General features: G+C 51.3%; 110 protein-coding genes, 1 tRNA gene, 2 pseudogenes and 1 riboswitch (1 of these 114 cut by a window edge). Of the genes and pseudogenes, 88 read left to right on the forward strand and 25 right to left on the reverse strand.

Annotated elements, in window-relative coordinates; all coding sequences use genetic code 11:
- From ABNS49_RS00005 to ABNS49_RS00015, 3 genes and pseudogenes are all read right to left on the reverse strand, one after another.
- Positions 1 to 161: pseudogene (locus ABNS49_RS00005) on the reverse strand (keto-hydroxyglutarate-aldolase/keto-deoxy-phosphogluconate aldolase); the annotation flags it as partial.
- A gap of 2 nt (positions 162 to 163) precedes the next feature.
- Positions 164 to 1,663, reverse strand: coding sequence for a tagaturonate reductase (locus ABNS49_RS00010; protein WP_135980003.1), 1,500 nt, complete (start codon positions 1,661 to 1,663; stop codon positions 164 to 166).
- 19 nt (positions 1,664 to 1,682) lie between these two features.
- Positions 1,683 to 3,167 carry an altronate dehydratase family protein gene (locus ABNS49_RS00015; protein ID WP_135980004.1) on the reverse strand — a complete coding sequence of 495 codons (1,485 nt, stop codon included), beginning with the start codon at positions 3,165 to 3,167 and terminating at the stop codon, positions 1,683 to 1,685.
- Between the two features lie 306 nt (positions 3,168 to 3,473).
- On the opposite strand from ABNS49_RS00015, the gene ABNS49_RS00020 reads away from it, so the two are divergent.
- The 5 genes from ABNS49_RS00020 (at position 3,474) to larA (ending at position 9,269) form a co-directional block, all read left to right on the forward strand.
- Positions 3,474 to 4,502, forward strand: a complete 1,029-nt coding sequence (locus tag ABNS49_RS00020) for a TRAP transporter substrate-binding protein (RefSeq protein ID WP_135980005.1) — start codon at positions 3,474 to 3,476, stop codon at positions 4,500 to 4,502.
- 6 nt (positions 4,503 to 4,508) lie between these two features.
- The gene (locus ABNS49_RS00025; RefSeq protein ID WP_135980006.1) at positions 4,509 to 5,033 is read left to right on the forward strand and encodes a TRAP transporter small permease; all 525 of its coding nucleotides are present in this window, start codon (positions 4,509 to 4,511) and stop codon (positions 5,031 to 5,033) included.
- 1 nt (position 5,034) lies between these two features.
- Positions 5,035 to 6,342 (forward strand): TRAP transporter large permease, encoded by a 1,308-nt coding sequence (locus ABNS49_RS00030; RefSeq protein ID WP_135980007.1) that lies wholly within the window; start codon positions 5,035 to 5,037, stop codon positions 6,340 to 6,342.
- Positions 6,343 to 6,449: 107 nt separating this feature from the next.
- On the forward strand, positions 6,450 to 7,865 hold the full coding sequence (gene uxaC, locus ABNS49_RS00035; protein ID WP_135980008.1) for a glucuronate isomerase: 1,416 nt from the start codon (positions 6,450 to 6,452) through the stop codon (positions 7,863 to 7,865).
- Positions 7,866 to 7,985: 120 nt separating this feature from the next.
- Complete coding sequence (gene larA / locus ABNS49_RS00040; RefSeq protein ID WP_135980009.1) at positions 7,986 to 9,269, forward strand: nickel-dependent lactate racemase; 1,284 nt, start codon at positions 7,986 to 7,988, stop codon at positions 9,267 to 9,269.
- A gap of 107 nt (positions 9,270 to 9,376) precedes the next feature.
- Here larA and ABNS49_RS00045 read toward each other — a convergent pair whose 3' ends face one another.
- Both ABNS49_RS00045 and celB read right to left on the reverse strand, forming a co-directional pair.
- Positions 9,377 to 10,276, reverse strand: a complete 900-nt coding sequence (locus ABNS49_RS00045) for an ROK family protein (protein WP_135980010.1) — start codon at positions 10,274 to 10,276, stop codon at positions 9,377 to 9,379.
- 1 nt (position 10,277) lies between these two features.
- Positions 10,278 to 11,579, reverse strand: coding sequence for a PTS cellobiose transporter subunit IIC (gene celB, locus ABNS49_RS00050; RefSeq protein ID WP_135980011.1), 1,302 nt, complete (start codon positions 11,577 to 11,579; stop codon positions 10,278 to 10,280).
- A gap of 263 nt (positions 11,580 to 11,842) precedes the next feature.
- On the opposite strand from celB, the gene ABNS49_RS00055 reads away from it, so the two are divergent.
- The 11 genes from ABNS49_RS00055 to ABNS49_RS00105 all read left to right on the forward strand — a co-directional run bounded on the left by ABNS49_RS00055 (position 11,843) and on the right by ABNS49_RS00105 (position 21,593).
- Complete coding sequence (locus ABNS49_RS00055) at positions 11,843 to 12,814, forward strand: FHA domain-containing protein (protein ID WP_135980012.1); 972 nt, start codon at positions 11,843 to 11,845, stop codon at positions 12,812 to 12,814.
- Positions 12,798 to 14,012 carry a hypothetical protein gene (locus ABNS49_RS00060; RefSeq protein ID WP_135980013.1) on the forward strand — a complete coding sequence of 405 codons (1,215 nt, stop codon included), beginning with the start codon at positions 12,798 to 12,800 and terminating at the stop codon, positions 14,010 to 14,012. Before ABNS49_RS00055 ends, ABNS49_RS00060 begins: the two co-directional genes overlap by 17 nt.
- Positions 14,012 to 15,520, forward strand: a complete 1,509-nt coding sequence (locus ABNS49_RS00065) for a hypothetical protein (protein WP_135980014.1) — start codon at positions 14,012 to 14,014, stop codon at positions 15,518 to 15,520. The genes ABNS49_RS00060 and ABNS49_RS00065 overlap by 1 nt, the downstream gene beginning before the upstream one ends.
- A complete protein-coding gene (locus tag ABNS49_RS00070) occupies positions 15,513 to 18,800 on the forward strand; it encodes an FtsK/SpoIIIE domain-containing protein (RefSeq protein ID WP_348687605.1) in 3,288 nt (1,095 codons plus the stop codon). The genes ABNS49_RS00065 and ABNS49_RS00070 overlap by 8 nt, the downstream gene beginning before the upstream one ends.
- Positions 18,793 to 19,008, forward strand: a complete 216-nt coding sequence (locus tag ABNS49_RS00075) for a hypothetical protein (protein WP_168353559.1) — start codon at positions 18,793 to 18,795, stop codon at positions 19,006 to 19,008. Before ABNS49_RS00070 ends, ABNS49_RS00075 begins: the two co-directional genes overlap by 8 nt.
- Before the next feature lie 14 nt (positions 19,009 to 19,022).
- Positions 19,023 to 19,313, forward strand: coding sequence for a WXG100 family type VII secretion target (locus ABNS49_RS00080; RefSeq protein ID WP_168353560.1), 291 nt, complete (start codon positions 19,023 to 19,025; stop codon positions 19,311 to 19,313).
- Between the two features lie 11 nt (positions 19,314 to 19,324).
- Positions 19,325 to 19,615, forward strand: coding sequence for a WXG100 family type VII secretion target (locus ABNS49_RS00085; protein ID WP_135980017.1), 291 nt, complete (start codon positions 19,325 to 19,327; stop codon positions 19,613 to 19,615).
- The gene (locus ABNS49_RS00090; protein ID WP_135980018.1) at positions 19,608 to 19,796 is read left to right on the forward strand and encodes a hypothetical protein; all 189 of its coding nucleotides are present in this window, start codon (positions 19,608 to 19,610) and stop codon (positions 19,794 to 19,796) included. The genes ABNS49_RS00085 and ABNS49_RS00090 overlap by 8 nt, the downstream gene beginning before the upstream one ends.
- Entirely contained in the window at positions 19,771 to 20,577 is an 807-nt protein-coding gene (locus tag ABNS49_RS00095) for a hypothetical protein (protein WP_135980019.1), read from the forward strand. The genes ABNS49_RS00090 and ABNS49_RS00095 overlap by 26 nt, the downstream gene beginning before the upstream one ends.
- A gap of 26 nt (positions 20,578 to 20,603) precedes the next feature.
- Positions 20,604 to 20,873 carry a DUF4176 domain-containing protein gene (locus tag ABNS49_RS00100; protein WP_135980020.1) on the forward strand — a complete coding sequence of 90 codons (270 nt, stop codon included), beginning with the start codon at positions 20,604 to 20,606 and terminating at the stop codon, positions 20,871 to 20,873.
- 75 nt (positions 20,874 to 20,948) lie between these two features.
- A complete protein-coding gene (locus tag ABNS49_RS00105; protein ID WP_135980021.1) occupies positions 20,949 to 21,593 on the forward strand; it encodes a hypothetical protein in 645 nt (214 codons plus the stop codon).
- A 94-nt stretch (positions 21,594 to 21,687) separates the two neighbouring features.
- On the opposite strand, the gene ABNS49_RS00110 is transcribed toward ABNS49_RS00105, so the two are convergent.
- The 4 genes from ABNS49_RS00110 to ABNS49_RS00125 form a co-directional block, all read right to left on the reverse strand.
- The gene (locus ABNS49_RS00110) at positions 21,688 to 22,095 is read right to left on the reverse strand and encodes a PTS sugar transporter subunit IIB (protein WP_135980022.1); all 408 of its coding nucleotides are present in this window, start codon (positions 22,093 to 22,095) and stop codon (positions 21,688 to 21,690) included.
- 183 nt (positions 22,096 to 22,278) lie between these two features.
- Complete coding sequence (locus ABNS49_RS00115; RefSeq protein WP_168353561.1) at positions 22,279 to 23,205, reverse strand: glycosyltransferase family 2 protein; 927 nt, start codon at positions 23,203 to 23,205, stop codon at positions 22,279 to 22,281.
- Complete coding sequence (locus ABNS49_RS00120) at positions 23,168 to 23,569, reverse strand: GtrA family protein (RefSeq protein WP_135980024.1); 402 nt, start codon at positions 23,567 to 23,569, stop codon at positions 23,168 to 23,170. Before ABNS49_RS00120 ends, ABNS49_RS00115 begins: the two co-directional genes overlap by 38 nt.
- Positions 23,566 to 25,881, reverse strand: a complete 2,316-nt coding sequence (locus ABNS49_RS00125; RefSeq protein ID WP_135980025.1) for a YfhO family protein — start codon at positions 25,879 to 25,881, stop codon at positions 23,566 to 23,568. The genes ABNS49_RS00120 and ABNS49_RS00125 overlap by 4 nt, the downstream gene beginning before the upstream one ends.
- Before the next feature lie 155 nt (positions 25,882 to 26,036).
- Between ABNS49_RS00125 and ABNS49_RS00130 the strand changes: the two genes are divergently transcribed.
- Together ABNS49_RS00130 and ABNS49_RS00135 are read left to right on the forward strand one after the other, a co-directional pair.
- Positions 26,037 to 26,723 carry a response regulator transcription factor gene (locus tag ABNS49_RS00130; protein WP_288342672.1) on the forward strand — a complete coding sequence of 229 codons (687 nt, stop codon included), beginning with the start codon at positions 26,037 to 26,039 and terminating at the stop codon, positions 26,721 to 26,723.
- Positions 26,713 to 28,527 (forward strand): HAMP domain-containing sensor histidine kinase, encoded by a 1,815-nt coding sequence (locus ABNS49_RS00135; RefSeq protein WP_288342673.1) that lies wholly within the window; start codon positions 26,713 to 26,715, stop codon positions 28,525 to 28,527. The genes ABNS49_RS00130 and ABNS49_RS00135 overlap by 11 nt, the downstream gene beginning before the upstream one ends.
- 3 nt (positions 28,528 to 28,530) lie before the next feature.
- Here ABNS49_RS00135 and ABNS49_RS00140 read toward each other — a convergent pair whose 3' ends face one another.
- A complete protein-coding gene (locus tag ABNS49_RS00140; RefSeq protein ID WP_135980028.1) occupies positions 28,531 to 29,511 on the reverse strand; it encodes a C45 family peptidase in 981 nt (326 codons plus the stop codon).
- Between the two features lie 221 nt (positions 29,512 to 29,732).
- Between ABNS49_RS00140 and ABNS49_RS00145 the strand changes: the two genes are divergently transcribed.
- The 18 genes from ABNS49_RS00145 (at position 29,733) to ABNS49_RS00230 (ending at position 47,800) form a co-directional block, all read left to right on the forward strand.
- A complete protein-coding gene (locus tag ABNS49_RS00145) occupies positions 29,733 to 30,911 on the forward strand; it encodes a PP2C family serine/threonine-protein phosphatase (RefSeq protein ID WP_168353562.1) in 1,179 nt (392 codons plus the stop codon).
- 5 nt (positions 30,912 to 30,916) lie between these two features.
- Entirely contained in the window at positions 30,917 to 31,573 is a 657-nt protein-coding gene (locus ABNS49_RS00150; RefSeq protein WP_288343523.1) for a UDP-N-acetylglucosamine pyrophosphorylase, read from the forward strand.
- 127 nt (positions 31,574 to 31,700) lie between these two features.
- The gene (locus tag ABNS49_RS00155; protein WP_168353563.1) at positions 31,701 to 33,560 is read left to right on the forward strand and encodes a MucBP domain-containing protein; all 1,860 of its coding nucleotides are present in this window, start codon (positions 31,701 to 31,703) and stop codon (positions 33,558 to 33,560) included.
- A gap of 65 nt (positions 33,561 to 33,625) precedes the next feature.
- Positions 33,626 to 34,438, forward strand: coding sequence for a DUF4234 domain-containing protein (locus ABNS49_RS00160; RefSeq protein ID WP_135980032.1), 813 nt, complete (start codon positions 33,626 to 33,628; stop codon positions 34,436 to 34,438).
- Between the two features lie 4 nt (positions 34,439 to 34,442).
- Entirely contained in the window at positions 34,443 to 34,814 is a 372-nt protein-coding gene (locus ABNS49_RS00165) for a DUF2752 domain-containing protein (RefSeq protein ID WP_168353564.1), read from the forward strand.
- A gap of 73 nt (positions 34,815 to 34,887) precedes the next feature.
- A riboswitch (Lysine riboswitch) is annotated at positions 34,888 to 35,051 on the forward strand.
- A 72-nt stretch (positions 35,052 to 35,123) separates the two neighbouring features.
- A complete protein-coding gene (locus tag ABNS49_RS00170) occupies positions 35,124 to 35,948 on the forward strand; it encodes a transporter substrate-binding domain-containing protein (protein WP_135980034.1) in 825 nt (274 codons plus the stop codon).
- A 2-nt stretch (positions 35,949 to 35,950) separates the two neighbouring features.
- Complete coding sequence (locus ABNS49_RS00175) at positions 35,951 to 36,679, forward strand: amino acid ABC transporter permease (RefSeq protein ID WP_135980035.1); 729 nt, start codon at positions 35,951 to 35,953, stop codon at positions 36,677 to 36,679.
- Positions 36,680 to 36,691: 12 nt separating this feature from the next.
- Positions 36,692 to 37,441, forward strand: coding sequence for an amino acid ABC transporter ATP-binding protein (locus ABNS49_RS00180; RefSeq protein ID WP_135980036.1), 750 nt, complete (start codon positions 36,692 to 36,694; stop codon positions 37,439 to 37,441).
- 149 nt (positions 37,442 to 37,590) lie between these two features.
- Entirely contained in the window at positions 37,591 to 39,249 is a 1,659-nt protein-coding gene (locus ABNS49_RS00185; protein WP_135980037.1) for a diphosphate--fructose-6-phosphate 1-phosphotransferase, read from the forward strand.
- Positions 39,250 to 39,457: 208 nt separating this feature from the next.
- A complete protein-coding gene (locus tag ABNS49_RS00190) occupies positions 39,458 to 39,643 on the forward strand; it encodes a hypothetical protein (protein WP_135980038.1) in 186 nt (61 codons plus the stop codon).
- A gap of 92 nt (positions 39,644 to 39,735) precedes the next feature.
- Positions 39,736 to 39,957 carry a hypothetical protein gene (locus ABNS49_RS00195; protein WP_135980039.1) on the forward strand — a complete coding sequence of 74 codons (222 nt, stop codon included), beginning with the start codon at positions 39,736 to 39,738 and terminating at the stop codon, positions 39,955 to 39,957.
- 105 nt (positions 39,958 to 40,062) lie between these two features.
- On the forward strand, positions 40,063 to 40,266 hold the full coding sequence (locus ABNS49_RS00200; RefSeq protein WP_135980040.1) for a hypothetical protein: 204 nt from the start codon (positions 40,063 to 40,065) through the stop codon (positions 40,264 to 40,266).
- Positions 40,267 to 40,417: 151 nt separating this feature from the next.
- Positions 40,418 to 41,998: a 2,3-bisphosphoglycerate-independent phosphoglycerate mutase gene (gene gpmI, locus ABNS49_RS00205; RefSeq protein ID WP_135980041.1), complete on the forward strand. Its 1,581-nt coding sequence runs from the start codon at positions 40,418 to 40,420 to the stop codon at positions 41,996 to 41,998.
- A 96-nt stretch (positions 41,999 to 42,094) separates the two neighbouring features.
- The gene (locus ABNS49_RS00210; protein ID WP_135980042.1) at positions 42,095 to 42,637 is read left to right on the forward strand and encodes a hypothetical protein; all 543 of its coding nucleotides are present in this window, start codon (positions 42,095 to 42,097) and stop codon (positions 42,635 to 42,637) included.
- Positions 42,638 to 42,658: 21 nt separating this feature from the next.
- Entirely contained in the window at positions 42,659 to 43,933 is a 1,275-nt protein-coding gene (locus ABNS49_RS00215; protein ID WP_135980043.1) for a peptidoglycan bridge formation glycyltransferase FemA/FemB family protein, read from the forward strand.
- A 121-nt stretch (positions 43,934 to 44,054) separates the two neighbouring features.
- Positions 44,055 to 45,683, forward strand: a complete 1,629-nt coding sequence (locus tag ABNS49_RS00220) for a Na/Pi cotransporter family protein (protein ID WP_135980044.1) — start codon at positions 44,055 to 44,057, stop codon at positions 45,681 to 45,683.
- 55 nt (positions 45,684 to 45,738) lie between these two features.
- On the forward strand, positions 45,739 to 47,088 hold the full coding sequence (locus ABNS49_RS00225; protein WP_135980045.1) for an ATP-binding protein: 1,350 nt from the start codon (positions 45,739 to 45,741) through the stop codon (positions 47,086 to 47,088).
- Positions 47,089 to 47,092: 4 nt separating this feature from the next.
- A complete protein-coding gene (locus ABNS49_RS00230; RefSeq protein ID WP_135980046.1) occupies positions 47,093 to 47,800 on the forward strand; it encodes an HAD family hydrolase in 708 nt (235 codons plus the stop codon).
- Between the two features lie 158 nt (positions 47,801 to 47,958).
- Here the strand turns inward: ABNS49_RS00230 and ABNS49_RS00235 are convergent, their stop codons facing one another.
- Together ABNS49_RS00235 and ABNS49_RS00240 are read right to left on the reverse strand one after the other, a co-directional pair.
- The gene (locus tag ABNS49_RS00235; RefSeq protein WP_305085569.1) at positions 47,959 to 49,731 is read right to left on the reverse strand and encodes an ISL3 family transposase; all 1,773 of its coding nucleotides are present in this window, start codon (positions 49,729 to 49,731) and stop codon (positions 47,959 to 47,961) included.
- 162 nt (positions 49,732 to 49,893) lie between these two features.
- Positions 49,894 to 50,892, reverse strand: coding sequence for a hypothetical protein (locus ABNS49_RS00240; protein WP_135979954.1), 999 nt, complete (start codon positions 50,890 to 50,892; stop codon positions 49,894 to 49,896).
- Between the two features lie 169 nt (positions 50,893 to 51,061).
- Between ABNS49_RS00240 and ABNS49_RS00245 the strand changes: the two genes are divergently transcribed.
- The gene (locus tag ABNS49_RS00245; protein WP_135979953.1) at positions 51,062 to 51,439 is read left to right on the forward strand and encodes a thioesterase family protein; all 378 of its coding nucleotides are present in this window, start codon (positions 51,062 to 51,064) and stop codon (positions 51,437 to 51,439) included.
- Between the two features lie 38 nt (positions 51,440 to 51,477).
- On the opposite strand, the gene ABNS49_RS00250 is transcribed toward ABNS49_RS00245, so the two are convergent.
- From ABNS49_RS00250 to ABNS49_RS00260, 3 genes are all read right to left on the reverse strand, one after another.
- Positions 51,478 to 53,160, reverse strand: a complete 1,683-nt coding sequence (locus ABNS49_RS00250) for a putative glycoside hydrolase (RefSeq protein ID WP_168353556.1) — start codon at positions 53,158 to 53,160, stop codon at positions 51,478 to 51,480.
- A 152-nt stretch (positions 53,161 to 53,312) separates the two neighbouring features.
- The gene (locus ABNS49_RS00255; protein WP_135979951.1) at positions 53,313 to 53,723 is read right to left on the reverse strand and encodes a VanZ family protein; all 411 of its coding nucleotides are present in this window, start codon (positions 53,721 to 53,723) and stop codon (positions 53,313 to 53,315) included.
- Positions 53,711 to 54,217 (reverse strand): HAD domain-containing protein, encoded by a 507-nt coding sequence (locus ABNS49_RS00260; RefSeq protein ID WP_135979950.1) that lies wholly within the window; start codon positions 54,215 to 54,217, stop codon positions 53,711 to 53,713. Before ABNS49_RS00260 ends, ABNS49_RS00255 begins: the two co-directional genes overlap by 13 nt.
- Before the next feature lie 147 nt (positions 54,218 to 54,364).
- On the opposite strand from ABNS49_RS00260, the gene ABNS49_RS00265 reads away from it, so the two are divergent.
- The 13 genes from ABNS49_RS00265 (at position 54,365) to ABNS49_RS00325 (ending at position 64,269) form a co-directional block, all read left to right on the forward strand.
- Complete coding sequence (locus tag ABNS49_RS00265; protein WP_135979949.1) at positions 54,365 to 55,675, forward strand: potassium transporter TrkG; 1,311 nt, start codon at positions 54,365 to 54,367, stop codon at positions 55,673 to 55,675.
- 18 nt (positions 55,676 to 55,693) lie between these two features.
- On the forward strand, positions 55,694 to 56,359 hold the full coding sequence (locus ABNS49_RS00270) for a TrkA family potassium uptake protein (protein WP_135979948.1): 666 nt from the start codon (positions 55,694 to 55,696) through the stop codon (positions 56,357 to 56,359).
- 162 nt (positions 56,360 to 56,521) lie between these two features.
- A complete protein-coding gene (rapZ, locus tag ABNS49_RS00275) occupies positions 56,522 to 57,406 on the forward strand; it encodes an RNase adapter RapZ (protein ID WP_135979947.1) in 885 nt (294 codons plus the stop codon).
- The gene (locus tag ABNS49_RS00280) at positions 57,403 to 58,350 is read left to right on the forward strand and encodes a gluconeogenesis factor YvcK family protein (RefSeq protein ID WP_135979946.1); all 948 of its coding nucleotides are present in this window, start codon (positions 57,403 to 57,405) and stop codon (positions 58,348 to 58,350) included. Before rapZ ends, ABNS49_RS00280 begins: the two co-directional genes overlap by 4 nt.
- Complete coding sequence (gene whiA / locus ABNS49_RS00285; RefSeq protein WP_135979945.1) at positions 58,350 to 59,303, forward strand: DNA-binding protein WhiA; 954 nt, start codon at positions 58,350 to 58,352, stop codon at positions 59,301 to 59,303. Before ABNS49_RS00280 ends, whiA begins: the two co-directional genes overlap by 1 nt.
- A complete protein-coding gene (locus ABNS49_RS00290) occupies positions 59,287 to 59,820 on the forward strand; it encodes a hypothetical protein (RefSeq protein WP_135979944.1) in 534 nt (177 codons plus the stop codon). Before whiA ends, ABNS49_RS00290 begins: the two co-directional genes overlap by 17 nt.
- On the forward strand, positions 59,813 to 60,190 hold the full coding sequence (locus tag ABNS49_RS00295) for a NusG domain II-containing protein (protein ID WP_277820786.1): 378 nt from the start codon (positions 59,813 to 59,815) through the stop codon (positions 60,188 to 60,190). Before ABNS49_RS00290 ends, ABNS49_RS00295 begins: the two co-directional genes overlap by 8 nt.
- A complete protein-coding gene (locus ABNS49_RS00300; RefSeq protein ID WP_135979943.1) occupies positions 60,187 to 60,690 on the forward strand; it encodes a Gx transporter family protein in 504 nt (167 codons plus the stop codon). The genes ABNS49_RS00295 and ABNS49_RS00300 overlap by 4 nt, the downstream gene beginning before the upstream one ends.
- Entirely contained in the window at positions 60,687 to 60,947 is a 261-nt protein-coding gene (locus ABNS49_RS00305) for a TIGR03905 family TSCPD domain-containing protein (protein ID WP_135979942.1), read from the forward strand. The genes ABNS49_RS00300 and ABNS49_RS00305 overlap by 4 nt, the downstream gene beginning before the upstream one ends.
- Entirely contained in the window at positions 60,931 to 61,596 is a 666-nt protein-coding gene (locus ABNS49_RS00310) for a hypothetical protein (RefSeq protein ID WP_135979941.1), read from the forward strand. Before ABNS49_RS00305 ends, ABNS49_RS00310 begins: the two co-directional genes overlap by 17 nt.
- Before the next feature lie 51 nt (positions 61,597 to 61,647).
- On the forward strand, positions 61,648 to 62,286 hold the full coding sequence (locus ABNS49_RS00315) for a redox-sensing transcriptional repressor Rex (protein ID WP_135979940.1): 639 nt from the start codon (positions 61,648 to 61,650) through the stop codon (positions 62,284 to 62,286).
- Positions 62,287 to 62,511: 225 nt separating this feature from the next.
- Complete coding sequence (gene asnS / locus ABNS49_RS00320; protein WP_135979939.1) at positions 62,512 to 63,867, forward strand: asparagine--tRNA ligase; 1,356 nt, start codon at positions 62,512 to 62,514, stop codon at positions 63,865 to 63,867.
- Between the two features lie 24 nt (positions 63,868 to 63,891).
- Positions 63,892 to 64,269, forward strand: a complete 378-nt coding sequence (locus ABNS49_RS00325) for a hypothetical protein (RefSeq protein WP_135979938.1) — start codon at positions 63,892 to 63,894, stop codon at positions 64,267 to 64,269.
- Between the two features lie 57 nt (positions 64,270 to 64,326).
- On the opposite strand, the gene ABNS49_RS00330 is transcribed toward ABNS49_RS00325, so the two are convergent.
- Genes ABNS49_RS00330 through ABNS49_RS00340 form a run of 3 tightly spaced genes read right to left on the reverse strand, consistent with a single transcriptional unit; the run spans position 64,327 to position 65,918 of the window.
- Positions 64,327 to 64,686: a PH domain-containing protein gene (locus ABNS49_RS00330; RefSeq protein ID WP_168353555.1), complete on the reverse strand. Its 360-nt coding sequence runs from the start codon at positions 64,684 to 64,686 to the stop codon at positions 64,327 to 64,329.
- A 20-nt stretch (positions 64,687 to 64,706) separates the two neighbouring features.
- Complete coding sequence (locus ABNS49_RS00335) at positions 64,707 to 65,309, reverse strand: sugar O-acetyltransferase (protein WP_135979936.1); 603 nt, start codon at positions 65,307 to 65,309, stop codon at positions 64,707 to 64,709.
- Positions 65,310 to 65,321: 12 nt separating this feature from the next.
- Positions 65,322 to 65,918: a DUF1349 domain-containing protein gene (locus tag ABNS49_RS00340; RefSeq protein ID WP_135979935.1), complete on the reverse strand. Its 597-nt coding sequence runs from the start codon at positions 65,916 to 65,918 to the stop codon at positions 65,322 to 65,324.
- Positions 65,919 to 66,046: 128 nt separating this feature from the next.
- On the opposite strand from ABNS49_RS00340, the gene ABNS49_RS00345 reads away from it, so the two are divergent.
- Entirely contained in the window at positions 66,047 to 66,895 is an 849-nt protein-coding gene (locus tag ABNS49_RS00345; protein WP_135979934.1) for a hypothetical protein, read from the forward strand.
- A gap of 6 nt (positions 66,896 to 66,901) precedes the next feature.
- Positions 66,902 to 67,363, forward strand: coding sequence for a GNAT family N-acetyltransferase (locus ABNS49_RS00350; RefSeq protein ID WP_135979933.1), 462 nt, complete (start codon positions 66,902 to 66,904; stop codon positions 67,361 to 67,363).
- A 42-nt stretch (positions 67,364 to 67,405) separates the two neighbouring features.
- Here the strand turns inward: ABNS49_RS00350 and ABNS49_RS00355 are convergent, their stop codons facing one another.
- Complete coding sequence (locus ABNS49_RS00355; RefSeq protein ID WP_135979932.1) at positions 67,406 to 68,017, reverse strand: TetR/AcrR family transcriptional regulator; 612 nt, start codon at positions 68,015 to 68,017, stop codon at positions 67,406 to 67,408.
- Between the two features lie 160 nt (positions 68,018 to 68,177).
- Here ABNS49_RS00355 and ABNS49_RS00360 point away from each other — a divergent pair, with 160 nt between their 5' ends.
- From ABNS49_RS00360 to ABNS49_RS00490, 27 genes and pseudogenes are all read left to right on the forward strand, one after another.
- Positions 68,178 to 70,250: an MMPL family transporter gene (locus ABNS49_RS00360; protein WP_135979931.1), complete on the forward strand. Its 2,073-nt coding sequence runs from the start codon at positions 68,178 to 68,180 to the stop codon at positions 70,248 to 70,250.
- 3 nt (positions 70,251 to 70,253) lie between these two features.
- Complete coding sequence (locus ABNS49_RS00365) at positions 70,254 to 73,001, forward strand: hypothetical protein (RefSeq protein WP_135979930.1); 2,748 nt, start codon at positions 70,254 to 70,256, stop codon at positions 72,999 to 73,001.
- Positions 73,002 to 73,184: 183 nt separating this feature from the next.
- Positions 73,185 to 73,646: an IS200/IS605 family transposase gene (tnpA, locus tag ABNS49_RS00370; RefSeq protein WP_135979959.1), complete on the forward strand. Its 462-nt coding sequence runs from the start codon at positions 73,185 to 73,187 to the stop codon at positions 73,644 to 73,646.
- Positions 73,647 to 73,866: 220 nt separating this feature from the next.
- Positions 73,867 to 74,787 carry a hypothetical protein gene (locus tag ABNS49_RS00375; protein ID WP_135979929.1) on the forward strand — a complete coding sequence of 307 codons (921 nt, stop codon included), beginning with the start codon at positions 73,867 to 73,869 and terminating at the stop codon, positions 74,785 to 74,787.
- Positions 74,788 to 74,904: 117 nt separating this feature from the next.
- Positions 74,905 to 75,897 (forward strand): LacI family DNA-binding transcriptional regulator, encoded by a 993-nt coding sequence (locus tag ABNS49_RS00380; RefSeq protein ID WP_135979928.1) that lies wholly within the window; start codon positions 74,905 to 74,907, stop codon positions 75,895 to 75,897.
- Positions 75,898 to 76,012: 115 nt separating this feature from the next.
- Positions 76,013 to 77,329, forward strand: a complete 1,317-nt coding sequence (locus tag ABNS49_RS00385; RefSeq protein ID WP_135979927.1) for a PTS transporter subunit EIIC — start codon at positions 76,013 to 76,015, stop codon at positions 77,327 to 77,329.
- A 12-nt stretch (positions 77,330 to 77,341) separates the two neighbouring features.
- Positions 77,342 to 78,244: an alpha/beta hydrolase gene (locus tag ABNS49_RS00390; protein ID WP_135979926.1), complete on the forward strand. Its 903-nt coding sequence runs from the start codon at positions 77,342 to 77,344 to the stop codon at positions 78,242 to 78,244.
- Positions 78,245 to 78,270: 26 nt separating this feature from the next.
- Positions 78,271 to 79,080 carry a transketolase gene (locus ABNS49_RS00395; protein ID WP_338400916.1) on the forward strand — a complete coding sequence of 270 codons (810 nt, stop codon included), beginning with the start codon at positions 78,271 to 78,273 and terminating at the stop codon, positions 79,078 to 79,080.
- Positions 79,077 to 80,006, forward strand: coding sequence for a transketolase C-terminal domain-containing protein (locus tag ABNS49_RS00400; protein ID WP_135979924.1), 930 nt, complete (start codon positions 79,077 to 79,079; stop codon positions 80,004 to 80,006). The genes ABNS49_RS00395 and ABNS49_RS00400 overlap by 4 nt, the downstream gene beginning before the upstream one ends.
- A gap of 4 nt (positions 80,007 to 80,010) precedes the next feature.
- Complete coding sequence (locus tag ABNS49_RS00405) at positions 80,011 to 81,474, forward strand: FGGY family carbohydrate kinase (RefSeq protein WP_168353554.1); 1,464 nt, start codon at positions 80,011 to 80,013, stop codon at positions 81,472 to 81,474.
- A complete protein-coding gene (locus ABNS49_RS00410; RefSeq protein ID WP_135979922.1) occupies positions 81,453 to 82,865 on the forward strand; it encodes an L-fucose/L-arabinose isomerase family protein in 1,413 nt (470 codons plus the stop codon). Before ABNS49_RS00405 ends, ABNS49_RS00410 begins: the two co-directional genes overlap by 22 nt.
- A gap of 1 nt (position 82,866) precedes the next feature.
- Positions 82,867 to 84,117: a DUF4038 domain-containing protein gene (locus ABNS49_RS00415; protein ID WP_135979921.1), complete on the forward strand. Its 1,251-nt coding sequence runs from the start codon at positions 82,867 to 82,869 to the stop codon at positions 84,115 to 84,117.
- Positions 84,118 to 84,218: 101 nt separating this feature from the next.
- Positions 84,219 to 84,896: an HAD family hydrolase gene (locus ABNS49_RS00420; RefSeq protein WP_135979920.1), complete on the forward strand. Its 678-nt coding sequence runs from the start codon at positions 84,219 to 84,221 to the stop codon at positions 84,894 to 84,896.
- A gap of 120 nt (positions 84,897 to 85,016) precedes the next feature.
- Positions 85,017 to 86,270 (forward strand): DNA repair protein, encoded by a 1,254-nt coding sequence (locus ABNS49_RS00425; protein WP_348687634.1) that lies wholly within the window; start codon positions 85,017 to 85,019, stop codon positions 86,268 to 86,270.
- Complete coding sequence (locus ABNS49_RS00430; protein WP_135979918.1) at positions 86,263 to 86,619, forward strand: hypothetical protein; 357 nt, start codon at positions 86,263 to 86,265, stop codon at positions 86,617 to 86,619. Before ABNS49_RS00425 ends, ABNS49_RS00430 begins: the two co-directional genes overlap by 8 nt.
- A gap of 23 nt (positions 86,620 to 86,642) precedes the next feature.
- Positions 86,643 to 87,857 (forward strand): CapA family protein, encoded by a 1,215-nt coding sequence (locus tag ABNS49_RS00435; RefSeq protein ID WP_168353553.1) that lies wholly within the window; start codon positions 86,643 to 86,645, stop codon positions 87,855 to 87,857.
- 782 nt (positions 87,858 to 88,639) lie between these two features.
- Positions 88,640 to 88,789, forward strand: a complete 150-nt coding sequence (locus ABNS49_RS00440; protein WP_168353552.1) for a hypothetical protein — start codon at positions 88,640 to 88,642, stop codon at positions 88,787 to 88,789.
- A gap of 17 nt (positions 88,790 to 88,806) precedes the next feature.
- On the forward strand, positions 88,807 to 89,304 hold the full coding sequence (locus tag ABNS49_RS00445) for a hypothetical protein (RefSeq protein ID WP_135979916.1): 498 nt from the start codon (positions 88,807 to 88,809) through the stop codon (positions 89,302 to 89,304).
- A gap of 32 nt (positions 89,305 to 89,336) precedes the next feature.
- Positions 89,337 to 91,322: an AAA family ATPase gene (locus tag ABNS49_RS00450; protein WP_135979915.1), complete on the forward strand. Its 1,986-nt coding sequence runs from the start codon at positions 89,337 to 89,339 to the stop codon at positions 91,320 to 91,322.
- A 228-nt stretch (positions 91,323 to 91,550) separates the two neighbouring features.
- Positions 91,551 to 91,961 (forward strand): annotated as a pseudogene (locus ABNS49_RS00455) (ATP-dependent Lon protease); the annotation flags it as partial.
- Positions 91,962 to 92,431: 470 nt separating this feature from the next.
- Entirely contained in the window at positions 92,432 to 92,593 is a 162-nt protein-coding gene (locus ABNS49_RS00460; protein WP_168353551.1) for a hypothetical protein, read from the forward strand.
- A gap of 15 nt (positions 92,594 to 92,608) precedes the next feature.
- On the forward strand, positions 92,609 to 92,920 hold the full coding sequence (locus ABNS49_RS00465; protein WP_135979914.1) for a nucleoside triphosphate pyrophosphohydrolase: 312 nt from the start codon (positions 92,609 to 92,611) through the stop codon (positions 92,918 to 92,920).
- A gap of 14 nt (positions 92,921 to 92,934) precedes the next feature.
- Positions 92,935 to 93,912 carry an HNH endonuclease domain-containing protein gene (locus ABNS49_RS00470; protein ID WP_135979913.1) on the forward strand — a complete coding sequence of 326 codons (978 nt, stop codon included), beginning with the start codon at positions 92,935 to 92,937 and terminating at the stop codon, positions 93,910 to 93,912.
- 29 nt (positions 93,913 to 93,941) lie between these two features.
- Entirely contained in the window at positions 93,942 to 94,646 is a 705-nt protein-coding gene (locus ABNS49_RS00475; RefSeq protein ID WP_135979912.1) for a hypothetical protein, read from the forward strand.
- Positions 94,647 to 95,091: 445 nt separating this feature from the next.
- Positions 95,092 to 95,970 (forward strand): MurR/RpiR family transcriptional regulator, encoded by an 879-nt coding sequence (locus ABNS49_RS00480; RefSeq protein WP_135979911.1) that lies wholly within the window; start codon positions 95,092 to 95,094, stop codon positions 95,968 to 95,970.
- A 145-nt stretch (positions 95,971 to 96,115) separates the two neighbouring features.
- Positions 96,116 to 97,972, forward strand: coding sequence for a beta-glucoside-specific PTS transporter subunit IIABC (locus ABNS49_RS00485; protein WP_135979910.1), 1,857 nt, complete (start codon positions 96,116 to 96,118; stop codon positions 97,970 to 97,972).
- A gap of 4 nt (positions 97,973 to 97,976) precedes the next feature.
- Positions 97,977 to 99,377, forward strand: a complete 1,401-nt coding sequence (locus ABNS49_RS00490; protein ID WP_135979909.1) for a glycoside hydrolase family 1 protein — start codon at positions 97,977 to 97,979, stop codon at positions 99,375 to 99,377.
- A gap of 32 nt (positions 99,378 to 99,409) precedes the next feature.
- Here the strand turns inward: ABNS49_RS00490 and ABNS49_RS00495 are convergent, their stop codons facing one another.
- On the reverse strand, positions 99,410 to 100,531 hold the full coding sequence (locus ABNS49_RS00495) for a polysaccharide deacetylase family protein (RefSeq protein WP_348687638.1): 1,122 nt from the start codon (positions 100,529 to 100,531) through the stop codon (positions 99,410 to 99,412).
- Positions 100,532 to 100,669: 138 nt separating this feature from the next.
- On the opposite strand from ABNS49_RS00495, the gene ABNS49_RS00500 reads away from it, so the two are divergent.
- The 4 genes from ABNS49_RS00500 to ABNS49_RS00515 all read left to right on the forward strand — a co-directional run bounded on the left by ABNS49_RS00500 (position 100,670) and on the right by ABNS49_RS00515 (position 105,921).
- Positions 100,670 to 102,034, forward strand: coding sequence for an N-acetylmuramoyl-L-alanine amidase (locus ABNS49_RS00500; RefSeq protein ID WP_135979907.1), 1,365 nt, complete (start codon positions 100,670 to 100,672; stop codon positions 102,032 to 102,034).
- On the forward strand, positions 102,006 to 103,889 hold the full coding sequence (locus ABNS49_RS00505; protein ID WP_135979906.1) for an ABC-F family ATP-binding cassette domain-containing protein: 1,884 nt from the start codon (positions 102,006 to 102,008) through the stop codon (positions 103,887 to 103,889). Before ABNS49_RS00500 ends, ABNS49_RS00505 begins: the two co-directional genes overlap by 29 nt.
- Positions 103,890 to 103,976: 87 nt before the next feature.
- Positions 103,977 to 104,252, forward strand: a complete 276-nt coding sequence (locus tag ABNS49_RS00510) for a hypothetical protein (RefSeq protein ID WP_135979905.1) — start codon at positions 103,977 to 103,979, stop codon at positions 104,250 to 104,252.
- A 100-nt stretch (positions 104,253 to 104,352) separates the two neighbouring features.
- Positions 104,353 to 105,921 (forward strand): NAD(P)H-dependent oxidoreductase, encoded by a 1,569-nt coding sequence (locus tag ABNS49_RS00515; protein ID WP_135979904.1) that lies wholly within the window; start codon positions 104,353 to 104,355, stop codon positions 105,919 to 105,921.
- A gap of 31 nt (positions 105,922 to 105,952) precedes the next feature.
- On the opposite strand, the gene ABNS49_RS00520 is transcribed toward ABNS49_RS00515, so the two are convergent.
- Genes ABNS49_RS00520 through ABNS49_RS00530 form a run of 3 tightly spaced genes read right to left on the reverse strand, consistent with a single transcriptional unit; the run spans position 105,953 to position 107,623 of the window.
- Positions 105,953 to 106,222: a GIY-YIG nuclease family protein gene (locus tag ABNS49_RS00520; RefSeq protein WP_135979903.1), complete on the reverse strand. Its 270-nt coding sequence runs from the start codon at positions 106,220 to 106,222 to the stop codon at positions 105,953 to 105,955.
- A gap of 3 nt (positions 106,223 to 106,225) precedes the next feature.
- Positions 106,226 to 106,849, reverse strand: coding sequence for a signal peptidase I (gene lepB, locus ABNS49_RS00525; RefSeq protein ID WP_277820785.1), 624 nt, complete (start codon positions 106,847 to 106,849; stop codon positions 106,226 to 106,228).
- A gap of 60 nt (positions 106,850 to 106,909) precedes the next feature.
- A complete protein-coding gene (locus ABNS49_RS00530) occupies positions 106,910 to 107,623 on the reverse strand; it encodes a GntR family transcriptional regulator (RefSeq protein WP_135979902.1) in 714 nt (237 codons plus the stop codon).
- Between the two features lie 144 nt (positions 107,624 to 107,767).
- Here ABNS49_RS00530 and ABNS49_RS00535 point away from each other — a divergent pair, with 144 nt between their 5' ends.
- The 3 genes from ABNS49_RS00535 (at position 107,768) to ABNS49_RS00545 (ending at position 111,578) form a co-directional block, all read left to right on the forward strand.
- Positions 107,768 to 109,183 carry a glycoside hydrolase family 1 protein gene (locus ABNS49_RS00535; protein WP_288342654.1) on the forward strand — a complete coding sequence of 472 codons (1,416 nt, stop codon included), beginning with the start codon at positions 107,768 to 107,770 and terminating at the stop codon, positions 109,181 to 109,183.
- A 16-nt stretch (positions 109,184 to 109,199) separates the two neighbouring features.
- Positions 109,200 to 110,642 (forward strand): sialate O-acetylesterase, encoded by a 1,443-nt coding sequence (locus ABNS49_RS00540; RefSeq protein WP_288342652.1) that lies wholly within the window; start codon positions 109,200 to 109,202, stop codon positions 110,640 to 110,642.
- Between the two features lie 96 nt (positions 110,643 to 110,738).
- Entirely contained in the window at positions 110,739 to 111,578 is an 840-nt protein-coding gene (locus tag ABNS49_RS00545; protein WP_135979899.1) for an HAD family hydrolase, read from the forward strand.
- Here the strand turns inward: ABNS49_RS00545 and ABNS49_RS00550 are convergent.
- Positions 111,547 to 112,344: a mechanosensitive ion channel family protein gene (locus tag ABNS49_RS00550; protein ID WP_277820784.1), complete on the reverse strand. Its 798-nt coding sequence runs from the start codon at positions 112,342 to 112,344 to the stop codon at positions 111,547 to 111,549. The two genes, ABNS49_RS00545 and ABNS49_RS00550, sit on opposite strands and share 32 nt — an antisense overlap.
- A gap of 38 nt (positions 112,345 to 112,382) precedes the next feature.
- Positions 112,383 to 113,852 carry a glutamate--tRNA ligase gene (gltX, locus tag ABNS49_RS00555; RefSeq protein ID WP_135979897.1) on the reverse strand — a complete coding sequence of 490 codons (1,470 nt, stop codon included), beginning with the start codon at positions 113,850 to 113,852 and terminating at the stop codon, positions 112,383 to 112,385.
- A 117-nt stretch (positions 113,853 to 113,969) separates the two neighbouring features.
- On the opposite strand from gltX, the gene ABNS49_RS00560 reads away from it, so the two are divergent.
- Positions 113,970 to 114,045, forward strand: a tRNA-Gln gene (locus ABNS49_RS00560).
- A 76-nt stretch (positions 114,046 to 114,121) separates the two neighbouring features.
- A protein-coding gene (locus ABNS49_RS00565; RefSeq protein ID WP_135979896.1) for a hypothetical protein crosses the window boundary here: on the forward strand, positions 114,122 to 114,232 show its beginning. 519 nt of this gene lie beyond the right edge of the window; the window shows 111 of its 630 coding nt (coding positions 1-111); it begins with the start codon at positions 114,122 to 114,124; its stop codon lies beyond the right edge, outside the window.

Here is a 114,232-nt window from a genome sequence, read left to right on the forward strand (position 1 = left end):
TCGATGCAGGCGGCGGCTTCGCGGGTGCGGAATGTCACTTCCGCGGCGGGAAGACCGCCTTCGCAAAGGGCGTTGGCCAGTGGCGCGGCGTCTTCCTTATGGTCGAGAACGACGACCGGGATGATCCCGATCTCGTGGAATCGCTGTAAAGTTTTATTCATGCTTATTCTCCCTTGTTCAGGCACGCCTGCATGGCGGCCATGGCGCCTTCGTTGTCTATCGTGTCCAGCGCGCTTGTTACCGCGTCGTGAAGGCCTTCGATCGCGTTCAAATCCTGTCCCCAGAAGCTCGTGTTGCCCAGAACGAGGGAAACGAGCTGCGCGTTTGGCTTGTCGCTGTTGGCGGCAAAGAATTCGAGCACGTCGGCGTCGTCCTTGATCGTGTACGGCTGTTTCGTGACCGGATTTACGGCTTTTAATCCATCGGCGTCCAGTTCCTTGCCGCGGTAGAAGGCGATGTAGCTGGCCAGCGACGTCGTGAGCGCTTTCGGGAGCTTGTGGAACTTGTCCACGTAACCAAGCAGGGAAGGGAGGACGCGCGCCTTCCACTTCGCCGTCGAGTTGAGCGAGATCGCGAGCAGCTCGTGGTCGATGAACGGATTTTTGAAACGTTCCGTCACGGCTTTGGCGAATTGCTCGCAGTCTTCCTTCGAAAGCGAAAGCGTCGGGATGATCTCGTTGTAAATGGCTTCGTTCATGTACGCGCTGATCGTCGGATCGTACATGCAGTCGCGCACGATCGTCTGGCCGGCCAGAAAGGCACCCAGCACCATCGACGTGTGCGCGCCGTTCAAAATGCGCACTTTCTGCTCCTTGTATGGCTTGTGGTCGTCGGTCACGATGATTGGCAGACCGGCTTTTTCAAACGGCAGCTCGTCGCGCAGCGACTGCGGACCTTCAATGACCCAGACACCGAAAATCTCGCCGGTGTCCAGCGTATTGTCCACGTAGCCGTTTTCCGCGTTCATTGCGTCAGCTTCCGCGCGCGGATAGCCGGTGACGATGCGGTCGACCAGCGTCGAGCAGAACACGTTTTCTTTTTGGATCCACTGAATGAAGTCTTCGCCCAGGTTCCAGTCTTTGGCGTGCTGAAGGACGCATTTTTCGAGTTCCTTGCCGTTGTTGTCGATGAGCTCGCACGCCAGGATGATGAAGCCCGGCAGCTGCTGCTGGAAGCGGGCGAACAAAAACTGCGTCAGTTTGGCCGGGTAGCTGGCGGCTGGCGCGTCGGCGAACTGGCACGTTGGATCGTAGGCGATGCCGGCTTCGGTCGTGTTGCACGTGATGAAGCGCAAATCCGGTTTTTTCGCCATGTCGAGCACCTCGTTCCAGTCCTCGTAGGCGTTCAGGCAGTTTTTGACCGCCGAGATGACGCGCTTTTCGCGGACTTCCTGGCCATCCTGGAATCCTTGCAAATACAAGGTGTACAAGCCTTCCTGCTCGTTGATGATGTCCTTGAGGCGGAATGCGCCCTGGCTGATTGGCTGCACGAGCGTGACTTTCGTGTCGAAGCCGGCTTTCTCGTTCATTTGGTCGATGAAGTAGTCGACGAATCCGCGCATAAAGTTTCCTTCGCCAAACTGCAATACGCGAACCGGCGCGTCTTCCAAAAGGTAGCCTTCGTAGTTCGATTGTTTCAAAGTTTCGTAATTTAATGTTTTCATATGTTTGTTCCTCTCGAATTTACAGGGTGACGCCCTGCTTGAAAATCGCCATGTCGTGGAAGCCCGCTTTTTCGCTGGCGACAAGCTCGCCGCTGGCGACGGCGAGCACGAAGTCCAAAAGCTCGTCGGAGAGCTCGTCGAGGTTTTTGGACTCGAGCAGCTGGCCGCAGTTGAAGTCGATCCATTTCGACTTGTGCTTGGCCAGCAAGGAGTTGCTGGAAATCTTCATCGTCGGCACCGGGGAGGCGAACGGCGTGCCGCGTCCGGTCGTGAAGAGCACCATGTGCGCGCCGCTGGCGGCCAGCGCCGTGCTGGCGACTAAATCGTTGCCCGGGGCCGAAAGCAGGTTCAATCCTTTGTGCTGCACTCTTTCCCCATAGGAAAGCACGCCTTCGACTGGAGCCGAGCCCGCTTTTTGCGTGCAGCCCATCGACTTGTCCTCCAGCGTGGAAATGCCGCCTTTTTTATTGCCGGGCGACGGGTTTTCGTAAATCGTCTGGTTGTGGGACTGGAAATACGTCTTGAAGCCGTTGATGAGATCGACGGTTTGCTCGAACAGCCGCTCGTTTTCGCAGCGGTTCATGAGCAGTGTTTCCGCGCCGAACATTTCCGGCACCTCGGTCAGGATCGTCGTGCCGCCCTGGGCGATGAGCTTGTCGGAAAACGCGCCGACGGTCGGGTTGGCGGTGATGCCGGACAACCCGTCCGATCCGCCGCACTTCAAACCAATGACGAGCTCGCTGGCGCCAATCGGCTCGCGCTTGTCGTTTTTCATGCGACGGGCGAGGCGTTCGACGCGTTCGATGCCGGCCGCGATTTCATCCTCGACGTCCTGGCACACGAGATACTCGATGCGATCGCTTTCCGGGTCGTTCAAATATGGCTTGATCGTGTCGATGTTCGAGTTTTCGCAGCCCAGCCCGAGCACGAGGACGCCGCCGGCGTTGGGGTGCTCGATCAAATCCGCCAAAATGCGGCGGGTGTTGTCCTGGTCGCCGCCCATTTGCGAGCAGCCGTACGGATGCGGAAAGGCGCACACGGCTTCCACGCCGTCCTTGACAAGATGCGCGCTCGCTTTCTCGATGGCCTGGGCGATGTTGTTGACGCAGCCCACGGTCGGAATGATCCAGATTTCGTTGCGGATGCCGGCCTTGCCGCTGGAACGGCGGTAGCCGGCAAACGTTTTTTCCGGCCGCGGCGCCAGCGCCGGGATGTCTGGGGTATACGTGTAGTCGAGCACGTCGCCTAAATTGGTTTTGATGTTGTGGATGTGCACCCATTGTCCGGCTTCGATCGGCGTCGTAGCGTGGCCGATCGCCAGACCGTACTTGACAATGTTTTCGTCTTCGCCAATCGGGCGCAGGGCGAACTTATGACCGGGCGCGATGTCTTCGATCAATTCGAACGAACCGTTTTTCGTTTCGATGCGCTCTCCTTGTTTCAAGGGGGTCAAGGCAACCGCCACGTTGTCTTGCGGATTGATTTGGATCCATTGTTTATCCATTGATTTTCCTCCTGTTTTGCATACACATTTTTCGGTTTATGTGTAAAGGCTTACATATTATTTATCATAAAAAGTAGGGAGGTGTCAACGGAAGGGAATAAAAAATGACTTGAAAATGGCAGACATTTTATTTTCATCGGGGAAGAAACGTGTAAGAAAGACCAATAATTTGGGGAAGATATAGATTTTTGTCAAATGAATAAGCAAAACTTAAATAATAGATTGCCTTTCTTTTTTCAATCCTGTATAGTGGTTTGCTGTAAAGGCTTACACATAAAATTGAAGCGATAGAAGGAGAAACAATCTATGAAATTATGGAGACGGCTTTTCGCAGGTGTCGCCGCGATGGCGATGACTTGCAGCCTGGCCGGTTGCGCGGCGTTCGATTCCGTGACCGGCGGCAAGCGGATCATCCGGATCGCCCACGCGCAATCCGAAGAGCATCCCGAGCATATCGGCATGCTGGCGTTCAAAGAAATCATCGAGGAACGCCTTGGCGACAAATACGAAGTGGAAATCTTTCCCAACGAGCTGCTTGGCTCGGCCCAGAAGGCGATCGAGCTGACGCAGACCGGCGCAATCGACTTTGTGGTCGCCGGAACGGCAAACGTGGAAACGTTCGCGAAATCGTACGAAATCTTTTCCATGCCTTACTTGTTCACGTCGACCGACGCGTACCATGAGGTGATGAACGATATCGACTACATGCAGGCGTTGTACAATTCGACAGACAAGTCGGGATTCCGGGTTTTGACATGGTTCGACGCGGGAACGCGCAGCTTTTATTCCACGAAGCCGATTCGCACCCCGGACGACTTGAAAGGACAGAAGATCCGCGTGCAGCAGTCGCCGGCTTCCGTCAACATGGTGAAGGCGTTTGGCGCGGCCGCCAGCCCGATGTCGTTTGGCGAGGTGTACACGGCTATCCAGCAGGGCGTTATCAACGGCGCGGAAAACAACGAGCTCGCCCTCACCAACAACAAGCACGGCGAAGTAGCGAAGTATTATTCGTACAACCAGCACCAGATGGTGCCGGATGTGCTCATTGGCAACACGAAATTTCTTGAAAGCCTGAGCGACGAGGAATACGCGGTGTTCATGGAAGCGGCGCAAAAGGCGACCGAGGTGGAAATGGCCGAATGGGTCAAAGCGGTAGAAAAAGCGAAACAAATCGCGAAAGACGAGCAGGGCGTCGAGTTCATCGAAGTCGACATCCAGGCGTTCAAGGACAAAGTGTCGGACGTGCAAAAGGAAATGCTCGAAAACAACCCGGATATCGTGGAGATGTACGAGCATATCCAGGAAGTCAACCGCAAATACGAAGAAAAGGAGTAGGAAACGATGTTGAAAATTACGAAAACGATCCGGAAACGGATGGATCAGATCATCATGGGCGCTTGCGTCGTCTTGTTCGCGTTCATGGTCGTGATCGGCTCCTATCAAATTATTACGCGCTACTTTTTCAACCGGCCAAGCACGGTGAGCGAGGAGCTGCTCACGTACAGCTTTGTTTGGATGGCGCTGCTGGCCAGCGCCTACGTGTTTGGCATCCGCGACCATATGCGGATGGGCTTTCTGGCCGACAAGCTGCAAGGAAAAGCGAAGCAGGCGCTCGACATTTTCATCGAGATCCTGATTTTGGGCTTCGCGTTGCTGGCGCTTGTGTGGGGCGGCAGCGCGATCATGCAGTTGTCCATGCAGCAAATGACGGCTTCGCTTGGCATCCCGATGGGATACGTGTACACGATTTTGCCCGTTTCCGGCGTGGCGATTCTCGTATACAGCGTGTTGAACATCATCGACATGTGCCATGGCGAAAATTTAGACATGCACAGCGGTGTCGAAGAGAAAGGGGACGTGTACTAAGATGACAATCTCTTTATTATCCGGTTTGATTATTCTAGTTCTTTTGGTGGTTATGCTGCTTTTGGGCGTGCCAATCGCCATCGCCCTGGGGATTTCCTCGGTGTGCGCGATTTTGCCGATTATGCCTTTCGACGTCGCGGTGCTCACCGCCTCGCAGCGCATCTTCTCGGGAATTTCCGTGTTCTCGCTGCTGGCCATTCCGTTCTTTATTTTGGCGGGTAACATCATGAACCGCGGTGGCATCGCCATCCGCTTGATCAACCTGGCGAAAATGCTGACGGGAAAAATGCCGGGCGCCCTGGCGCAGACCAACGTTTTGGCCAACATGCTGTTTGGCTCGATTTCCGGGTCGGGAACGGCGGCCGCTTCCGCGATGGGTTCGATTATCGGGCCGGTTGAAAAGGAAGACGGCTACGATCCGAATTTCTCGGCGGCGGTCAACATCGCGACCGCGCCGACTGGATTGCTCATTCCGCCAAGCAACGTCATGATCACGTACGCCCTCGTTTCGGGTGGCGCCAGCGTATCCGCCTTGTTTATGGCCGGCTACATTCCGGGCATCCTGTGGGGTCTGGCGTGCATGATCGTCGTGTACTTTCTGGCGAAGAAAAACAAGTTCTACTCCAACGTGCAAATGAGCGGGAAGGAAAAGTGGAACGTGCTGCTGCAGGCGCTGCCTTGCCTGCTGCTCATCGTCGTCGTGATCGGCGGTATTATCGGCGGTATCTTTACCGCGACAGAAGGCTCGGTCGTGGCCGTGGTGTACTCGCTTGTTCTTTCGCTCTTTGGCTACAAGTCGATCAAATGGAGCGACTTGCCGGCCATCTTCAAGGAAAGCGCGCAAATGACGGGCATCATCATCTTTTTGATTGGCGTGTCCTCGATCATGTCGTGGGTCATGGCGTTCACGGGCATCCCGCAGCTGGTGAGTGAAGGGCTGCTTGGCTTGACCGACAACAAAGTCATCATCCTGCTGCTGATCAACGTGATTTTGCTCGTTGTTGGCACGTTTATGGATATGACGCCGGCGTGCCTGATCTTCACGCCGATCTTCCTGCCGGTTTGCACGGCGCTGGGTATGGATGTCATCCACTTCGGGATCATGCTCATCTTCAACTTGTGTATCGGCACGATCACGCCGCCGGTGGGCACGACGCTCTTTGTTGGCGTCAAGGTCGGCGGGGTCACGATCGAGTCGGTCATCAAGCAGCTGCTGCTGTACTTTGGCGCGATCTTCGTCGTGCTCATGCTCGTCACGTACATTCCGCAAATCAGCTTGTGGCTGCCGACTGTGCTGGGCGTCATGTAGAAAACCCAACAACAAACGCAATGTAATCGACTGGTTTCGCCATGGAAGCGGATTCAGTCGATTTGTACAATAAAAATGATTATAAAATAAAAGACAGGAGAACCATTATGAAAAAGTTTATGGACAAGGACTTCCTTCTCGAAACCGAAACGGCGAAGGAACTGTTTCACGATTACGCGGCTGTCGTGCCGGTGCTCGACTACCACTGCCACATCGACCCGCAGGAAATTTACGAAAACCGCCAGTTTGAAAACATTGCCCAGGTATGGCTGGGGGGCGACCACTACAAGTGGCGCCAGATGCGCTCGAACGGCATTGACGAATACTACATTACCGGCGAGGCGTCGGACTGGGAAAAGTTCGAGAAATACGCGCTGACGCTGGAAAAAGCGATTGGCAACCCGCTGTACCACTGGTCGCATTTGGAGCTGCAGCGCTTCTTTGGCATCGACACGCCGCTGAGCACGAAGACGGCCAAGGAAATCTGGGACAAAGCTAACGCGATGCTCCAGCAGGACGATATGCGCGTGCGCAGCCTGATTAAAAAGGCGAACGTCACACTCATTTGCACGACGGACGATCCAATCGACGATTTGAAATGGCACAAGCTCATCAAGGAAGACGAAAGCTTTGACGTGCAAGTGCTGCCGGCATGGCGTCCGGACAAGGCGGTCAACATCAACAAGCCGGATTTCATGGCGTATGTGGCAAAGCTGGAAGCGGCGGCCGATATGAAGATCGACTCGTTTGCCGATTTGAAAGCGGCGCTGGCCAAACGCATGGACTACTTCGCGGCCAACGGCTGCTCGGTAGCCGACCACGGACTGGACTATGTGATGTACGTTCCGGCAAGTGACGAGGAAATCGAGACGATTTTCGCGAAAAAGAAAAACGGCGAGACGCTTTCCAACGAGGAAATCGTGAAATTCAAGACGGCGATCATGCTGTTTTTGGCCCAGGAAAACAAAAAGCACGACTGGGTGATGCAGTTGCACTATGGCTGCAAGCGCGACAACAACACGACGATGTTCGACAAACTCGGACCGGATACGGGCTTCGACTGCATTTCCAACGAGGCGCCGGGCGCGCAGCTGGCCGATTTCCTGAACGCGGTCAACGCCAACGGCGGTTTGCCGCGCACGATCATTTACTCGCTTAACCCGGGTGACGACGAAATGATTGGCACGATTATCGGCTGCTTCCAAAACAGCGACGCGATCGGCAAGATCCAGCAAGGATCCGCCTGGTGGTTCAACGACAACAAGACGGGTATGCAAAAACAAATGACGTCGCTGGCCAACCTTGGCTTGCTTGGCAACTTTGTCGGCATGCTGACGGACTCGAGAAGCTTCCTGTCGTACCCGCGTCACGAGTACTTCCGCCGCATTTTGTGCAATCTCGTGGGCGGCTGGGTTGAGAACGGGGAGTTCCCGTACGACATGGATTTGCTCGCGCCGATCATCAAGGGCATTTCCTACAACAACGCTATCGAATACTTCGGATTCGACTTGGAAAAGAAATAAAAAACAATTTCAAACCGGACGCGTTCCGGTTTTTTTCGTGCGAAAGGGTTGCAGGACTGAAAGCGGTTTCATAAAATAAGAGGGAAGGAATGGTAGTACCAATTTGAAAAGGTGAAAGCAATGAAGAAAGTCAGTTTTTTTTACGACACGACAACCCAGGATCTTTGGGTACCGGACGACACGCCGGTTTTGGAGTCGAAAGTGGACACGCTCAAAAGCGAGCGCGACGGGCGGACGATTGTGCGCGAGGCGATGGAGCATCCGATTGGCTCCAAGCCGCTTCGCGAGTTGGCGAAAGGGAAAAAAGATTGCGTGATCATCATCAGCGACCACACAAGACCAGTGCCAAGCCAGGATATTTTGCCGGAAATGATTCGGGAGCTGGAAGAAGGCAATCCGGACATCAACATACGGCTACTTGTGGCGACCGGATTCCACCGGCCGACCTCGACCGAGGAGCTAAAAGCGAAGCTGGGCGACGCGTTGTACGCCCGCTTTCAGGACAAGATCCTCGTCCACGACGCCCACGATCCGTCCCGGAATGAAAAGATCGGCGTTTTGCCGTCGGGACCGGACTGCATTGTCGACAAGGACGCGGTGCATACCGATTTGCTCATCGCGGAAGGCTTTATCGAGCCGCACTTTTTCGCCGGCTATTCGGGCGGGCGCAAAAGCGTGCTCCCCGGGGTGGCCGACGCCGTCACCGTCATGGGCAACCACTGCTCGAAGTTTATCGACGATGCGCACGCCCGGACCGGGATTTTAAAGGACAACCCGATCCATACCGACATGGTGGAGGCCGCCAGACTGGCAAAGCTGGCGTACATTGTCAATGTCGTCATCGACGAAAAGAAGAAAACCGTCGCGGCGTTCGCGGGCGATTTTGAGCAGGCCCACGCGGCGGGCTGCGCGTTTTTGGATCCGTACGTGTGCGTCGAGCCCGAACCGGCCGACATCGTCATCACGACCAACGGTGGCTATCCGCTCGATCAAAACGCGTATCAGTCGCCCAAAGGCATGACGGCCGCCGAAGCCACGGTCAAAGACGATGGCGTCATCATCATGCTGGCGACATGCAAAGACGGCACAGGCGGCGATTTCTTCTACCATATCATCGCCGACGAGCCGGACATCGAGACGGCGTATCAAAAGTTTCTGGCGACGCCGCAAACCGAAACCCGTCCCGATCAGTGGTGTTCGCAAATTCTGGCCCGCATCGCCCGCAAGCATCCGATCATCTTTGTGGCCGATCCAAAACAAAAAGAAATGATCGAAGGCTTGAAGATGACATACGCTCCATCACTGGACCAAGCGCTGGCGATGGCGTACGAAATGAAAGGGAAGGACGCGACGCTGACATGCATCCCAAACGGCGTGTCGGTTGTCGTGAAGGAAAAAGAGTAAAAAACCGGCGAACGCCAGCCGCGTTGCCCATCGAACAGACGAAAAAACCGGAGCGAATGCACTCCGGCTTTTTTTTATGGCGAGTCACGCTCCAGACTGTGACTGCCTTATTTGGCGAACGTTTCCATAAAGTTGGCGTACGCGCCATATAATCCCGCATCGTTGAGAAATTTGCATCGGTCGATCTGCATAATATCCAGTAAGTTGAGAGAAAAAGATGGTGTCAGATCTTCGACGCGTCGTTTGACTTCGTCAAGCAGTTTCGGCTGCATCGAAACCGCTCCGCCAATTAAAACGATGTCTGGATTCAAAGTGTAGGCGATGTTGTAGATGCCCATCGCCACGGCATCATAGAAGGCGGACACTTTTTCGCTGCAAAGCGCGTCGCCTTCCTCGGCCCGGCGGAAAATCTCGATGCCGTCGAGTTTTTCGTCCAGCTCGTTGTTGACGCTTTCCACAAGCGCCCGCGTGGAGGCGAAGCCCGAAAGGATCTCGTCTTCCGGCTTGTCGGTGTGGATCCCGTTGATGAACATGAATCCAAACTCGCCCGCCATCTTGGCGTTGCCGGTGTAAAGGCGGTCGTTGATGATGATTCCGCCGCCCACGCCCGTGCCCAGCGTCATGCAAACCATGTTTTCATAGCCCTGGCCGTTGCCCATGTAGTGCTCGGCGATCGTGGCGCAGTTGGCGTCGTTTTCGATGGCGACCGGCAAGCCGGTCCGGGATTGAAACCATTCCCGGATGGCCAAACCGTTGAAGCCGTCGATGACATTGCCTGAAAGAACCGTGCCCGTTTTGTTGTCGACAAAGCCGGGCGAGCTGATGGAGAGACCGTCGATCTTCGCCCTCTTTCCATACGTCTGCACGACGTTCAGCATTTCATTCAAAACGTGATCTCCACTGGCGCGCTCGGTTGGAAAGCTGCCCTTTTCAAGCAGTTTTCCGTCCTCGATGAGCGCGTGCTTGACGGCGGTGCCGCCAATGTCGAAACAAACCACTGTTTTCATCTTATTCCGTTTCCGCCTCGATTTTCACGTTTTGGCGATCAAGCGATTTCAGGAACGGGAACCAGCAGAGCGCCACGACAACGAGTTCGACAAGTTGCACGACACCGCCTTGCCACGAGTTGGTCGCCAGCATGCCGGAAAGGAAGATCGGCGTCGTCCAAGGCACGGTGATTCCGGTCGTGTAAGGCACCAGGCCGGCCGACATCGCGAAGTAGACGATGATGACGTTGATGATTGGCGCCACGACCCAAGGAATGAAAATCGTCGGGTTGAGGACGATCGGCATACCGAAGATGACCGGCTCGTTGACGTTGAAGATGCCCGCCGGCGCCGCCAGACGTCCGATTTGTTTAAGCTGCTTGCTTTTGCAGAAGAAGATCATCAGGATGACCGCGCCCAGCGTCATGCCCGAGCCGCCGATGCCGACGGTGAAAATCTCGATAAACTGCTTTGTGACGATGTTCGGGATTTGCGCGCCGCTCTGGAACGCTTCCAGGTTTTCGAGTGTCAGCGTGTTCCAGATTGGATCCAGCACCGAATTGACGATGATCTGTCCGTGCAAGCCGAAGAACCACAGAAACTGAATCGCGAGAATCGCCAAAATCGTCGCGCCAAGACCACGTCCAAGGCTTACAAGCGGCGCCTGCACGATTTGGTAAATAAAGTCATGCACGTTGCCCCAAGGCGTATACATAAAGCCGATCCGGATCAGCAGGAACACGGTCAGCGTGATCACGGCCGGAATGAGGGCCGCAAACGATTTGGAAACCGCAGGCGGAACCGATGAAGGCATTTTGATCGTCCAGTTTTTCTTCGTGAAGAAGCAATACAGGAACGAGGCGAAGTAGGCGCCGATCATGGCGACAAACATGCCGCGCGCGCCCAGACGGTCGATGTTGAAAATGTTGGATACGAGCATTTGGCCGCCCGCTTCCAAGTCGACGTTCATTTCCATCGGGGTGACGAGCAGGAAGGCCGCCAGCGCGATGGCCGCGCCGAAGATTGGATCGCATTCCTTGTCTTTCGAATAGTAGTAGCCGATACCGAGGCACAAGAAGATGGCGGCAATCGACATCGTCGCGGTCGAAGCCGGTCCGAGCAACGCGTTGAGCGTGCCGGCCGCGTCCTCGCCAATCAGGTTGGCTAAAAACGGAAAGTTGGCGATGATCAGCGTGATTGATCCGAAAATCGTCAGCGGGAACGCGAGCATGAACGCGTCACGAAGGATCTCAAGCGGTTTGAACGCCGCCAGTTTCGATCCGAATTCGAGTAAAGGTTCCGTAAAACGGTCAAGTGATTTCATAATTTCTTCTCCTTATTTGCCGTATCGTCTTTCAATGGATCCATTTTGAAAGGGGATACATCGTTTACGATCACATCATATATCATAATCAAACAAATGTCTAGACATATAATGAAGAAAAGTATACTTAATCAAAGGAAAAAATAAGTATAAATCTATATAAAAGGAAAAAAATTAAATTTTTTTTAAAAAAAGTGTCCATTTTTCGAAAAAAAAACGTATATAAAAGGTGTGGCAACCAAGTGCCCTGGAAAGGAGTTGTTATGAAGCAGCAAATCAAAACGATGAACGAGCGCGGCGACGTGCTGGAAATCGCGCTTCAAGATGAAAACGCGATGGATCCGGACTTGATCGCCGCCATCCGGCACGACGACTACTGCCTCGATCCGATCGACAACGCCAACGGAACGCTGGCGTACCGGTATGGAAAGAAAGTGCCGGTTGCGCATTTTTTAAAGCACTATGTGTTTGAAAGCGGGGAAGGGTACGATTTTTTGATCGAACTGCTCGAGAAGGCGATCGCGGTCAATCGCTCCAAACCCGTGCTGCTGGATCTGGACTGGATCTATATCGAACGCGACGGCACCGGGCTTGCGTTTGTGGTCGTGCCGCTCAAGCTGGATTACTGGCTGTACCGCAAGGAAGACTGTCTGGCCTTTGTCCGGGCGCTGGCCGCCACGTTTCAAACCGCGCACGACTATGAAGTGACCGGCTATTTGCACGCGCTTCTTCATTCCGAGGAATTTTCCATTCCCAATCTCGTTCTCGGACTCAAGGCGCTTCGCCGCCAGTACCACCCGAAAAAATGGTACGACCGCTGGTCGAAAAAAAGAAGCGACGGCTTTTTGGCCAGAGAGGAAGTGGGCGGATACTTTGTCGAGCCCGCGCCCGTCTTGCGCCGCGAGGACAAGATCCTCCATACCCAAATCATTGGCGCCCTCGACCAGGACGCGCCGTATTTGCAAGATGAAAACGGCACGCGCTTCGACCTTTTGTTCGAGTCAATGGTTGTCGGACGGGCGATGACGTGCGAGATTGCTCTGGACGAGCCGAACATCTCGCTTAAACATGCCCGCATCACCAAAGACGGCGACCGGTGCTATATCCAAGATTTGAAATCCAGCAACGGCACGTTTTTAAACGACAAACGCGTGCAGCGAAAAATGCGGCTGCGTCCGGGCATGCGCGTCGTGTTCGCCGACCACGTCTTCCGGTTTTATGAGCGACCGCTTTGAATTTTCCAAAACCTTGTGCGTGACCCGCCATTCCCAAGTCGATGAAGTCGTCGATTGCAAGACCGGCGTGCTGTACGTGCGAAAAACGCTTCTCGATCCGAAAGATCCCATCCTTCGCCGGCAGTTCATGCTTGAAATTGAAATTCTCGCCTCTGCTTTCTCTCCTTACGCGCCCCATCTTGTCGACGTCAACGAATCGTTTGGCTCGCTTTGTCTTGTCGAGCAGCACATCCCGGGCATCCCCCTGGATCAATGGCTCGCCTCGCGTCCATCCAAAAAGCGCCGTCTTCGCCTTGTTTTCGCCTTGCTCGACCAAATCGAATCGCTCCACGCCCTTGGCTTTCTTTACATCGACTACAAGCCCGCCAACATTCTTGTTCAAGACGACCAGCCGCATTTGATCGACTTCAACGCCTGCGTTCCGCTCCACGCCTCCACGATTTATCTTTCCAGCGTCCCGATCCATCCCAAACAAGACGCCTTTGAAATCGCCGACGATCTTCGTCTGCTCCATCCGCTCCTTCGACGCCTCGTTTCCATAGGCAAACATCCCAAATCTTCGATTCCGTCGCTACGTCGCGCGCTGCGACGATCACGCCTCAAGGTTGCGGCCTATATTCTGTCTGTCTTTCTCGCCGCCTTTGCCGGGCTGGCGAGCGGGGCGCCCCTTGAGCCGACCGTGCTGGAAGCGTACAAAAACAAACAGGAAACGCTATATTCGCTCGTAGAAAAAGAAAAGCTCGACGACGCGTTTTGGAGCGATGAAAAAAACGTCTTGTTTCTGGTGCGGGAAACGATTCGCGCCGACGATCCCGGTCTGAGCCGGGCCGTGTTCGAAACGATTCCGCCCGCCACGAAAACACGCTATGAAGACGAGATCCTGCTGCTGGAATGGAGCGGCATGCTGTATGAAAACCTCACCACGGAAAAGATGGAGCGGCTTGTCGACAAAACGAGCCATCCGCGCCACGCGGCTTTACTGCTGGACATCTGCATTCAAAACGAAATCTACTTGTCTATTTCGCGCCAGCAGCGCATGTACGCCTTGCTGGCCGAGCACGATCCGCAGCGAATCGTGGAATACGCCCTTTTTTTGAAAAGCCGGGCCATTTTGGAAATCGAAGCTATCGAGCCGTATGTCGACTTTCAAGATCCGGCCCTGCGCCCGCTATTAGAAATATGGAGAACAAATACCTAATGAATACAACGCAAGAAATCCCGAAGCCGCCAATCGAGGCAGCCGCCACCGCGGAAACGATCCGCATCGAACTCGCCGACCACGTCGATGTGTCCCAAAGCGTGATCGTCGTCAATGGCGAACCCTGGAACGGCGAACCTATCGACGTCCACGACGCCCGCCGTTTTGAAATCGAGTTTTCGCTCGTCGATCCAAACGGAGAGCCCATCCAGGCCGGCGTGCTGGACGTGGAAGGCGACAAAGAACCACCCGCCTTTCAAATCAACGTTCCCGACGAGCTTTTGCTCGCCGAAGACACGCTGCTCGATGTCCGGGCCGAAAGCGAGGATCTCGCCCGGATCCAGTTTTTCGTCGACGGCGTCGAATACAAAAAACGCGAGCTCGTTTTAACGCCCGCGATGCGCGAAGTCCGCGTCGTGGCGCACGACCGGGCCGGCAACACAACGGAGCAGACGATCCAAATCGAACCACTCGTCCAGCCCATCCTCCACATTCGGGGCGCCGGCATCGAAATCGAGCATTGGCGCGACGGGTTTACGCTTTGGCACAACGGCGAGGAAAAAGCCGTCGACGAAGCGCGGCTCGTCCCCGGCACCAACACGTTCGAAATCCGAAGCGGCGCCTTGCTCGAACCGCTCGTTCTCGAGCCGGTCGAATACAAGCCCGAGCCAGTCACGTTCGAAGCGAGCTGGGAAGACGACACGCTTCATTTCGCGCTGTCCCGCCCTGTGAAAACCGTACGCTGGAAAATCGGCGAAACCATGTACGACAACGTCGATCGTGTCAAGTGGGGCGCGCAAAGCGAGGGGCAAACCGTGCGAATCGAGGCGGAAATGACCGATTTAGACGACCAGGTGTTTTTCGCTTCGCAAACGGTTTCCATTCCCGCCATCCAAGCGCCGCTCCCGCTTCCCGCGCCCAAACCTCAGCCACAACCTCAGCCTCAGCCACAGCCACAGCCGGATCCTGTCGATTTTGCCGACGCGCGCCCGGCATTGAAGCCGCCGCTCGATCCTTTTAAGCCAATCAAATTCGTCGCCACCTCGTCGCTCAAAAGCGAAGCCATACTGGAAAAGACGTTTCGGCTCGACGACCAAAAACAACTCGACGTGGCGTGGAAAAAGGAGCCGGCCATCCAGACGCCCCGGCTGGAAATTGTCAACGAGGCGCTTGTTCCCGCATCCGGGCGCTTTGCCAGCGAAAAGGTGCGAATCGTGCTGGCCGACACCGATCCGGAGCGGGTCGAGTCCATTCGCGTCAACGGGAAAGCCGTTTCAAAAGACGCGCTGGAGCAAGACCGGCTGCAACAGGCGTATTTCGAAATCGACACCGCGCCCGACCAGTACGTTGTCGATATCGCGTACCGGGACGCCGACAACCAAATCCAAACGTTGCGCCGCGATTTCGAAGTGGAAGCGCCCGCGCCCAAACCGGCCTGGGCAGGCGGCTGGGCGCTGCTGCTCGCGCCAGTGATTTGGCTTGGACGATGGCTGTGGCGCCATGTATAGACTGGTCGTATGCAAGCCGGACGCGGCCGAGTGGTTTGACTTGGAGCCGGGCGCGTCCGCCGCCGGAAGCCTGGCTCTTTCCTGGAACGAGGAAAGCGTCGTGGTGGAAGGGGTGGGACGCGTGTCCTGGAACCAGCCGGCGCGCCATCGGGAAACGACCGTCTTTATCAAGCCGCTTGAAAAGTACGCCATGAAGCGCATTGGCGCGAAGTTCACGCTGGGGCGAGAGGATTTTCAACAGCCCGACCCGCATCTTTCCGGGATGCATTTCACGATTGTGAACGACCGTCTTGTCGATCAAAGCACGAATGGAACGTATGTGAATGGGGCGCGGGTGAAGGAAGCCGACTTGCATGCGGGCGATACGATTTTGGCGGCCACGACCGTTTTGTATTACTATCCGCCGTTTTTGTTTAGCGACACGCCGTGGCGCGACGAACCATGGCCGGAAGAGCCAGAAGAAGAGACAGGCGCGCTGGCGCCGCGTTGTTTGATCGAACGATGCAAGATTCCCGTTTTTGACGCGCTGGAACCGTTTGTCTCGATGCCTTCGGCGGCTCGCTCTTCGCTGGCCGGCGCCCTGGCGCCCTCGTTCATGATGTTGTCGTCGACCGGGATCTCCTTGTGGATCCAGGCCCGGATCGCGCCGGAGCGTTTAGGAAATTTCCTGCTCATGTCGATGTCCTCGTTGTTCATGTCGTTTGCGTTTTTGATGCTGGGATTGTTTCAGTTTTTCCATGGCCGCCGCCAAAACCGCGCGCAAATCCTCGAAGCGAAAACGTTGTACATGGACTACGTGCGCGAGCGGCTCGACGACTACGCGCAAGCCGTGCGGCGCTACACGCTGGCATTTGACGACTCGTCCAAACAAGAACACTGCCTGTGTCCGCCCGACTTGATTCCGATTGAAATCGAGCGCGTCCCCGTCGCGTTGCCGGCCATGCCGGCGGTCAACTACGCGACGCGCAAATCGGAGCTGTACACGGAAGTTCAAAACGAAATCGCGAAGCATCAAAAATCGGCGCCAGTATGGCGGCCGTTGGCCCGGCAGGCGGCGATTTGGATCCGGTGCGCGCCGATGGATTTGTTTTGCCACATGGCGGCGCGAGCGGACGAAAAGAGCAAATGGGTGTGGATTTGTGCGCCCGGCACGCTGCCGCGGCTGCATGGGTTGTGCGTCGAAGAGCGGATTTTGCGTTTTGACGATGTCGAGCAGGCGCTGGCGGCGATAGGTACGAAGACGATGTACTGGATCGTAGTCGAAAAGGAAATGCTGCCGGTCAAACCGTTGCGGCTGCCCGACAACGCTTCCTTGATTTGCTGCGCGGAACACATGCCGTCGTATCCGTTTGACCAGACGGTCGAACAGCCAAGTCTTTTGCGTCATCCGCTGCCGCGCCAGGGATGTCAGGCGCTCGTGTCGGTTCACGATATTTTCGACTTGGAGCGCGGCGTGGCGCAAGCGCGAGGTGGTCAAAAGGACTTTCGGTTTGTGATTGGCGTCAACGAAGGCGGCTTGGTCACGCTGGATCTTTTGGGGGCGCACTTGCTGGTGGCCGGCATGACCGGTTCGGGGAAGTCGGAGTTTTTGGCGACTTTGCTGCTGTATGGCGTCGTCTACTTTTCCAGTCAGGACTTTCAGTATTTGCTCATTGATTTCAAGGGCGGGGCGTTTGGCAGCGCGTTTTACGCCTTTCCGCACTGTGCCGGGCAAATCACGAATTTGGAAGGCGACCAAATCGAACGGTTCATGGCGTCGCTGCGTTGCGAAATCAAGCGTCGTCAAACGATACTGGCTTCCTTTCAAAAGCAAAGCGGGCAAGTGGCGGATATCGCGTGGTATCGGGCGCACGGGCACGCGATGAGCCACGTCTTGATCGTGGTGGATGAATTCGCCCAGCTCAAGCTCCAGTACCCGCATGTCATGGACGACTTGAAGGAAATGGCGCGGATCGGCCGCTCGCTTGGAATCCATCTCGTGCTGGCCACGCAAAAGCCGGCGGGCGTCGTCGACGAGCAAATCTGGTCCAATTCAAAGTACCGCATTTGTTTGAAGGTCAATTCCGCCAGCGATTCCCGCGAGGTTTTAAGCCACGACAAGGCGGCAACGATCGAAGAGCCGGGCACGTTTTACATGCAGGAAAGCGAAAAGGACGAGGTGGTCGGCCGCTCGTTTTACGTGCAGGCCGGCGTCCGGCGCTGGCATGTCGAAGGCGCGCGGGACGACGGGGCGGATTCGATTTTGAACGCCATGAAGAAAAACGTGCTGGCGCTGCCGGAAACGACCGCGCCCATCGTGCAGCCGCCGCTTGATTCGGTCGCGTTTGACTCGCTTTGGCTTGTCGACAAGCCTTGCGAGCAAAAGCTCGAGGGGTACGACATCCCTTTGGGAGAGCGGGTGGCGGTATGGGCGGGGCGCCACCGGCGCGCGGTTGTCGAAAGCATTCAGGCCCGCTTTGACCCGGTGTATGTCGAGCATCTTCATTTTGAGCAAAGCTCGCTTTGGTTTTTGCAAGCGATCGAAGATCCGGTGACGGTCGTGATTGACTTTGACGCCGCCTGGCTGGACAAGGCGGCCTGGCTGGACAAACCGAACATCCGCCTGATTTGCCTGTTTTCCCAAACCCATTCTCGCTTCGAACCGTTTTTGGCGGCTTCCGCCTGCCGTATCGGTTGCGATTTTTCGAACCCGGAAGCGGTTCGTCAGTTTTTCAACGATTTTATCCACGATACAAGAAAGGACTTTCCCATGGCTTTACTTTCCATTCAAAACGAATACTTTACCGCCCGCTGGCGCGTGCCGTCAGCGCCTTCGCCTTCGCGTCTTGCGCCGCTGCCTTGCATGGATGGCCGCTTTTCGCTCAATGAGGCTCAAAACTACTTTTCCGAACCGGTTCTTGGCTACGACGCGCGCTTTTTGCCGATTTTCTGGACCAAAAAGCGCAAGCTGCTCGTCTGCTACCGGGAATCCGGCCGGCAGGAAGACTTGTTTTATTTGATGCAGGTGTGGCGCCACAACGACCCGTTTTTGCGCGTCGCGGTCGGAAGCGTAAAAGAAAATGCCGACATTTTGATTTTGGATGTCGAAAAGGACAAGAGCTTGTTTCAGGACGCCACGTTCCAGGCGCGCCTTTATGACTTTGACGTGATGTGGGTGGGCGAAGGATTCAACGACTACGCGTTTTTGCTCAAAAAACGACTGGTCCACACCGAAGGTGAAGTCATCGTCTTTCAGGAAGGGGGCGTGCAGACCGGACGCCTGCTGGAAATTTATGCCTAGATTGTTCGTCTATGTGCGCTCGATCGACCGGGGCGGCTGGCGCATCGTGTCGCTGGACCCGGGGCTGGCGGCTTCCGTATTCGTCGCGCAATGGGGCGAGATGGAACAGGCGGCCCACTACCACGCCTTGTACAACGTGGAACTGGAACGAAAAATAACGGGGACGCTGGAACGCGTCGCCCATGGCGATCATTTGATCGTCTTTTGAAAGAGAGGAAAAAAATGAAAATTACAGTCAATTATGAACAACTTTACCAATCAGGGAACGCCCTGCACGCCCAGGCGGGCGAATACGAGCAGCTGATCGAGCGGATCAACCGGCTGATGCTGTCGACAAGCGACGTGTGGCAAGGAAGCGACAACGACGCGTTCATTCAGCAAGTCGAGATTTTGTGGCCGCAGCTCATGCGCATGGTATATGTCATCGAGTCGTACGCCAACGTCTTGAAGACGTGCTCGCAAGCGTACGAGCAGCTCCAGCAAAACCGCCTGGCGCAGGCTAGAAATTTATAGGAGGAGTGACAATGTCGAGATTAAATATTTCCGCTGCCGACTTGATGCAGCATTCCACGCAGTTAAAAAGCATGCAAAGCGAGATTCATGGCGTATTTAGCCAAATCCAATCGAAGATGAACGAGGTGCAATCCATTTGGACTTCGCCAGCCGCCTCCCGGCTGATGGACGAGTTCCAGACGCTGCACCCGATGTTCGAGTCGTATTTGCAGACGATTGAAAACCACGCGAACTACTTGTCACAAACGGCTGTCGCCTACGAGGAAAACGAGGCGCTCATGGAGAACTCGTTCCATGCATAGAGGCTATCTTGTCTATGAGCGGGCGACGACGCAAATCGCCGCCTTGCAGCAGGACATCCCTTCTTTTTTATCCGCGGCGGAAACGCGGTACGTGTCCAAGGCGCTGGCTTCGTTGCAGGGGCTGATCAACACGCAGATCATGGAGATGGATCGGCTTGGTTATCGACACAAACGCCTGTGAGGCGTATGCCGGGCGCGTCCATCGCCTGCGGACGCAAATCGTGTTCGCGGATTTCACGCTCGCCAGCCGCCATCAGACGATTTTGGCGAAAATCGAATCGCTGCGCCAGTACTTTTTAACGATGGCCCGCCAGGCGGCCGCGACGGAATCGTCGCTTCCCATCACGACATCGAGTTCGTCGGTTGGACAGCCTCGTTTTTCTTACGGCGTGGATTTGCGTCCGGTTTCGCAGCTGCTAAAAAAACCGGATCCGATGCGCGCGAACGCGAGCGCGTCGCTACATTATTTGAGCGTCGGCTCGGTGTATTCGACGAAATACTTTGAGCAAAAGACGTCGATGCAAGTCGGCAACGCGCAAGCGAGCGGGGAGTGCACGCTTCAGCTTTGGAACGAGAAAAAGCAGTTTGATCCAAAGCTCGCGCTCTCGGCCCAGCTCGATGGCAGCCTGCTGGATGTGGCAAGCCACACAAGAGTGGGAACGGATATGATCAACGCGACGTTGGACGCCAGCGGAAAAGTGGGCGCGGCCAGCGCGAGCGCCCAGGTCGTGATGTCGGCAGACGAGCAGACGTTTCAGGCCCAGGGTCATGTGGCCGCCTTGGAAGGGGAGGCGGTTCTGGCGTTTCATTTGTTTGGCGCGAGCGTTTCGGTAAAGGGGTCCGGATCGCTGTTGAGCGCCGGCGGCGACATTTCCTACTCGCATAAAAACCGGGAATGGGAAATGGGCGCCAAACTTGGATTCATTGCCGGTCTAGGCTTAAAAGTCCATGTCAAATATTAAGGAAATCAACAGAAAGGAGGAAAACCATGCCGGAATTGCTGCCGCTCGGTTCGATTGTCACGTTAAAAAACGGCGACAAGAAAATCATGATTGTTGGCCGGTTCCAGCGCCACGAGCCGTCGAAAAAAGTGTTCGACTACTCGTCGGTGCTGTGGCCGGAAGGAATGATTGATTCAAAGCGTTTGTATTTGTTCGATCACAACGATATTGAACGAATTTATTTTATCGGAATGCAAAACGAGGAAGAATTTAATTTCCGCTTCGTTTTGGAAGAAGAATACGAAAAAATAAAATAAACGATGGATTGCACTTGCCTGGGAATTTGCCTAAAATATAAGTAGTGAAAAGGCGAAGGCCGAGGAGAGAGAAGTATGAAGAGGTTTTTGAAATGTTTGTTTGCGATGATGATGGTTGTCGGATTGAGCGCTTGCTCCAACAGCGAGCAAGAGCAGGAAGCGATCAAAGTCGTCATTGATTCGTATCTTGGCAACTGCAAGAGCGGCGACTACGAAAGCGCGGACGCGTTTTTAAGCAAGGACGCGGGTTCGGATCTCGAATTCGCGGCGGTGTATTCCGAGCTGGACAGCCAGCTGGAAAGCATGGGACTTGGCGAGGATTTCGACCGGGAAGCCCGTTCGTTCGTGCAGGATTTCGTGTCGAAAACGTTCATGGAATATAAGGTGGACGGCATTCAGGTCGATGGCGACAAGGCGACGGCGAATATCACACTGAACGGAAAAGACACGGATGAATTCGATTTGAACGAGATCCAGGATTTGACGTTAAACGAAGTGACAAACTACATCAACGATCACACCGAAGAATTGCAGTCCTATGCGGAAAACCATACGGAAGAGGAATTGGAAGCAAAAATGTATAAGGACTTGTCGAAGGTCGTGTTTGACAAGATGAAGGAAATGGTCGCACAGCTGCCGGAAGCCGAAACGAATCTGGTGTTCGGCTTGACCAAAGAAGACGGCGACTGGAAAATCACAAGTATTCAGGAAAAACAATAATATCTATCGAAAGAACGAAAGCACTGTCGGCAGGCGGTGCTTTTTTTAACGGGCTGCAAAAAAAACGGTCCCGAAGGACCGGCAGGAAGCGGCTTTACCGGTTTTGGTGGCGGTAAGCAGTGATTCGCCTGATTTTCAACGCGTTTTCCTCGCCAGGAAAATGAACCGGATTGACCGGGTGTTTCGCGAACAAGGCCAGCAAGTCGATAAGGTCCCAATACAACTCCTGCACATCGACCGGACCATACATGCGAATGGGCAGGACGTAGAGCGGTTTGCGGTCGTGGCAATATCGCTCGTTGAACCGCTTCACATCGCGTGAAAGATGAGGACACAAAATGAAAATATCGTACGCCTCGATCTTTTTGGAGGCAAGCAGAAACGGGCAGAAGTCGATGGACAATTCGGATTCAAGACCATAGTGCTTGATTCCTTTGCGGATGCGTTCGGCCATCGTGCTGGAGGAGAAGCCTCCTTTGCAGCAAATCGCGGCTTTGATCATACGCGTCTTTCCTTTCTCTTTTCCTTTATTTTAAGATCACAGAAGCGAGGAGGCAAGAAGGAGTCGACTAAAGAGAGCCGCGTTTCCACGACGCGTAAACAAACACGACTGGATTTTGATCGAATACTATGAAAGCAAGGCAGATTATAAAACCGCCCTGCACTATGCGAAAAAACGCAGCCTTTACTTAAAAGCCGCGTTTTTTGCGGACGACGCCTCCTGAACGACATACAAAGGCCGGTGTTTTACCTCCATATTTGTCTTACACAGCAAAATCGCCATCAGCGCCATAAGTGCGTATTGAAGATCGGCCAGTACGCAGAGGACAACGAGCACGAGCGCCGTTTTTGAGAAGTCGAGCACGAGCCACAGGATAGCGGCTACAGTCAGCAGGGTAAAGAGGAGGCCGCAGCCGGTAAGCGCGCACGACCAAAAGGCGGTCGTGGAAAGATGCGCCGACAAAGCGTAGCCAAACAGGTGGCTGAGATTCCATTTTGTCGTGCCCGCTTTTCGTTCGATATTTTCATACGGGATCCATTTTGTTGGAAATCCCGCGTACATCCACAACCCTTTCGTGTAGCGATCGGCTTCCGGACAGCGTTGCAGCGCCTGGATAACGAGCCGGTCCATGACACGGTAATCGGTGGCGCCCGCCGGATCAAGGTCATGAAGCAGGCGCCGGCTAAGACGGGTATACAAATTGGAAAGCCGCTGCCGGCTTTTCGACTGATCGTTCCGTCCTTTTCTTTGCGCGCCAACCAGATGGACATTTTCCTCGTGGAGGACTTCCAGCATGCGGGGCAGCAAGCGCGGCGGATGCTGCAAGTCGGCATCCATGAACACGGCCAAATCGGTGTCGACGCGCTCCAGTCCGGCTTTCATCGCCGCCTCCTTGCCAAAATTTCTCGAAAACGACACATAGCCGACGCGGTTGTCATGGCCGCAAAGCCGCTTGATTTCACGAAGCGTTCCATCCTGGCTTCCATCGTCCACAAACAGCATCCGGTACGCCACGTCTTTCTGGGCCAACGTTTTTGTCACTTCCTCGTAAAAGGGAACAATACACCCCTCCTCATTGAGGCAGGGGACGATGATCGTGAGAGATTGCATGAGAGTCCTCCTTTCGAAAAACGGTTTTCCTGCATCCAACATAGTTGGCGACGACCGTCACGACGGCGATCGCGGCTTTCAGCGGCAGCGGCTTTCCGTTGAGCCAAAGTCCAAGAGCGAACAAGACGTTTTCAAGCCCGAGCGAGGCGAGCCGCAACAAACAAAACGATCGAAAACCGGATCGCGTCACTTTCCGACCAAAAACAAGCTTCGCGTTGACTCCATACGCGAACACGACCGCCACGATCCACGCCAGCAAGTTGGCAATTAGCGGATCGGCTATTTTCAACGCGACCCAAAACACCAGCGCGTTGACAAGCGTCGTCAAGATCCCGACCCCTGTGTAGGCAAAGCCTTCTTTCATTGTTTCCACCTCCTTTGTGAGCAAACCGCAAGAAAAATACCAAATCCAGCCATCGCGATTCCCGCTTTTTTTCCTGGCGCCTCGTACACGATGTCGATTTGATGGCTTCCTTTCAAAACGGGACAGCCGACAAACGTCTTGTTGACGCGAACCGGTTCGATCGGCGTTCCATCCATCCGAATCGAAAAGCCGGTCTGATCGGAAAACGGAGTGACGAGAATCGCGTCTTCCTTCGCGTCGATTGTCAGCGACCATCGGTTTTGACCTTCCTTCGCCTGGACGGGCTCGATCTCGCCGAGCCGCTTTTGAAACATCGAGGCGTCGATCGAACGCCACGTTGTGTTTTTGATCGCGTAGTTTCCCGCCGAAAATTGGATCGTTGGCCGCCCGTTTGTCTGTCCGCCAGCCAGCATGAAGGTAAAGCGCGTATTGTGGTTGTAGTAGACGGACGAGGCAGGCGACAGCTTGTTGCGCATGCCGTTGACGTCCACGACTACCGGCTTTTCCTTGTCGTGGTTTTCGATATCGAATTGCAGCACGGTGATACGGTTTGGATCCAGCGCGATGTCCATCGTTTCCGTTTTTTCAGCGCGCACGAGGCAATCAAGGCTTGGAAACGACTCGGTTTTCCAGCGGCTTTGAAACGCAGCCGCGCGACCCGGCGCGTTCGACACGCATGGCTGTTCGATCATCGCCTGCAAGGTGTCCGGAAACGGGAGCGTTTCCCATGTCTTTTCGTCCATCCACGCGCGCGTCAAATAAAAGCGTGGCAAAACCGACGTGGCGCGGTAAAGGGAAGGCGCGACCGTCTCGAAGCCGGGCGGACACGTGTCGGCCTGTACCCATTGGATACCGCGGGAAAACAAGTAAAACGGATTGGTCGAATCCAAAATCGCCGTCCGGTTGTTGATGGGGATGTTGACTTTGAGCAAGTCGAAGATGTATTCGTTGTAGCGCTTTGGATAGATGGAGGCGTAGCCGCTCGAACGATTCGCGCGCAAACCAAACGTCGCGTTGACCAGCTGGCTTTGATCGACCAGGGCGATGGATTCGTTTTGGACTTTTCCAATCCAGTCCGGCAAACTTGGCATTTTTTTCAAGTACGAATCGGGCGGATTTTGCGCGTTCCACACGAGCAGAGGACCGGCCAGCAGTGCGAAAACGAACCGGGTTTTGCGCGCGAACAGGCAAAGGGCGACGCCTAAAGCGAGAATATCCCACCAGAGAACGCCGTTTTGAATCGTCAAGACCGGCAGGAAAAAGCCGGCAAGGATCCATGGGTTTCGAACGCCAACGCGATGGGACACGCTTTGTAAAAAGAACGCTTCCAATCCAATCACAAACGGCATCAGCGGCAGCAGCGCCTTTGTGCGCGCGTATAAAAAGCCGCTGAACACGTACCAGAAGACGGGAAACAGGAAAACCGTCAGCAGGCAAATCGCTAAGGGCCTCGTTTTTGGCACGAACAAGGCATACACGAGGGCGAACCAGGCGAGCAACGGCTGACCGCAGCCATAGCGGTTGTACAACAAGCCGCTTAGCTTCCAGTCGGGCACAAACAAGGCAGGCCAGTCTATGGCGGCGCCCGGACGCTTGTTTTCCAGCAAATACAAGCCGGTTGGCAACCATAACGGCGCGCCAAGAAGGACGATGATCAAAAAGCTGAGCCACAATGGTTTGCTGGCGCGAAACGATCCGCCTTTGATCGCGTAGTACACGAGGGCGACCCAATAGCAGGCTGGCGCGAAATAAAAGCTGTGGAACAAGAGGAGCGTCCCGCTTCCGATCACAAGGCGCTTCTTTCCGGTTTGGAGCAGTCGATCGACCCCGATAAGCAGGAAAAAAAGAAACGGGATGAAATTCACGAACATGATTTGCCTGTGCGACTGAAAAAACAGCGTCGTGCACGGCAGACCAAGCGAAAGCGCGAAGCAGATCCACCAGGAGAACTTGTTGGCTTTTAAAAAGAAAAAGCAAGCTACCGCGGCGAGGCCCATTAAAAAGACGGCGTAGGCGATGAGGATATAGGCGAACTCGAGCGAAGAAAAGAGCGCCGCGAACAGGACGTCAGGTCGCAAATAGCCATAGTAGCTGATGGCGTAAAAGTTCACCCCGCCATACAGCTGGGGGATAAAGTCGCAAAACAGCGAACGGCTGGCGCGCATTGTGTCCCGAATCGTTTCTCCTAAAACGACGTGCTGGCTGTACCAGTCGACAGCGTTGCCAAACACGGCGGGCGGGGCCGCCAAAAACAAGACGACGGGGCTTAAAAACAAACAAAGAACGCAGGCGATGGTTCGGTTTCGCGTCATCAAAATCACCTTTCTTTCCTGACGGTATCGTACCAAAACAAGAAAAAGAAAGACCGAAAGGGAAAAAAAAGAAATCAAAAAAAATTCTTAAGAGAAATTAAGAAAACGAGGCGTGGTTTTTTGATAAGGTATAGGAAGAGAAAGGGGGGCGGGATATGGCGTATACGATCATGGTTGTGGACGACGAGCCGGAAATCGTCCACGTGATCCAGGTTTTGATGGAAGGAGAAGGCTATTCGATTGTTCCGTGCCATTCGGCGCAGGAGGCGCTCGGGCACCTTGGCGAAGCGGTCGATTTATTCATTCTTGATGTGAGAATGCCGAAAATGGACGGCTACCAGCTTTGCCGGAAAATCCGCGAGCAATCGCAAGCGCCCGTGTTGTTTTTGACGGCCAGAGGACAGGAAAACGACAAGGTGATGGGGTTTTCGAGCGGAGGGGACGACTATTTAGTCAAGCCGTTTTCCTATGCCGAGCTGCGCATGCGCGTCATGGCGCTGCTGCGACGCGCCCACGAGTACGCAAGCGTTCCAAAAAACGAACTGATCCACTATCACGATTTGGTCATCGACGAAAAGCGGCGTTCGGTCCACAAAGGAGCGGAGAGAATCGAGCTGACGGATCTGGAGTACGAGATTCTCGTGTTTCTCGTCCGCCACAAAAACCAGGTGCTGGCCCTTTCGCAAATTTACGAAGGGGTGTGGCACGAGGAGGCGTACTATGGCGTGCAAAACACGGTGATGGTGCATATGCGCAATTTGCGCCGGAAAATCGAGGACGATCCAAAAAATCCGCAACTCGTTAAGACGTTGTGGGGAAGAGGCTACTATTGTGAAGAGTAAAGCGTTGCGACTGTATGTGGCGGGACTCGTGTTCTGGCTTTGCGCCATCGGGCTGTTTTGGCTGTATCCGTTCGCGCTCGAATTGGCCGTGGATCAGGGCTGGATCGGCGTCGCGTGTTCAAAAAGCCAAATCGAGTCGATTCAAACGATCGTGACGGAAGGGCTCGCCAACAAGGATCCGGTGGAAAAGATCGGTCTTGCGATCAACGCAAAATGGGGCGATTCTTTTTTCAGTCAGCTTGTCGTGGACGACGGGCCGGGGTACGAGACGGGTTCGATCATGACGTTTCATGGGATGCCGGACTCAGGCTACAAGAATGCCTACGCGACGCGAATCGAGGGGGATGGGTTTCTTGTCGAGCTGTATCCCGTGTTGTATTCGTTTTTTCGCGGCTATGAAACGTTTTGTCTTGTGGCGGCGGCTGGAGCGGGGATCCTGGTGTGGCGGTGGAGCGCGAAAATCCCGGTGGAACCGTTCAAAAGAACACTGTTTTTCGCTTCATGGAAGGCGATGCCAAGGCAGCTGCTCGGTGTGTTTGGCGGCGCGATCGTCTCGTTCGCGCTCGTTTTCGGGCTTTTGTTTTCACAGCGCACGGTTTTGGCCCGGGCGGTGTCGTATGCTGTCGACTTGCGGAAAGACTTGCGAACGCGGCTCGATCAAATCGAAAAGGACATACAGTTTCTTTCAAAGGAAAAGGACATCAAAAAAGCCATCCGGCTTCATTTGCCATCCACGTCACAAGCGTTTTTATATGAGCGGGACGGCGTGTTTTTGGGAGAAGTGGTCCGGCCCGACTCGCAGGCGCTGGCCGGTGTGGACGCCCTTGAGCCACTGTACGCCTCTCACTATTTGTCCACAAAGAAAGGAGAGAATTTGCTCGTTTTGTCGGCGTATCCTTTTTACTGGCTCGTCCCGGTGTATACGGCTTTCGCGTTTGGCTATGCGGGACTGCTCGTCTTGTTTTGGCTAAAAGAGTACATGGACGCGCAAATTGGGCGGATTGGCGCGTTGCAATTCCGCGTTCAGGCGTTTGCGCTGGGGGACTGGAAATACGCAATCGAGAAAAAAGACGGCGACGAGCTGAATCAGCTTGGAAACGACTTGGAGTCGATGCGTCAGTCGTATTTGGAAAAAACAAAAGTGGAACAAGACGCGCGGGCCGCCAATCAGGCGCTCATTACGGGCTTGTCTCACGATTTGCGCACGCCGCTCACCGTTTTGAAAGGCTATTTGGAAATTTTGGAGCTGGATCGTTTTCAAGACGAGTCGGCGCGAGCGCGCTACATCGCGCTGGCCAACCAAAAAGTCGACCACATCCGCGTGTTGTCGGATCGCATGTTTGAAACCGCGCTCGTTCAAGACAAGAGCGTATCGGTGCGACGAAAGCCGGTTTTGGCGTCCGACATCGTCCAGGCGCTTAAGGAAAGAATAGAAAGACTGCAAAGCAAGGGCTTTATTATCACAAGCGAAATGAAAACGAGCGTTGGATCGTGGACGTTGGACTGGACGTTGTTCGAACGCATCGCGGACAATGTGTTTTCCAATTTGGAAAAATACGCGGATCCGCGCCATCCCATCCAAATCCATTTCACGATCGAAAAAGAATTACGCTGGGTCACCGTGAATCGAAAACGAAAAAGCGGGCAGGCTGAACACCACGGAATCGGACTGGCAAGCGTTCGCCAAATGATTGAAACGCAAGGGGGCGCCTTAACCATCGAAGAATCCAAGACGACTTTCAAGGAAACGATCGTTTTAAGCCGGCCAAGGCGAAAAAACGACCCGGCAGAGCGGGTCGATTAAAATTTAGCGGGGAAGGGACTTGTCCGTGAAAAACGGCTGTCGGGCCGGACTACCTTCGCAGCGCCGCGTCGTTCGGGTGGCGCAATCGTACACGACGGACCACACCGTGTCGGTGTCCTTGTCCACGTCGCGCGGGTTCATAAAACCATGGCGGCCGGCGAGAATTTCCTCGACGGGTTTTCCGGCTTCCATGGCTTTTGTCGCGGTTTGACGGCGCAAGCCGGCTTGCCAGTCATCCACTGGAAACGGGGCGTTGAATTTTTGCATGTCCGGATGGCAAAACGCGTTGGTCGCGACGAGAAAACCGGTCGATTCAACCCGTTGGACGCGCTGGCGGTTCGCTTCAACGAGCACGATTCGACCTGTCTGGTCAGCCATCATGATCGTTTGCTGGCTGGCAATCGGAACCGTAGTTAAAAAACGAAGGGCTTCCTCTATAGTGGCGCATCGCTCTAAAAGGCAGCGGACGAGAACGCCCGCGTTCAAGCCGGGAGCGACGATGGTCGGGTACACCATGGTCAGGCCGACCGCCAGACCGGCCTCGTTCATGCCGTCTTCCATTTCGACAAAAGCCGTCGTGTTGCCTTGAAAAGCAAGCGAGTGGGGATAGCGGATCGCGCAGTGGGCATACCATGGCGACAGCGAGGAAAAAAAGTCGCTGTTGCGCCCGAGCCAGGCCCGGTTTTGCTTTCGCCAGGCGATACACGTGCATCGTGGCTGGAAGGTGAAGCAATACATCGTGCTCACAAACGTGAATAAATCGAAAAAGTCGATTTGGTTGCCTTGGGCGATGCCTTTCATTTCTTTGAGCAACGCGGGCGCGTACCGTTCGTAATGGGGCAGGCAAAGCCTGGCAAACGCTTTTCTTTCCTCTGTCAAAAGCGCGGCGTAAGGCCGGGCGAGACAGACGCCTTGCCGGCGCAGCGATCGGCCCCACCGGCAGCCGGCCTGAAACGGGTCGTCGTAAAAGTTTATGTGATTCATTTGTGTTCTCCTTGTCAGGAAGCGCTTCCGAATTCAGTGTATCGGATTAAAAATTTCGGCGCAACATTATAAATAAGCGGAGTCTAACAAAAAAATAAACGCGGTTTTTCACGCGGAAAGTGCGGTTTGTGGTGCAAAAACGAAAAACTGTAGGTATAATGGATGAAATGAAATGTTTTTTCTGAAAATGATGAAAATAAATGTTAGAAAGGATGAACATAGTGAGTAAGCACACTCTTTTTTCAAACAGCGCCACCGGAAGCAAGCATGTCCAAGACGGATTGTCCAACGAGGACTCGGTCTTGACGCTGGAGCACGACGACTATCAAATCGTGGCGGTCGCGGACGGTCATGGAGCCCGGGAATGTTTCCGCAGCGAGATCGGCTCGCGGCTGGCGGTGGACGTGGCTGTGAAAAATCTGGAATTGTTCGCCCAGACGATTAAGCGATATGATCTTTATTCGTATTTGGAACAAGAAAAGGAACGCGACGAGCTCGTTCGTTCTTTGATTCAGGATATCGTCGACCACTGGAACCAGTATGTCTACGCGGACATCAAGGCGTATCCGATCCAGGACGACGAATACGAGCGCGCGCAGACGCTTTCCTCGATTTACCAAAAAGGCATGTATTTGACAAACATTTACGGCTCGACGCTGCTGGCCGCCTTGATGACGCCCGAGTATATTTTGATCGTCCAGCAGGGGGACGGAACTTGCGCCGTCTTCAACGAGGACGGCTCGCTGGATGACCCGATGCCGGAAGACGATTTGTGCATTCGCAATTTAACGACGTCGCTTTGCGACAAGGACGCGGCCAAACGGATGCGCTACGTGTTTATCGACCGGCGCGAAAACGATCCGATGGCGTTGTTTCTGGCAAGCGACGGCGTGGAACGCTCGTTTTACGACACGATCCACTTGTCGGCGTTTTACGCCGAATTGTGCCTGGAGCTTTGCGAACTGGAAGGCGCCGATCTGGAAACGTATTTGAGCCACTTGCTGCCGCAAATTTCCGAACGCGGCTCCCGTGACGACGTGACGATGGCCGGCTTGATGGATGCCGGACGCATCATGGCTGCCCGCGAGGCGTTGACGCGCACGGTCAATGTGGCCCGCAAAATGGATTTGATGAAGAGCGCCGAGACGATTCTCAAGCAGGAGACGAACACGAAAAAGCACTACGTGCGCGAGTCGGAGAAAATCGAGCACGAAATTCACGACGTCGACGGCAAGATCCTCGAACTGGAGGAAAAGAAAAGCCATTTGCTGCAGGATCTGGAAAAGATGAAAACGATGCATACTTCGCAAATCCTGGTCTGCAAGGAAGCGGAAACGGAGTTTGACGAAGCCAACGGAATGTTTGTCCGTTCGCTGATGGCGTTGGAGGAAGGAGATTAAGCACTATGTACACGATTCAGGATTTATATGATTTGAACCATACGCTGGCCAAAGCGTATTTAGAGCAGTTTACTTACCCGTGGGAAGCGCTGAAAGGAATCAAGGAGCTGATTTTGACTTTGGGTCCTTCGCTGAGCGATTACGAGGAAATCGCGCCGCACGTGTGGGTGCATCCAAGCGCCGTCATCGCGCCGACCGCCTATTTAGGCGCGCCTTGCATCATCGGACCCGACACGGAAGTGCGGCACGGGGCGTTTGTGCGCGGCAGCGCGCTGGTGGGTGCGCATTGCGTCGTGGGCAACTCGGTCGAGCTGAAAAACGTGATCTTGTTCGACCACGTGCAGACGCCGCATTACAATTATGTCGGCGACAGCATTCTTGGCTACTTCTCCCATATGGGCGCCGGGTCGATCACGTCCAACGTCAAATCCGACAAGACGCTTGTCGTTGTGAAAAACGGATGCGAAACGATCGAGACCGGCTTGAAAAAGTTTGGCGCGATGCTGGGCGACCATGTGGAGGTGGGATGCAACAGCGTCCTCAATCCGGGAACCGTCATTGGACGGGACACGAACATTTATCCTCTTTCCCGGGTTCGCGGACAAATCCCGGCCCATTCGATCTTTAAAACGCAAGAGGATGTCGTCGTGAAGAAAAAATAAACCAAAGATTCGAAACAGCACGCAATCTGTGCTGTTTTTCTTGTTTGTCCAGTGGTTTTGCGGGCGTGGGAAAACGAAAAGCGGACGGAGATGCTATAATGAAACCAATAATAAAGGGGGCATGTTTATGCAAAAAAAACTCATACCATTTATGATCGCGGCCGCGATGCTGTCCGAAGGTCCGGTCCCGCTTCTGGCCAGGGAGGAAAAGCCGGCGCCGGCCAAGGAAGCCGAAACAAATAATCAGGACGACAAGGAAAAAGAACCGGTTGAAGAAAGCGGGCAGACGCCCGAAATGCAAATCGAGACGATTTCCAAAAACACGGCGAACAAGACGTTCAAGCTCGAGGAAGGCAAGGCGCTGCGCTTTGAAAGCACAGACGACTCCATTGTCACGATTTCCGACTGTACGTTTGAATTGTCCGGAAAAACACTATCCGACGGCGATGACAAGACAAGAAACCTGAAAGAGTATTTTAAGCTGTTTGTCGGGGACAATGTCGTTTTCGACCACTGCGATTTCAAAACGCAAGGAAGCCAGACGATGGATTCGATAACCGACTCCAACTTGTTTTTGCAAGGGGAGAACATCGTATTTAAAAAGTGCACCTTTTCCGCCAGTCACTACGAGGGGCGCTACCTTTCCGCCTACATGGGGGAGGCGACGTTTCTGGATTGCCATTTCGACATTCAGGACCATCTCAAGCAGCCCGCTTTCAATGTGACGGAAGCCAAAGTGCAGTTTGACAACACGACCATCGACATGACCGGCATGGAAGCCGACCAGCCGTGCGTGTACGCCAACAGCCAGGACAGCGGCGCCTTGTCCTTTGTCAACAATTCCAAATTGACGATCAAGGACAACAAGGCGGACGCGATGCAGCTCAACGCGACGCCGGTCGAACTGCAAAACTCCAAGGTGCTCGTTCAAAACAATCAAAACGGCATCGCGGGCGGAACGTGGACGTTGAAAAAGAAATCCAATGTGTCCAGCCTTGAAAACGCGGGAATCGGCCTTTCGATTTTTTCGCCGATGACCATCGACGACTCGACGATGCTGCTCAACGGCAACACGGGTCAAATCGACGGTTTTATCGACGTGGACTTTTTCATGAACAACACGACGCTTGTGTTAAAGAACGTCAAAGACGTCACGCTTGGCTCCTATGTCAGCCAGGGAAGCACGATTGAAAAAGAGGACGATTCTGTCTTTGAGGGAACAAAGCTTGTCAAAGACGAGGCGGAAACGCTGACGGACATGAGCGAGCCGAAAAAAGAAGAAACCAGCGACGAAACTGCCGGGGCTGACGAAAAGCAACCGGCCGTGGATGAAAAAGACGACGCGGGGGATGTCCAGCAAAAGCCGGCGGAAGTCAAAAAGTTCGACGTCACGGTGCGCTATATCGACTCGCAAACTGACGAGGATTTGCACGAATACGTCGTTTATGGCCAGCCTGAAGGCGAGAACTACAATTTTCAGGATTTGATTGAAGCCAACGTGCCAAAAGATTTTAAAATCGTCGCCGTGCAAGGCGAAGTTAGCGGGACATTGGCCAAACCGATCGAAATCGTCGTTTCGGTGCAGCCAATCAGCCGGTATTATGTCCGGGTCAACTATTTAAACATTGAAAACGATGAGTCGATCCATCCTTCCAACCAGGTCGTCGGCTTGAAGGAAGACGCGAAATGGGATGTTTCGAAGTTCGACAAAATCGAGATCAACGGCTATGAATACGTGAAAACCGACCGGGAAACCAAAGGGGACGGGTTGAAAGAGGACACGATCATTAACGTTTACTATAAAAAGATCATTCCAAACTCGCTTCAGCCAAACCAGAAGCCGTCCAAGCTGCAAGGCACGAACACGTCGGCCAAAACGAACGAAGGCTTTTATATCACGATTGGCTTCGTGGCGCTGGCGGCCGTCCTGCTGCTCGTTGTGAAGTTCTTTACCCGCAAGGACCAGGACGAGGACAAAGAGGAATAATTTGCATCATTGTCTTGGAACGGTTATAATTAACAACATAAACCGCATGATCTGGAGGGAAAATAATGATTTGTAAACAATGCAGCTATGAAAATAGCGAGGATGCGAAGTTCTGCTCGAATTGCGGAGCGGCGCTGACGGAAGAAATAATGGAAGAAAGCTCGAACGACGAAGATGTGATAAGCGGACCGGCCGAAACCGAAACGCAAGAGGAGCCGGTCGTTGTGGAAGTGGAGGAAACGACGCTGGAAGAGCCGAAGGAGGAAGAAGCGAAACCGCAGGAGGCGCAATGGTACTACGTGGCCAACAACGCGTCGACGGGGCCGTTTACGGAAATGGAAATGAAGGCCTTCATCGACCAGGGCGTGATCAAAGGCACGACGTACGTTTGGAAAAACGGCATGGAGGACTGGGTTCTTTTGAAGCATTCCGAACTGGCTCGTTATTTGAAGGCGGAAACGGAAGCGCGCGATCCAATGAGCGGCAACGCGAATCCGCAAGCCCAGCGGACATTTTACGCCTCCCCGGTTCAGGAGCGCAGCATCGCGCTGGATGTGATCTTGACGATCGTGACGTGCGGAATTTACGGACTTGTCTGGCTGTATTTGCTGGCGAAGGACGTCAACGAGCTGAGCGCCGCGCAAGGAAAGCCGCAAATGACGGATCCGATTTTGGTCGTTTTGCTGTCGATCGTGACATGCGGACTGTACGAGATTTATTTCTTTTATCAGGCGGGCAAGGCGATGTACAACTTGGATTCCAAAGTTCGTCTGGGCGACGACTCCACGTTGCTGGCGATTTTGGCGATTTTCGCGGAAATCGTTTCGATGGCCATTTTGCAAAACTCGATCAACACGTTCGTTCGGTATGGCGAATAAGTTTTTGAAAAGAACAGGTATGGCGCTGCTGGCGTTGTGCCTGCTTTTTGTATTCGGGTATCATTGTCCGATTCAAACCGTGACCGGTATTCCGTGTCCTGGATGCAATTTCACGACCGCTTTGGTGTTTTTGGCACGAGGGAACGTGAAAGCGTCGTTGTTTTACCACGCGATGGTCATTCCCACGCTGCTGGTCGCGGTCGTCTCGATCGCGCTGGCGAGACAAAAGAACGTTTTGACTTGGCTTTGGGCGGGCTGGGCGGCGGCGATGCTGTTGTACTACATCGTTCGGATGGTCGTCGTGTTTCCGCAAATTCCGATGGTGTTCGACGAAAACGCGCTTTTGATTCGGCTCTTTCATCTCCTTTGGCCATAAACGAAAGAAATCGGGGTGGAAGCCGTTGACATCCTTCGCCCGCCCCCCTATAATGACCTTATTAAAAAGATTGGATAAAGATAAAGGTAGCGGTGCAGATCAGTAGACGGCGGAGCAGGCATGCGAAGAAACCGTGGAAAGGCAACCATCGCCGAAAGAGGCGGGCGGCAATCCGGCTCTTGGGGTATCAGGGAATACTTGATGCACTCCTTCACTCGAAGAGGCGTTATCGAAAAGCGTAGAAGTACGTGCTATATGTTCGATAACATATAGCTTTTTTCTTTATCTGGACGGGAGGAGAAATAACTTATGAAAAAATCATTGGTATGCGTCGGCGCTGCGATGCTGATGGCATTGACGGGATGCGGGTCCAGCGAGGCCGCGCAGGACGACAACACATTCACCGTTGGAATGGAATGCGGCTACGCGCCATTCAACTGGCAGACATCGGAACAAACAGAAACAAGCGTAGACCTTGGCGGCGGCATGGGCTATTGCGACGGATACGATATCATGATGGCCAAAGAAATCGCCGACGAGATAGGCAAGGAGCTTGTCGTGAAAAAAGTGGCTTGGGACGGCTTGCAGCCGGCAGTCGCTTCCGGAGAAATCGACGCGATCATCGCGGGTATGACAGCCAACGAGGAGCGCGAGGAAGGTCTGGACTTCACGACGCCATATTACGAGAGCGAAGGCATGGTCATGATCGTGCGCAAAGGCGGCGAGGAAGAAGGCTTCACGTCGATTCAGGACTTTTCCGGTAAAAAAGTCATTGGCCAAAAAAACACGAACTACGACGACGTGATCGACCAGATCGAAGGCGTGGAGCACGTGACGCCTAGAGCGACGTATCCGGAGCTTGTCGTGGCGCTTCAGCACAACGACGCGGACGCGATCACGGCCGAAATGCCGGTAGCGGAAGGCATCGTGGCGTCCAACCCGGATTTGGCGATCGTGAAATTCGAGGACGGCAAAGGATTCGACGTCGACACGACGGTTTCGATTGGAATGAAAAACGATTCCCGGGACAGCGAATTGTTCAAGTCCGTGCAAAGCGCGCTGGACAAGATCTCGCAAGACCAGCGCAACACGTACATGGCGACCGCCGTTGAAACGGCGCCGGCGGGTGAATAGGAATGTCGCTTGATTTTGCGTATTGCTGGCGAATGCTCCAGGCCAACTGGCCGATGTTCTGGTACGGAATCAAGGTCACGATTTCGTTTGCCATCGTCGGCACGCTGGGCGGCTTGGTGATTGGATTGATCGTCGGCGCCATCCGGGGTCTTCCGGACGATCCGCTCGACAATCCGGTCAAAAAGGGAATTATCAAATTTTTCCAGGCGATCGCCAGTTTTTACATCTGGGTGTTCCGCGGAACGCCGATGATGGTGCAGGCTTTGTTTATTTACTATTTGCTCCGGCCGGTTTTCCATTGGGAGCCGATTACCGCGGGCATGATCATCATTTCGATTAACACGGGCGCGTACATGGCGGAAATCGTCCGTTCGGGAATCCAGTCGATCGACCGCGGCCAGGTCGAGGCGGCCAAGTCGCTTGGCATGAGCAACTTCCAGACGATGATGCACATCGTTTTGCCGCAGGCGATCAAAAACACGTTCCCGTCGATTGGCAACCAGCTAATTGTCAACATCAAGGACTCCTGTATGCTCAACGCGATCGCCGTGACGGAATTGTATTTCCAGGCCACGAGCGTAGCCGGGACGCAGTACCGCTATATTGAAATTTATTTCGTGACCGCCATTTTGTATTTGATCTTGACGACGCTGGCGACGTGGCTGCTGAACGCGGCGGAGCGGCGCATCAACAAGACGAACACCGTGACGATCAAGGATCATTGCGCGTAAAGGAGGAAGCCTATGGAACATATCATTGATATCGAGCATCTTCAAAAGCATTTTGGCGACTTGCAGGTGCTCCACGATGTGGACTTCAATGTCGAAAAAGGCGAAGTCGTGACAATCATCGGTTCTTCGGGTTCGGGAAAGAGCACGCTGCTGCGCTGCATCAACTTGCTCGAGATCCCGGATGGCGGCGAAATCAAATACAAAAAACAAAACATTTTGGATTCGAGCATGGATAAAGGCGACTACCGCTCGAAGGTGCTCATGGTTTTCCAGTCGTTTAATTTATTCAACAACTTGAACGTTATCGAGAACTGCATGATCGGGCAGACGAAAGTGCTCAAACGCTCCAAAGACGAGGCGAAGAAAATCGCGATGGAGCGTCTGAAACAAGTGGGCATGGAGGCGTTCGCCAATTCGGATTCCACCCGTCTTTCGGGCGGGCAAAAGCAGCGTGTCGCCATCGCGCGCGCGCTTTGCATGGATCCGGAAGTGCTGCTTTTCGACGAGCCGACCAGCGCGCTTGACCCGGAAATGGTCGGGGACGTGCTGGAAGTCATGCAGCAGCTGGCCAAGCAAGGGCTGACGATGGTCATCGTCACGCACGAGATGCAGTTTGCCAAAGAGGTAAGCGACCGGGTCATTTTCATGGACCGGGGCGTCATCGCCGAGCAGGGCACGCCGGAGCAGATCTTTAACGATCCGCAGCAGGAACGGACGAAACAGTTTCTTTCCCGGTTCGCCAGCCACGAAAACGAAGCGTAAGGAAAACGCCGGACACGTTCTGGCGTTTTTTTTGTGAATGGCTGTTTTTCGAAAAAAATAAGCTCTTTCAAATCGGGAAATGCCCACACATTCCATTTACTTTTCGGAACGCCTATTCTATAATTTAAACTGAAAAAAGGAGAGGTAATATGAAAATTTCACCGTTACAAAAGGCCAGATACGAATATTCGCCAAAGCTGCCAGGCATGCTGCGAAACGGAATTTCGGAAATCTGCGTCAAAGAAGGAGAGGAAACGCAAAGCGTTGCGGATCAGGAAGCCATTAAAGCGCTGTTCCCGAATACCTATGGGAAAAAAGAAATCACATTTGAGAGAGGAGAGAACACGTCAGCACCAAAAAAACAAGTGGTGGGTGTCATTCTTTCCGGTGGGCAGGCCCCGGGCGGCCATAACGTCATCTGCGGTTTGTACGACGCGTTGAAAGCGACGAACCCGGACAACGAGCTGTTTGGCTTTAAAAACGGGCCAAGCGGGTTGATCGACGACGACTACCTCGTATTCGACGACAAATACATCGACGAGTACCGCAACACGGGCGGTTTTGATATTATCGGTTCGGGAAGAACGAAACTGGAAACGCAGGAACAGTTCGCGATCGCGGCCGACGTCTGCAAAAAACACGGAATTACCGCAATCGTGATTATTGGCGGTGACGACTCCAATACGAATGCTGCCGTATTGGCCGAGTATTTTGCTGCCAACAACACGGGTGTTCAAGTCATCGGCTGCCCGAAAACGATTGACGGCGACTTGAAAAACGAGGATATCGAGATCTCGTTCGGTTTCGATACCGCGACGAAAACATACAGCGAAGTCATTGGCAACATCGAGCGTGACGCCAACTCCGCGAAGAAATACTGGCACTTCATCAAGGTCATGGGACGTTCCGCTTCCCACGTCGCTTTGGAGTGCGCGCTGGAAACCCAGCCAAACATCTGCCTCATTTCCGAAGAGGTGGCGGCAAAGAAAATGTCGCTGTCCCAAATTGCCGACTACATCGCCGACTCTGTTGAAAAACGCGCCGCTAAAGGCATGAACTTTGGTGTGGCTATCATTCCGGAAGGCGTTGTGGAATTCGTTCCTGAGTTCTCCGCGCTGATCGCCGAGATCAACGAACTGCTGGCCGGCGCGAAAGCGGACGCGTTCAACGCGCTGCCGACATGGGCTGAAAAATACGAGTTCATCAAAAACGGTTTGACGAAAGAGTCGTTCGAAGTGTTCGACATTTTGCCGCAGGGAATCCAGCAGCAGCTGTTCCTCGAGCGCGACCCACACGGAAACGTGCAGGTTTCGCTTATCGAATCGGAAAAACTGTTCTCCGCGCTTGTAGCGGACAAACTGGCGCAAAGAAAAGCGGCTGGCACGTACACGGGCAAATTCAACCCGCTGCACCACTTCTTCGGGTACGAAGGACGTTGCGCGTTCCCGTCGAACTTTGACGCGGACTACTGCTACTCGTTAGGCTACAACGCGTTCATGCTCATCCAGTATGGATACACGGGATATTTGTCGAAAATTTCCAACCTTTCCAATCCAGCCAGCGAATGGGTAGCCGGCGGTATGCCGATCACGAAGATGATGAACATCGAGCGTCGTCATGGCGAGGACAAGCCGGTTATTAAAAAGGCGCTTGTCGAGCTTGATGGCAAACCATTCAAATTCTTCGAAGCCAACCGCGACCAGTGGGCGGAAGAAACATGCTACGTATATCCGGGTGCGATCCAGTACTACGGACCGGCGGAAGTATGCGATCTGACGACTCGCACGCTCGCGCTTGAGCAGGAATAATCAATACAATCAAAGACAGGATCATGATGGTTCTGTCTTTTTTTGATCTCCAATCAAAGTGTGTGCAATGGTACACTATAAATATCTGGAAACGAAATAGAAAGGAAAGCTGAAATGCGCTTTATTTTAAAAACGATTGGGTATGGAGGAGGCGCGGTCGGCCTTGTGAAACTGGGTATGGCAATCGAGAAGGATAGGAGGAAACACGATGTCAAATAGTCAGACGAGAGCTACAAAACGCTATCAGGAAAAGAACGGATTGATTTCGAAAAGCTATAAGCTGAAAAGAGAATTAACCGTTCAATTCAAAGAGGCGTGTGAACGTGCTGGTGTCAGTCAGGCGGAACAAATTGCTAAAATGATGAAGACTTTCATTGACGAGCATCCTGAATGATCGGGATTCTTTTATAAGGCTTCTTTCAATTTGCAGGAAATAATGAAACTGACGAATCATTTCGTGCCAGTGTGGTCAAAGGAGGATGACGGATGAATTTGAAACAATATTGTAAGCCCGGAAAAATCCGGATTCGTACGAAAAGCGGGCGGGTAATCATTGGTACGCTATGGCAGTATTGCTATCCGGAAGATAATGAGGACATCGGCAAGGAAAGCTTGCTGATTGATGCACCGGATGGAAATTGCTATGACCTTTGCGAAGATGATATTGACGAAATTGAAAATCTAGATGAAGACAAAGTGACCGCTTGACAGGAGTTCTTCATTTAAAAGTGGTTGAACATAAACTGAAGCTATGGGTTTCATAAGCGTGGAGGATGCCGCTTTTGAGCAATCCCAAGAGAGAAGAATCAAAGCATGGATCTTAAAAAATACTTTGTCAGAAATAAACTTTGGATTCGAACAAAAAAAGGTCTTGAAATGACCGGTACTGTTTGTCAATACTGTTATCCGGAAGATAATGATGAAAGCAACAAAGAAAGTTTGATTATTGATGCGGATGACGGAAACTTATACAACCTGTTCGATGACGACATCGAAGAAATCAAAATTTTAGAATAAGACAAAGCGACCGCTTGACGGCGGTCCTTTATAATTGGTTAATGAAAAACATTCTATCCTCCTATCGTATTGTTCATTTTTTCACATGGTTAATTGAATCGAACTCCTTTAAGTGGTAAACTTTTTATGAATTAAATTAGGAGGAATAAACATGGAAAAAAGACCTGTGGTCCTTGTTGTCATGGACGGTGTCGGCATTAGCGACAAAGAGCTTGGAAACGCCGTAAAGATGGCATACAAACCTCATTTGGACAAACTGTGGAACGAATGCCCGCATACGGAATTGAGAGCGCACGGACTCGCCGTAGGGCTTCCGACAGATGGCGATATGGGAAACTCCGAAGTAGGTCACAACGCGATCGGCTGCGGACAAATTTACTCGCAGGGCGCCAAACTCGTCAACGAGAACATCGACTCGAAAGAGCTGTTCAACTCGGCGACATGGAAAGAGCTCGTTGAAGGCGCGAAAGATCATACGATGCATTTCATCGGCTTGTTGTCGGATGGAAACGTGCACTCCCACATCAAACATTTGGAAGCGCTCATTAAACAAGCGAAAGAAGAAGGCGTGAAAAAAGTCCGCGTACACGTGCTGCTCGATGGACGCGACGTGCCGGAAACATCCGCTTTACAGTATGTGGATGAAATCGAAAACTTCATGAACGATTTGAACGACGACTCGTTCGACGCGCGCATCGCCAGCGGCGGCGGCCGTATGCAAATCACGATGGACCGCTACGAAGCCAACTGGCCGATGGTCGAGGAAGGATGGAACATCCACGTGCACGGTAAAGGACGTCAGTTCGCTTCGGCGACTGAAGCTATCGAGACATACCGCAACGAAAGCGGCGTTGTCGACCAGGATCTGCCAGGATTCGTCATCGCCAAAGACGGAAAACCGGTTGGAACGATCGAAGACGGCGACAGCGTCATTCTGTTCAACTTCCGCGGAGACCGGGCGCAGGAAATCTGCAAGGCGTTCGACGAAGGGGAAGAATTCGACAAGTTCGACCGCGGCAACAAACCGGATGTGAAATTCGCCGGCATGCTCCAATACGACGCCGACCTCAACATTCCAAAGAAATATTTGACCGAGCCGCCAAAGATCCGCTACACGCTGACCGAGCAGCTCGTCAAGGAAGGCATCAACGAATACGCCATTTCCGAAACGCAGAAATTCGGTCACGTGACGTACTTCTGGAACGGAAACCGTTCGGAGAAATTCGATGACAATTTGGAAACGTACGTGGAAATCCAGTCGGATGTCATTCCATTCGAACAGCGTCCTTGGATGAAATCGGCGGAAATTACCGACCAACTCATTCAGGCCATCGAGTCGGGCGAGTACCAGTTCCTGCGCACGAACTATCCAAACGGCGACATGGTCGGCCATACAGGCAATTTGGAAGCGACGATCATCGGTGTCGAAGCCGTCGACCTTGCGCTCGGCCGCGTGATGAAAGCCGTTGACAAAGTAAACGGCATCCTGCTCATCACCGCCGACCACGGCAACGCCGACGAAATGTACGACAAGCCGAAAGCGGATGAAAAAGTGCACAAAGCCAAGACGAGCCACACGCTCAACAGAGTGCCATTCATCGTATACGGCGCCGACGTCGTATGCAAACAGGATGACAACCTGGGATTGTCCAACATCGCGGCAACCGTTTGCGAATTGCTCGACGTGAAACCAAACGAGCATTGGAACGAATCTATCATCGAAAAGAAATAAGAATCAAAGGAAAGACTTGCTTCGGCAAGTCTTTTTTGCGTTTGCTGAAAATTATGTATAATAATAAAAAAGAAGCCACTCAGGAAAGGAAAGCGAATGAGAAAAAATTATAAGTTTGTCATTGCGATTTTCGGCATCGGTCTAGGTTTGATCGTATTTGTCATTTTGTTTTACTCCTTGAAGCCCTCGGTGCAAATTCGCGTAACTGACAAGGAAATCGAATGCAAGGCGGTTAAATTCAATTTGAATACCGTGATCCCGCTCGACTCCATCCGCCAAGTCGACCTCGTAACCTCGCCCGTGTCGCTTTACGATGGCACGACGCTGAAAGGCCCGCTCACGAAAGGGCAGAGCGAGCCGCGCTCCATGATGATGAAAACGCTTGGCGCCGGTGCGGATGGCATCAGCACCGAACAATACGCGGCCGGAAAAGGTGAAATCGAAGGGGTTGGTCCGTGCCTTGTGTACATCTACTGGCAGCAAAACACGTACATTGTGCTCACCCTGGAGGATGGATCGCTGATCGCCCTCAATGAAAACGGCGACGCCAGCACGAAAGCGCTCAACGATTGGACAGAAGGCGGGAAAACAGGTGGAAATGGCTTCTTCGAGTGCATGAACATTCCCTGTGTGCTATAATCAGGCGGATGGAGGAATTTCATGCTATTTAGAGAAATCACACAACAACGATACACCGGTTTTCGGGATCAATATAAAGAAAAAAACTTCTGGCAGTCCGTCGAAATGGCCGAGCTGCGCGAAGACAACACACCAAGCTGGGACAAGACGTTTGTCGGATTGGAAAACGAGGACGGCAGTCTGGCGGCCGCGTGCGTCCTCGTCTCGCTGCCGGTGTTTGGCAAGCTGCGCCTGTACATGTCGCTGCGCGGCTTTTTGATCGACTACGACGACCTGGATCTCGTCCGCGTTTTTTTAGACGAACTCAAAACGTATTTGAACGCCCACGATTGCTTGTACATGAAAGTCGATCCGTACGTGGACTACCAGCCGCATGACTTAAACGGGGAAGTGCTCGAGGGAAAAAAGCGCGACGATCTGATCGCGGTGTTCGAACAGGCCGGCTTTCACCATGAGGGATTTCGCGTTGGCAACGACGTCAACTTCGAACCGCGCTGGATGTCGATTCTCGATTTGAAAGGGAAAACAAAAGAAGACGTGTTCAAGGCGATGCACACGAACACGCGCCAAAGCATTCGCAACGCGGAGCGCATGGGCGTCAAAGTCAAGGAGCTGGGCCGCGACGAGCTGTACATCTTGAAAGAACTCGTCGATTTGGCCGGGGAGATCCGGCATTTCGAAGCGCCGGAGCTCTCGAAATACCAGGCGTACGCCGACCATTTCCAGGACGATTTCAAAGCGTGTCTGGCGTATATCGACTTGGACTCTTATCGGGCCAATGTCGAAAAAGACCGCGCCCGGCAAGTCAAGACGCTCGAAAAAGCCGAGCGCGATTTGGAAAAGACACCCGATTCCCAAAAGAAGATCAACCGCAAAAAAGAAGCCGAGTACGCCATTCAAGGATGCGACAAAAAGCTGGCCGAAATCAAACAATACAAAGACGCGTATGGCACGGTGTTGTACTTGGCGGCCGCCTCGTTTATGGTGACACCATTCGAGGTGCTGTACTTGTTTTCGGGATCCAACAAAGACTTGAACCGCTTCGCCGGCTCGTTCATGATCCAATGGCATATGATCCAAATGGCCATCGAACACGGATGCGACCGCTATAATTTTTACGGCATCAGCGGCGATTTCGACGAGAGCGCCGAGGACTACGGCGTCTTTACATTCAAGCGCAGCTTCAACGCCATCGTGGCCGAGCTCGTCGGCGATTTTACGTATGTCGCCAAGCCGTCCCAATACAAGCTGTACAACGGTTTGCGAACCATCAAGCACAAACTGCAAAACCTTTGATCCAAAACGGATCTTTCTATGTTAATTCCATGTAAAGAGCGGGTGGAAAGCTTTACGTTTCCTTTACTTTTGAAAAAGTTGAACGTGGTAAACTAAATTCGAAAGAGAAAGGAAATTTTTCATGAATCTTGAAATTTTAAAAAGCGTCCTTGCGTTCGGGGGCGGTCTTGGAATGTTTATTTACGGTATGCAGCTGATGGCGGATGGATTGCAAAAATCCGCCGGCGCGAAAACAAGAAAACTACTGGCGATGCTGACCAACAACCGCGTCGTCGGGGTGCTGGTCGGCGCCTTGATCACGGCCATTATCCAGTCGTCCTCGGCAACGACCGTCATGGTTGTCGGGTTTGTCAATGCCCGGCTGATGGACCTAAGCCAGGCCATTGGAATTATCATGGGAGCCAACATCGGAACGACGATGACCGGCTGGCTCGTTTCCATGTCGGAATGGGGATCGTTTTTTAAACCGGATTTCTTCGCGCCGATTTTGCTCATTATCGGAACGGTCATCCTGCTGTTTGCCAAAACCGAGCGGATGAAGCAAACGTCGAGCATCCTTGTCGGATTCGGTATTTTGTTCATTGGTTTGAACGCCATGTCCGGCGCGATCAAGCCTTACAGCGACGAGCCGATCTTCTACCAGGCCTTTACCGTCATCGGCTCCAATCCGATTTTCGGTTTGCTTGTCGGCGCGGTCGTGACGGCGGTGATTCAGTCATCCTCCGCCTCGATGGGAATTTTGCAGACGCTCGCGTTCAACGGCGTCGTGAACTGGAGCGCGGCGGCCTTTATCGCCCTGGGACAAAACATTGGAACGTGCGTGACGGCGCTGCTGTCGTGTATTGGCGCCCATCGCAACGCCCAGCGGGCGGCCATGCTGCACTTGCTCTTTAACATCATTGGCTCGATCTTGATTGGTTCGGTCATTTGGATTTTCTTCGCGCTCAATCCGCTTGTGGCGCAATCCACCGTGACCGGCACCTCGCTGGCTTTGTTCCATTCCGGCTTCAACATCGCGACGACGATCTTGTTGTTTCCGTTCGCCAACTGGCTGGTGAAGCTGGCGCAAAAAATGATTCCCGAGCACGAGGAAATCAAGGAAAAAGAATTCGTGCACTTGGATAAGCGTTTGCTCCAAAACGCGGGGATCGCCTTCGATGTCGTCCGGCAGGAAATCATCCGGATGGGCGCGCTGGCCCTAAGCAACATTTCCTATTCCCGCGACGTGCTCGTTTCGCACGACCATTTCGAAAAGATGGAGGAAAACGAGCGCAAGATCAACCGGTTTCAGGAAGAGCTGACCTCGTATTTGGAAAAGGTCGACATCGCGACGCTGCCGCCAGCCGACAAGCTGGAACTGCAGCACTCGATTTTGGCCATCAACAACATCGAGCGCATTTCGGATTACTGCATGCACATTCTCAACGGCTCGAAGCAAATGCTGGAGCATAAAATGAGCGAAACGATGATCGAGGATATCAACACGATTTCCTCCCACGCCTACAAGACGATGAAATACGCGTTGAAGATGCGGGAAAATCACGATTTGGATCAGTACAAAAAAGTCGAGAAGCATGAAAACCGCGTCGACGAAATGGAAAAGACGATGCGGCAGTCGTACATGCACCGGATGAGCGAGCAGTCGTACAACGTGCAGGAAGGCATTTATTTCCTCGATACGATTTACAACTACGAGCGTATTTCGGACCACGCGACCCAGCTGGCCGAATATACGTTGCAGGAAAGTTGAACAATAGAAATCCCGAAAGGGATTTTTTTTGATAGGATAAAGAAAAGAGGTTGTTATGAGAAAGAAAATTACCGCGATCTTTATGGGGATCCTTTTGATGATCCTTTTCATTTCCTTTACCGGTTTGTACATGGTTTTCCACACGCTATACATTCAGGAAGAAGTGCAGACGCTTGAAAACATGATCGACCTTGTCAGCATCGCGCCCCGCGAAACCGACACGTTTTCCAAATTTTTGGAAGAGAGCGATATTCGTCTGAGCGTCATCGCCGAGGATGGGACCGTTTTAAGCGACACGTACGCCCACGAAACGGAAAACCACCTCCAGCGCAAGGAAGTCCAGCTCGCCCTGGAAAAGGGAAGTGGAAGCCAGACACGCTATTCCGCGACGACGCACATGAATTTTTTGTATGTGGCCAAATACATGCCAAAGGACCACTGCATCATCCGGCTGGCGATGCCGCTGGAAGGCTTGAACGAAAGCGTCAGCCACACGCTGCCGATTTTCATTTTCATCTTCGCGTTTTCTTGCGGACTCGCCTATATTTGCATTCGCCACTTTTCCAGGATCCTGCTCGAGCCCATCCACCAGATTTCCGTAAAAGTGCGAAACCGCCAAGACGAGCCGATCCAGCTGGACGACTACGACTGTCCCGAATTGCAGGAAATTACTTCCTCGATCGAGGAAATGGATCGCAAGATCAATTCGCAAATCCACGACTTGGAAAACGACAAGCAAATGAAGCAGCTCTTTTTTTCTAACGCCTCCCACGAGCTAAAAACCCCGCTGACGAGCATTCAAGGCTACGCGGAGCTTCTAAAACAAGACGAGCTGACAGAGGCGATGCGCGCGGATTGCATCGACCGCATCCTTTTGGAAAGTCGGCGCATGACCCGGCTCATTCAGGATATTTTGATGATTTCCCGTCTGGAATCAAACGAGCACAACGGGCCGGCGGAAATCGTCGAGATGCAGGATGTCGTCCAGTCCATAGTCAAAAGCCTGACACCGCTGGCGAACGAGAAGCAGCTGACGATCACGACGATGCTGAAGCCGGTTCGTGTGTACGCGTACAAGCCGTATATGGAGGAGCTCGTTTCCAATTTGGTGCACAACGCCGTGTTGTACAATGTACCGCGCGGAACGATTCACATCCACTTGAGCGCCAAAGAGGAAAACATGCATTTAACCGTGGTGGATACCGGAATCGGGATTGCCGAAGACGAGCAGGAAAAGGTGTTCCAGCGCTTTTACCGGGCGGATACGAACACGAAAAAGGGAACGGGACTTGGCTTGTCGATCGTCAAGCACATCGCCTTGTTTTATGATGGCGAGGTTCGTATTCGATCCGTTTTAGGAAAGGGAACGACTCTTTCCGTGACGATTCCAATCGTGTATAATTAAACGTATGATTAAAACAATTTTATTTGATTTGGATGGAACGCTTTTGCCAATGGACCAGGAGCAGTTCGTCGAGTTGTATTTTCAAAAGCTGGCGGCCAAAATGGCGTACGCCTTCGATTCCCGGCAGCTGATTCGCAGCATTTGGGCGGCGACGGAGGCAATGATCAAAGACCAGGGCCCGGAAAGAAACGAGCGCGTATTCTGGAAAAAGATGGAGGAAATGTATGGAGAGAGCATTTTGGAATACGTTCCCGTTTTCGAGCGCTTTTACGAGCAGGAGTTTCAGGAGATCCAAAAGGTTTGTCCGGCTAATCCTGAAAGCCAGAAAATCGTGGAGGCTTTGAAAAAGAAATACCGGCTGATGCTGGCGACCAACCCGCTGTTTCCCCAAATCGCGACGTATTCCCGGATTCGCTGGGCGGGACTGGATCCAAACGATTTTGACTTGGTGACCACGTATGAAAACGCCAGCGCGTGCAAGCCGTCTTTGGCGTATTACGAAAACATTTTGCGGGACTTCGACTTGAAGCCGGAAGAGTGCGTCATGGTCGGCAACGACGTGGACGAGGACATGGTGGCCCGAAAGCTGGGGATGCGCACGTTCTTGCTGACGGACCATTTGATCAACCGCTCCAACCAAAATATCGACTTGTTCGCCCATGGCGATTTTCAGACGCTGCTGGCGTATTTGAAAACGTTTGAAGAAGATTAAAAAAAGACTGTCGACTTCCTTTGGTTCTTACAAAAAGTTTGTAACGCTTGGATAAAGCCATTATTGGAGATGTCAGAATACTGGCATCTCCTTTTTGATTCTTCCATCTTCATGAATCCATTTCTCTATCAATTCGCTGGCTTTTATCCCGGTCCGCATTATAATAGAAATCGCATAAGTCTTATCGAATAGGCGGCTCGTCCGAACATCGTTCGTTTGACGAGTTTATACCGGTCATTGCCCCCTTCGACAAAACCAGAGCTTATCGCGGAAGATATCGCGTGTTTGATGGCGGCGATATCTTTTTTTAGTCCTTCCACGAATTTATGGATCTTTGTTTCTTTTTCTTTTTTAATAAATTCATCTATCTTATTCGGGTCATTCCCCATCAATATTTTATAGAATTCATTCCATATATTTTCGCATTCTTCGACTATCGGATATTTAATTTTTATCTTGGAATAATAAACCGCAACTTTTGTATATTTCATCTTCTCTCGGTCCTTGATCGTCACATATCTGAGAATGGCATTTGACTTGATCGTATCGATTTTTTCGGAATAGTGTTTTTCCACGTTCCATACCTTTGACACTTTTCCTCCAAAATTATTTTCTTTGATCGCTTTAATATGATTTTCTAATGATATTTGGCTTCCCTGATATCCTTGATGAAGGATATAGGCGAAGATCAACGGCGGATCCACATTGTCCTTGAGCATCTTATAAATCCTATTTAGATACGGATTGACCGGGGTGTCCCGCTTCTTATAGGGAGTGATTTCCAGAAGCTTTTCCACTTCCTCTTCGCTCATGCTCAAATATTTGTCTAAAGTCGCGTTCGAAATACGGAATCGCTCTTGCAGATCTTTCTTCTTAGGCCTCTCCTTATTGAAATAAGCCTGCCGGGTCGCTTTCACCTTTTGATATTTTTTCTTTCTTGATTCGGCTTGACGCTGATATTGTTTTTGATTTCGAGACGCGCTTTTGTCGATAAACAGGATCTTTTTCCCGTTTTCATCGACGGGCGGCGTATCGTCATAGTGAAGGCTGTCTAAAAGGGCTGGATCATACCGGATCGGCAGCCATTCTTTTTTTGGTTCATGATCAAGGATCTTATCCTCTTCTACGAAGATGGTACCTGGCACTTCATTCTGGATCATCTTGTGTAGATATTCGAGCAGGTTGTCCAGCAGATGGAATCGGTCCGCTACCTGCGCGCAGTCGGGAAGTACCTTGGAGATGGCGCTGGCATAGGCACTCGCCCGATCTCTGGCCACGACTTTTATCTTTGGATGTTTTTTGAGCCATTCTGTCAATTCGCGTCCATCCCTGCCTTGGAGCAGAGCCAAAAGATGATGGTCGTGTGCGTCATAGATAACTGTGTAGTAAGTCTGGCCCTTTTTGAGGCACACATCATCTACCCCAATCGCGTCGATGTCCGGCTCGTCTTTGATCTCGACATGGGATAAAAGATTGCGGATGGATTCCCGACTGACTTGGAGTCCAAACTGTCTGGAAAGAAGCGAAAGGGCCGTATCGCTGAAAAAGATGGACAACGCAAAAAGCGCAATGTTCAAAGAATCGCTGCGATGCTGATAGGCTTTGAAACCCGGCGTTTCCAAAGTGAACGTGTAGTGCGAACAATGTGGATTTGCACACTTGAAACGTCGCTGACGGATATGGAGAAAAACAGAAAAGCCATGGATCGGAAAAAGCTGGCAAGTACGTCGTTCCCATCCATTCGTGCGAGTTGCCTCTTCTCCACAATAAGGACATACAGGATGGACTGATTTTTTTTGACATTTGAATAAATGGAGTGAGTTGCTCTCTTTGTCGAAATAAGATTTCTGGTCTGGATCGTCCATCAAATCATGGCCAAACAAAAAATCATCGACGGAAAAAACCGGCATAACCGATTGAGATTTAGACATAAAAACGCCTCCTAAGCTACCTGATCCTATTGGACTTCACAATCCGGACCAAAGAAAGGAAGATGCACAAAAAAACGGAAGGATCATAAATTTTCCTTCCGTTCAATGGATTCCGTAATAAACTTCTTGTAAGAACCCTTCCTTTGTCAACGGTCTTTTCTTTTAGGGCAGGTGAATGGGTTCGGGCCGGTGCGGCGTCGTCAGGACCGGCTTGGCAAAATAGACGAGAATGCCCAGTCGAACCAGATCCAGCAAGCCAAACAAAACAATGGCGCGAAGCGGATAAAGATCAGAGGCCCAGTAGCCGTACAAACGGCTTCCTGTCCAAATCAAAAGCAGCGCTTCGACCGCCAGACAGCCCCAGACGATGGTTTTGGAACGCGGCTGATCGTAATACAAGTAAAAGACGGGAATCGTCCAAATAAACGCCGAGAAAATACAAAGCATGAACATTTCCCGGACCGCGAACACTTGCTGCAAATCGAAACTGGCGAAAAAGCTGGAAAACAGCGTGCACAAAATCGGAAACACAATCAACTCGCCATACACGCAAAGCCCCAGGCGGAACGCCATTTGCGGATAGGTGAGAGGCTCTTTGACTTCCTCTTCCACTTCCTCCTCGACGATTTCCTGAACCGGCGCAACGCCAGGCGTCGACGCGGTCGTGGTTTGGTCGAAAACGAGTTTTCGCTCCTTAGGCGCGGCGGCCATGAATTTTTGCTCGATTTCCTCGGACAAAATATGGTCGTAGAAAATCCGGCAATACGGATTGTGGTGGAAATACATGCCGATTCGAAACAAGATGAGTGCCTCGACAAACAGGAGGGCGAGGCAGGTGCCCAGCGTCAAAAACTGCGACAGGTTTTGAAGCAAGGCGTGAATGGGCACGTAAAACAAGGCCAGATTGGCCAGGTAGGCGAACCAGTAAACGATCCGGGTCCATTTTTGACCGGTCGCCAGCAAGCCGAAAGCGATCAAAAAGATCAGGACTTGCGCCAGCGCGAGGCCCAAATACACGTAGGCGAAGCCGGTGTTCGCGAAAAAGTCGAGTGTTAAAACGTAGTAAGTCATCACGTCGTAGGCGCAAATGAAAATAAAGTAAAAGATCAAATGCGCGAGGACGCGGTTTTTTGATTTATTCAAGATCATTGCATCGTTCATGAAAAAAATTATACCACGAATGGAGAAATCTGGAAAAGATGGACCGCGCTTTTTTCGCGTAGAAGGAAAAAATGTCCGGTTGAAACCGGATTTGTCGTGTGAACGGATGGTCTTTCTTGATTTGTGGTCGTCGATTCGATAAAATTTTTATGAAAAGAGGATAAGCAACATGATGAATATGAAAGCAGAAATCGAACGCGTCGTGGAAGAGTCGGGTCTGGCTTCCTCCATGAAATCGGGCTCTTTGGAAGTGCTGGCGACGCCGCAAATGGTGGCCTGGATGGAAGAGGCGGCCTGCCTTTGTTTGAAACTGGACGAGGACATCACAAGTGTCGGCACCAAAATCGACGTTTCCCATGTCAAGGCTTCGCCGCTGGGCGCGACGATTCGAATCGTGGCCACGATTACCAACGTGGAAAACGACAAGAAATTTTCCTTCTGGGTGCAGGCGTTCCAGGGGGACGATTTGATTGGAGAAGGCTCGCATGAGCGGGTGCTGGTCAACGCGGAAAAATTTGTCAACCGCACGTACCATTTCAACAAATAAAAGAAAACCAGTTCGCGATTGAACTGGTTTTTCCTGTTTTACTGCGCTGGATCCTGAAGACCTGGAAGAATCGTTTCCAAAATCTCCATATCGCCGTTGCCGGCCCAAATCATATAGCCGTCATACCCGGCGTCCTGAATGCCGTCGATTTGCGCCCGCATTCCCTGGGCGTCCACGTTGTAGCCTTGAACCCAGGTTCGATAGCGGGCCGGATATTCTAGATTGTCGAGCTGGGTCTTCGTGATTGACGAAAACTTGTACAGCGTTTCCTGCGGCGCGCTCATCGGATCGGCGATTCCCATCGCCCCGTACGAGAAATGGTCGAGATAAGGCATCGGCGAAACGACATCCACCACGTTGGCCAGAGCGGGCAGAAACTGCCCGATATCCTGGTCGTCTTTGGACACGACCGGCCACGCGAACACGTCCGCGCCGACGTAGACATGCTGGTCGGCCAGCAGCGTGTGGGCGTACGAGAGGAAGCCCTGAAGAGCCGCCACTTTGCTTTCGTCGTACTTGTTGTGAAAGTCGCCCGTCCCGTCCAGAGAATTTTGCAGCGTGCCATCCGGGAACCGCACATAGTCGAACTGGATCTCGTTGACAAACGGCGCGATTTCCATGGCGAGCGCCACGTTGTAGCGCCACGCTTTGCGCGAGAAAGCCGAAGGCCAGTAGTAGCCGTCGTGCATGATCAGATTGCCGCTTTGGTCGGTGTACGCCTCTTTTGGATTTTGTTTGGCGAATACCGGATCCTTGAATGTGACGATGCGGGCGATCATATAATACCCGGCGTCCTCGAAGCGGGTGAACAGCGCGTCCAGCTGTTCAAGCGATACGGAATCATCGACGGCCTCCTGCGGATTTTTCAAAAACTTTTTCGCCACTTGCGAATCGTAGAAAATCGTTCCATCGTCGTTTTTGATTTCTACCACGAACGCATTGATCGCGCTTTTGTCTTTCAGCTTTAACAGCTCCTGCTCATGGTTGATGAGATTCGAAAGCGAAACGTGATAGGCGTTCACGACATCCGGCATGACGTTGTCCTCGTATTGCTGCTTGATCATCGGCTTGTAGTCGATCTGGTCGATATAGGCGTCTTTGGAATAACCGCTGCCGTAATATTCGTCCCAGTACGTTAAATATTGAATGTTGGATCCATAGTTTTTATCCGCCAGCGCTTTTTGCGATTCCACATAAGCGCCGGGGACCCAATACGTTTTGTCATTTTTGGTGACTTCATACCACTTTACTACCCCCGTAGAAACATCCAGATCGTCCGGACTTACAGACACGACTTCCAATTGTTCCCCTTTGTCAGCGACAGCATCCGTAAGCTCTCCATCTTTTTGGTCGAATAAATTGATCATCCGTCGAGGATATACATATTCTGTATCGACGCATTCCGTTAATGAAGTGGCCAGATTCGCATTATCGACCGCGAAGATCGCCCCGTCGTATTCGACTTTCGAAGTCGTGTCGCTGGATTCCTGAAGCTGGACCTTGGTCCCGCGCGGCAAGGAAATGGTTTTCGAAGCCGCTTCGCCATGGTCGAAGGATAAAAGGGACACGTTCAAAACCGAATCGTTCGTTTTAATATACCGCGAAGGGTGGACGACTGAATTTAAGAACGGAATAAAATACGTGAATGATGCATAAATGAGCAGGATGACGCAATCCGCGACCAGCACAAGATGAACGATCCGTTTTACGCGTTCGTTCATATTTATCACCAGTTTAAGTGTACCATATTTATTAAAAAAGACAAATCTCAGAAAAAAACCGGAAATTTGTCTATAAATCATATACATCGAAACGATTAAACACGTTTTTTTGTTTTTTCTAAAAGTAAATCTCTCTAAAACGATATAAGTTTTTATTTATGTTTTAAAAAGAAGCGGCTAATTGCGGCCCCGGTTGCGCTTCCGCAGCCATCCAACAGCACATCGCGCAGCTGGGCGCTTCGGCCCGGCACGAACGACTGGTGGAACTCGTCCAGCGCCGCAAAAAGGACGCAAAACGCCACCACCCAAAAAAAGGATTTCGGCCGGGAGCCAAACGATTGCAGCAAACAGAAGCCAAGCAAGGCGTAAATCGTAAAATGCGCGCCCTTGCGGACAAGAAACTGCGCCCCATCCTCGCCAATCCATTTCGCTAGCCAGCGGGCGAACCAGAAACTAACGGACGACGACTCGTCGCCAGGTTGCGATGAAAACAAAAAGATCGCGAGCATCAACCCCAGCGACAAGGCGAGGAACACACGCTGAGAGCGCGTCATCGCTGCCATGACAACAGCCTCTTCGTCTGCTCGTACTGCTCGGATTCAAACCGGTACGAAGCGAGGACGAAATGATTTGGAAACTGGCGGGACATATTGAGGTCGTCCACGACGACATAGCGCTTCACGTCGTGCTCGTCGATGTATTCCCGAATGACTTGATAGCGGGGCAGTCCCGGTCGGGTCGCGCCAATCATGTAGGCGCCCAAGTCAAAAATGTTGATGATCGCCCGAAGCTGCTCCTCGTTGTAAAACAAACGCCACGAACTCGTGATGACCAGCTTGGCGTCGTAAGCCTGGCAAAGCATGCGAATCAAACCGCAGCTTTCCGGGTCGAAATGGTGAAAGATCTGGTTGACCAGTGTATCCGGAAGCCGGCCGATGCCGGGATCGTTTTTCGCTTTCACAAGGCGCTCCTTTAAAAAAGGATCCGGCTCGTAGGGCGAAAACATTTTTTTTGGCGCCAGGACGCCGTCGATATCTAAAAAAATAATGGCTTTCATAATTAAATCCTTTTTGTTCTTGTTTTCATCATACACCACATTCATGAGGTTGCAAACTTGAAATCAGGAGAAGTTCAAGCTAAAATTTTGTCTAAAAGCCCATTTTCTAGTAAAATGAGGAAAGAATTATAATAAGGTGGAATTGTGATGAAAAAAATCTTATTCTGGCTCAACAGGCAATCGCCCGCCCGCCTGCTTTCCATGGGATTCGCCGCGGTGATTTTGATTGGGGCGCTGGTACTCATGCTGCCGTTTTCGCACAAGGCGGGAACGCCGGTTCGCTTTATCGACGCGCTATTCGTTTCGACAAGCGCCGTCTGCGTGACGGGACTGACGACAGTGCCGGTCGGCGACACGTTCACGCCCATCGGATACACGGTGATCGCGATTTTGATTCAAATCGGCGGTTTGGGCGTCGCGACGGTCGGGGTGTTGTTTACGTTGCTGATTGGACGAAAAATCGGCTTGAAGACCCGGCAGCTCGTCGTGGAGGCCATGAACTTTTCGGGATACGGCGGGTTGATACAGACGGTCAAGTTTTTTTTAAAGCTGACATTTATCGTGGAAGCCGTCGGCGCCGTGCTGTCCACACTCGTTTTTTTGCCGGACTACAACGTTCCAACCGCGATCGGGTACGGCATGTTCCATTCCGTTTCGGCTTTTAACAACGCGGGCTTCGATATTTTAGGCGGATTCGACTCGCTGCTCAATTACGCCGACAATGTGCCGATGAATTTGATTACGACCGCGCTGGTCATCATTGGCGGCTTCGGCTTTTTGGCTATATTCGATTTGATCCAAAACCGGTTTGTCTGGAAACCGCTGCGCCTCAACACAAAAGTCGTCACGGTCATGACGGTGACTTTGCTTGTCGGCGGAACGATTTTGCTGAAGCTCACATCCGGACAAACGTGGCTGGAAGCGTGGTTTCAAAGCGTAATCGCCCGTACCGCGGGATTCAACACGTATCCGCTCGCCAATTTTTCCCAGGCGGCGATCCTGATTTTTTGCATCCTGATGTTTATCGGCGCTTCGCCTGGATCGACGGGTGGCGGAATCAAGACGACGACGTTTTTCATGGTCGCGTTCAAAGCGATTTCCAGCACGGTTCAAAACAACCGCGACGAGATTTTTCACCGCAAAATTCCGCGGCTGATTTTTCAAAAAGCGCTGACCGTTATGTTTTTTGGCTTGGCGGTCGTCTTTGTCGGCACGTTCCTGCTGCTCGTTTTCGAGCCGGATGTGCGGTTGTACGAGGCGCTGGTCGAAGTGACTTCGGCGTTCGCCACCGTCGGCTCGACCGTCGGCATCACGCCCCATTTGTGCACGGCGAGCAAGATCACGCTCATCCTTTGCATGTTTATCGGCCGGCTCGGTCCGGTAACGATCGCCACGTTGTGGGTGCTGAAAGGATTTAACGAGGCTTCCTATACCGAGGAAGGCGTCATGATAGGATAAACAAGGAGAATGGAAATTATGTCTAGAAAATCGAAAGAACCGGCGACGTACGCCATTATCGGCGTCGGACGCTTTGGCAGCGCGCTGGCGACGACGCTCGCTTTGGCCGGCCATCAAATCATTATTTGCGACCGCGACCCCGAAAGAGTCAAGGAGCTGCGCGATTTGACGCCGTACGCGTTTGTGGTGGAGCACATCACAAAAGAGGCGCTTGACGAGATTGGCGTGCGCAACTGCGAAGTCGGCATCGTTTGCATCGGCAACGCGATCGAATCGAGCATTTTGGCGACTTTGCACTTAATCAACCTGGGGGTTCCGCGCGTCATTGCCAAAGCGACGACCCGGGAGCAAGGGCAAATTTTGGAAAAGCTTGGCGCCGAAGTCGTCTATCCGGAGCACGATATGGGAATCCGGCTTGGAAAACGGCTGCTGTCCAACCATCTCATTGATTTTTTCTCGCTGAACGACGACACCGAGATTTATGAAATGATGGTTCCGGACAAGCTTGTCGGCAAGACGATCATCGAAACGGACTTGCGCGCCCGCTACGGGTTGAACATTATCGCCATCGAACACGGCGACCAGACCATCACGAACATTGATCCGGAGTACGTTTTTGAATTTGGCGACGGCATTGTCGTCATGGGACGAATCGAATCCATCGAGCGGTTTGAGAAAGAGTAGAAGAAACAAAATTCTTCGCTCTTTTTTTTGTTGAAGGACGGATTTCGCGAAGATGGTGATATAATCATTATGAATGCGCCGCGAGGCGCGTTCGCCATTCAATCGAACACTGCGCGAAAAACGCGTCAAAATATGAAAAGAAAATATCCGGGAGGTACTGCTATGAATGAAAACATCGTCCTTGTGACCGGCATGTCGGGAGCGGGGAAAAGCAGCGCGATGAACGCGCTCGAAGATTTAGGCTACTACTGCATTGACAACTTTCCCAAAGAGCTGCTTCCGAATTTGGAAGAGCTGCTGGAGAAAAAAAGCGCGAAATATAAATCCGTCGCCTTGTCGGTATCGGCAATCGACTATGTGTACTTTGTGAAATACTTCGACAACAACACGAATCGAATCCAAATCATCTTTTTGGACTGCAACGACGACGAGCTGCTTTTGCGCTACCGTTTTACCCGCCGCCAGCATCCGATGATCGCCTCGAACCGGGCGTCCACGCTGGAAGACGCCATTGAAATGGAACGCGACTACTTCGACCACTTGCAGGAAAACGCGCAAAACACGTTCCACGTCGACACGACGAAGCTGACGACCCAGGCGCTGGCCAACCGCATACGCCACCGGTTCCGGACCAACGAAAAGACGGAGTTCACCATTACGTTCCAGTCGTTTGGCTTCAAGCACGGCGTCCCGATGGATGCCGACGAGATCATCGACGTGCGGTTTTTGCCCAATCCGTTTTACGAGCCAAGCCTGCGTGATAAAACGGGCAACCAGGAGGAAGTGTACAACTATGTCATGACGGCGGACGAAACGCGGGAGTTCGTCAAAAAGCTGACGGACTATCTTGATTTCACGTTTGCCTCGTACGACCGTCAAAACAAGTCCCATATGATCGTCGCCATCGGCTGCACGGGCGGCCAGCATCGCTCGGTCAGCATTTGCAACTACTTGTTCGACCGCTACAAAGACACGTACCGCTGTTTTAAAAGCCACCGCGACATCGAGGACAACGCCGAAAGCGAAAGGAACGGTGATTTCCAATGAAAAATATCGTCGTGATCGGTGGAGGAACCGGGTTGTCCAGCATGATGATGGGAATGAAAAAAATCAAGGACGTCAATTTGACCGCCATCGTGACGGTCGCCGACGACGGCGGCAGCACGGGGCGCATCCGCGACGTGTACCATGTGCCGGCCATGGGCGATATCCGTCATGTGTTGTGCGCGATGTCGCTAGAGGAAAACGAGTCGCTGTTTACAGATTTGATGAATTATCGTTTCGAGGGCGAGGAGGATATCGGCGGACACAGTTTGGGCAATTTGATTTTTTTGGCGCTCATGGACACGACGGGTTCCTTTATGGGCGCCATCCAGTCGATTTCACGCATTTTGAACGTCAAAGGACAAATCCTGCCGAGCACCCTCGATGTGGTGACGCTGTACGCCTTGATGCAGGATGGAACGCTTGTGCGCGGTGAAAAGAACATTCCGACGGTCGCCAACCACATTGACAAGGTGTTTTACCAGCAAACGATCACGCCGTATCAAAAAGCGATCGACGCCATCGAGGAAGCCGATTTGATCATTTACGGCATCGGTTCGCTGTACACTTCGGTCATTCCGAATTTGATCATTCGCGAAATCTCGCAGGCGATCTACGAAAATCCGTGCCCGAAAATTTATTTTTGCAACGCGATGACCCAGCCGGGAGAAACGGACGGCTACACGCTGGAAGACCACATTCGGGCTTTGGAGAAGCACTCGTTTAAAAATCCGGTCGATATCGCCGTCTTCAACGAAAGCGTGATTCCGGATTTCGTCAAGGAAAACTACGGAAAGGAAGGCTCTTTTCCTGTTCGTCTAGGCAAGGAGAGCCATCCGTACGACATCATCAAACGCAATTTGATTTATTTGGATGAAAAGGGCCGGATCCGTCACAATCCGGACGCCGTGAAGCAAACGGTCGAAGAGATTTTGGAGCGTGTGTAATGTCGTTTACAAGTGATGTGAAAGGCGAGATCTGTCTGGACGCGCTCGACATATACGAGGCGAAGGCGCAGCTTTGCGCCCTCATGCAGGTGAAGGCGACGCTGCACATGAACTGGCAAGGAATGTACGTGGCGTTTCAAATGGAAAACGCGGGAATCATCAAGCACATTTACGGACTGGTCAAGCGGTTGTACCACGTCGAGGGACGACTGTCGGTGCTCAAAAAGATGCAGTTGAAAAAAAACAACATTTACCGACTGCAAATTTATGAGAAGGCGAGCGAGATTCTTGACGACTTGATGATTTTGAACGAAACGGGACTGCACAGCGCGCCACCGTATAAATGGACGCGTTCCGAAAAAAACGCCCGGGCGTATTTGCAGGGGTGCTTTTTGGCGAGCGGTTCGATCAACTCGCCCAAGACAACCAACTACCATTGCGAGATCACGACATCCAATGAACAGCTCGCGGCCGGCATCCAAAAGGTGATGGAACGCTTTTTTCTGCCGGCGCGTCTGATCGAGCGAAAAAACGTGTACGTCGTCTATATCAAGGCCGGCGACAAGATCGCGGATTTTTTGCGGCTTTGCAACGCGAGCAACGCGCTCTTCGCTTTTGAGGACAACCGGATCCAGCGCGACTTTTACAATCAGCTCACGCGTCTGGATAACTGCGAAGTCGCCAACGAGATGAAGACGTTTAAAGCCGCCAAAGAGCAAATCGAATGCATTCGCATATTGGAGGAAAACGCCGCCAAGCTGACGATTCCCGAAAAAATCACGCGGGTCATGGAGGTGCGCAAACGCCATCCGGAAGCAAGCGTCAACGAGTTGTGCGACGAAGTGTACAAGGAGTTTGGCGAGACGATTTCCAAATCGGGCATGAAGCACCGGCTTTCCAAGATCCGGACGCTGGCGGCGCCATGGAGGACAATGGATGAAAAAAAAGATTAGCTGGGCGCTGGGGCTGCTTTTGCTTTGGGGATGCGCCGCGCCGGTCGAGCTGCAAAAGCAGACGTTTACGATCGAATTGGGCAAAGACGTCTACGCCAATCCGGCTTTGTATGTCAAAGACGGCAAAAACTACCATACCGAGGATATGAGCGTCGTGTCGGTGTCGCGCGGCATCGCGAAAAAGGAAAACCGCTTTATCTCGTTAGGGAAGGAGTATCTCGTCGTCGGAGAATACGATTTTAAAATCAAAAACGGCTCGCAGGAAATCCCGTTCCGGATCAAGATCAAGGATACACAGCCGCCTACCTTGACGAACACGCCCAAGGAAACGAGTGTGGCGGCAGGATCCGTGATCGACTGGGACAGCGTGTTCGAGGCCAACGACTTGTCGGGCGTCAGCTACGAGGCGCCGCTGGGCATCACGGACGCGGTGGGGGAGCAGGACATTGTCGTGAAAATCACGGATCGTTACGGCAACAAGATCGAACAGCCGATCAAGGTGATCGTCCATGGATAGAAAGCTGACGATGACCAAAGGCGACCGCATCCTGATCGTCTGCATTATGCTTGTCGCGATTGGGTTGATCGTTCCGATCTTTTTTATGGCGCCCGACTCCACGGTCGCCGTCGTGCAAGTGAGAAACGAGGAGCAGCTGCGGATCAGTTTGCTCAAAGATGGCAAATATGCCGTGGATGGAACGCTTGGCAAAGTGCATATCGAGGTCAAAGACGGGGCGGTCCGGGTCGAACAGGAAAACTCGCCCCACCATTACTGTTCCCGGCAAGGATTTGTCGACAGTCCGAATACGCCGATCGTCTGCCTGCCAAACGAAACGGTCATTACGATTGAAGGGGAGCAGGCTGGAGAGGATGTGCAAATTCAATGAATGTGAAAAAGAGTGTCATTTTGGCGTTCTTGATCGCGCTGGGCATTATCTTTCAGCTGGTTGAAAGCTTTTTTCCCGTCGTGATGATCGTGCCGGGCTATAAAATCGGAATCGCCAACATCGTGGGACTGTTCGCGCTGTACGCGTATGGACCGAAAGATCTTTGCGTCGTGTGCCTGGGACGAATCTTTTTGGCCGCGCTGCTGCAAGGCACGCTGTTTTCTGTTTCGTTCGCGTTGTCGTTTACGGGTGGGATCCTGTCCATGCTGGCGATGATCGTGGCGTATCGTTTGCCGTGGTTTTCGATTTATGGTGTGAGCGTGCTGGGCGCCTGTTTTCACAACGTGGGGCAGGTGCTGGCGATCACGTTTGTTTACCAGCAGTATTTTATGCAGTTGTTTTTGCCGGTTTTGCTGGCGCTTTCGATTGTGGCGGGTCTATGTATCGCCTTGCTGGCGGGACAGATTTTGAGACGAATGAAAGGAAGGTTGATTCGATGAAACGATTTGAGCAAAAACCAACGGGCGTTTGCGCGACGAAGATGGTGTTTGAGATCGAAGGGGACCGTATTCATTCCATTGAAACGGTGAATGGATGCGAAGGTAGCTCGCGCGGGATTTGCGCTTTGGCGCACGGCATGCGCGTCGAGGAGTTTATCGAGCGCTGCGCGGGAATTGACTGCAAGAAGAAACGAACATCGTGCCCGGATCAAATGGCGAGAATTTTAAGCAGGTATCAAAATGGCGAATTCGATTGATCCATACTATTTTTCGTTGTGTCGCATCGAGCAGGAAGCCGAACACGAAATCAGCTTTTTGTCGTCGAGCTCACTCAAGCTCGACGTCTTGACGCAGGCGATGAGCTACGACCGGATTTCGGATAACGACTACTTGAAACTGCTGCAAATGAATTTTTACAAATACGACAAGATGGACCGGAAAAAGGCGAAGCGCTATTGCCTGATTAAAATGCAAATGCTTGTGGACGCCAAAAAGCATCCGTACAAGCGGGGCCGGTTTAAGGAAGTCAACTTCAACAATCCGCTGCGCGGCGACTTTCATTCGTTTTCCGAGCGGCGAAGCTCGCTGTTGCAAGGTATCGAGGCGGCGAAAATCAAGCGGTTTTTGTGGTTCGATGTCGCGTTGTATGTTTTGCTGCTGTCGCTCTTCGTGTATGGCTTGCATTTTTCGATTTTTGGCAGCGTGCTCCTTTCTTTGATGTTTTTCGCCAGTCTTTACGCCTACTTTTACTTCCGTGTGCTCGACGAGCAAGTCGCGGACGAGCTGGAACGGGATTTGGACTTGCTGGATCCGCTTATGCAGGAGTTGGAGGTAAGCCGGAAAAACAGCGCGGCAGTGCATTTGTTTGGCAAAACGAAAAAAGGACCGGAATCAAGCAATTTGTAAAAAATTTCACAAATTGGAAAAATGATGGTAAAATGGCTATGGTGATGAACGATGCGGAATATAGATGTACCGAAAGCGACACTGCATCGGTATCCAATTTATTTGAAAGCGTTGCGCCGGTTGCAGAAAAACGGCGTCGAGCGCGTCATGTCCAAAGAGCTTGCCAACTTAGTCGACATCGAGCCGACGACGATACGGCGTGATTTTTCTTTTTTGGGCAATTTAGGCAAACAAGGATATGGATACGATGTGGATCGGCTGATCGAGATCTTTAACGCTCAGCTCGGCGTCGATTTTGATGAAAAAATAATTTTAGTAGGGGCCGGAAACCTTGGCCGCGCCTTGATCAACTACAACAAGTGGGACTATGTGGTAGGGGAGATCGCGTGCGCGTTCGATGTGGATCCGGACAAATGCGGCGAAAAGTTCGGGGTGGAAGTGTATCCGATGGAACAACTGGAGCAAAAGATTCCGGACGGGTGCCGAATCGCGATTTTGACGATTTCCCACGACGTCCAGGAAACGGTGGACCGGCTGGTGGCGTGCGGAATCAAGGGAATCGTCGACTTTACTCATCAGCATTTCAAAGTGCCAAAAGGTGTTGTCATAAAAGTTGTTGATGTGGTATCATCAATTCAGGAACTTGTTTTTCAAACAAATTCATTTGATGAAAAGACGAAGAAACAGTAGGAAAAATGCCCGACAGCAAAGAGAATCCGCGGCTGGTGAAAGCGGTGTGGACGGCATTTGGACAACAACTGCGGAGTTGGACCGGAGAAATGACAGTAGACGGTCCCGAGGAAGGCGCGTTAAGCCAAGAGTGTGCGTGAAAACGCAAATCTGGATGGTACCGCGGTGATAGATCGTTCCTTTTTTGGAACGGTCTTTTTTTTGTTGAGGGAGGAAAAAGAGAGTATGCTTTTGAAAAAACTAAAAGAAGATCCGGCACAATACGATGGACAGCTTGTGGAACTGCAAGGATGGGTGCGCACGAACCGGAACTCGAAGAAGATCGGCTTCATCGAGCTCAATGATGGTTCGACGTTCTCCAACACCCAAATCGTATACGAGGACGGACTGCCAAACTTTGCCGAAACGAGCAAGATCACGCTCGGCAGCGCGATCGGCGTCAAAGGAACGGTCGTCGTGACGCCGGAAGGAAAACAGCCATTCGAGATCCATGCAGACCAGGTCGAGGTGCTGGGGCTGGCGGATCACGACTATCCGCTCCAAAAGAAGCGCCATTCGTTTGAATACATGCGCGAGATTCCGCATGTGCGTCCAAGAGCGAACACGTATTACGCCATTTTCCGTCTGCGTTCCGTGCTGAGCATGGCGATCCACACCTTTTTCCAGGATCGCGGCTTCGTCTACGTCCACACGCCGGAAATCACGGGCAACGACGCCGAGGGCGCGGGCGAGTGCTTTACGGTCACGACAAGAAAAGACGACAAGTACGGGGACGATTTCTTTTCGAAACACGCGCAGCTGACCGTTTCGGGACAGCTTCACGTCGAGCCGTTCGCGTTGACGTACCGCAACGTCTATACGTTCGGACCGACCTTCCGGGCGGAAAACTCGAATACGACGCGCCATGCCAGCGAGTTTTGGATGATTGAGCCGGAGCTGGCGTTCGCCGATCTTGGTGACGACATGGACTGCATCGAAGAGATGATCAAATACTGCATCAACTATTGTCTGGAGCATGCCAGCGAGGAAATGGCTTTCTTCCAGAAAATGATCGACAAAGACTGCATTGACCGGGTGACCCAGGTGGCGAACTCGCACTTCAAGCGGATGACGTACACGGAAGCGATCGACCATTTGGAAAAAGCGAAAGACCGCTTTGAAAACAAGGATATTTTCTGGGGAATGGATTTGCAGTCGGAGCATGAACGCTACTTGTGCGAACAAGTGGTGCAGGGACCGGTGTTCCTGACCGATTATCCAAAAGACATCAAAGCGTTTTATATGCGGGTCAACGAAGACGGCAAAACCGTGGCGGCTTGCGACTTGCTCGTGCCGTACGTGGGCGAGCTCGTTGGCGGCAGCCAGCGCGAGGAACGCTACGACGTCCTTGTGGAGCGGATGAAAGAAATGGGTATGGAAACCGAGAGCCTGCAGTGGTATTTGGATCTTCGCCGGTTTGGCGGCTGCAAGCATTCCGGATTTGGACTTGGATTTGACCGGATGCTCATGTACTTGTCCGGCATTCAAAACATCCGCGACGTGCAGCCATACCCAAGAACACCAAGAAATCTGGTATTTTAATAAAAAGAAAAGAGAGCGACAACTATGAAAATCACAAACGAGGCAAGCCCTGTTTTAGCGCAGCTGCTGAAAGAGAAAAAAGCGGACGGCTTGATGATGGAAATCCACGAAACCTGCTGTGGAAAGTCACCGGTGTTCGCCATCGTCGTATTCGATGAAAACGACAAACCGGAAACGATCGACGGCATTTCGGTTCTCATTCCGGAAGAACAAAAAGAACTGGCTGAAAAAATCGTGATCGACCTGGTCAATGGCGAACTGGTCGTCATGGCGCCGGAAATGGAAGGCGGCTGCAGCTGCCATCATGACGAGGAGCACGAGTGCTGCGGGCATGACCACGATCATGGCGAAGGATGCTGTGGCGGGCATGGGCACGGCTGCGGCTGCCATCACGAAGAGTAAGAAAAAAGAAGACAAAAACAAATGTCTTCTTTTTTTATGAAAAGGCGCGATCCGGAATTAGACACAGCTTTTTGCCAGGATTTTCGCCATTTCGTCGATATCGCAGCTGCGGTCGACTTTCAATGAAATCGTTTGCGAGCGGGTGAGAATTTCAAGTCCCTCTTTTCCGATTCCTTTGTTTTGGATCGAAAACGATTCAATCGCGCGATAAGGAATCGTTCGAATCGTCTGGCTAGCGCCCATCAAGCCTTCGACGTCGTATAAAACGAGCCGGCGGTCAGTGAGAACCAGCGCGTCGCGTATCGTCTTGTACGCGCCAAGGACACGTTCGCCATCCGCCAAAATCGCTTCGACGCTGACGGGAACGTTGGTTTTTCCGGTCAATGTCCAAACCGGATTTTCGTTTTGATCAGCCATTTCAGATTCTCCTTTTGGCTTCATTGTACTGGATTTTTTTCAGATTGGTGAAAGATTCGATCGGCTTCTGTAAGAGGGCGCAAAACGTGGCAAGGGTTGCCCACGGCAAGGACGTTGGCGGGAATGTCTTTGTTTACAAGACTTTTCGCGCCGATGACGGCGTTTTCGCCAATCGTCACCCCGGGCAAAATCGTCACATCGCCGCCAAGCCAGACATTGTCGCCGATTCGGATTGGCAAGGCGATTTCCAGTCCCGCGTTGCGCTCGCTGGCATCGAGGGGATGGTTGGCGGTGTACATCCCGCAGTTGGGGCCAATAAACACGTGCTTTCCAATCGTGATTGTTCCACCGTCCATGAAGTAGGCGTTGTGGTTGACGAAGGTTCCGGAACCAATCGACGTTTTCGTGCCATAATCGACAAAGACCGGCGACAGGATCGTCACGTCATTGCCATGATGAGGAATCAACTGGCATAAAATTTCCTCTTTCTTTTTGGCGTCAAGCGGATCCGTCTGGTTGTAGGCGAAGCTTAAGTGTTCGGCGCGCAGTCTTTGCTTTAAGATTTCCGGATCAAAGTTGGCGTCGTACCAAAGACCTTGCTCCATTTTTTCGATTTCTGTCATAAAAATTCCTTTCTAGTCCGGCTGTTGTCCGTCGTGCGCGTCCCACTGGCATGGCAGGATCGAAAAATCCGTAAACCGCGCTGTAAAAGAAGAGTCTTCCGGCGAGCAGGCGTAAATGCCAAAACGAATCGTGTCCGTGGCGTTCGCGAGGTGGCATACGCGCATTTGCGAAAACGTGACGCCATCGAACGAGCATTCGATGCGAAAGTCGTCTTTGCGCCGGCTGAGCCGGTACCATACCGAGTGGATGGCGGCGGAGATTTCCGTCGTGGCCCAATCGGAAAAGCCTTGATTCGTGACGACGCTTCCTAAATGTCCAAAGACCTCGTTTTCGTATTCGACCGACGCTTTGAGCCAGTTCTCGCTGTCCAAATAAACGACGATGCCGCATTGGTCGAAGCGGTGCGTCGTGTGAAATTCGGTTTTGACGACAAAGCTGAAAAAACGCTCTTCCGTCGTCCATTGCAGGACGGGCGCGTTGTCGTTGGCAAAGTGGTAGTAGGTTTTTTGCCAAAGGTCGGTGCCGGGCGCCGTAGTGATCTCGATCCGGTTTTCGTCGATTCGAAAACCGGCCGGCGTTCTTGTCCATTCCATTTCTTTTAAATCCATATTTCCATTTCCTTTCTTCTTTTCTTATCATATCGGGAGAAAAACGAAGAAACAAGGGCGAAAAAAGAGGAACATTTTCAAAGCAAATCGGAATTTGCTATAATTGAACCGTTGAAAGAAGGAACAATATGTCAAAAGGAAAAACTTTTGTTTTTGTGGATACGGAAAACGTCGGCCACGCCATGCCGACCAAAATCCCGAAAACGATGAAAGCGTATTTTTATATCAAGGACAAAAACATCCTCCCGAAGGTGTATCCAAGCTGCATGCATAAACGAATCAAGCTTATCGACCTGGCGACGCGGGCGACGAAAACGAAAAACGAGATGGATCTCGCGCTCGTGACGCAGCTAAGCATCGCCATCGCCAAGCACGGGAAAAAGCGGAAATATGTCGTGCTGTCCAACGATAAAGGATACGATTACCCGATCCATCTGCTTCGGCAGTCGTACGGCGTGGATCTAAATCGCGTCTGCTGCTCGCTGGACGAATACATCGGCCAGTTGACTGGCGATGTCAAAGACCAGCCGGAGGAAAAACCGGAGCCGGCTGCCGCGCAGCCGGAACCAAAACGGCCGGAAAGCGTGGAAACCAAACCGCTGGAGGAAATCATTTACGATCCGGGTCTTTTCGCGCGTTGCGACGATTTCGACGCCTACCGGCGCGCGCAAAAAAACGCCCAGAAAAAACAATTCCGCAAGTACCGGCAAATGTACCGGGGCGGCTCGAATTTGTGGATCGAGTACGATCCATACGCCAACGTGTGGGTGCCGTTCGCGTGCGGCGTGCCAATCGAAACCGTCAAGCCGAACCAGGATCCGGAAAAAGTGTGCGCGGCGATCACGAAATGGAAAACGGAAGCCGAGCAGCAGGAAGAGCCCACCGTCAAAAAGCCGCTTCCCAAAAAACGCCCGAAGAAAAAACCGCGTCCAAAAAAGGTGGAGCGCAAGCGGCCGCTGCATGAAATCCCGTTTTAAGAACGGATGAGGATCGTTCGGCTACAGGACCCGCCCACGATTCGCGTCGTCACGCGGACCGTTCTGGAAACGCTGACGGAATGGTTCGAGGACGAAACCGCCCGCGAGCAATACATCGAGCAAAGCGGAGAACAAGTCGTGTTTGCCGCCTTCCAAAAGGAGCGGCCGATTGGATTTGTTTGTTTGCGGCCAACCGGAAAAGACACGGTGGAACTAGCGGTCATGGGTGTGTGGCGCGCTTATCATGGTCAAGGCGTCGGTTCGCGGCTGGTTGAGCGTGCCAGGGTGTGGGCGAAGGAAAACGGCTATTCCTTTATGCAGGTGAAAACGGTGCGGATGGGCGTTTACGAATCGTACGATCGCACCAACCGCTTTTATCAAAAGCTTGGTTTCAAGGAGTTTGAAGTCATGCCGGCATTGTGGGATGAATGGAACCCTTGCCAGATCTATGTCATGAGCGTAGGCTAAAACAAAAAAACTTGAGAGGAACGAATCCTTCTCAAGTTTTTTTTAGTCGTTTGGCGCGCCCTGATGCAGGATGGCGCGGATCGAGTCGAATAAAAACGGTTTCAGCTCCCGGATGGGCAGCGGCTTGTTTTGGGTGATGCTCGTATAGCAGCAGCTGCCGACCATCTCGATGATCAAATACAAGATGATCGTCGGATCCTTGTACTGGTAGTGGTACTTGCTGACGAGATTCAAAAACGCTTCCGTCAAGTTGAACGACTCCTCGTTGTCCAGTGCGTTGTGCAGCTGTTCGTGAAACACGCCGACAGAAAGGTTGTTTTTGATAAACGTCAGGACGACGGGGTTGTTTTCCAGCGACATGAGCACGTGGTTGATAATAAAAATGACGCTATCCTCGAAATTGCGGATGTCGTTTTCCTTCAGCGCCGCTTCGGCGTTTTTAAAAAGCTCGGATACCTCGCGTCCAATGAGATGGTCGCGCAGCATATATTTGTCTTTGAAATACAAATAAAAGGTTCCTTTCGCGACGCCGGCTTTGGTGACGATGTCCTGAATGCTGACGTTTTTCAAGTCGTTGTGGGAAAAAAGGGAATAGGCGGCGTCGATGAGACGCTCTTTTTTTATGCGTTTGTTTTCCAAGATTTTCGATTTCATGGTCTTACTATACCATAAAACATTTGAAAAAAGACTAAAATGACCAATAGTTCACCTAAAAACAGGCAAAAAATGGAATTTAAAAGTTTTTGGGTTAAAAAATTGACTATTAGTCATTAAAAGAGTATCTTATTCTGCGTGAGAGGAATTGAAGAATTGTATGGAAAAACTATCGAAATTCATTGTCAGGTATCGAAAAATTATCCTGATCCTATCCATCGTGCTTTTAATACCGAGCGTTTTCGGGTATTTGAACACGAAAGTCAACTACGATATTTTGTCGTATTTGCCGGCTGACTCCGAGTCAATGCAGGCGCAGGACATCTTAAATGACGATTTCAACTTGTCCAGTGTCGATATGCTTGTCGTCAACGGCATGAAGGACAAAGACGTCCTGAAACTGAAAAAGGAAATTCAGGACATCAAGGGCGTGGACAAAGTCATATGGCGCGACGACGCCACCGACATCAGCGTTCCGAAGGAAGCCATTCCGGAAAACATTCAAAAAATGCTGTATAGCGGCGATTCCACGATGCTTATCATCACCTTCAAGGAGCCGACCGCGTCCGACACGACGATGAACGCGATCGCGCAAATTAAAAAATACGCGCAGATGGACTGCTATCTGGCTGGCTTCTCCGCCATTACCGAGGATACGAAAGACCTCGTCAACCAGGAAACGCCGATTTATTCGCTTATCGCCGTCCTGCTTTGCCTTGTCGTGCTTTGCCTCGGCTTGAAATCGTGGGTGGCGCCAATCGTCTTCCTGATTGGAATCATGTTCCCGATCATCTATAACATGGGAACGAACGTGTTCCTCGGGCAGATTTCATACATTACGCAGGCGCTGGCTTTGATCTTGCAGCTGGCGGTCACGATGGACTACTCCATCTTCCTGCTGCATCGCTATCAGGAGGAAAAAACGAAAACCGATACGAAAGAGGACGCGATGTCCAAAGCGATTCACGCGACGTTCGTGTCCATCACATCCTCGTCTGTCACGACGATTGCCGGATTCCTGGCGCTGTGCGCGATGCAGCTGACGTTAGGCCGCGACATTGGAATCGTCATGGCGAAAGGCGTCATCCTTGGCGTCGTTTGTACCGTGCTCGTCTTGCCAAGCTTGTTGATGGCGTTTGACAAAAGCATCGAGAAGTACACGCATCCGGTTTTGATCAAACCGCTGAAGCGGACGCCAAAATTTGTCAGCAAGCACTACAAGGCGATTTTGATCGCGTTTGTGCTCCTCTTCATTCCGGCGATTTACTGCCAGGCCAACGTCGGTCAGTACTATGACTTGACGCAGACGCTGCCAGCCGAGCTGCCAAGCGTGGAGGGAACGAGTCAGCTCAAGGAAAAATTCAACATGACAACGACGCACTTTGTTGTTTTGGACGATAAAGTGCCAACCAAGGACATTCAAACGATCATCGACCGCATCGAGAACGTCAAAGGCGTGACGAATGTTCTTGGCTATGAAAAATACATCGGTCCGGGCGTGCCAAGCACGTTCGAGCCAAAAGCGGTGCAGGAAATTTTGCACAACGGGGGCAAGCGGCTGATCGTCGTCAACTCGGATTACCGGGCGGCGACGGATCAGGAAAACGCCCAGCTTGACGAGATCGACAACATCATTCATGAATACGACAAGGACGCGAAGATCGCCGGCGAAGGCGCTTTGACAAGAGATTTGATCCAAGTCACAAACATCGACTTCCAAATGGTCAATGTCGTTTCCATCGTAGCGATCCTGCTCATCATCGCGATCACGTTCAAATCGTTCTCGCTGCCGTTCATTCTCGTGCTGGCGATCGAGTTCGCGATTTGCGTCAACATGGGTATCCCGTTCCTGACGCATACGCAGCTGCCGTTTATCGCCGGTATCGTCATTGGCACGATTCAGCTGGGCGCCTGCATCGACTACGCGATCTTGATGACGACGCGTTTTAAAGAGGAACTGCAAAACGGACTGGGCGTGAAAGAGGCGGTCGCCACGTCGATTCGAATGACATCGCCATCCATTATCACGAGCGGGTTGTCGTTTTTCGCGGCGTGCTCGGGTGTGGCGATGATCGCCAAGATGGATATGATTGCCGCGCTTTGTCAGCTGCTTGGCCGCGGCGCCTTGATTTCGGTCATTGTCATTTTGGTTGTTTTGCCGTCAATGCTGATCGTAAGTCAGAAACTCATTCAAAAAACTACGAAAAACTGGCCAGTCGCCAAAGGAGAGTAAACAATGAATAAAACAATTAGAAATATAGGATGTTCCATTCTCGCGACCGTCATGGGTTGCTCGATGATCAATTTCCCGCTGTTTGCCGAAGAAGCCGATGATCCGACAACGAAAACCGAAACCGTGTACGCCGTCATGGATCCGGATGGCACGGTCAATAACACGATCGTATCCAACTGGCTGCACGACGCCGATGGCATCCAAAACATCGAGGAAACGCTCGATTTGACGAATGTCGAAAATATCAAAGGGGACGAAAAACCGAAAGTGTCCGGCAAAAACTACACATGGAACGTGAAAGGCAACGACGTCTACTATCAGGGAAAAACGACAAAGAAACTGCCGGTTTCCATTCAAATCGAGTACAAACTTGACGGAAAGAAAATCGACGCCAAGGATTTGGAAGGCAAGAGCGGCAAGCTCGAAATGCAAATTACTTTTACGAACAACATTTCAAAACAAATCAACGCCAACGGTAAAACCGTCACGATCCATCCATCGTATTTGGCGGGTGGCATGATGGACCTGGACACGGACGTGTTCAAAAACGTCACATGCAAGCAAGGCAAGATCGTCAACGACGGCTCGAACGAGATTTTGGCGTTCGCCACGATTCCCGGCCTTTCTCAGACGCTCGATGAGGCCGGACTGGAAACGGTGAATAAAAAGCTTGACTTAAGCGACACGATCACGATCAAGGCGGATGTGAAAGACTACAAGCAAAGCGAGATCATGATGGTCGCGACCAACGAGATCAACGCCGAGGACATCGAAGGCATCGACTCGGTATCCGATTTGACGGGTGGTATCAACGAATTGATGGCGGCCAGCGAGCAAATCAACGAAGGCACGCATCAGCTCGCGGATGGTACCGGAAAACTGAAGGAGGGCATCGCCCCGTTGTCGACGGTAGGTCCGCAAATGGATCAGTTGTCGGATGGCGCGACGCAGCTGTATGAAGGCAGCCGGAAACTGAATCAAGGCATCGTCGACTACACGGATGGCGTGGCACAAGTCGACACGGGGGCCGCGAAGCTGCAAGAAGGAACGTCGCAGTTAAAAGCCGGGCTGGCGCCGCTGGAAAGCGCGTATCCGAAAATCGATCAGCTCATGGAAGGCGCCGATCAGCTTGACCAGGGCACCGCACGGTTGCAGGCCGGCTTGAAGCAATACACGGATGGCGTGGCGAAACTGAACGAGGGCAACAAACAGCTGTATGGCGTGGACAAGGCGTTGAGCGATACGAAGCAGGGCCGAAGCGCGCTGGTGAAAGGCAGCCAGGACGTGGCGGATGGCTTGTCGCAAATGAACGCGCAAGTTTCGCAGCTGGACGAGGCGCAAATCGACGCGCTCATTCAAAACGTGCAGGGAGCCCAGCAAGGGTTGACGAAACTTGGCGGCCTTGTCGCGGAAGACCAGCAAACGCTTGGTCAAATGGAGCAGACGATTGATTCGGCTAAACAAAGCCTGGGTGGCATGGAAGCGCTCGTGAAGGACGTCAATGTGGAAGCCGGAAAAATGAATCAGATCATTGCCGGCAACAATCAGAAGATCGACGCGTACAACGCGTCCAGCCACGCGGCTGCCGCATCGTTTGAATCGACAAGAAACGAGTATATCGCGCAAATCGACGCGGCGATCGCGGCGTTGCAGGCAAACCAGGTCAACGAGACGTATCAGGTGCCGGTGACGACGACTGTGACGAACCCGGATGGAACGACGCATGAGGAAGTGACATACCAGACGAAGACGGTGACGGTCGACTTCTCAAGCCAGATCGCGGCGCTCGACAGCCAGAAGGCGGCGTTGCAGAGCGCCCAGACTCCGGCTGATCTGGAAGCGCTTGTTTCGCTGGATCCAACGCAGCTGAACGCGGATTTCGCGCAAATGAAGCAAGGCCTGGAAGGCATGGCGAAGGTTGTGACCAACGCGAACGCGGCGCTGGATTCGATGAGCGCGGACATTCAGAGCGCGCAGGCGATTCTTGCGCAAATGGAGTCGATGCTCAACAGCGCCAACTTGCCGCAAAACGTCGATCAGCTCAAGGCGGCGATCGCGCAGCTAAAGGGCGGATTGAATCAGCTGGATACAGGCGCGAGCCAGGTTAGCAACGGCGTGGCCCGTCTTGACCAGGGACTGGACGATTTGCAGACGCAATCCAAAGCGGCGTTTGATCAGTTGAACGCGGGCAGTCAGCAGCTGGTTGACCAGAGCGCGGCTTTGAATGAAGGCGCGGCGCAGCTCGCTTCGGGCACGAGTCAGCTTGCAGGTCAAAAAGACAAGATCAACGAGTTGAAGCAAGGCTTGGGCGCTTTGCAAAACGGCGTGGATCAGTTGAATTCTGGGGCCAGCCAGCTGGCGTCGGGAACGAACGCTTTGAATCAAAACTCGGCGGTGTTGAAAGATGGATCGGCACAAATCGTCGATGGAACGAAGCAACTGTACGACCAGAAGGGCAAACTGAACGAGCTGAAATCGGGCTTGAACGATTTGCGTTCGGGTGTTGACGAGCTTGATGCCGGCGCCAAGAAGCTGGCGGAAGGCAGCGATCAGTTCCAGGCGCAAGGCATGGGTCAGTTGAAGGAAAAGCTGGATTTGACGACGGGCGAAGTCAAGACATTGATGGATATTGTCGAGCAGATCCAGGATCTCAACGAGGAGAACTCGACGTTTACCGGCGCTCCAAAGGGCGCGGATTCCACGGTTCGTTTCATTTACCGGACAGAGGAAGTCACAGACGAGGAAGAATAATTGAAAAACGAGTCGAAGCGAAATCGACTCGTTTTTTGTAACCCAACCCCCCCAGATTGTCTGGGGGTCCAAAAAGCTTAAGCGGAGTGATCATGAAAGGCCCTCCTGGTTTAAACTAAAAACGTGGTCTGCCAACTACGAAAGAAGAAACCAGGAGGGCTTTATGCAATGAACACAAAGAATATGTCCAATGACTTACACAGTTTATCACACACAAAATGGAATTGTAAGTACCATATCGTGTTTGCGCCAAAGTATAGAAGAAAAGCATTCTATGATGCAAGACGATTGGAAATAGGAAAGATATTAAGGAATCTATGTGAATGGAAAGGAGTGAACATAATAGAAGCGGAAGTATGTTGTGATCATATCCACATGCTCATAGAAATACCGCCAAAAATGAGCGTATCTGGATTCATGGGGTATTTGAAAGGAAAGAGTAGCCAAATGATTTATGAAAAATGGTCAAACGCAAGATATAAATATCGGAACCGAAGTTTTTGGTGTCGAGGCTACTACGTGGACACGGCAGGAAAGAATACAAAGAAGATTCAAGAATATATTCAAAATCAGTTGAAAGAGGATCAAGTAGCCGAGCAACTGGAATTGGAATTTGAAGATCCGTTTACGGGAAAACGAAAATAAGTGCAATGGGCAGACCATGAAAGCGCGTTGACGCGCAGCTTTGAGAGCAGGGCTATGCCCGCATCTGAAAAACCACCGGCTTAGCCGGTGGATATTTATTGCTATAAAGGTTAAAACACACAAAAAAGTTTTTATCAATATAACTGATAGATTAGAAAGAAAATAAACTTTTTTAAGAAATAATGTCCCTTTTGTCCTCTCTTTGTCGTATATAATAGATATGAAAGATAAAAATAAAAAAGAACGGAAAAGCCTGCGCCGGCAGCAACGGGCGTACGACCGTATGGCGAAACAATGGCTTCGGGACACCCGGCTTTTGTCGTATTTGATCAAAGACGGCGTGCCGCCTCTGGCTTCGGACCCCATCGAAGCCATTCGCGGCTATATCGAAACCGACACCGATCAAATCCCGTACGCGTCGGGCGAGATCGCGTTTAGCTCGGGCGCCTACGTCGAGCCCGACCTGTTGTTTGGCATGAAAAAGAAATCATGGCAGGCGTACGGCAACGCGGATTTCCAAAAGGACATGCCCAAAGCGTACGATTTGGAATCACGAAAGAATTTGTATGTGGCCGCGATGGTATGTAACCAGGTGGGAAAGAAAGTGGACTACAACGCGTTGCGGCCGGTGTATTCGATGTGGGTCGTCAACGATTTCCGGATCAAAAAAAGCGAGCTGGAAATCAAAAAGGAATGGATCGAGAAAACAGAAGGTAGCCAGGTGACAAGAAACGAGCCAAAGGAGGGCATGATGAACCTGGCGACATTCAAAATCGGAAACGAGATCCGGGAAGACGACAAGGATTCACTGAAAGTGCTGCATTATTTGTTTAAGTGCGAAGAGGAAAAGAAAGCCAACGAGAAATTGAGAGCGTATGGATTCACAATGGAAGAAGACCAAAGGAGGGTGAGGAAAATGTGCAACTTGAGCCAGGGATTGATTGAAAAAGGAAGAGAGGAAGGACGAAATGAAGGACGAGCGCAAGGGCGAAAAGAAGGCGCCGTGCAAGCGTCGGTCAAAATCATTCGCGGGATTTCACAGGATTTTGGCATTCCAATCCAACAAGTATACGAAACCCAGAAAGAGAAATTATCACCAAGCGAAGCGCGCCAGGTCGGGAAGCATCTTGGCTTAATGTAAGACAAAAGGACGGAATTCATGGCAATTTTCGTCTTTTTTTATTGCATTGAAACCGGATTTATAGCTAAAATAAAGTAACTAAATATATCGCAAAAGTTTTAGTGGAGGTTTTATATCATGAAAGTGACAATCGCGCAAATCGCCAAGGCGGCCGGGGTATCGCCCGGATCGGTCAGCAACGCGCTCAACAACCGCAAAGGAGCGGTCAGCGAGAAAAAAAGAGAACATATCATTCAAGTCGCCGAAGAGCTCGGCTATTTTAAAAAAGGAAAACGAACCGGGATTATAACCTTGGTTCTTTATGACGGGGGAGAAACGATCGTGCAGTCGGAACAACCGTTTTTCTCGGCTTTGATCCGTGGCATGGAGGAAGGCTGCTATCAAAACGACTACCAGCTGCGCATCCGCAAGGTGAGCAGTCAGGACGACAAGGGAATTTTGGCGCTCGACAACATTAGCGAAAGCGACGGTCTGCTCATTATGGGAACGGAAATGCACTTCAAAGACGTGGAGAAGTTCCGTCATTTTAAAATTCCGTTTGTCATCGTGGACAACGCCTATATTATGGAAAACTGCGACTTTGTCGCCATCAACAACAAAGATGGCATGTACGAGGTGACGAAGCTGCTCATCGACCGTGGGTATCGAACGATTGGACTCATCAACTCGCTGCGCATGATCAACAATTTCAAAGAAAGGAAGCTTGGCTTTTTGCAGGCGCTTTCCGACAACGATCTGGAATTCAACGGCGACTACGAAGTGTTCGTCGAGCCGCACATCGAAGCGGGAAAGAGCGATTTTCACGCGTATTTGCGCCAGCAAAAGGAACTCGATCTGCCCTTGCCGGACGCGTTTGTCGCCATGAACGACTACATCGCCCTGGGCGCTTTGCGCGCGATGAAAGAAGAAGGATGTTTTATTCCGATCGCGGGATTCGACGACATCGAAATGGCGCGGTACAGCGAGCCGTCCTTGACGACGGTGCGCGTCAACAAAGAGGATTTGGGAAAGATCGCCGTGAAACGGCTGATTTCCAAATTCGAAAACGGGGAGCAGTCGATGAAACTTCTCGTGAACACCAGTGTGGTGGAACGGGAATCAACTAAATAAAATAGAAAAACATTTAGTTTAATTATAGATAAATTTTAGCTGAATCGCTTGTATTCAGCTTTTTTTGCGCTAAAATGAAAGCAAGAAAACGGTTACAAACCGTTAGGAGGAGATTATGGACAACAACAAAACCATTGACCGGGTCCTGGAATTCGCTGCCAAGTTTCAGGCCAACATCTATCTTGATTCCATCTCAAAAGGATTGATGGGAACACTGCCTATTACGATGATCGGCTCGATCGCGCTGCTGCTCGCCGTCCTGCCAATCGAACCTTGGACCAACTTTATCGCCAGCATCGGCGTCACGCCTTACCTGCTCGCCGCCTCCACAGTGACGACAAGCTGCCTGTCGATTTACGCCGCGTTTTTGATCGGGTACCGCCTCGCGCACCACTTGCAAGTCGACGAGATCCCGGGCGGATTGATTTCCTTATTCGCGTTCTTTATCGCCACGCCGCTGACCGAAGGTGCGCTGACGATGAGCTACATGGGCGCGCAAGGCTTGTTTACCGCTTTGATCGCCTCGCTGCTGGCGACTCGTATTTACGCCGCGCTCATGAAATGCGACGCGCTCAAAATCAAAATGCCGCCAAGCGTGCCAGGCATGATCGCTGCGACCTTCTCGACGATGATCCCAGCGATCCTGGTCGGCTTGATCTTCATCGCCATCGCTGTCATCTTCTCGTACACCCCTTGGGGATCGTTCGCGGAAATGATTTACTCGATCGTCGCCACGCCATTGATGAACGTGGGCGGAAGCATCTGGTCGCTCGTGCTGATCGTTCTGGTACAAATGATTTTGTGGTTCTTTGGAATCCACGGATCGCTCGTTGTCGGAACGGTTGTCAGCGCGGTCTACATGCCAATGGCGCTTGAAAACATGGAACTGTACGCGGCTGGAACGCCAGCAAGCGAACTGCCGCACATTTTAGGCAACACCTTCTATAGTTTGTACGCCGGGATCGGCGGCGCGGGAGGAACGCTGTCGCTGCTCATCGTCATGTTCCTGTTCGCGAAAGCGAAACAAAACAAAGAGCTGGCGAAACTGGCCGGCATCCCGGGCCTGTTCGTGATCAACGAGCCGATCGTCTTTGGCTATCCGCTCATCCTGAATCCAATCATGGCGATTCCGTTTATTTTAACGCCAATCGTGCAGCTTCTCATTCCGTACTTCGCGACCGTGATGGGACTCATTCCGCCATTGACCGGTGTGCAAGTTCCATTTGGACTGCCGGTTGTCATCAACGGCTTCATGGGAGGCGGCTGGACCGCGGCCCTGATGCAAATTATCGACATCGCTGTCGGCTGCCTCATCTGGTTCCCGTTCTTCAAGATTTCCGACGCCCAGATGTACAAAGAGGAAATGGGCGAGTCCATGGAGGAAATCGCCGAGGAATACGAGGAAAAAGCACAAAAGGTGCAGGAAGCGTAGAAAGGACTTGCCATGATCTGTAAAACGATTCCGCTCAATGAAACAGCGCACTTCGACACATACTTTTTAAACAACTCCAACGAATACAACGTAGGTAAAAAACGCCCCTTCGTCCTGGTTTTGCCAGGCGGGGCGTACGCCTTCACGTCCGACCGGGAGGCGGAGCCCATCGCGCTGCGCTTCAACTCGATCGGCTGTCACGCCGGCGTGCTCTGGTACACGACCCGCGACCTCGTACCCAACGTGCCGCGCAACGCGTTTGAAGAAGCGATGATGGCTATACGATGGGTGCGGGAACACGCAGACGAATATCTCGTCCATACCGACCAAATCATCGTGTGCGGCTTTTCGGCTGGCGGGCATCTGGCCATCGAATGCGCGACGATGTGGCACGAGGATTGGATCGCTAAAAAACTAGGGTGCGATCCCGAATGTCTCAAAGTCAATTTAGCCATACCGTGCTACGCGGCCGGCAAAGCGGAAAAAATGCCAGTCGGTGAGAGCGGGCCGCTCATGATGCGTCCGAAACAAACCGGCAACATGCGATTCTTTGGCAGCGACGATCCAACCGACGAGCAAGTCGAGGCGTACAACTGCCTCAACAAGGTCGACGAGCACACGCCACCCATGTTTATCTGGCACACATACGAGGACCAGCTTGTCGATGTGGGAAACTCGATCGAGCTGGCGTGGAATTTGAAAAAACACGACATTCCGTTTGAACTGCACATTTTTGAAAAAGGAGAGCACGGGCTGGCTTTGGCGGACCGGACGACGGCGCGCAAGGATTCGCACAAAAATCCGCACGTGTACCACTGGTTCGAACTGTGCGAGGAATGGCTGTCCAACTATATCGACGTCGCCGAAGGCATGTACGGCGAGCTGCCGTTCAATCCCGATTTTATGAAAGATTGATTTAGAGCAAAGGAGAATATATGGAAATGAGGGAACTGATTCAAAGCGGAAACGCACTGCGTCAGGACATCGTCACGATGTGTTACGCGTCCAAAGCCGGTCATGTCGGCGGCTCGCTGTCTTCCATCGACATCTTGAACACGCTGTACAACGTGGAAATGAACCACCGGCCCGACGAACCGGACTGGCCGGAGCGCGACCGTTTCGTCTTAAGCAAAGGCCACGTTGCCGAGTCGTTGTTCGCCGTACTCGCGCAGCAAGGCTATTTGGAAAAAGAGGAGCTCGCCACGTTTTCGCAATTTGGCTCCCGCCTCATCGGGCATCCCAACAATAAAATCGACGGCATCGAAATGAACACGGGCGCCCTGGGACACGGGGTGTGCGTTGCCGTCGGCATGGCGATCGCCGGCAAAATGGACGACAAAGACTGGCGCGTGTACTGCCTGATGGGCGACGGGGAGCAAGCCGAAGGCAGCGTGTGGGAAGCGGCCATGGCAGCCGCTCATTACGGACTCGACAACCTGTGTCTCATTCTCGACCGCAACGGTTTGCAGATTTCCGGCACGACCGAGGACGTCATGGCGCTCAAAGACATCCACTTAAAATACGAGGCGTTTGGATTCAACGTGGTTGAAATCGACGGCAACGACTACGACGATTTGATCAGCGCGTTTACGATCGCCCGCCATACGAAAGGAAAGCCGACCTTGATTTTGGCCAACACGACCAAAGGCAAAGGCGTGTCGTTTATGGAAAACATCGCGTCGTGGCATCACGGGGTGCTTGGCGAAGCCCAATACGAGCAGGCAATCAAGGAACTGGAGGAAGCGGTATGAAAAAAGCGAACCGCGTCGCCATTTGCGACGCCTTGATGGAAAAAGCGAAAACGGACAAAGACATCGTTATCATCGTTTCGGATTCGAGAGGATCCGCCTCGCTGACGCCGTTTGCCAACGCGTATCCCGAACGCACGGTGGAAGTCGGCATCGCCGAGCAGGATCTGGTCGGTATCGCAGCCGGTCTGGGCAGCGCGGGAAAGAAGCCGTTTGCCGCTTCGCCCGCCAGCTTTTTGACGATGCGCGCCATCGAGCAAATCAAAGTCGACGTCGCGTACTCCAACATCAACGTCAAACTCATTGGGATCAGCGCGGGCGTCAGCTACGGGGCGCTGGGCATGTCCCATCACTCGCTGCAGGACCTGGCGGTGCTGTCGGCCATTCCGAACATGCGCGTGCTCGTTCCCGCCGACTTTCATGAAACGAAAAAGATGATGGAAGCAATCATGGACGATTCCATCCCTACGTATATCCGGGTCGGCCGCAATCCGGTCGAGGAAGTGCACGAAAACGACGACTTCGATCTGGAAATCGGCAAAGCGATCGAGCTGCGTTGCGGCAGCGACCTGACGATCATCGCGACGGGCGAAATGGTCAGGACGGCATGCGACACCGCCGACTTGCTGAAGAAGGAAGGCGTTGAGGCGCGGGTGCTTGATATGCATACGATCAAACCGCTCGACGAAGAGGCGATCGTTTCGGCCGCCAAAGAAACAGGAAAGATCATCACGCTCGAAGAACACAACGTCACGAACGGGTTGGGCGCCATGGTGGCGAAGGTCGTGTGCGAATACGCGCCATGTAAAGTGAAGGCGCTCGGACTGCCGGACGAGTCGCTCATTACAGGCGAGAGCGCGCAGCTGTTCGCATACTATGGACTCGTGCCGGAAGCCATCGCGGCCCAGGCGCGTGCCCTGCTGGAGTAAGCCGATGAAGCGGGTCACGATTGCGGTGGATCAAAGCACGACGACAACCAAAGTGTATTTGATCGACGAGACAGGGGGCCTTGTGGATGAATCCAGCAAGGCGCATCGCAAATACTATCCGCAGCCGGGTTGGGTGGAACACGATCCCGTCGAGATATGGGACAACGTCAAGACGTGTGTCCGGGATTTGATGGACCGGCATCGAAACGAGGTGGCGGTCGACTCGATTTGCCTTACGAACCAGCGGGAAACGGTCGTCGCCTGGGATCGCGAAGGAATGCCTTTCTACCGCGCGATCGTGTGGCAATGCGCGCGTTCCAACGCGCTGTGCAAGGCGATGATTCGCCAGGGCCACGAGCCGATGGTTGTCGCGAAGACGGGATTGAAAATCGACCCGTACTTTTCGGCGACGAAAATGAAGTGGATTGTTGACCATGTGGATTGCGATACGGATTGTCTTCATTTTGGCACGATGGACAGCTGGCTTCTTTACAAACTGACAAAAGGCGCAATCCACGCAACCGACCATACGAACGCTTCGAGAACATTGCTGTACAATGTAAGCACGAACGCATGGGACGACGAGCTGTGCGCGCTGTTTGGGATCGACCGGCAATGGCTGCCGGAAATCCGATGCTCGGATGAAGTGTTCGGCATGAGCGATGTGGATGGCATTCTCGCCGATCCGGTGCCGATTCGCGGGGTGATGGGCGATAGCCAGGCGGCGTTTTTCGCCCAGCGCTGCACGAATGAATACGATATGAAAATGACATTGGGGACGGGCAGCTCGATCATGATGAACGTGTCCACGCTTCAGCCGCAAATCAACGGACTGGTAAACGTGTTGGCCTATTGTTTAAAAGACGAGCGCGCCTATGGCGTGGAGGGGATTGTCAACTGCAACGGCGAGAGTTTGAACTGGGCTTGTGAGGATATGGACTGGTTTGAAAGCTATGGCGAGCTGGACGACGCGCTGTTTGAACGAAAGACAGAAGTGCTGTTTGTTCCCGCGCTGACAGGTCTTTCCATCCCGTACTGGAACCCGATGGCGAAAGGGATGTTTGTCGGCGTCGACCGCCAAAGCGAGCCACGTGATTTTTTGCTGGGCGTGATTCGCGGCGTCGTGTGCCAGCTTTGCGACGCGCTGGCCTGCTTCGAGCCAACGAGCAAGCCGATCCATGTCGATGGCGGGTTGTCGAAAAACCCGCACATCATGCAGCTGCTGGCCGATTTATCGGGTCGGATAATCGAGGTCAGCCATCATCCGGACTTGTCGGCGATGGGCGCATGGCTGGCTAGTTCGAAAAAGAAGGATTTTGCGCGGGAAACGATCGTTTTCGAGCCGAAGATGGCGCTGCCGGTTCGGGAAGCGTGGCTGGCGCGCTATCATCGGGCGATTGATTGCGCGCTCATGATGGCGAACGTGAAGAAAGGAGAAAGGGAACCATGGAACGAAAATACGATTTAAAACTAGGCGTCGTCGGCACGAGAAGGGATATTTTCAGCAAGGAAGACGCTTTGAAATACAACGGGATGATTTTGGAACGGCTGAACGAACTGGAAGTCGATTTTGTCGACATTATCCATATCAACGAGGAAGGGCTGCTGTTTGACGAAAAGGACGTCGACGCGATCGTCGATTTTTTGAAACACGAAAAAGTGGATGCGCTCTTTTTTCCGCACTGCAACTTTGGCACGGAAGATTTGGTCGCTAAAGTCGCGAAAGCGGTAGGCAAGCCGGTTCTTTTGTGGGGACCGAAAGACGAGGCGCCGCTGGCCAATGGAGCGCGTTTGCGGGATTCGCAATGCGGGCTGTTCGCGACCGGGAAGATCTTGCGCCGGTTCAAGGTTCCGTTTTCCTATATGAATATGTGTCGTCTGGACGATCCGTATTTCGCGTGGCGTCTGGACAACTTTTTGCGGGCCGCGCAAGTCGTCAAGGAACTCGACGGCATGACCATTTTACAAATCGGAACGCGGCCGGCCGGCTTCTGGACGGTCATGGTCAACGAAGGAGAGCTGATCGAGCGTTTCAATGTGCGGGTCCATCCGGTGTCGCTGCCGGAACTGAAAGAGGAAATGGAGCAGGTGGGCGAAGCGGAAATCGACGCGGTCGCGCAGACGATGCGCGAAACGATGCACATCGACGTGCCGGAAACGGCGGTTCGTTCCACGGCGGCGCTGAAATGCGCGATGAAGCGGCTCATGGACCGGTTTGGCTGCAAGGCGGCGGCCATCCAGTGCTGGAACGCGCTGCAAGGGCATATCGGCTTGTTTCCTTGCGTAGCCAACTCGCTGCTCAACGACGAGGGCTATCCGGTCGTTTGCGAGACGGATATCCACGGGGCGATCACGTCGCTGATCGTGCAGGCGGCCACACGGGGAGAGCAAGTGCCGTTTTTCGCGGACTGGACGGTGCCGCATCCGACCAACGAAAACGGGGAGTTGCTCCAGCATTGCGGGCCGTGGCCGGCTTCGCTTATGAAGGAGAAGCCGAGATTTGGCGCGCCGTTCGCGTTTAACTATTCCCATCCGGGGGCGCTGCATGGCGAGATTCGAGGCGGCGACATGAGCATTGTCCGCTTTGATGGCGACAACGGGGAGTACCGCTTGCTGATGGGGCACGCCAAAGGTATCGACGGACCGAAAAACCAGGGCACATACGTTTGGATCGAGGTGGAAAATTTGAAAAAACTCGAAGCGAAGATCGTGGAAGGCCCGTATATCCACCATTGCGTGGGCGTGCATGCCGACGTGCTGCCGGTGCTGCACGAAGCGCTGAAATTCATTCCGGATTTGAAATCGGATTATTACGATACGCAAGACGCGGCGATGGATGCCGTATTGAGAGGAGAGTAAGATGCTGAAAGCGACAAAGACCAATCTTTTAAAAGATGGAAAGCCGTTCTTCTACTTGGCGGACACGTGCTGGTCGGCGTTTACGAACATTACCGACGAGGACTGGATCTATTATTTGCGAAAGCGAAAGGAGCAAGGGTTCAACGCGCTGCAAATCAATATTTTGCCGCAGTGGGACGCCTCGCCGACTTCTCTTCGGTATGATCCGTTTTTGGAAGTGGATGGCAAGTGGGACTACTTTCATTTGAACGACGCGTATTTCGACCATGCGGCCAAGTTGTGCGCCGTCGCGAAGGAATACGGGTTTGAACTGGCGCTTGTCGTCTTGTGGTGCAACTATGTGCCCGACACGTGGGCGAGCAAATTTTACGCCAAAGGGACGATGCCGTTTGAGGCGATCGAGTCCTATGTCGACAAAGTGCATGAAACGTTTACGAAGTTCGATCCGATTTACGTGATTAGCGGGGATACAGATTTCAACACGCCGCTTTGCGAATCGTATTATGTCGAGGCGGCGAACCGTTTGCGGCAGCTCGCGCCGGATTGTCTGTATACGACGCATATCAAAGGCCGCTACACGTACATTCCGAAAGAACTGGAGCAAAATCTGGATCTTCTGTGGTATCAAAGCGGCCACAACCACAACGACTTGGCGATGCCGTACAAGCTCGCTTTGGAGATGATGGAAAAATATCCGGGCAAGCCGCTGATCAACAGCGAGCCTTGTTATGAGGAGATGGGCTTTTCGGGCGGCAAAAGCGGACGCTGGCACCGGGAGGATATTGTCCGGGCGGCGTGGGAAAGCGTGCTTTCGGGCGCCGGAGCCGGCATCACGTACGGAGCGGCCGGAATATACAGCTGGCATTTGGCAGGAACGACGTTTGGCTCCTCGATTGGCGAGGGATTCGCCACGCCAAAGCCATGGCAGGAGGCGATTCATTTCCAGGGGGCCTGGGACTATGGCTATATGGCGTATTTGATCGGTTTGTACGATTTGTACGACTTGGTGCCGGATGAGACGCTACTAGCCAAGGAAAACGAGCGGGTCCGGGTGGCGAAAACGAGCAATGGCTACGCGTTGTATGTTCCATACAATATCGCGTTGAAGACGACGATTTCGCTAAAAGGGTACAAAGAAACGATCGTCGACTTGGAAACGCGCTATATTTCGATCAACGAATTTACTGAGGATACGGATACGCTTCCGATGCATCCGTTCCATCGCGACGTGCTCGTGATTTTGGAGCGTTGACTGGTTTTGTGAATTTACTTTCTTTTTCTCTTGACCGAAGTTTTGCAGAGCTTCGGTTTTTTAATGGTAAAATGAAATCAGGAGAAATACGGGAGTGGATTATGAAGAAAATTTTGACTTTTGATTGCTATGGAACGCTGTTGGATCCGTCCCCTTTGTATGGTTTGATTGGCCAGATCGCGAAAGAACAGGGGTTGTCTAGCGAAAAGGCGATCCATATTTTTTCAAGCTACGAGGATCGGCTCATGTATGGGGAATCTTTTATGAAGTATGACGAATTGCTTTTGCAGGCTCTTACGTATTGCGATATGGAAATGAATTGCGATGGGTTTGCTTCGCAATATGAGCGGGTGATTCTGGTTCATAAAACGTTTCAACCGTTCCCGGATGTGCTGGCTGCCCTTCGCGTCCTCAAAGAAATGGGGTATGAACTCGTTCTTTTGTCGAATACGACGCACCAGATGATGCGTTGGTATGTGGAAGCGCTGGAACATTGGTTTGATGACTGGCTGGTGGCGGAAAATACAAAGTGCTACAAGCCGGATTTGCGCTTTTTTCAAATGGCCGAACAAAAATTTGATTTGAGGACCAGGGAGCATTTTCATATCGCCAAAGGGTATTGGTGGGATATCGTGCCGGCAAGCAAGCTTGGCTGGCGGAAGATATGGGTCAATCGGGCTCATTTAAAAAAGGGAAGGGAAATGGAACAATCGTATTGGATGGTATCGAGCGTATTGGAAGTGCCGCCGATTTTGGAGGCGAACAAGACAATTCGGTGAAATCGAAAGGGTTGAAAAATACAGGAAGGCTTTGAATCGCCTTCTTTTTATGATTATTTCTGTATTTATATTTATAAAATCCATATTTTTTGATAATATAAAGAAAAGGATCGTGGAAATATGGATAAAGTGTATTTATGTATCGACTTAAAATCGTTTTACGCTTCGGTGGAGTGCGCGGCCCGGGGCTGGGATCCGTTTGCGGTCAACCTGGTCGTGGCGGACGCCTCCAGAGGCCCTGGCGCGATTACGCTGGCGGCCACGCCGGCCATCAAGCGCTTTGGCGTGAAAAGCCGGGGCAGGCTGTTTGAGATTCCGAAGACGGTGCCGTATATCGCGGTCAGACCGCGGATGAAGCGCTACATGGAGTATTCGGCAAGAATTTACAAAATCTTGTTAAAGTATGTTTCCAGCGACGATGTCCATGTGTATTCGATTGACGAGGCGTTTGTGGATGTGACATCGTACCAGCGAATGTATCGAAAGAACGCCAAACAAATCGCGCAAATGATGATTGCGGATATTTACGCGTCGACACGAATCGTCGCGACGTGCGGGATTGGCACGAATTTGTTTTTGGCGAAAGTCGCGCTGGATATCATGGCGAAACACGATCCCGAAGGAATCGGTGTTTTGGATCGGCGGCGGTTTTGCGAGGCGTTGTGGCATCATCGGCCTTTGACGGATTTTTGGATGATTGGCCGGGGCATTGCCAGACGGCTGGAACAGCATGGAATTTACGATTTGTATGGCGTGACGCGGTGCGATCCTGAAATTTTATATAAGGAATTTGGCGTCAACGCGGAATATTTGATCGACCACGCGTGGGGACGCGAACCAGTGGAGATCGCGGATATCAAGCGATATGTCCCCCGTTCGCATAGTCTTTCCGCGTCGCAAATTTTATTCGAGGAATACAACGCGGAAGACGCGTTGACGGTTGTTAAGGAAATGGTGGATGACAATGTTTTGAAGCTGACGGAACGGCATTTGGTGACGGGGCATCTTTCTTTAGGTATTGGCTATGCGAAAGGGGCCGGCTCTTCCTCCCATGGCAGTCAAACGCTGGCTGTTTTGACTAGCTCCTACCGCGTGCTGCGGGAGCAATGCGTCGGTTTGTTTTGGCGAATCGTAAAAAAGGATCGTCCTATTCGCCGGTTATGGCTTTCGTTTGGACATCTTTGCGAGGAAGAAATGGAGCAATGGGATTTGTTCACGGATGTGGACGCGTTGGAAAAGGAGAAAAAAATGCAGGAAGTTCTTGTGGAGATCAAACAGAAATATGGTCGCAACGCGATATGGCGGGGAACGGACGCATTGGAAAAAGCGACAGCGAAAACGCGAAACACGCTCATTGGAGGCCATCATGAATAAGGGCAACCGCGCGGCCCGGGCGCAGCTCTTTCAGTCGTTTGACGCGCTGGCTGGCTTCCGGGATTTGCTGGCGCAGCAGGAAAAAGTGATCGTGCCCCCGCGCGTTCTTTCGGAGGATGAGCGGGAGCAGCTGGATGTGACGCTGGCGCAAGTGCGGGTTGGCGATGTACTGCGGGTCGTGTTTCAAAGCGAGGATGTGTTTGTGGAAGTGACAGGGATGGTGTCGCGTTTTTGCCTGGAAGAACGTCGTATTGATATCGTGAAACGGAAAATCGACTTGCTGAAGGTGGTGGAGATGGAGATTGTGGAAAAGTCGAGGATTGAAAACGAAACGGAACCGATCTTATAATGGATAAGGAAAGGTTTTTATCCATGAAGAGAAAAAGAAAAATACACAAAGGAAGAATCGCGCTGGTTGCGGGGGTTGCGCTCGCGTTGACGGGCGGGATCGTTTGGGGAGTCCACGCGTTTGTTTCTTCCCGTTTGACAACGGCGAAGAACGAGGATGTGGTCGAGCAAAAAGAAGAACCGGCGGATACGGCGCGGATCACGGTGACGGGGGATTTGCTGCTGGAGGATGGCTTCGTGAACGCGTTTGGCAATGGAGGCTGGGGCGACTATATGGCGGATCTTTCGCCGTATTTTGCCAACGACGACTGGACGCTGGCGAATCTGGAAGTGCCAATCGCGGGAGAGGCGCTTGGTTTGGCGGGCGCGGATTATTGTTTTAACGCGCCGGCAGAGACGGCAAAAAACATGAAGGACAATTCGATTGAATACGTGACGCTGGCCAACAACCACGCGATGGATCGCAGCGTGGAAGGATTGGAGAAGACGATTCAAAATCTGGACGCGCAGTCCATTGGCCATACGGGGGCGTTTTTGTCACCGGAAGAGCGGGACGCTGTATCGTTCGCGGATGTGAACGGGATCCGGATCGGTGTCGTTTCGTGGACATACGCGACGAACCAGCCGGCGGATACGGACTGGCGGGTCAATATTTTCTGGGACGCGTACAGCGACAGGATCGCGGTGTTGATGGACGATATCGCCAAAGCGAAGGCGCAAAGCGATTGCGTCATTGTGTGCATGCATTGGGGCACGGAGTTTACGTATGAATTGAACGAGGCGCAGACCGTGCTTTCGCAGCAGATCGCGGACGCGGGAGCCGATGTGATCGTGGGCAACCATCCACACACGATTCAGTCGGCGACCTGGTTGACGGGGGCCAATGGTAACAAGACGTTGTGCTTTTATTCGCTGGGTAATTTGATTTCTTCGGCGTATTTGGTGGACCGGGCCGACGAGACGTTTCAGGATATGTACGAAGTGGGCGCGATTGCGCAGTTTACGTTGAAGAAGACGGGTGAAAAACAGGTGGAAGTGCTGGATCCGCAAATCATTCCGATCGTGAATCATTTTGAGGGGGAGTACACGAACTTTCACATTTATCCGTTGAAAGACTATACGGAACAGCTGGCGCAGGCGCATTCGCAGCGGCAGTATTCGACGTTGTTTACAAAACAGTGGCTTGATGAGCAGGTGAATGGCGTGTTTGCTGATTCGGGAATTTCAATTGTGGAATAAGAAGATGAAAACAAAATTATTGATAAGAGGCTTAGTTCGTTTTGTAGCTGGAGTGCTTCTAGTAATAGGATTTTGATTTGGATGTGCCAGAACATCCGGTTATTGTAATGGTTAACTATTTATAGGGGTTTTGTTTATCTCAATGTTTATTGCAGGATTTGTTATAATAGTTAAAAATCCCATGTTACTTGCTAAACGGCTGAAGGTAAAAGAAGAAAAATTGGAACAAAGAACAACGATCGTATTGAGTGGAGTCATGTTTGTGGCTGGCTTTACGATTGCCGGGTTGAATGTGCGTTATCAATGGTTGATTTTGCCAAACTGGGTAATTTGATTTGGAACCCTCTTTTTCTTTGGATTGTATCTTTTGATGCGGAAGTATTAAGAGAGAATATATATTTATCCCCCATCATTGAAGGTCAAAAAAATCAAAAAGTCATTGATGCCGGGTTATATGGGATTGTTCGACATCCGATGTATATGATAACCGTGTTCTTGTTCTTATCAATGCTATTAGTCCTCGGTTCTTCATATTCATTTCTGATTTTTTTGACCTATCCTCTCATTCTGGTGAAGCGAATCGAGAATAAAACGAAGATATTATAAAAAATATCAGATGGATATAAAGAGTACGAGCGGAAAGTAAAATACCATTTGATTCCGTTTGTGTGTTGATGTTATGAGTTTATTTAAAAGGAAAACAAGGGGACCTTATTCTAATCGAAGATACAGATGCGGGCTTACCGAAAGACCGACATGTTGACGGAGTAACGGAATGGAAGATGATTTTAGTCAGTGCTTCAAATAATAGCATTTTTGGTGATCTCGATTATTTTAAAGCACTAGAGAAATTAAAACCAATTGAAGAAAAGGATAAGCAAATCCTAGTAAAAGGCTTGTCATTAAAAGAGTTGGAGTATTTTGATAAATAAGAAGGAGAAAGAAAAAAATGGATGATTTATATGCTCAACATATAGCTGAATTAGGCGTAGAACTTGGAAAAATGGCTGTAAAAGGGACTGCTTCGGCTGTAAGAAAAAGAGTTAAAGTAATAAAAAACGAAAAAAATATTGAAGATATTCGTAATGCATATGATGAAATAATCAGCGAATTACTTACCGAGAGAGAAGAAGCAGTACATATTGCACAAGAGTATAGATCGGAAGTAGAGAGAATTAATATTAGTGAAGAAGATATAAAACATTTACAGGCTACAATTACGAAAGCATTAGATATTTTTAAAAAATTTGGAGAATTTGATGAAAATGATCAACTTAATAGTTTTGAACAAATTAAAGAGTTGATAACTGTCGATACTCTTAAAACAATGCAATTGCTTGGATTTAATTATAAAGCAGCTATTGGCGAACCGTTAACAGAGATTTGCGCTCAAGCTATTCGCAATCTGGGACCAAAAGGAAATAAAAATAAATCAATCAAAAAATGATAGATTATAAAAGTGATACATAGGTGAAGAAAATGGAAGATAAAAAACAGCAATTAAATAAAATCCAATACTATTGGGAGGCGTATAAGAAGTATTTGAACGATAATTATGATATTTTAAAAGGATTTTATTTAGACACTTTCAAATTGAGAACGACGGATAATGTAAATGGGAAGCCAGTAATTTATTCCGAAGATAGATTTGATGAACTCTATAAAAATGATTGTGGTTATGTAAATAGACAAATCGAGTTCTTAAATTCTTTAATTAATTTAGATATTGTAAAAGAAAATATGTTGAGCAAACATATGAATAATTTGATAGATGAATGTATATTACTGTATAATCAATATTTACAATCAGATTATATGCAAAATGAAAATAATCTTCTATCATCTAATGATTCAGAACTGTTAGTATTTGGAAATCAATATATATTTTACGAGTTATTATATTACGAGGATTTATCTAAAATCTTTGCAAGTATAATTTTGTTACAAGATTTTTCGAAATATAAGAATGATATTGTTTTAATCGGCGGTAACGGAAGTGGAAAGACAAGTTTGGCAAATGCTTTAAAAGGTGAAGATAAGCAATATATCTCGGTTATTCCAGCACAAAAAAATTTATTCTTTTCATTGAATGATTCAAATGTGTTGACTACAAGAATGTTAGATTTAGAGAAAATGTTGCTAGAAAATAATATTAACAAAAGCAAAACGTTTAATGATTATGAGTATTTCTGTTTTCAAAATAATCAGTTTACTAAATTAATTATAGCTATGGGAGCAAATCATGTTTCATATTTAACGGAATGTCATGATAAAGGAATTAAATCTGAGAATGATAAAACTGTCTTTGATAAAACAAGAAGGATTTTTAATACACTTTTTCCTAATATTCAATTGAAATATAATCCAGAGTCCTTCCAACATTTATTTTGTGAAAAAGGAGATAAACATTACCATGTGAATGGACTTTCTGAAGGAGAAAAGTCAGTTTTATATTATATCATGAGTGTTCTAATGGCTAAAAAAGATAGCTTTATTGTTGTAGATGAACCTGAAACATATTTAAATCCTTCTTTAACGAATACTTTATGGGATTTGTTATTAGAAGAAAGGAAGGATTGCCAGTTTATTTTTATTACTCATTCAATTGACTTTGTTCTTGGAAGAAATGGAATTCAAATTGCTTGGATCAAAGAGTTCGAATACCCTAATAAATGGGAATTTGATTTTTTAGATAATAACTTTGAACTTCCTCAAACATTAATGACAGAGATATTGGGTAGCAATAAACCAATCGTGTTTTGCGAAGGAGATGATAAATCAAGCTTAGATTATTATATCTACCGAGCTATTTTGGGAGAAAAATATACTATTATTCCAGTGGGAGGACATCATGAAGTTGTGAGATATCGAAGCGTTTTATCTAAAATGACATGGTTAAATGCTGAAGCGTATGGAATAATTGATGGAGATAATCATTCGAAGGGATATATAGAGAATGCCCAAAGTAATAATATAGTAGTTATTCCGGTTAATGAAATTGAAATGCTATTACTAGACGATAGCGTTTTAAATGGTGTGCTGAAGATATTTTTTCCGCAAGACTATAGCGATAGGATAAAAGAATTTAAAAATAAGTTTTTCTCTATTGTAGAAAAAAAAATAGAAAGAATAGCATTAACGAGTACCAAAACTGCAATTGATGAGAAATTAGCCACTCAAAAAATAGAAGAAGATAGTTCTTTAGAAAGGATGAAATCCAATTTGCAGGAGATTACAAATTTTAATATAGAGGGTGTATATGAATCTAAGATATTAGAAATTAAAGAAATCATTCAAGAAAGGGATTATGAGAAACTATTGTTGATTTGTAATTTGAAAAAAGAAATATCAAAAGGACTTGCGAATAAGGAACTTGATAATGATTATATAGAAAAAGCGAAACAACAAATCTTGACGAATGCATCTTTGAAGCTAACATTGAGGAATAAATATTTAAATTTTTAACTTTCTATTCATAAGAAAAGGATTTCACGAAGCCTTTTCTTATCACGAGAGTAATTTGATGCTTTAAATAAATTATTTGTTATATGTATTAGTTTAACCGAGTCGAACAGTATATACTTACTCCGGTTCATCACCAAACATGTTGAAGGTAGAATTGAGGATGATTGTTTTCAATGATTAAGAAACGTCCGACAAGGTCATACCTTTGATTCAAAAGCGAAAGAAGCGGTAAATACAGCCTATAACTATTTAAAAGCGAACGTCAGCACAATGAGCCGTTCCTTGTCCATGGCCAACAATGATTTTGTTTTGAATGTGCAAGACTTGCAAGGCATTGGGATGACGGATACGTTGTCGTTATCGGCGACGATTTCCTTAGTGTCGATTGGCTTAAGAAAATCAGTCATCAGCGGTACTGCTGTTCTTGGCGATATTTCGATTGCCGGAACCCTCCATAAAGTGGATGAGCTCGCGCATACGTTGCAGTTGTGTTTGGATTGCGGAGCCAAAAAAGTGTTGCTTCCCATCGTATCGGCTGCGGATCTGGCGTCAGTACCGGCAGAACTGATTGGTCATTTTCAATTAATTTTTTATACGGATCCGAAGGACGCGGTATTCAAAGCGTTAGGTGTAGAGTAATTGGAATAAAAGTGGTAGAAATTTTCTTTCTTTAAAACCGGAGAAGAAAGATGGATGCCACTTTTTTTACGCGATTTTCCCCTAGAAAAGTGTGAAATATGGTTAGACTTTCCCCTAGAAAAATGTAAATCAGCTTTAAATAAAAGGGAATTATTTGTGTATGATAGTTTGCTGCGATTGACGGTGTAAAAGGTGTATGATCAACACCTCTCTTTCCTGTAGTTGGAAAGTAATTTTTATTTATGATGGACTACAACATTTAGATCCAAGATATAGCGGGTACTTGATCATTAGGCCAATCAAGATAATTCATCATCAATTATTCTTTAAAGCGCTTACAAACCCTGCTATAATATTTAAAAAAAGTAATACAAAAATTACGATATTTTGTTTCACAATAAGCAATGATGTTCGCAAGAGGATGATTGTTGCTTATTATTTTTTTATAAAGAGAGAAATAGGATGTGAAAATGAAGAAAACGATGGCTCAGAAAAACAAAAATAAATATCAGCAGGGAATGAAGAAAATGTGGAAGTTTCCATCCATTCATCAATCTATGGAAGTTGAAATAGAATCTCTTGGGCAATATGAGGCAATCGTGCAAAGAGACATTATTCTACAGGATAATTGATCGAGGATAAACAAGATGAAAATCGTTTATAACAAGCTGGTGCGTGACCGGATTCCGGAAATGATCACGAAAGATGGAAAAACTTGCCAGATATGCAGTCTGGATGAAACGGCATATCGAAAAACGCTCAAGCAAAAACTGTTAGAGGAAGTGAATGAGCTCAGGGATGCACCTTCAAAAGAAGCGATGATTTTGGAAATGGCCGATGTGCTCGAGGTGTTGGAAGCGTTGCAGAAAAGCTACGGATTGGATTTAAATGAGATCTTGTCAACCAAAAGACAAAATCGAATGGAAAGTTTGAAAAGAAGATCTTTTTGGAATATGTGATCGAGGAGTAAACGATGACCGATTATATCAATTTGTGGCTGGACATTATCGAGAACATGAACAACGAGAACACGTACAAGCTGGCTTGGGGACGCGCATTGATCGAGATCATTTATGAATCGAAAGATGAAAACCATGATCTGGTAATTCCATTTGTTCAAATTGCCGAGAAGATGCTCAAATACTATTGGAATCAGACATATTTTTTCAATTTAAAGCAAAGTCCAAATCCAAACAAAAGGCCGATCCTTGTGCAGGAAACGGAAAAATGCATCGAGTTTGTGAAGGATTTGCGACGTTCGAATATTCCAGTATGGTTTGACCGGGCGCAGCAGGACTTAATGTCGAATCCTGCTTTTTACGCGGAACGCATTTCACAAATCGCGAAAACATTGAAGGTGGATGTGTGCTGGCGGTTTAAAAACACGAAAAAGGATGGAAAGACTGTCGAGAACGAGATTTACAAACTCGACCGGTCAAACATGCATGTCATGTTTACTCGAAAGCAGGTGAAAGAAATCAAAGAATACGCGTTCATTTTGTCACAGCTTTTAAACTACAAGTGGGCCCAGTTGCTTGAAAAGTTCAATAGCGCGCCCAAAATCGCGTTAAAGGTAAAAGGAATTTCGGATGCCAAAATACGACGAAACAATCTCTCGAAGTTCAAGCACATTTTGTTGACGCAAACGGAAGACGGAAACATCATTGACCTCTATACCGGAAAAGTTCTTGAAGCCAATGACATTTCCATTGACCATGTCATACCGTGGTCCTTCATGTATAGTGATGACATTTGGAATTTGGTCATTACATCAAAATCGGTCAACTCTTCCAAAAGCAATTCCGTCCCTTCCGAGGAAGTCATTCGAAGACTGGAAGAAAGAAACAAGGGGCTCGTAGAAATCGTAAAGGATCCAAAATATCATGAGAAGTTACAGGTGGCGATGGACAATAACTATGTACAGAAGTTTTATGTGGCATTGAGGTTGTAAGAAGGTTTTTATAAAAAAGGAGAATTTTTATGGAAAGGAAAAAAAATGACATTACCTGGTTAAAAGTTTACTTTATGTATAAACTGTTTGAGAAAAGAAAAGCTGAGGAAAAATATAAATGGAGGTTAAATTGCGAGGATGGTGATATATATGGTCTTGATCCAAATGATTATGAAACGGAACAAGACTATGAGGACGATCTTTATGAAGCAAAGTATGGTTGGCGTGAAGATTATAGCGATTGCGATCTTGATCCAGAAGACTATGAAACAGAGGATGAATTTTTAGAAGCTTTAGAAGAGGAAAGAACAGCCTGGCGAAATTACTGTGAAATTGATTTGAATTACGATGTTGATCCGGAAGATTATGAAACCGAAGCAGAATACGAGGAAGCTCTGGAAAAGGCGAAGTATGGGTGGAGGGACACATGCGATTATGAATGGTCGTATGAGATCGACCCTAAAGATTATGAAACGGAGGAGGAATACAACGAAGCGCTTTATGAAATGAAATACGGCTGGCGCGAAGAACGGGAAGATGACTGCTTCTTTTTTGCCGACCTTGATCCGGAAGATTATGAAACGGAAGAGGATTACGATGAGGCGTTATACGAAGAAAAATTGGCTTGGTATGATTCTCATGATTCAGCGTATATCGACTATGAAATCGACCCAAGTGATTACGATTCTGAAGAAGAATGTGAGGAAGCACTTTATGAAGCGATGGAGGAATGATGAGAGAGTTATAGAGAAATGATTGATCAATTTGACTGCTCTTCTCAGGAATTAAAATCCTCGAGCTAGATGTGCCATTTTAATTTATAAAAATAGAGATAATATTCAAAAAATCATAAATAGCAATAAAGAAGAATTTACTTATGGAGAGGAAAAAGGTTTAGAATTTGAATATGTTTTGAGTTTTACAGATGAAATGTCAAACAATGAAAAATACATATCTTACACAAGAGCTTTAGATTCTTTAGGTATAGTACACGCCAAGGATTAGAGGAATATGTAAGAAGTCCTAATTGACAATTCTCGCTTTTTCTGATGCGATATTCATAGACAAAAACAAGTTATTAAAAAATGCTAGAAAGTATCTTTGATAAAATCCCTTGTTTTTCAACCCATATCCGCTAAAATCAGAACAGGGATAGAAAAAAATAAAGGGGAAGAAGATATGTTTCTAATTCAAAAAGTCGAAGAGCTCGTCGTCACGTACGATGACGGCCGCAAAAACATTGGCGAGTTTATCTTAAAAAACATGGACACGATCCACACGTATTCGATCCAGGAAATCGCCACCCACACGTACACATCCAAGGCATCCATCGTCCGGTTCGCCAAAACGCTTGGCTACGAAGGATGGAAAGACCTCAAAAAAGATTTGATTCGGGAAGGGCAAGTCGAAAAGGAAATGGCCGATGTCGACTTCAACTATCCGTTTCAAAAAGGGGACACGACCAGCGACATCGCCACCAAGATCGCCAGCCTGCAAATCAAAACGATCGAAGACACACGCGACCATCTCGACCTCGACCAGGTCGTTCGCTGCACGAATTTGATCGTCCGCGCCCGCCGCGTCATGATCTTCGGCATCTCGCCCAACACCGGCGTCGCCGAACTCTTTCGCCGCAAGATGCTCTCCATCGGCAAAGTCGTTGAAATTTCCAATTCCCGGGAAATGGGCATGCAAGCCATGCGCCTCGACCAGCACGACGTCGCCATCATCGTGTCGTATTCCGGCAACAACGCCAGCGTCGAGCCCCTCAACATCGTGCCGTATTTACGCGAAAACAACGTCCCGCTCATCGGCATCACAAGCGGGGGCGACAACTTGCTGCGCCAAAGCACCGACACGATCCTGACCATGTGCTCGCGCGAGCGCCTCTACACCAAAGTTGCCAATTTCTCGACCGAGGAATCGCTCAACTACGTATTCAACGTCCTGTTCGCGTCCGTCTTCGAACGCCAGTACGAAAAAAACGACGCGTACCGCCAGCGCAGCGCAAGACAGCTCGAACAAGGGCGCCTCAAAAACACCGATCTCAAAGAATGATTGGTGTTTTTTTTTCGCGAAGTTTCGTCAAAAGACCGCGCTGAAATCGTTTTCATAAAACAAAGTTTTAAGTGCTCCTTCGTCTGTTTTCTCCGCTGTTTTCCTTTGGTATTTTATGGGTGTCAACAAAGAGAGGAAAAAAATTATGTCGAAAAAGTACACCCAGCTCGCCGAACAAATCATTGAAAAAGTCGGCGGAAAAGAAAACATCAACGATGTGTATCACTGCCAGACCCGGCTTCGCTTCAAACTCAAAGACGAATCGAAAGCCGACACGAAAGCGCTCGAAGCGATGGACGGCGTCGCCAAAGTCATGATCAACGCCGGCGTCTACCAAGTCGTCATCGGCACCCACGTCGCCGACGTCTTCGAGGAAATCGAAAAGAAAGTCGACCTCAAAAAAGGAAACGACAGCCAGCCCGTCGAAAAGAAGGGCATCGTCAACACGATCATCGACTTCGTGGCCGGCACGTTCCAGCCCATCATCCCCGCGCTCTCCGGAGCCGGTATGGTCAAAGCCGTGCTCGCGCTGCTCGTCGTCTTCAAACTCATCTCCAACGAGTCGCAAACGTACGCGCTGCTCAACATGTTCGCCGACGCGATCTTCTACTTCCTGCCGGTCCTGCTCGCGTTCACCGAAGCCCAGAAGCTCAAATGCAATCCGATCCTGGCCGCCGGCGTCGCCTGCATCCTCATGCACCCGACATGGAACGCGTTCGTAACCGCCCAGGAAGGGGTGCGCTTCTTTGAAATCATCCCGTTCCCGCTTGTCAGCTACGCCAACAGCGTCATCCCGATCCTGCTGATCGTCTTCGTGCAGTCGTACGTTGAAAAGTGGCTCAACCGCGTCGTGCCTAAAGCCATCAACCTCGTCTTCGTGCCATTGCTCGTCTTCCTCATCATGGGAACGCTCGCGTTCTCGGTGCTTGGGCCACTTGGCAACATTGTCGGATCGTGGCTCGCCGTCGTCTTCAACTACCTGGCTGAAAACGCCGCCTGGGCGCCCGCGTTGCTCATCGGCGGGCTGCTGCCTGTCATGGTCATGTTCGGCATCCACAACGGCGTCGCGCCTCTAGGCGTCATGCAAATGGCCAACCTCGGCTACGACTCCATCTTTGGACCCGGATGCGTCTGCTCCAACATGGCTCAGGCGTCCGCGGGACTGGTCGTCGCCTTACGCACCAAAAACAAAAAGGAAAAACAAATCGCCACATCCGGCTTTATCACCGCGTACATGGGCATCACCGAACCGCTCCTCTACGGTGTGAACCTGCCTAAGAAATATCCGCTTGTCGCCAGCATGATCGGCGGCGCGTGCGGCGGATTGTACGCCGGCCTGACGCACACCCACCGCTTCGCCACCGGATCGAGCGGCCTGCCCGCCGTGCTCTTGTACATCGGCGACAACACGATGACGTTCTTCTACAACATCATCATCGCCATCGTCATCAGCTGCGTCGTCTCCGCTGCGCTCACCTACATCTTCTCGCTCCATGCAGAAAAGGGACAGGAAGCGAAAACGATCGAAGCTATCCAGACGCATACGAAACCCGGCGTCGCCGCCGCGCCGCTAGCCGGTCTTGTCAAACCGCTCTCGCAAGCCAAAGATGAAGCGTTCGCCAGCGAGGCGCTCGGCAAAGGACTCGTCATCGAACCGGAATCCGGCGACGTGTTCTCACCGGTCGACGGCATGGTTAGCGCGCTGTTTCCAAGCAAGCACGCCATTGGCATCACGGCCGAAGACGGCATGGAAATTTTGATCCACATCGGCATCAACACCGTCGAACTCAACGGAAAACACTTCGAAACGTTTGTCGAGCAAGGCGAACACGTCCAAGCCGGACAACCGCTCGTCCATTTCGACCGCGAAGCCATTGAACAGGAAGGATACAATACGCAGACGATGGTCATCGTCACCAATTCCGCTATGTATGAAGACATCGAACTCGTCGGGCAGGGCCGCGTTGAAGCCGGGCAGGACGTCTTGAAAAGAAAGGGGTAAGTTTATGTTCCACACCACACCAAAACCATTTCCAAACGACTTTTTATGGGGCGCGTCCACATCCGCCTACCAGGTCGAAGGGGCCAGCGAGAGCCACGGCAAAGGGCCATCCATCCAGGATCTGCACCATCCCGCCGATCTTTCCGACTTCTCGGTTGCCAGCGACCACTACCACCACGTCGAGGAGGACGTGGCGCTCATGAAGGAGCTTGGCCTCAAGGCGTACCGGTTCTCCATTTCGTGGAGCCGGATCTTTCCAAAAGGGAAAGGGGAAATCAATCCGGAAGGCGTCGCGTTTTACCACACGCTCATCGACCGACTCGTCGCCAGCGGCATCGAGCCCGTCGTGACCTTGTACCACTTCGATTTGCCGCTCGCCCTGTATGAAAACGGCGGCTGGAGCAACCGGGAAACGATCGACGCGTTCGCGCAATACGCCAAAACCCTGTTTCAGGAGTACGGCGACAAAGTGAAATACTGGCTGACCATCAACGAGCAAAACGTCATGATCAACCATCCCGCCGCGATGAATCCAGGCAAGACGCCAACGAACAAAGAGCTTTACCAGCAAAACCACCACATGCTTTTGGCGGGCGCGATCGCGACTAATCTATGCCATGAACTCGTGCCCGAAGGCAAAATCGGCCCGGCCCCGAACATCATCGCCGTGTATCCGAAAACGTGCAAACCCGAAGATGTCGTCGCCGCCGACAACTGGGAAGCCATCCGCAACTGGCTGTATTTGGACGTCGCCGTCAAAGGCGTCTACAACCCGATCGCGTGGGCGTATATGGAGGAAAAAGAACTCGTTCCCCGCATGGAAGCCGGCGACATGGATCTTTTGGCAAGCGCCAAACCCGATTTTCTCGGCGTCAACTACTACGCCACCGCGACCGTGTCCGCCGCCAAAAACGACGGGCATGACCGGGCGCCGCGCAACGGCGACCAGCAGACAATGGTCGGCGAGGAAGGGGTGTACCGGGCCGAGACGAACGACTTGCTCGAAACGACCGAGTTTGGCTGGCAAATCGACAGCGTCGGTTTGCGCACGACGCTGCGCCGCGTGTACGACCGCTACCATTTGCCCATCCTCATTACCGAAAACGGCATCGGCGCAAGGGATGCGCTCGAAGACGACGGCACCGTGCACGACGCCTACCGCGTCGACTACTTGCGTCGCCACTTCGAACAGGCCCGCCTCGCGTTCAGCGACGGCGTCGATTTGATCGGGTATTGTCCATGGGCGTTCATGGATCTGGTCAGCACGCACCAGGGCTATCAAAAGCGGTACGGCTTCGTGTACATCGACCGCCAGGAGAAAGATCTCAAAACGCTGCAACGCGTCAAAAAAGACAGCTTCGCGTGGTATCAAAACGTCATTGCAACTAACGGATCCCGCATGTAAAAGAAAAGGACCATCGCGCGATGGTCTTTTGATTATTCAGCCGGCGTGTAGGGAATCGGCTTCTTTCCATACGTTTCCCCCAGACTGGCTTGCTCGGATTCCGGATAGACGATCGTGTCCGGATCGCCGTCCGAAATGTAGCGCGACGTGTTCAGCCGGTCGAAATTCATTTGAATGTCGAAGTTCTCGCCGTTGTTGTCGTAAGCGCGGATGCGTTTTAAAAACGTCGGGTTGAACGCGTTCGAATACGGGGAAGCGTCCGCCTCCCACGCCACTTGCAGCGTGCTCTTGGTCGTATACGGCTTGCCGTTGAACGTTCCCTGGAAAATGGAAGCCATGTTCGGATGCTCCAAATCGTAAGGCGAGCCAAACGGCAGCGCCACGATTGGCACGTATTTTCCCGGAATGATTTCCTCCAGCTTTTCGTACACGCCGCCGACTTCCTGCTCGGTTTGCGCCTGGTCGATCGTTAAAAAATCGGGATGGTTCATCGTGTGGTTGCCCACGTCGTAGCCATGCTCCACGAGCCATTTCAAGATCTTCTCGTTGTATTCCGGTTGCGAAAACAACCCCTGGTTCACGAAAAACGTCGCCGTCACGTTCATGTCCGGATGCTCCTTTTTGAACGCCTCCAAAATGCCGACGGCGCTGTTGGGGTCGATCTCGATGTTGCCGTCCTTGTCCAGACCGGTCACGAGGATGTTGTTGTCGAGGCCGTCGTCAAACGTTAAAATGAGCGGGCTCTTTCCCGGTTCGACATCGACATTGCCATCCACGTAGTCGCTCAAACGAATCATGCGGTAGCCCTGGTCGTAGTAAAACCGCAAATCGTTGCGAAACGCCTCGGCCGTCCGCTGGTAGCCGTCCACGTCGATGTTGCCGCCTGTATAGGGGGTGTCCGCGTTGCTCATGTTTTGAATGCCGTGGTACATCATGATCGGCACGTTGCCGAGCTCGTTGACGTTCGCCTTGGCGTATTGCGCGGCGGTGAGCGGCTCATACGCTCTTTCTTCTTTTTTGTCTTGTTTTTGTTTGGGTTCGTCCTTTGTCCTTCCAAGGCGCGACAAGCCAAAGCCAGCCGCCGCGACGCATGCAAGCGCCAGCCCCAAAAAGGCCAAATTGCGAATTTGTTTTTTTCGATTGATTTTTGCCATACCTTTATCTTAACGAAAAGAAAATAAAAATAAAAGGATTCTCTTTCTTATTTCTGCATGTTCCATTCGCAAAAGAAAAATTAACTGTTATACTTAAAGCCAAGGGGAAATTCGTCCGCGAGGACGATGAATTGAAGCATGAAAAAAGTAAAAAAAATCCCGAAAGGGTCGAAGATAAAGAAAAAAATTGAATCGCTGACACCGCGGCACTGGGTAGGCATCGTCCTGGCCGTCGCCGCCTTGCTTATTTTGGGTTTCGTTTATTGCAACAAGCCAAACGAGCTGGACAAAATCACGCAGGACTACATTGAAACTATCGACACCAGCACGATCCGGGGCGAAGTCGAGCGCCAGTTTGACAACGAATACAAAGCGCAAGACTACTTGTTTTACGGAGAAACGCTTTCGATGTTCGGCAACCCGTACGACGCCGAGCAGGAAAACCTCGATCCGTTCATGGGCAAAGCGCTCGTGTTGCGCAACATTGAAACAGGAAAAGAATACAATTTTACGTTTTCCGGCAGCGCGGATGGCGCGATCCCGCTTGGGCAGCTCGACGAAGGCGCCTATGAGGTGTTCATTTACGACCAGTACATCAAAAAGCGGGTTTATTTTGACAAAGCGTTCACATCCAAGCCGCTTGTCACGATGCGCCGCGGCGGAAAAGTCAAAAACATCACCTTGGAAGCGGATAAAGACATTTTCCGCAAATTCAATGTGGAGCTTGCTAACAACTACGCGTTTTTAGTCGTGAAAGACACGATTCCGCAAAGCGAGATCGTCGACGTGGTCATCGACCCGAGCGGCAACGTCTTCAACGAGCTGACCCAGGAACTGGAGCCGGGGTTCGCCAGCGGCCAAATCAGCGAGGCGCAGGCATCTTACGAGCTGGCCCAGAAAGTCAAAACCGAGTTGGAGCGCTATGGCCTCAAAGTGCTCATCAGCCGGAATCCGGACTCCACGCCAAGCTACTACGGCGAGAACGGACGCGTCGGGCAAGGCTATGAGCATCAAGCGAAGGTGTTCCTGAATTTGTCGATGTGCGATGAAGAGAGTGTCAACCGGCCGTTCTTTATCGTTTCGCCGCTGACCAACGCCTCGCTCGCCAACGAGATGGCCTACATCATGACGCAAAACGGCATCGAGCTCGACTATCCATACACGACAACCGACTTGCTGGCCAATGGCGTCATCTTTGACACGAACATCGTGGACAACGAGTACAACGTCACGCCGTTTACGATCAATCCCGCCATCCGCGAAAGCGGAGGGAAGGCGACGTACGCCGGACAATACAACCAGGTCGGCAACGGAACGTACGCCAGCCACGACGGCATGTACGGCTTGATGTTCGAATACGCCAACATCGCCAGCAGCGATAGCGTGGACTACTACCAGGCCAACCAGGACAAGATCGCCAAGTCGCTCGCGCAAGGTCTTGCCTCGTATTTTCAATTAAAGGAGGTTGATTCGGATGAAGCTGCAAGCGAGTCATCTATATAAATCTTTTGGAGCCCAGGACGTGTTGTCCGACGCTTCGCTCACCGTCAAAGGAAACGAGAAAATCGCGCTCGTTGGACGCAATGGATGCGGAAAAACGACGCTTTTGAAAATGATCTGCCATTTGGAAGAGCCCGATCAAGGCTCGGTCGTGATCGCCAGCGGAACGCGCATTGGCTACTTGTCCCAAATCACGTTTGAAGACGAGGAGCGAACCGTGTACGAAGAGCTGCTCACCGTTTTCGACGAGCTGACCACCTTGCAGGCCCGTCTGGAAAGCCAGGCGCTTGTGCTCGAGCACGACGCGTCCAGCGCCCAGCTGGAAAAATACGAGAAACTGCAAAACCGGTTTGAAGCGCTTGGCGGATACGATTACGAATACGAGCTAAAAAACGTGTTTTTTCATTTTCAGTTCGAAGAAGCCGATCTGCATAAAAAGCTTCGCGAGTTTTCCAGCGGACAACGGACCCGGATCGGGCTTGTCAAGCTGCTGCTCACCAAGCCGGACGTTTTACTGCTGGACGAGCCAACGAACCATCTTGACATCGAGTCGATCGAGTGGCTGGAAGGCTATGTGCGCCACTATCCCGGCGCCGTCATTCTCGTCAGCCACGACCGGATGTTTTTGGATCACGTGGTGGACGAGATCGTCGAAATCGAGTTTGGCAAAACGATGCGCTTTCCCGGATCGTATTCGCACTATGTCAAAGCGAAAGAGGAGTACATTGAGCGAAACCATGACGCCTTCGTCCGCCAGCAGGAGGAAATCGCCCGCATTTCGGCTCTTATCGAAAAATTTCGCTACAAAAAAAACAAGGCGGCTTTCGCCCAATCCAAAATCAAGTATTTGGACCGGATGGAAAAAATCGAGGATGTCAAAACGGATCAAAGCGCGATCAAAGCCCGCTTCACCAGCGGACGCAAAGGCGGAAAACGCGTTTTGGAAGTCGACCACCTGCAAATCGGCTACACCGATCCGCTTTGCGAAGTCGATTTGCTCGTCATGAAAGGCGATCGTCTAGGCATTGTCGGTCCGAACGGAATCGGAAAGTCGACCTTCATCAAGACGCTCGTCGAAAAACTTCCGGCTCTGGGCGGCAGCTTTCATTTCGGCCATCAAATCGACTTAGGCTACTTCGACCAGGACAGCGCGCAAATCACCTCCAGCCAAACCGTGCTGGACACGTTGTGGGACGCGTATCCGCAAACCGACCAGACGCAGCTGCGCAACACGCTGGCCAGCTTTTTGTTCACCCAGGACGAGGTGTTCAAAGAAGTGTACAATTTATCCGGCGGCGAAAAAGTCCGGCTCGCCCTGGCTTGCCTGATGCTGGCCCACGACAACGTCCTACTGCTCGACGAGCCAACCAACCACCTCGACATTCCCGCCAAGGAGGCGCTTGAAAAAGCGCTGGAAGCGTACGACGGAACGATTTTATTCGTCAGCCACGATCGAATGTTTTTAAAAAAGATGGCCAACCGCATTATGGAAATGGGCGCCACAAGCAAAGTGTACAACGTCGGCTACGAGGAATATCTTGAAAAGAAAGCGCAGCACACGCTTGTCGAAGCGGCCAGGGAAGCCGTTGCGGCTCCGGCGCCAATCAAGCAGGAGAAGCTTTCTTTCAACGAAAGCAAGGCGCTCAAAAACCGGGTCGCCAAGCTGGAAAAGCTGCTGGAGGAGGCGGAAGTTGATTTGGAGGCGCTGCGCGAGCTGCGGTTCGAGCCCGAATACTATCAGGACTATCGAAAGATGGAGGAGCTGGACGCGCAAATCGACGAAAAGCACAACGAGATCGCGGCCTACACGAAAGAGTGGGAAGAAAAGATGGAGAAGCTGGAAGGCGAGGCGTCTTGAGCCGGCTTGGATAAACTTGTGCAAATTGTTATAGGAAAAGAAAAACATTGAGTACAATAGAGATACATGGAAATGAGGTGTATCACAATGGAAAAAACCGAATTAACAGCACAACAGGAAATGATGGAAATCCCAGCCGAGAAAATGGCGGAAATCAAAGATCATATCGTAAAATCGCAAAGCGTTTTGGAACTCGTTGCTGACTCTCTGGAAGAAAAACTGCAGCCGGAAGGATCGGACATCACGACGGAGCTCAACGCGCTGACGACAATTTACGATCAGCTGGAGCACGCCTATCAGGATGCCGAGGACGTGGAAGCGTTCTTGAAGCAAACCGAAGCCGTCGACAAGAAAAACGCCTAAAAGAGGCAGGCAGAAAACCGCAAAAAGCGGTTTTTTTTTGCGAAAAGTTTCTTCTGCGGGAATCGTGCGCTAAAATAAAAGAGGAAAAGAAAGAGGAACGATGATGAAAGTTTTATTGTTGAATGGCTCGCCCAAAGGGCCCGCCAGCAATTCGATCCAGCTGGCGAACGCTTTTTTGCAAGGCGCCCGGGAAAAACAAGAGCTGGAAATCCAAACCTACGACATTTACGCGATGGATTTGCGTGATTGCCGCGGCTGCTTCGCGTGCTGGAACAAAACGCCGGGCCAATGCGTGATCCACGACGACATGACCAAAATCTTAAAAGGCATTTTAGAGGCGGACTGGATCGTATACAGTTTTCCGTTGTACTACTATTCGCTTCCTTCCCGGCTTAAGCTCGTTTTTGACCGCCAGCTTCCGTTTCGGCTTCCATTCATGGATGCGCAAAACGAATACGGTGGCCATCCCGACCGTTACGATTTATCGAAAAAGCGATGGATCTTCATTTCGACTTGCGGCTTTTATACCGCCCAGGGCAATTATGAAACCGTCACGAGCCAGCTGGACCGCCTCTATGGAAAAAACGGCTACACGACGATTTTCACCGGGGAAGGGGAGCTCTTTCGCGTACCGGAGCTGAAAAAGGAATGCGCCCGCTATTTGGACATCGTCCGGCAGGCGGGGCGCGAATTTGCCGGCGGATCCATTTCGGAAGCCGTCCGCCGCCAGCTGGAGGAGGCGATTTTGCCGCGTCCGGTGTTCGAACGTCTGGCCGACGCGAGCTGGGGCGTCGAACCGGAAAGCGGACACATCCAATCCGAGGCGTATCAATTCACCAGACAAATGGCCGGGTTGTACAATCGCGACCATTACGATAAAGACCGCGTCGTCGAATTCGAATACACCGACCGAAACGAGCGCTATCAAATCGTCTTGACCAAGACGGACGCCCAGGTGAAAAAAGAAGATTTTCTGCCATACACGACCCGCATCACGACGCCTTTTGCCGTTTGGCAATCCATCGCCAGAGAAGAGATTCGCGGGGACGAGGCGCTCATGCAGCATCTGTACACCGTCGATGGCGATTTCGACTTGCTTTTGCGCTGGGACGATTTTTTTGGAACCGGTGCCGCGCACGCGCCAAAGGGCCCGCAAACGAACATGCTGTATTTTCTCGTTCCGTGGATGGCGCTTTGGATTGGCGCGCCCGTCGCTTCGCGGATCGGTTTTGGCTTGATAAGCGCGGGACTCGCTCTTTTGTTTTTGCTAAGCCCCCAGCTGAATTTGACGAAGTATGACCGGCTAGGCTGGATCGTCTGCGCCGGACTGGCCGGATCGCTTGTCGCGGGCGTGTCGTTTCCACTCGTCATCCGGTTGTCGTATTTGGGATTTGGCTTGTGCTGGCTGGTCAGCGCATGCCAGAAAGTGCCGCTGTCCGCGTGGTATTCAATGAACGAATACGGGGGACCGGATGCCTGGAACAATCCGATTTTTATGAAAACAAACCGCATTTTGACGGTTAGCTGGGGCTTTTTGTATTTGCTTTTCTTTCTCGTGCCGGCTTTACCGCCAATGGTGGCGTGGATCGCGCCGGCTTTGCTGGGCGTGTTCACGTTGTGGTTTCAAAAGTGGTACCCGACGTTTGTGGCCAGGGGGAAAAGAGAATAAAAAAACGGCTTCGTTTTAATCCGTTCCTTGTCTATTCGACACGGGAAACAGGAAAAACGGGGCCGTTTTTTATAAGTTCGAGTTTTTTGGAACGAGGAAGCTGCTTGATCGCGTATTCTCTGCGCAGCGCCATCCCTTTTTCTTCCCACGTTTCAAAGTAAACAAGCATGACCGGCGTCCGGGGCCGGGTGTATTTCGCGCCTTTTTGCGCGTTGTGGGCTCGCACCCGTCTGGCAAGATCGGTCGTCCAGCCCGTATACAGCGTGCCGTCGGCGCAGCGAACGATGTAGACGTAGTGCATCGGCTATTTTTCGTAATAGCCAAAGTGCTCGAACGGATAGACGACAAGGAAGTCTTTCGCCAAAATCGAAGATTTCTTGTAAGGGCCGGTATCGCGCGAATCCATCGAGATGGGCCGGTTGTCGCCCATGAGGAAATACTCGTCTTCCTGAAGGGTGACCGGATCGAAGTTGTAGTTGAAATAGCCATTCGTCTCTTTCCACTCTTTGGCGTAGTCGTTGTCCAAATACTCGCTTTCGTCCAGCGGCTTTCCGTCAATATACACTTGCTCTTCCTTGCATTCGACCGTTTCGCCCGGCAAACCGATGACCCGCTTGATGACCGTCGTCGGCTCGCCTTTTTCGGTGGTCGTTTTAGCCAGCACGATATCGCCGCGCTGGATGCCTTCCACGCTGACGCCAATCACGTTGGAAACGCCGCGGTCGCCGTTTTGAAAATTCGGGTACATGCTTCGTCCTTGAATCAGCGCCGGCTTGAATAAAAAGGCGGATACAAGAATGATGAGGATGGAAACGACAAGAAAGGTGCTGACAAACGATAAAATGTCTTCGCCAATCGTGCGTTCATCGTTTTCGTTGTAACGAAAATTGGTTCGTCTTTTTTTTATATTTTTTTTCTTTTTGCTCATTGATTTGATCTCCAATGGTTTTATTTTAACAAATATCGCCGGAAATACAAATCCGACCGCTTAACGACGCAAAGAAAAAGAGGTGAATTTAAATTTATCGTAACGATGGCGGGAAAATGAGTACTCAAACGGGATCCCGTTGTCCAAATAGGCAATCTGCTCCACTTCGAGCACCGGCTCGTTTTCCTTCAAGCCAAGCACTTCGTGATCGAGCGCGCTGGAAATGTCGGCCCGGCTCGTTTGCTGGGCGCTGGCGATGTGCATGTTGAGATCGTGTTCGATATACGAATAAATCGACTTGTTGAGCACATCCTCGGTAATTCCCGGAATCAGGCTGACAGGCATGAACGTATGCTCGAGCACGTACGGCTCGTCGTCGTAAAGGCGCAACCGCAAAATATCGTAAACCGGCTCGTTTTCCTTGATATGCAAGGCGTGCGCCACGTCCTTGGAAGCGAAGCTGAGCTTGAACTCCAGGATTTTCGACTGGACTTCCTCGTGGCGGGTACGGTCGAATCCGCCAATCGGAAACTCCTCCATCTGGTACGGATCGGAGGCGAGCGCCTTGTTGAGCACGAAACTGCCCTGGCCCTGCTTTCGATAAATCATGCCTTCCTCAACTAAAATATCCAGCGCTTTTTTCACGGTCATCCGCGAGCAGGCGTAAATTTGACAAAGCGTGATCTCGTCCGGCAGCTTGGCGCCCGGCCCGTATTCACCATCTAAAATCGCGTCTTTCAGCTCGTCGTAAATCATTTTGTATTTTGGGCTCATCGTTTTTTCCTCCTTGGATTATAATTTAAGTATATTCTATATGGGTTCCATAGGAAATGTCTAGACTAATAGAAAAAATCAAAAAATATGTCTAGACATTTATTTGAAAACCATTTACAATTTAAACGAAAAGAGGACGATGAAATGAAGAAGCAAAAAGTACAATTTCCGGACGATTTCTGGTGGGGTGCCGCCACGTCCGGTCCGCAAAGCGAAGGATGGTTCAACAAACGGCACGAAAACGTGATGGATTACTGGTATCGCGTGCAAAGAAACGATTTCTTTAACGGGGTTGGTCCAGATGTTGCCAGCGATTTTTACCATAAATACAAAGAGGATTTCGCGCTCATGAAGCAAGTCGGCATGAACTCGTTTCGCACGAGCATCCAGTGGACGCGCCTGATCAAAGATTTGGAAACCGGCGAGCCAGATCCGGAAGGCGTGCAGTTTTATAAAGACGTGATCGCCGAGGCGAAGAAAAACGGCATTACCCTGGTGATGAACTTGCACCACTTCGACATGCCAATCGAATTGCTTGAAAAATACGGCGGATGGGAAAGCAAGCACGTGGTCGACTTGTTTGCCAAGTTCGCCAAGACGGCGTTCGAATGCTTTGGCGACGACGTGCGCTACTGGACCACGTTCAACGAGCCAATGGTCATTCCCGAAGCGGGATATTTGTACGGGTTCCACTATCCAAAATTGATTGGAAAAGGAAAGGAAGCTGTTCAAATCATATTCAATATCAATCTGGCTTCCGCCAAGGCGATCGAAACGTACCGCTCCATGAAACTGGATGGTGAAATCGGCATCATCTTGAATTTGACTCCGGCATATCCACGCAGCGAATCGAAAGAAGATCTGGAAGCCGCCCGGTTCGCGGACGATTTCTTTAACAAGGCTTTTTTGGATCCGGCAGTTTATGGAACGTTCCCACCGGCGCTCGTCGATCTTTTGAAAAAAGACAACGTGCTGTGGCAAACCGATGAAAAGGAACTCGATACGATCAAACGAAACACCGTCGATTTTCTAGGTGTCAACTACTATCATCCAAAACGCGTCAAAGCGCCGGAAACAAAACGGGAAGGCAACTGGATGCCGGATTGGTATTTTTCCGAATACGACATGCCGGGCAAGCGAATGAACCCGTACCGCGGCTGGGAAATTTTCCCGAAAGCCATTTACGACATCGCGAAAAACGTCCAAAACGACTATGGAAACATCAAGTGGTTCATCTCTGAAAACGGCATGGGCGTTGAAGGAGAGGAAAAGTACCGCGATGAAAACGGCCACATTGAAGACGATTACCGCATCGACTTTTACGAAGAGCATCTGGCGTGGCTGAACAAAGCGATGCAGGAAGGAAGCAACTGCTTTGGCTATCACGCCTGGACGGCGTTCGACTGCTGGAGCTGGAACAACGCCTACAAAAACCGGTACGGATTCATCGCGGTGGATTTGAACGACCAAAGCCGCACGATCAAAAAATCCGGACGCTGGCTCAAGGACGTGGCCGACAACCACGGATTCGAATACGACCTCGACCTCGTGCAAGAATAGGAAAGAAGGAAGACGTATGCTGAAAATCGCGGACGGTTTTTGCGATCACATGCTTTTGCAGCGACAACACCCCATCCTTGTATGGGGAACAGGCGAACCGGGCGAATCCGTCACGGTGCAGCTGGCAAACCAGGTCGGGAAAACGTTGGTCGACGCAACGGGAAGCTGGACGCTTTCGCTGCCGCCGATGGAAGCGGGCCGCCAGCTGACACTCACGCTTTTTGGCGCGGATACGACGATTCAAATCGACGACGTGGCGATTGGCGACTTGTATTTGGCCGCCGGCCAATCCAATATGGAATTCGCGCTGGGCAGCGAGGACCATTACGAGCAAGCGAGAAAAGCGGCGGACGGCAAGGATTTTCGCTGGATGGGCGTGCCCCAGGTCGAATACGAAGGCGACGGCCGGGACGAGCCGCTGGCCTGGCGCGTATTAAACGCCCAAAACGTTCAGGACGTTTCCGCGGTCGCCTTGTACGCCCTGCTGGAAATCGCGACCCACACCGATGTGCCTCTTGGCGTGATTGGCTGCTACAAAGGCGGGACGAGCGCGAGCTGCTGGATTCGCAAGCAAACGCTTATGGAAGATCCGGAGCTGCGGCAGGCGTTTTACGAACCGTATTGGGACGGGCTGGAAACGCAAAGCGAAGCCGAGGAGGACGCCTGTCGGGCGGCGTACCAAAACGAGCTGGAAACGTACCAGCGGGCGGTCGCCGACTACCAGCGCGCCTATCCTGAGCGCTCTCTTTCCCAGCTGAAGCACGAGCTTGGCCACACGCCATGGCCGGGACCGAAAGGAAAAAAGGACTTTGGCCGTCCGGGCGGATTGCGCGACACGATGCTGCGGCGGGTGCTGAACCGGCCCTTCAAGGCGGTTTGGTGGTATCAGGGCGAGGAAGACGCGAAATCGGCGTGGCAGTACGAGCATTTGCTCGGCACGCTCATTGACGAATGGCGCCACACGCTAGGGGCCAATGTGCCGTTCTTTCTCGTCCAGCTTCCAGGATATAAAGAGGAAACGTACGTCGAAACCTGGCCGATCTTGCGGCAGGCGCAGGCGATGCAGGCTTTGGCCAAGCCGAACGTCGATTTGATTTGCACGCTCGACCAAGGCGACTCGTACAATATCCATCCAACGAACAAGCAAGTCGTGGGCACCCGGCTCGGGCAGCTTGTCAGCCGCGTTTTTTACGATCCCGCGCTCCGGGCCTTGTATCCGAAGCTGCGCCTATGGCGGCATGGCGAGGAAAACGTCGAGCTTGTTTTTGAAAACATCGACCAGGGATCCATCCGGCTTTGCGTCGACGATCAAACGATCGAGGCGCCGATTCGCGAAGGGATCGCACGCGTGGCGGGGAAGGCGCATACGATTTCCTACGCCTGGCAAAACGACCCGGAATGCCTCACATGGAACGCGTTGGGGCTGCCGATGTTTCCGTTTCAAATCGAAATCGAATAAAGAGCACGCGAAAGAATTTTTACTCTTTCGCGTTTTTCTTTGGAAATAAGGTAAAATAAAAGCGGAGACGAAAAAGGGATTTTGGAGGAGAGAAGGATGGAAAAAATCATTTATTTGGACGCGGACGGGACGCTGTTCCACCATGAGGGCTACGTTCCCGCTTCCGCGTTTCGCGCCATTGAGCAGGCGCAAGCCAACGGACATAAAATCGTTTTATGCACCGGAAGGCAGCTCGTCGAGATTTATGGCGATTTGAAAAAAATTGATTACGACGCGATCATCGCCGGTGCGGGCGGAACGGTTCTTGTCAAGGACAAGCTGCTGTTTGATGGGCATTTTTCCCAGGCGCAAATCCATCGGCTGGCCGCGTATTTAAACGAACACGCCATTCCGGCCGTCTACGAAAGCCGCCTTGGTGTGTTTGGCGACGCCATGACCAAGCGGGCGATGAAGGCGCGCTGCGAGCAGGTGTGCGCGGGACTGGATGAAAAACAGGCCCGGACGCATGGAATGACGTTGTTTTACAACAGCGTGGAAGAGCTGGATCCGAAGGAGATTTTCGCCAAGCCGATTTCAAAAATCAGCTTTTTGGAAACGAAGAAGCCGTATCGGGAAATCGAAGCGGATCTTCGCGATGAATTCGACTTGATCCGGGCGACCTTCGCCCCACTGGGACCTGAAAGCGGGGAAATCGGCTGCCGGGGCATTTCGAAGGCGACCGGCATGGACCTCGTCAACCGCTACTTTGGCGTTTTGGCTTCGGACACGGCGGCCATTGGCGATGGAGAAAACGACTTTTGCATGTTTGAGCGCGCCGGTGTCGCGATCGCGATGGGCAACGCCAGACCGGCGGTGAAGGAAAAGGCCGACTGGGTGACAGCCGACCTGGAAGAAGACGGGATCCTTAAAGCGTTTGCCTGGCTGGATCTGCTATGATTTGAATGGACTCGTAAGGCTGGGAAACGCCCTGGGCGAGTCTTTTTTTCTGAAAAGCCAAATTGAGGTCGTACAAGACGTCCCAGTACAACTCGGGAAGCGTGTAGGCGTAGGCGGTCACGACGATGCCCTGGCCGCTGGCGGAAAACGAAGTGAGGGCGCAATGCGGCGCCGGATCCTTGAGCACGCGCGGATCGTCTTTCATCAACGTGTTCAGACTCGCTTGAAACGCCTCGACATCGGTGTCCAGCGGGACGGGCAAAGCGATCGCCATGCGACGGTAAGGCTCGCGGGAGTAGTTGACAATGATCTCGGAAACGCATTGGGCGTTGGGAATGATGACTTCTTGTCCCGCGTAGGTGACCAGCGTCGTGAACATCGTTTCGATTTTCGTCACCGTGCCTTCGTTGGTTCCAATCGAGATGTAGTTGCCGACCGCGAATGGCTTGGTCAAAATAATTTGCAAGCCGCCCGCGACGTTGGCCATGTTGTTTTTGAGGGCCAGGGAAATGCCAAGGCCCAATGCGGAAAACGCGCCGACGATCACGGTTGTATCGACGCCCATTTGACCGAGGGCGACGATGATGCCAAGTGTTTTCGTCCCGATGGAGCAAAGGGAGCCGATGAAGGTCATGGCGCCCATCTCGGTCGGGTTTTTAGCGCATTTTTCAATGATGCGTTTGATTTTCGGCCCAATCAAAAACGAGAGAAAGACGATCAGCCCGGAATAGGCAAGCTTGATGAGTAAAGAGGGGAGTGCGCTCATATCCATAAAAGAGCTCCTTTCTAAAAAGAAAAACCGGTTTAAGCCGGTTGATCTAAATCGAGTTCAAGACGGTCGATGCCGATTTGAATGCGGCGAAGCGCCTCGTCCTGACCGAGAATATACGCGATTTCAATCGCGCCGCCCGGAGTGAATTGTTTTCCTGTCAAAGCGGTGCGGACAGGCCAGAGCACCTGGCCGTTTTTCATTTCCAGCTGTTTTGGCAAGGCCAGCAGCGTTTCGTGGATGGATTGCTCGCTGGACCAGTCTTCCTGGGCAATCAGCGCGTCTTTGACCGCGTAAAGCGACTTGAGGGCGATTTCTTTCGTCGTTTTCATTTTTTTGTGCTTGTACATTTCCAAATCGTATTCAACGAGCTCGTCAAAGAAATCGACGGAATCCGCGATTTGATCGAGATGGTCGATGCGCGGCTGGATGATCTTGGCGATTTCCCGCAAATCGTAGTCGCCATGGATGGCTTTTTCCAAATACGGACGGACGGTTTCAAAATACGTGTCTTCGTCCATCGCGCGCAAATACATGCCATTCATCCAGGTCAGCTTGTCGATATCGAAGATCGCGGGCGATTTCGAGATCCGGGAAATTTTGAACTGGTCGATCAGCTCGTCGAGCGAGTAAATTTCTTGTTCGGTTTCCGGCGACCAGCCAAGCAGCGCCAGATAGTTGATGATGGCTTCCGGCAAGTAGCCTTTGGCGACAAGATCCTGGAAGCTGGCGTCGCCGTTGCGCTTGGAAAGCTTGTGATGCTCGTCTTTCATCACCGGTGGCACATGGACATAGCGCGGTCTTTCCCAGCCATAGGCGTCGTAAATCAAATTGTATTTCGGCGTCGACGACAAGTACTCGTTGCCGCGAACCACGTGCGAGATCTGCATCTGGTGGTCGTCGATGATGTTGGCAAAATTGTACGTCGGGAATCCATCCGATTTGATGAGAATCTGCTCGTCAAGAAGGTCGCCGTCAAATTCGATGTGGCCGTATACTTCGTCTTCGAACGACGTTTCACCGACGTTTTTGATCGTCTGGCGGATGACGTAAGGCTCGCCGGCGTCCAGTTTGGCCTGGATTTCCTCGGCGGACAAATGCTTGCAAGGGTCTTCGAATTTAAACGAGAGGCCAAGGCTTTCCGCTTCCTCGCGCTGGGCCTGGATTTCCTCCTCGGAGCAGAAGCAGTAATGGGCGCCGCCCAGCTTGATGAGCTCTTCGGCGTAGCCTTTGTACATCGGCAGACGTTCGCTTTGCACGTAAGGGCCAAAGTCGCCGCCGATATCCGGTCCTTCGTCCCAGTTCAAGCCGCATTCTTTCAATGTTTTGTAAATCATTTCCTCGGCGCCTTCGACTTGCCGCTCCTGATCGGTGTCCTCGATTCGTAGCAGGAAGTCGCCGCCATCGTGTTTCGCGATCAAATATTCGAACAGGGCGGTTCGCAAATTTCCGATATGCATATATCCCGTTGGGCTTGGCGCGAAACGGGTCCGTGTTTTTTTCATGATTAATCATCCTTTCGCTTTTCTAATGATATAACGAATAAGGATGGGTTTCAAGAAATGAATTTTCAAAAAAAGGTTGCATTTTGGAAAAGGGCGTTGTATTATTTAGAGGCTGATTGGGGTATAGCCAAGCGGTAAGGCACCAGACTCTGAATCTGGCATTTCCTTGGTTCGAATCCAAGTACCCCAGCCAATTTGAAATCAAGACATCCTCGGATGTCTTTTTTTTGCGATAGACAGATTTTTCGCATACAGGTACAATAGGAATTATGAATATATATAGTTATTTTCGCGAACCGGCCGAAAACTTGAATGTGCCGGGAAAAAACGAGGCGCTGTGGAACTGGATCGTGGCCCAGACGAAAATCTACAACTGTTCG

The sequence above is a fragment of the uncultured Dubosiella sp. genome, assembly GCF_964018005.1.
GTDB classification, from domain to species: domain Bacteria; phylum Bacillota_I; class Bacilli_A; order Erysipelotrichales; family Erysipelotrichaceae; genus Dubosiella; species Dubosiella muris.

Excerpts from the sequence above, each read along its gene's own strand:
- ABNS49_RS00010 (WP_135980003.1), bottom strand. The coding sequence starts at position 1,663 with ATGAAAACATTAAATTACGAAACTTTGAAACAATCGAACTACGAAGGC.
- ABNS49_RS00015 (WP_135980004.1), bottom strand. The coding sequence starts at position 3,167 with ATGGATAAACAATGGATCCAAATCAATCCGCAAGACAACGTGGCGGTT.
- ABNS49_RS00020 (WP_135980005.1), top strand. The coding sequence starts at position 3,474 with ATGAAATTATGGAGACGGCTTTTCGCAGGTGTCGCCGCGATGGCGATG.
- ABNS49_RS00025 (WP_135980006.1), top strand. The coding sequence starts at position 4,509 with ATGTTGAAAATTACGAAAACGATCCGGAAACGGATGGATCAGATCATC.
- ABNS49_RS00030 (WP_135980007.1), top strand. The coding sequence starts at position 5,035 with ATGACAATCTCTTTATTATCCGGTTTGATTATTCTAGTTCTTTTGGTG.
- uxaC (WP_135980008.1), top strand. The coding sequence starts at position 6,450 with ATGAAAAAGTTTATGGACAAGGACTTCCTTCTCGAAACCGAAACGGCG.
- larA (WP_135980009.1), top strand. The coding sequence starts at position 7,986 with ATGAAGAAAGTCAGTTTTTTTTACGACACGACAACCCAGGATCTTTGG.
- ABNS49_RS00045 (WP_135980010.1), bottom strand. The coding sequence starts at position 10,276 with ATGAAAACAGTGGTTTGTTTCGACATTGGCGGCACCGCCGTCAAGCAC.
- celB (WP_135980011.1), bottom strand. The coding sequence starts at position 11,579 with ATGAAATCACTTGACCGTTTTACGGAACCTTTACTCGAATTCGGATCG.
- ABNS49_RS00055 (WP_135980012.1), top strand. The coding sequence starts at position 11,843 with ATGAAGCAGCAAATCAAAACGATGAACGAGCGCGGCGACGTGCTGGAA.
- ABNS49_RS00060 (WP_135980013.1), top strand. The coding sequence starts at position 12,798 with ATGAGCGACCGCTTTGAATTTTCCAAAACCTTGTGCGTGACCCGCCAT.
- ABNS49_RS00065 (WP_135980014.1), top strand. The coding sequence starts at position 14,012 with ATGAATACAACGCAAGAAATCCCGAAGCCGCCAATCGAGGCAGCCGCC.
- ABNS49_RS00070 (WP_348687605.1), top strand. The coding sequence starts at position 15,513 with ATGTATAGACTGGTCGTATGCAAGCCGGACGCGGCCGAGTGGTTTGAC.
- ABNS49_RS00075 (WP_168353559.1), top strand. The coding sequence starts at position 18,793 with ATGCCTAGATTGTTCGTCTATGTGCGCTCGATCGACCGGGGCGGCTGG.
- ABNS49_RS00080 (WP_168353560.1), top strand. The coding sequence starts at position 19,023 with ATGAAAATTACAGTCAATTATGAACAACTTTACCAATCAGGGAACGCC.
- ABNS49_RS00085 (WP_135980017.1), top strand. The coding sequence starts at position 19,325 with ATGTCGAGATTAAATATTTCCGCTGCCGACTTGATGCAGCATTCCACG.
- ABNS49_RS00090 (WP_135980018.1), top strand. The coding sequence starts at position 19,608 with ATGCATAGAGGCTATCTTGTCTATGAGCGGGCGACGACGCAAATCGCC.
- ABNS49_RS00100 (WP_135980020.1), top strand. The coding sequence starts at position 20,604 with ATGCCGGAATTGCTGCCGCTCGGTTCGATTGTCACGTTAAAAAACGGC.
- ABNS49_RS00105 (WP_135980021.1), top strand. The coding sequence starts at position 20,949 with ATGAAGAGGTTTTTGAAATGTTTGTTTGCGATGATGATGGTTGTCGGA.
- ABNS49_RS00110 (WP_135980022.1), bottom strand. The coding sequence starts at position 22,095 with ATGATCAAAGCCGCGATTTGCTGCAAAGGAGGCTTCTCCTCCAGCACG.
- ABNS49_RS00115 (WP_168353561.1), bottom strand. The coding sequence starts at position 23,205 with ATGCAATCTCTCACGATCATCGTCCCCTGCCTCAATGAGGAGGGGTGT.
- ABNS49_RS00120 (WP_135980024.1), bottom strand. The coding sequence starts at position 23,569 with ATGAAAGAAGGCTTTGCCTACACAGGGGTCGGGATCTTGACGACGCTT.
- ABNS49_RS00125 (WP_135980025.1), bottom strand. The coding sequence starts at position 25,881 with ATGACGCGAAACCGAACCATCGCCTGCGTTCTTTGTTTGTTTTTAAGC.
- ABNS49_RS00130 (WP_288342672.1), top strand. The coding sequence starts at position 26,037 with ATGGCGTATACGATCATGGTTGTGGACGACGAGCCGGAAATCGTCCAC.
- ABNS49_RS00140 (WP_135980028.1), bottom strand. The coding sequence starts at position 29,511 with ATGAATCACATAAACTTTTACGACGACCCGTTTCAGGCCGGCTGCCGG.
- ABNS49_RS00150 (WP_288343523.1), top strand. The coding sequence starts at position 30,917 with ATGTACACGATTCAGGATTTATATGATTTGAACCATACGCTGGCCAAA.
- ABNS49_RS00155 (WP_168353563.1), top strand. The coding sequence starts at position 31,701 with ATGCAAAAAAAACTCATACCATTTATGATCGCGGCCGCGATGCTGTCC.
- ABNS49_RS00160 (WP_135980032.1), top strand. The coding sequence starts at position 33,626 with ATGATTTGTAAACAATGCAGCTATGAAAATAGCGAGGATGCGAAGTTC.
- ABNS49_RS00170 (WP_135980034.1), top strand. The coding sequence starts at position 35,124 with ATGAAAAAATCATTGGTATGCGTCGGCGCTGCGATGCTGATGGCATTG.
- ABNS49_RS00175 (WP_135980035.1), top strand. The coding sequence starts at position 35,951 with ATGTCGCTTGATTTTGCGTATTGCTGGCGAATGCTCCAGGCCAACTGG.
- ABNS49_RS00180 (WP_135980036.1), top strand. The coding sequence starts at position 36,692 with ATGGAACATATCATTGATATCGAGCATCTTCAAAAGCATTTTGGCGAC.
- ABNS49_RS00185 (WP_135980037.1), top strand. The coding sequence starts at position 37,591 with ATGAAAATTTCACCGTTACAAAAGGCCAGATACGAATATTCGCCAAAG.
- ABNS49_RS00190 (WP_135980038.1), top strand. The coding sequence starts at position 39,458 with ATGTCAAATAGTCAGACGAGAGCTACAAAACGCTATCAGGAAAAGAAC.
- ABNS49_RS00195 (WP_135980039.1), top strand. The coding sequence starts at position 39,736 with ATGAATTTGAAACAATATTGTAAGCCCGGAAAAATCCGGATTCGTACG.
- ABNS49_RS00200 (WP_135980040.1), top strand. The coding sequence starts at position 40,063 with ATGGATCTTAAAAAATACTTTGTCAGAAATAAACTTTGGATTCGAACA.
- gpmI (WP_135980041.1), top strand. The coding sequence starts at position 40,418 with ATGGAAAAAAGACCTGTGGTCCTTGTTGTCATGGACGGTGTCGGCATT.
- ABNS49_RS00210 (WP_135980042.1), top strand. The coding sequence starts at position 42,095 with ATGAGAAAAAATTATAAGTTTGTCATTGCGATTTTCGGCATCGGTCTA.
- ABNS49_RS00215 (WP_135980043.1), top strand. The coding sequence starts at position 42,659 with ATGCTATTTAGAGAAATCACACAACAACGATACACCGGTTTTCGGGAT.
- ABNS49_RS00220 (WP_135980044.1), top strand. The coding sequence starts at position 44,055 with ATGAATCTTGAAATTTTAAAAAGCGTCCTTGCGTTCGGGGGCGGTCTT.
- ABNS49_RS00225 (WP_135980045.1), top strand. The coding sequence starts at position 45,739 with ATGAGAAAGAAAATTACCGCGATCTTTATGGGGATCCTTTTGATGATC.
- ABNS49_RS00230 (WP_135980046.1), top strand. The coding sequence starts at position 47,093 with ATGATTAAAACAATTTTATTTGATTTGGATGGAACGCTTTTGCCAATG.
- ABNS49_RS00235 (WP_305085569.1), bottom strand. The coding sequence starts at position 49,731 with ATGTCTAAATCTCAATCGGTTATGCCGGTTTTTTCCGTCGATGATTTT.
- ABNS49_RS00240 (WP_135979954.1), bottom strand. The coding sequence starts at position 50,892 with ATGAACGATGCAATGATCTTGAATAAATCAAAAAACCGCGTCCTCGCG.
- ABNS49_RS00245 (WP_135979953.1), top strand. The coding sequence starts at position 51,062 with ATGATGAATATGAAAGCAGAAATCGAACGCGTCGTGGAAGAGTCGGGT.
- ABNS49_RS00250 (WP_168353556.1), bottom strand. The coding sequence starts at position 53,160 with ATGAACGAACGCGTAAAACGGATCGTTCATCTTGTGCTGGTCGCGGAT.
- ABNS49_RS00255 (WP_135979951.1), bottom strand. The coding sequence starts at position 53,723 with ATGGCAGCGATGACGCGCTCTCAGCGTGTGTTCCTCGCCTTGTCGCTG.
- ABNS49_RS00260 (WP_135979950.1), bottom strand. The coding sequence starts at position 54,217 with ATGAAAGCCATTATTTTTTTAGATATCGACGGCGTCCTGGCGCCAAAA.
- ABNS49_RS00265 (WP_135979949.1), top strand. The coding sequence starts at position 54,365 with ATGAAAAAAATCTTATTCTGGCTCAACAGGCAATCGCCCGCCCGCCTG.
- ABNS49_RS00270 (WP_135979948.1), top strand. The coding sequence starts at position 55,694 with ATGTCTAGAAAATCGAAAGAACCGGCGACGTACGCCATTATCGGCGTC.
- rapZ (WP_135979947.1), top strand. The coding sequence starts at position 56,522 with ATGAATGAAAACATCGTCCTTGTGACCGGCATGTCGGGAGCGGGGAAA.
- ABNS49_RS00280 (WP_135979946.1), top strand. The coding sequence starts at position 57,403 with ATGAAAAATATCGTCGTGATCGGTGGAGGAACCGGGTTGTCCAGCATG.
- whiA (WP_135979945.1), top strand. The coding sequence starts at position 58,350 with ATGTCGTTTACAAGTGATGTGAAAGGCGAGATCTGTCTGGACGCGCTC.
- ABNS49_RS00290 (WP_135979944.1), top strand. The coding sequence starts at position 59,287 with ATGAAAAAAAAGATTAGCTGGGCGCTGGGGCTGCTTTTGCTTTGGGGA.
- ABNS49_RS00295 (WP_277820786.1), top strand. The coding sequence starts at position 59,813 with ATGGATAGAAAGCTGACGATGACCAAAGGCGACCGCATCCTGATCGTC.
- ABNS49_RS00300 (WP_135979943.1), top strand. The coding sequence starts at position 60,187 with ATGAATGTGAAAAAGAGTGTCATTTTGGCGTTCTTGATCGCGCTGGGC.
- ABNS49_RS00305 (WP_135979942.1), top strand. The coding sequence starts at position 60,687 with ATGAAACGATTTGAGCAAAAACCAACGGGCGTTTGCGCGACGAAGATG.
- ABNS49_RS00310 (WP_135979941.1), top strand. The coding sequence starts at position 60,931 with ATGGCGAATTCGATTGATCCATACTATTTTTCGTTGTGTCGCATCGAG.
- ABNS49_RS00315 (WP_135979940.1), top strand. The coding sequence starts at position 61,648 with ATGCGGAATATAGATGTACCGAAAGCGACACTGCATCGGTATCCAATT.
- asnS (WP_135979939.1), top strand. The coding sequence starts at position 62,512 with ATGCTTTTGAAAAAACTAAAAGAAGATCCGGCACAATACGATGGACAG.
- ABNS49_RS00325 (WP_135979938.1), top strand. The coding sequence starts at position 63,892 with ATGAAAATCACAAACGAGGCAAGCCCTGTTTTAGCGCAGCTGCTGAAA.
- ABNS49_RS00330 (WP_168353555.1), bottom strand. The coding sequence starts at position 64,686 with ATGGCTGATCAAAACGAAAATCCGGTTTGGACATTGACCGGAAAAACC.
- ABNS49_RS00335 (WP_135979936.1), bottom strand. The coding sequence starts at position 65,309 with ATGACAGAAATCGAAAAAATGGAGCAAGGTCTTTGGTACGACGCCAAC.
- ABNS49_RS00340 (WP_135979935.1), bottom strand. The coding sequence starts at position 65,918 with ATGGATTTAAAAGAAATGGAATGGACAAGAACGCCGGCCGGTTTTCGA.
- ABNS49_RS00345 (WP_135979934.1), top strand. The coding sequence starts at position 66,047 with ATGTCAAAAGGAAAAACTTTTGTTTTTGTGGATACGGAAAACGTCGGC.
- ABNS49_RS00350 (WP_135979933.1), top strand. The coding sequence starts at position 66,902 with ATGAGGATCGTTCGGCTACAGGACCCGCCCACGATTCGCGTCGTCACG.
- ABNS49_RS00355 (WP_135979932.1), bottom strand. The coding sequence starts at position 68,017 with ATGAAATCGAAAATCTTGGAAAACAAACGCATAAAAAAAGAGCGTCTC.
- ABNS49_RS00360 (WP_135979931.1), top strand. The coding sequence starts at position 68,178 with ATGGAAAAACTATCGAAATTCATTGTCAGGTATCGAAAAATTATCCTG.
- ABNS49_RS00365 (WP_135979930.1), top strand. The coding sequence starts at position 70,254 with ATGAATAAAACAATTAGAAATATAGGATGTTCCATTCTCGCGACCGTC.
- tnpA (WP_135979959.1), top strand. The coding sequence starts at position 73,185 with ATGTCCAATGACTTACACAGTTTATCACACACAAAATGGAATTGTAAG.
- ABNS49_RS00375 (WP_135979929.1), top strand. The coding sequence starts at position 73,867 with ATGAAAGATAAAAATAAAAAAGAACGGAAAAGCCTGCGCCGGCAGCAA.
- ABNS49_RS00380 (WP_135979928.1), top strand. The coding sequence starts at position 74,905 with ATGAAAGTGACAATCGCGCAAATCGCCAAGGCGGCCGGGGTATCGCCC.
- ABNS49_RS00385 (WP_135979927.1), top strand. The coding sequence starts at position 76,013 with ATGGACAACAACAAAACCATTGACCGGGTCCTGGAATTCGCTGCCAAG.
- ABNS49_RS00390 (WP_135979926.1), top strand. The coding sequence starts at position 77,342 with ATGATCTGTAAAACGATTCCGCTCAATGAAACAGCGCACTTCGACACA.
- ABNS49_RS00395 (WP_338400916.1), top strand. The coding sequence starts at position 78,271 with ATGAGGGAACTGATTCAAAGCGGAAACGCACTGCGTCAGGACATCGTC.
- ABNS49_RS00400 (WP_135979924.1), top strand. The coding sequence starts at position 79,077 with ATGAAAAAAGCGAACCGCGTCGCCATTTGCGACGCCTTGATGGAAAAA.
- ABNS49_RS00405 (WP_168353554.1), top strand. The coding sequence starts at position 80,011 with ATGAAGCGGGTCACGATTGCGGTGGATCAAAGCACGACGACAACCAAA.
- ABNS49_RS00410 (WP_135979922.1), top strand. The coding sequence starts at position 81,453 with ATGGAACGAAAATACGATTTAAAACTAGGCGTCGTCGGCACGAGAAGG.
- ABNS49_RS00415 (WP_135979921.1), top strand. The coding sequence starts at position 82,867 with ATGCTGAAAGCGACAAAGACCAATCTTTTAAAAGATGGAAAGCCGTTC.
- ABNS49_RS00420 (WP_135979920.1), top strand. The coding sequence starts at position 84,219 with ATGAAGAAAATTTTGACTTTTGATTGCTATGGAACGCTGTTGGATCCG.
- ABNS49_RS00425 (WP_348687634.1), top strand. The coding sequence starts at position 85,017 with ATGGATAAAGTGTATTTATGTATCGACTTAAAATCGTTTTACGCTTCG.
- ABNS49_RS00430 (WP_135979918.1), top strand. The coding sequence starts at position 86,263 with ATGAATAAGGGCAACCGCGCGGCCCGGGCGCAGCTCTTTCAGTCGTTT.
- ABNS49_RS00435 (WP_168353553.1), top strand. The coding sequence starts at position 86,643 with ATGAAGAGAAAAAGAAAAATACACAAAGGAAGAATCGCGCTGGTTGCG.
- ABNS49_RS00440 (WP_168353552.1), top strand. The coding sequence starts at position 88,640 with ATGATTTTAGTCAGTGCTTCAAATAATAGCATTTTTGGTGATCTCGAT.
- ABNS49_RS00445 (WP_135979916.1), top strand. The coding sequence starts at position 88,807 with ATGGATGATTTATATGCTCAACATATAGCTGAATTAGGCGTAGAACTT.
- ABNS49_RS00450 (WP_135979915.1), top strand. The coding sequence starts at position 89,337 with ATGGAAGATAAAAAACAGCAATTAAATAAAATCCAATACTATTGGGAG.
- ABNS49_RS00460 (WP_168353551.1), top strand. The coding sequence starts at position 92,432 with ATGAAGAAAACGATGGCTCAGAAAAACAAAAATAAATATCAGCAGGGA.
- ABNS49_RS00465 (WP_135979914.1), top strand. The coding sequence starts at position 92,609 with ATGAAAATCGTTTATAACAAGCTGGTGCGTGACCGGATTCCGGAAATG.
- ABNS49_RS00470 (WP_135979913.1), top strand. The coding sequence starts at position 92,935 with ATGACCGATTATATCAATTTGTGGCTGGACATTATCGAGAACATGAAC.
- ABNS49_RS00475 (WP_135979912.1), top strand. The coding sequence starts at position 93,942 with ATGGAAAGGAAAAAAAATGACATTACCTGGTTAAAAGTTTACTTTATG.
- ABNS49_RS00480 (WP_135979911.1), top strand. The coding sequence starts at position 95,092 with ATGTTTCTAATTCAAAAAGTCGAAGAGCTCGTCGTCACGTACGATGAC.
- ABNS49_RS00485 (WP_135979910.1), top strand. The coding sequence starts at position 96,116 with ATGTCGAAAAAGTACACCCAGCTCGCCGAACAAATCATTGAAAAAGTC.
- ABNS49_RS00490 (WP_135979909.1), top strand. The coding sequence starts at position 97,977 with ATGTTCCACACCACACCAAAACCATTTCCAAACGACTTTTTATGGGGC.
- ABNS49_RS00495 (WP_348687638.1), bottom strand. The coding sequence starts at position 100,531 with ATGGCAAAAATCAATCGAAAAAAACAAATTCGCAATTTGGCCTTTTTG.
- ABNS49_RS00500 (WP_135979907.1), top strand. The coding sequence starts at position 100,670 with ATGAAAAAAGTAAAAAAAATCCCGAAAGGGTCGAAGATAAAGAAAAAA.
- ABNS49_RS00505 (WP_135979906.1), top strand. The coding sequence starts at position 102,006 with ATGAAGCTGCAAGCGAGTCATCTATATAAATCTTTTGGAGCCCAGGAC.
- ABNS49_RS00510 (WP_135979905.1), top strand. The coding sequence starts at position 103,977 with ATGGAAAAAACCGAATTAACAGCACAACAGGAAATGATGGAAATCCCA.
- ABNS49_RS00515 (WP_135979904.1), top strand. The coding sequence starts at position 104,353 with ATGATGAAAGTTTTATTGTTGAATGGCTCGCCCAAAGGGCCCGCCAGC.
- ABNS49_RS00520 (WP_135979903.1), bottom strand. The coding sequence starts at position 106,222 with ATGCACTACGTCTACATCGTTCGCTGCGCCGACGGCACGCTGTATACG.
- lepB (WP_277820785.1), bottom strand. The coding sequence starts at position 106,849 with ATGAGCAAAAAGAAAAAAAATATAAAAAAAAGACGAACCAATTTTCGT.
- ABNS49_RS00530 (WP_135979902.1), bottom strand. The coding sequence starts at position 107,623 with ATGAGCCCAAAATACAAAATGATTTACGACGAGCTGAAAGACGCGATT.
- ABNS49_RS00535 (WP_288342654.1), top strand. The coding sequence starts at position 107,768 with ATGAAGAAGCAAAAAGTACAATTTCCGGACGATTTCTGGTGGGGTGCC.
- ABNS49_RS00540 (WP_288342652.1), top strand. The coding sequence starts at position 109,200 with ATGCTGAAAATCGCGGACGGTTTTTGCGATCACATGCTTTTGCAGCGA.
- ABNS49_RS00545 (WP_135979899.1), top strand. The coding sequence starts at position 110,739 with ATGGAAAAAATCATTTATTTGGACGCGGACGGGACGCTGTTCCACCAT.
- ABNS49_RS00550 (WP_277820784.1), bottom strand. The coding sequence starts at position 112,344 with ATGAGCGCACTCCCCTCTTTACTCATCAAGCTTGCCTATTCCGGGCTG.
- gltX (WP_135979897.1), bottom strand. The coding sequence starts at position 113,852 with ATGAAAAAAACACGGACCCGTTTCGCGCCAAGCCCAACGGGATATATG.